The organism is Pseudomonas sp. Irchel 3E13, from assembly GCF_900187455.1.
In the GTDB taxonomy this organism is placed as follows: domain Bacteria; phylum Pseudomonadota; class Gammaproteobacteria; order Pseudomonadales; family Pseudomonadaceae; genus Aquipseudomonas.
This window is the reverse complement of record NZ_FYDX01000007.1, coordinates 229188-341630: the sequence shown is the minus strand read 5'-3', so window position 1 is coordinate 341630 and position 112443 is coordinate 229188. Positions and strand designations below refer to the sequence as shown.

Below are 112443 nucleotides of genomic sequence, written 5' to 3'. Positions count from 1 at the left end.
TGCGTGGCTGTGGTCGAGGCTCAGCTACTGGATGCTGCGTCCTTTCGTGAACGGCATCGAACGGCGCTTCAGCGAAAACACCCATGACCCGACCTTCCTGCCGTTTCTCCAGGCCGACCCGCTGCAGCCGCGGCGGCTGCCCACCGCCTGGGTCGGCGCGTTGCTGGCGTGGGTCAAGCGTATCGAGGCGGCGCCGGGGAGTTCGCGTCGGCTACTGATCGTGCAGGGCGAGGGCGATATGACGGTGGACTGGCGGTACAACCTGGACGTGCTCAAGCGCAAGTTCGATGCGCCGCAGATCCTGTTGTTGCCGCAGGCGCGGCATCATCTGGCCAATGAGCTGCCGGAGATTCGGCAGCGCTATTTCGACTTCATCGGCCAGCGGCTGGGCTGATTACTTGAGGTCAGACGTACTCTGGCCCACGGCCAGGCCGGCACGAATGGCGGACAGGGCGGCCTTGTAATAGGCCTGGCCCTCGTTGGACTCGGCGAAGGTCGAGAACTCTTCCAGCTCGGCGTCAGACAGGTCGCGGTAGACATACAGCAGGGTGTTGTTGAGGTCTTCGCCGATCTGTTCCATCAACCGCTGGCGCTGGCCATCGAGCAGGCCCTGGGCCTGGCCGCCGCCAAACAGGCCGGGAATCATCTGGCTGAGGCTGTCGGCGGCGACGCCAGCGATCGCCAGGCTGACCTCGGCACCGGCCTCGCGGGCCGGCAGCGCCTGGGCCAGGTGGCCGATGATCAGCAGGCGAGTATCACTGGCCTCGACTTTCGGCAGGCCCTTGGCGTTCTTCGCCAACTGGTCGCGGCGGGTGGCCATCAGCTCGGCGGCCACGACCTTGCGGCCCAGCGGCGACTGGAAGAAGGTCAGCGCGGGTGCGGGATCTTTCAGATGGGCGCGCAGCTGGGCTTCGGCGCGACGATCGACGGCCTTGGCTTCGAAGCGCTGGTTGCTGTTGTCGACCAGCGCCTGGAATACCGCGGGCGGCAGGCTTTTCTGATAGCGCTGCTGGGCGGCGGCGATGGCATCGGAGAAGTGGGCGCGCTGTTCAGGCCAGCCGGCAACTTTGTAGAGCTGATCGAGGGTGTCTGCCCAGACAGGCGTGGTGCAGATCATCAACAGCAGAAAAAACAAACGGCGCATTCAGGACTCCTGTCGGCAGGCCGCTATTGTCCGTGGCCTTGCGGGGCTTTGTCGAGACGCCTGTGCAGCCATGCGACCAAGTGGCCCTGTCGAATTTTCCGGCAGCCCGATACTATGCGCGCCATGCACACATCCTCCGAACACCCGCAATTGCTCAGCATCGTCGATGACCTGGCCGGCCAGGGCTGGTCGCGGCAGGAGATTTTCCTGCCCGAGGCCCTGACCCGCGCATTGGCGGTCGAGTGCCGCCAGCGTGCGGCCGAAGGCGAGCTGGCGCCGGCGGGGGTGGGGCGCGGTCAGGGTCAGGACGTTCGCGAAGGCATTCGCGGCGACCATATCCTCTGGCTCGAGCCCGGGCAATCGGAGGCGTGCGACCAGTATCTGGCGCTGATGGACAGCCTGCGTGAAGCGCTCAACCGCGACTTCTATCTCGGCCTGGAAGACTTCGAGTGCCATTTCGCGATGTACCCGCCGGGCACCTTCTACCGCAAGCACCTCGACCGCTTCCGCGATGACGACCGCCGTACCGTCTCGGCGATCATCTACCTCAATGAACAGTGGTTGCCGGAAGACGGCGGCCAGTTGCGCATGTTCCTCAAGGACGGCTCGGAGCGGGACGCGTTGCCGGTGGGCGGCAGCCTGATCGTGTTCATGTCCGCCGATCTGCCCCATGAAGTGCTCCCGGCCAGCCGCGAGCGCCTGTCCGTCACTGGTTGGTTCCGCCGTCGTGGCAATGATCCGTTCTGAATTGCCGAAGGTGCTGGTGAGCGCCTGCCTGCTCGGCCAGCCGGTGCGCTACGACGGCCGCGCCAGTGGTCATCCCGATGTGTTGCAAGCCTGGCAGCGCGAAGGTCGCGTGGTGCCGCTGTGCCCGGAAGTGGCCGGCGGGCTGCCAACGCCGCGTCCGCCCGCGGAAATTCCCGGTGGGCAGGGCGGGGCGGTGCTGGACGGAGATGCGCAGGTGGTGACCATTGTCGGCGAGGATGTCAGCGCGGCGTTTCTGGCGGGGGCCCGGCTGGCGCTGGAGCTGGTGCGGCGCCACGGGATTCGGGTGGCGGTGCTCAAGTCCGGGAGCCCGTCTTGTGGTAACCGGCTGGTCTATGACGGGACGTTCAGCGGCAGCAAGATTAGTGGCGAAGGCGTGACCAGTGCCTTGCTGCGGCGTGAAGGGGTGCTGGTGTTCAGTGAGCTGGAGCTGGATGAGGCGGCCAGGGCGCTAGGCCGGTAGGCCTCATCGCTGGCAAGCCAGCGATGAGAGCTACTGCTTTGGCGCCTCGCTCGCATCCACACCGAACCACTTCTTCGACAGCTCGCTCAACCGCCCATCGGCCTTGATCCGTTGCAGGGCGTTGTCCACCGCACTCTGGAACGCCGGGTTGCCTTTCTGGAACGGAATCGCCAGGTTCACCACCGGGCCAAGGGTGGCGCCTTCGGTCACCGGCAATTTGCTTTCGCGGATCGCATACGGCACCAGCAGGCGGTCGCTGACGACGGCGTCGATCTGGTCGTCGGCCACTTCCTTGATCGGCTGGATAGCGTCCTTGTAGCTGCGCAGATCAACGCCTTCGACGTCTCGCGCCTGCTCGGCGAAGCTGCTGCCCTGGACCACGCCGAGGCTGTGACCCTTGAAGGCCTCAAGGCTGCGCAGCGGGCGCTTTTCTTCCTGGCGCACGATCAATTGGGCGCGGGTGTAGCTGTAGGGCGTGCTGAAATCCAGGCGCTCTTTCAATTCGGGGGTTGTAGCAATCTGATTCAAGGCGATGTCGTATTTGCCGCTTTCCACGCCGCTGAGCAGGTCGGCGGGTTCAACCACCACGAAGTCGGCATGGACATCCAGTTCCTTGGCCAATGCCTCGCCAAGTTCCACTTCAAAACCGCTCAACTGGCCGGCGGTATCGCGGAAGTTGAAGGGTGGCGTATTGGCTTCGATGGCAATACGCAGTTCGTTGCGGTCGCTGATGTCATCCATCAATTCCGCATGTGCCCATGGGCTGAGCAGGCTGGCGGCAAATAGTGCCCCGGTAATGAAACGCATCTGAGCCCCTTTTTTATGATTGGCAATTCACACAGTGTTGCCGCGACTTTCTGGAATTGCCACGGTCAAGTTGCCGCTTGTGACCGCATCGAGTGCGGAATGTTTGATTGCACGGCAAATATTTCTGCCGTTTTTCGGCAACTTTCGCAACGCGCGGGCAAACAAAAGGGAGGCCACCAGGGCCTCCCTTTTTCACAGCATGAAGCGCTTAGAACAGCACGCGGGACCGGATGGTGCCCTTGACCTGTTGCAGCTTCTCTTGCGCCAGATCCGAGTACTCGGCGTCGACGTCGATAACCACGTAACCCACTTTCTCGTTGGTCTGCAGGAACTGACCGGAGATGTTGATGCCGTTTTCAGCGAAGACTTTGTTGATCTCGCTGAGCACGCCCGGGATGTTTTCGTGGATGTGCAGCAGGCGGTGCTTGCCAGGGTGAGCCGGCAGGGCAACTTCAGGGAAGTTGACCGACGAAACGGACGTACCGTTGTCGCTGTACTTGACCAGCTTCTCGGCAACTTCCAGACCGATGTTGGCCTGGGCTTCGGCAGTGGAACCACCGATGTGCGGCGTCAGGATCACGTTGTCCAGGCCGCGCAGCGGGCTTTCGAACTCTTCGTCGTTGGAACGCGGCTCGACCGGGAACACGTCGATGGCGGCGCCGATCAGGTGCTTGTCCTTGATCGCTGCGGCCAGGTGATCCAGTTCGACCACGGTACCGCGGGCGGCGTTGATCAGGATCGAGCCCTTCTTCATCGCGCGGATTTCTTTCTCGCCGATCATCCACTGGGTGGACGGCAGCTCAGGCACGTGCAGCGAGACGATGTCGGCCAGGCCCAGCAGTTCGTTCAGGCTGGTGACCTGGGTCGCGTTGCCCAGCGGCAGCTTGGTCAGCGGGTCGAAGAAGAACACCTGCATGCCCAGGCTCTCGGCCAGGACCGACAGTTGAGTACCGATCGAGCCGTAGCCGACGATGCCCAGCTTCTTGCCGCGGATCTCGAAGGAGTTGGCCGCGCTCTTGATCCAGCCACCGCGGTGACAGGAAGCGTTCTTCTCGGGGATGCCGCGCAGCAGCAGGATGGCCTCGGCCAGCACCAGCTCGGCAACGGAGCGGGTGTTGGAGTACGGGGCGTTGAACACGGCGATCGCGCGATCGCGAGCGGCGCTCAGGTCAACCTGGTTGGTACCGATGCAGAAACAACCAACAGCAACCAGTTTCTTGGCGCAGTCGAAGATCTCTTCGGTCAGTTGAGTGCGGGAGCGGATGCCAATGAAGTGGGCATCGGCGATCTTTTCCTTCAGCTCGGCTTCCGGCAGGGAACCGGTGAGGTACTCGATATTCGTGTACCCGGCGGCCTTCAGGACGTCCACGGCGTTCTGGTGGACGCCTTCAAGAAGAAGGAACTTGATCTTGCTCTTATCGAGAGAAGTCTTGCTCATCTGCGTAAACCTGTGTCCCGGAGAAAAATGGCAGGGAAGTGAAGCTCTCGCGAATCGGCCATCAGCACGATTGGCGGGGGGCGTATGCTAGCATATCGACCCCTCGCTACGCCCATCCCTGCTGCGTGAAGTGTGCTCAGGGTGACTATGAATAGTTCGAGAGTTCTATCGATGACCGATCCTGTTCTGATTGACGAGCTGATGACCCTGGTCGAGCCCGGCAAGGTACTCACTGACGCCGCTTCCCTCGACGCCTATGGCAAGGACTGGACCAAGCACTTCCCGCCAGCACCTAGCGCCATTGTCTTCCCGAAAAACATCGAGCAGGTCCAGGCCATCGTCCGTTGGGCCAACACCCACAAGGTCGCGCTTGTGCCGTCGGGCGGGCGCACCGGGCTGTCTGCTGGCGCGGTGGCGGCCAACGGCGAGGTGGTGGTGTCGTTCGACTATATGAACCGCATCCTCGATTTCAACGAATTCGACCGCACCGTGGTCTGCCAGCCCGGCGTGATCACCGAGCAGTTGCAGAACTTCGCCGAGGACAAGGGCCTGTATTACCCGGTGGACTTCGCTTCCGCCGGCTCCAGTCAGATTGGCGGCAACATCGGCACCAATGCCGGCGGGATCAAGGTCATTCGCTACGGCATGACCCGCAACTGGGTCGCCGGCCTGAAAGTGGTCACCGGCAAGGGTGATCTGCTGGAACTGAACAAGGACCTGATCAAGAACGCCACCGGTTACGACCTGCGCCAGTTGTTCATCGGCGCCGAGGGCACCCTGGGCTTCGTGGTCGAGGCCACCATGCGCCTGGATCGCGCGCCGAAGAACCTTACGGCGATGGTGCTCGGCACCCCGGACTTCGACTCGATCATGCCGGTGCTGCACGCCTTCCAGGGCAAGCTGGATCTGACCGCTTTCGAGTTTTTCTCCGACAAGGGCCTGGCCAAGATCCTCGATCGTGGCGATGTGCCGGCGCCGTTCGAGACGCCGTGCCCGTTCTATGCCCTGCTGGAGTTCGAAGCCACCACCGAGGAGGTGGCCAACGATGCTCTGGCGCTGTTCGAGCATTGCGTCGAACAGGGTTGGGTGATCGACGGGGTCATGAGCCAGAGCGAGCAGCAGTTGCGCAACCTGTGGAAACTGCGCGAATACCTTTCCGAGACCATTTCCCACTGGACGCCGTACAAGAACGACATCTCGGTCACCGTGTCGAAAGTGCCGGCATTCTTGCGGGATATCGACGTCATCGTCAGCGAAAGCTACCCGGACTTCATCGTCGTCTGGTACGGCCATATCGGCGATGGCAACCTGCACCTGAACATCCTCAAGCCGGATGACATGAGCAAGGACGAGTTCTTTGCCACCTGCGCCATCGTCAACAAGCAGGTGTTCGAAACCGTCGAGAAGTACAACGGATCGATTTCCGCCGAACACGGCGTCGGCATGACCAAGCGGGATTACCTCGGCTACAGCCGGTCGCCGGCCGAAATCGAATACATGAAGGCAGTCAAGGCGGTGTTCGATCCCAACGGAATCATGAATCCGGGCAAGATCTTCGCTGTCGAGTGATAACACGTCACAGATCCAACCAGCGCTCCAGGAGTCGGCAATGAGCTATCAGCACCAATACGTAGACGGAACCCGCATCCACTTCGCCTTGGGCAAAGTGGTGTGCATCGGGCGCAATTACGCCGAACACGCCAAAGAGCTGGATAACCCGATCCCCACCGAGCCCCTGCTGTTCATCAAGCCGGGCAGTTGCGTGGTGTCGCTCGAGGGCGGCTTCAAGATCCCGGTCGAGCGCGGTTCGGTGCATTACGAAGCGGAAATCGCGGTGCTGTTGGGCAAGTCGCTGTCGCCCCAGCCTTCCGAAGAGGAAGTGCTGGACGCCATTTCCGGCTTTGCCCCGGCACTGGACCTGACCCTGCGTGACCTGCAGGCGCAGTTGAAAGAAAAAGGCCTGCCGTGGGAACGCGCCAAGTGTTTCGATGGCGCCTGCGTCCTGCCGCCGTTCGTCGCCGGCAGCAGTTTCGAAGACCTTGCGGACATCGGCATTCGCCTGACCATCAACGGTGAAGTCCGCCAGGATGGCAACAGCGCGCTGATGCTCAACCCCATCGTGCCGATGATCCAGCACATGGCCTCGCAATTCTCGTTGCAGGCTGGCGATGTGATCCTGACGGGTACGCCTGCGGGCGTCGGCCCGTTCAATCCGGGCGATGAGCTGGTGCTGGAGCTGCCAGGCGTCAGTCGTTTCGAAAGCCGCGTCCTGTAAGTGCGCAAGGGCAGCCGATGAGGCTGCCCTTTTGCTTTGTCAAACCACTTCGTCGGCTTTTGGCATTTTTTTCACAAAATATCCGGATAATTCCTGCGCGGCCCGACCGCTCCGTCTCTCAGGCTGGAAAACAACAGGAATTCTCCAATGGCCACCCCTCTTCCTACAGGCGGTTCTTTATCGTCCGTGCATAAGCGTCCGATCGCCCTGCGCCGTTCCACTTGGCTGCTGTTCGCGGCCGTGATCGGTTATGGCGTGGCCATCGCCATGCATTGGGATGATCGAGGATTCCTCTGGGTTCAGGAGCGTTTCCAGACGCAGGTGGAGCAGAAAGCCAGCGTCTGGCTGCCGGACTATCACGTCGATATCGATGCCAAAGTGCTGCCAGGCATGGAGAAGGACGAGGCCTCCGACCTTTCCTATGATCCGGTCCGCAAGACACTGTTTTCGGTGATGGGCAAGAACCCGTTCCTGGTCGAGTTGACCCTTGATGGCGACGTGCTGCGCAAGATCCCGCTGGTCGGCTGGGCCAACCCCGAAGGCGTGGCCGTCATGGCGGACGGTCGTCTGGCCATTACCGACGAACGGCTGCACAACCTGACCTTCGTGACCCTTGATGACGCGGCCCGCGAGTTGAATATCAAGGACTTCCCGCAATACGACCTTGGCACCTCGGAAAACCAGAACAAAGGTTTTGAGGGTATCGCCTGGGACCCGGCCCAGCAGCGTCTGGTGTTGGGCGAGGAGCGCCCGCCGCGTCTGTTCGTCTGGCGTACTGACGGTCGCTCGCCGCTGACCGGCACCAAGCAGGAACTGCCCAACGACGATCTCGACCTGCGCAACCTGTCGGCCGTGGGTATCGATCCGCGCACCGGCCATATGCTGCTCCTGTCGGCAGACTCCAACATGCTGCTGGAACTGAACGAGCAGGGTGAACAGGTCAGCTTCATGACGCTGCTCGGCGGCTTCAATGGTCTGAAAAATCGTGTCCCGCGTGCCGAAGGCGTGGCGATGGATGAGCAGGGCACGCTGTATATGGTCAGCGAGCCGAATCTGTTCTATCGCTTCAAAAAGGACTGAGCGGAAGAATTTTCTGATAGTGGCATTAAGCTTCGATTCAGCTCGCTATGGTTAGATTCTCGCCGTTCCGTTTCCCGCCGAGTCCTGTCGAATGCGCCGCTTTCTACGTCTGCCCCTGATTGCCCTTTCCGTTGGCCTGCTGGTCGCGTTGTTGTTGGGGGTGGCGGGCCAGCAATACCGCCTGTTCGAGCGCGGCTGGTTCAACCTCAAGACCTGGTGGCAGCCCGCCGAGCAGAGCATCGGCCTCGACCGTTACCAGGTGGTGATCGAGGCGCGGCCGATCGAGGGGCTGGATGAAGACATCTCCGCGCTGACCTTCGATCCGGACCGCAACAGCCTGTTCACCGTCACCAACAAGAATCCCGAACTCATCGAGCTGTCGCTGGAAGGCCGGATTCTGCGCCGGGTGCCGCTGACCGGCTTCGGCGACCCGGAGGCGGTGGAGTATGTCGGGCGCGACAGCTATGTGATCACCGACGAGCGCGAGCAGCGGCTGATCCGCGTGCGCCTGACCGCTGACACCCCGTTCCTCGACGCCAAGGACGCCGAGCAACTGACCCTGGGCATCGGCCTCAATGGCAACAAGGGCTTCGAGGGCCTGGCGTACGATCAGAAGGGCAAGCGCCTGTTCGTCGCCAAGGAGCGCGACCCGATGCTGATCTACGAAGTCCACGGCTTCCCCCACGACAACCCCGAACAGCCCTACGCCGTGCATGTGGTGCAAGACCGCAAGCGTGATTCGAAGCTGTTCGTGCGGGATCTGTCGAGCTTGCAGTTCGATGAGCGCAGCGGTCATTTGCTGGCGCTTTCGGATGAGTCGCAACTGGTGCTGGAACTGGATGTGACGGGCAAGCCGCTGGCGAGTCTGTCGCTGCGCAAGGGCTTCCAGGGCCTGAGCCAGAGCGTGCCGCAGGCGGAGGGGATTGCGATGGACGACGCGGGGACGTTGTACCTGGTGAGCGAGCCGAACCTGTTCTATGTGTTCAGGAAGTCGGCGGATTGACCGGGGCCTGCACGGCAGGCCCCGATTTGCTCGTCAGGCCTTGAGGGACTTGACCCCTTCGGCAGTGCCCAGCAACAGCAGGTCCGCCGGACGCGCCGCGAACAGGCCGTTGGTGACCACGCCGACGATGGCGTTGATCTGCGCTTCCAGTTCCACCGGGTTGGTGATCTGCAGGTTGTGCACGTCGATGATGATGTTGCCGTTGTCGGTCACCACGCCGTCGCGGTACACCGGATCACCGCCCAGCTTCACCAACTGGCGCGCTACGTGGCTGCGGGCCATGGGGATGACTTCGACCGGCAGCGGGAAGTTGCCCAGCACCGGCACCAGCTTGCTGCCGTCGGCGATGCAGATGAAGGTCCGGGCGACCGCGGCGACGATCTTCTCGCGGGTCAGGGCAGCGCCGCCGCCCTTGATCAGGTTCAGGTGCTCGTCGCTCTCGTCGGCGCCGTCGACGTAGAACTCCAGTTCGCTCACGGTGTTCAGTTCGTAGACCGGGATACCGTGGCCCTTCAGGCGCGCGGCGGTGGCTTCGGAGCTGGCGACGGCGCCGTCGAAGGCGGTCTTGTGCTTGGCCAAGGCGTCGATGAAGCAGTTGGCGGTCGAGCCGGTGCCGACGCCGACGATGCTCTTGTCATCGAGCTTGGGCAGAATGAAATCGACAGCGGCCTGGGCGACAGCCTGTTTGAGTTGGTCCTGGGTCATGCGGGCTCCGAAGCGGGGAGTATCGTGAGGGCGCGTAGTATAGCGGCTAAAACCCCGGACTTGCTGTGGTCGCCCGACAGGGCGCTGGGGTAGACTCCGATCCCCCGTCCAGCCGCCCGTGATGCTTTCCCGATGCTCGAACAGTACGTCAAGAAGATCCTCACCTCGCGCGTTTATGACGTCGCCGTGGAAACCCCTCTGCAAGCCGCCGGGCAGCTCAGCAAGCGTCTGGGCAACAACGTGCTGCTCAAACGCGAAGACCTGCAGCCGGTGTTTTCCTTCAAGATTCGCGGCGCTTACAACAAGCTGGCGCAACTGACCCAGGAAGAGCGGGCACGCGGTGTGGTCACCGCCTCGGCCGGCAACCATGCTCAGGGCCTGGCGCTGGCGGCGCGGGAAATGGGGGTCAAGGCGACCATCGTGATGCCGCGCACCACCCCGGAAATCAAGGTCGAGGGCGTGCGTTCGCGTGGTGGCAAGGTCGTGCTGCACGGCGATTCCTTCCCCGAGGCGCTGGCCTACTCGCTGAAACTGGTCGAGGAAAAGGGCTTCGTTTATGTCCATCCCTATGACGACCCGCACACTATCGCCGGCCAAGGCACCGTGGCCATGGAGATCCTGCGCCAGCACCCGGGTCGCCTCGATGCGATCTTCGTGCCGGTGGGCGGCGGTGGCCTGATTGCCGGGATCGCTGCGTACGTCAAATACCTGCGCCCCGAAATCAAGATCATCGGCGTCGAGCCAGACGACTCCAACTGCCTGCAAGCCGCCATGGCCGCGGGCGAGCGCGTGGTGTTGCCTCAGGTCGGACTGTTCGCCGACGGCGTCGCGGTGGCGCAGATCGGTCAGCACACCTTCGACATCTGCAAGGACTACGTCGATGAAGTGATCACCGTCAGCACCGATGAAATCTGTGCGGCGATCAAGGACATCTACGACGATACCCGCTCGATCACCGAGCCTGCCGGCGCCCTGGGCGTTGCCGGGATCAAGAAATACGTGGAGCAGCGCGGCGTGTCGGGGCAGACCCTGGTCGCCATCGAGTCCGGTGCCAACGTCAACTTCGACCGCCTGCGCCACGTGGCCGAGCGCGCCGAATTGGGTGAAGGCCGTGAAGCCATTATCGCCGTGACCATCCCCGAGCAGCCGGGCAGCTTCAAAGCGTTCTGCGAGGCCATCGGCAAGCGTCAGATCACCGAATTCAACTACCGCTACCACACCGGCAGCGAAGCGCACATTTTCGTCGGCGTGCAGACCCACCCGGACACCGATCCGCGCAGCGCGCTGATCCAGCACCTGACCGAGCAGGGTTTCCCGGTACTGGACATGACCGACAACGAACTGGCCAAGCTGCACATCCGCCACATGGTCGGCGGCCATGCGGCCCGCGTCAGTGACGAGTTGGTGCTGCGTTTCGAGTTTCCCGAGCGGCCGGGCGCGCTGTTCAACTTCCTCAACAAGCTGGGCGGGCGCTGGAACATCTCCATGTTCCACTACCGCAACCACGGCGCGGCGGACGGCCGTGTGGTGGCAGGCCTGCAAGTGCCCGAGGACGAACGTCATCTGGTGCCTGCGGCGCTGGCGAAAATCGGCTATCCGTACTGGGACGAGACCGAAAACCCGGCCTACCGGCTGTTCCTCGGCTGAGCGGCTACGCTTTGAGCAATGCCTGAGGAGTCGAATCCATGGAACCGCTGATTGCCCTGAAAACCGCCCATGTCCTGGCCACCGTGCTGCTGTTGGGCAGTGCCGTGGGGTTGGCGTTGTGGACCTGGCGCAAGCGCCGCGCGGGAGATGCGGCGGTTTATGGCCGGCTGCTGCGGCGGCCGTTGGGGTTTGTCTGGTTGTTGATGGGGATTTGCCTGGTGAGCATGCCGTTCACCGGCTGGTGGCTGGTGCACCTGGTGGGCTGGCCGCTGGGGCAGACCTGGGTGCTGGGCTCCAGCGTGCTCTATACCGTTGGCGCGTTGGCCTGGTTCTGGTTGCTGGCGCGGGTCAATCGCCTGCGCACCGCGCCGGCCGTGGGTAAACCGGGGTTTACCCTGGCCCTGGCGCTGTTCAGCGGGGTGTGTTTCATCGCTATCGCCGGCCTGATGGGCGCCAAGCCGGTCTGATCGCGCTCAATCGCGCAGGCTGATCACCGGCCAGCCGCGTTTCTCGGCTTCGGCGCGCAGGTTCGGGTCGGGATCGACCGCCACCGGGTTGTCGACCTGCTCCAGCAGCGGCAGGTCGTTCATCGAGTCGCTATAGAAGTAGCTGCCTTCCAGGTTCAGCCCGTTCTCGTCCAGCCAGCGGCGCAGGCGCGTCACCTTGCCTTCGCGGAAGCACGGCACGTCGGTGCTGCGGCCGGTGTAGCGGCCATCGACCAGCTCGCACTCGGTGGCCAGCAGGGTTTCCACCTCCAGGCGCTTGGCGATCGGCCCGGTAATGAAACGGTTGGTAGCGGTGATGATGACCAGCTTGTCGCCCGCGTCGCGGTGCTTCTTCAGCAGGGCCAGGGCCTTGGGCAGGATGATCGGTTCAACGCAGTCGCGCATGAATTCGCCGTGCCACTGGTCGAGCTGGGCCATTTCGGTGGTGGCCAGGATTTCCAGGCTGAAGTTCAGGTAGGCCTGCAGGTCGAGCTTGCCGGCCAGATAGTCCTGATAGAAGGCGTCGTTGCGGTTCTGGTACTCCACGGGGTCGAGAATGCCGCGGGCGCAGAGGTAATCGCCCCACGCGTGGTCGCTGTCGCCGCCGAGGAGGGTGTTGTCCAGATCGAATAAAGCCAGGCGCATTGAAGAGTCACTCGCATAACATCTGAAAAGTCCCACAGAATACGGACTTTTCACAACGCTGCACATAAGGTATGGCCGGCGCGTTGCTGGCCTTGCAAGCTTTGTGGAACAATGCGGCGACATGCGTTTGCGAGGCTGCTGCCGTGATCGACCCCGATGGTTTTCGCCCCAATGTCGGGATCATTCTTACCAATGATCTTGGACAGGTGCTATGGGCTCGGCGAATCAACCAGGATGCCTGGCAGTTTCCCCAGGGGGGCATCAACCCCGATGAGACCCCGGAAGAAGCGTTGTACCGCGAGCTGAACGAAGAAGTAGGACTGGAGCGGCAAGACGTTGAAATTCTTGCCTGCACCCGTGGCTGGTTGCGTTATCGTTTACCCCAACGCCTGGTGCGGACCCACAGCCAGCCGCTGTGCATCGGCCAGAAACAGAAGTGGTTCCTGCTGCGACTGGTTTCCAACGAGCAGCGGGTGCGGATGGACTTGACCGGTAAACCGGAATTCGATGGCTGGCGCTGGGTCAGCTATTGGTATCCGCTGGGCCAGGTGGTGACATTCAAGCGCGAGGTGTACCGCCGCGCGCTCAAAGAGCTTGCCCCGCGCCTGCTGGCGCGCGACTGACGACGGAGTTCGACCCCGAGCCATGCTCAATACGCTGCGCAAGATCGTCCAGGAAGTTAACTCCGCCAAGGATCTCAAGACGGCGTTGGGGATCATTGTCTTGCGCGTCAAAGAGGCCATGGGCAGTCAGGTCTGCTCGGTCTATCTGCTCGACCCGGAAACCAACCGTTTTGTCCTGATGGCCACCGAGGGCCTGAACAAGCGCTCCATCGGCAAGGTCAGCATGGCGCCGAACGAGGGCCTGGTCGGCCTGGTCGGTACCCGGGAAGAACCGCTGAACCTGGAAAACGCCGCCGATCACCCTCGCTACCGCTACTTCGCCGAAACCGGTGAAGAGCGTTTCGCTTCCTTCCTGGGCGCGCCGATCATCCACCACCGTCGCGTGGTCGGGGTGTTGGTCATCCAGCAAAAGGAGCGTCGTCAGTTCGACGAGGGCGAAGAAGCCTTCCTGGTCACCATGAGCGCGCAACTGGCCGGGGTTATCGCCCATGCCGAGGCCACCGGTTCGATCCGCGGCCTGGGTCGCCAGGGCAAGGGCATCCAGGAAGCCAAATTCGTCGGCGTGCCGGGTTCGCCGGGTGCGGCGGTGGGGACCGCGGTGGTCATGCTGCCGCCGGCCGACCTGGACGTGGTGCCGGACAAGACCGTCACCGATATCGATGCCGAACTGAAACTCTTCAACAACGCCCTCGAAGGCGTGCGCGGCGACATGCGCACCCTCTCGGCGAAACTGGCCACCCAGTTGCGTCCGGAAGAGCGGGCGTTGTTCGACGTCTACCTGATGATGCTCGACGACGCCGCGCTGGGCGGCGAAGTGGCGCAGGTCATCAAGACCGGCCAGTGGGCCCAGGGCGCTCTGCGCCAGGTGGTGGTCGAGCACGTCAACCGCTTCGAACTGATGGACGACGCCTACCTGCGTGAACGCGCGTCCGATGTCAAAGACCTCGGCCGGCGCCTGCTGGCCTATTTGCAGGAAGCCCGCCAGCTTTCGCTGGTCTACCCCGACAACTCCATCCTTGTCAGTGAAGAACTGACCCCGGCGATGCTCGGCGAAGTGCCGGAAGGCAAGCTGGTCGGGTTGGTGTCGGTGCTGGGTTCGGGCAACTCCCACGTGGCGATCCTCGCCCGGGCGATGGGCATTCCCACGGTGATGGGCCTGGTCGACCTGCCGTATTCCAAGGTCGACGGCATCCAGATGATCGTCGACGGCTACAAGGGCGACGTCTACACCAACCCCAGCGAAGTGCTGCGCAAGCACTACGCCGATGTGGTCGAGGAAGAGCGCCAGTTGGCCCAGGGCCTCGACGCCCTGCGCGAACTCCCTTGCGAAACCACCGACGGCCACCGCATGCCGTTGTGGGTCAACACTGGCCTGCTGGCCGATGTGGCGCGGGCGCAGCAGCGCGGCGCCGAGGGCGTCGGCCTGTACCGCACCGAAGTGCCGTTCATGATCAACCAGCGCTTCCCCAGCGAGAAGGAACAACTGGCGATCTACCGCGAGCAACTGGCGGCCTTCCATCCGCTGCCGGTGACCATGCGCAGCCTGGATATCGGCGGTGACAAGTCGCTGTCCTACTTCCCGATCAAGGAAGACAACCCGTTTCTCGGCTGGCGCGGCATCCGCGTCACGCTCGACCACCCGGAAATCTTCCTGGTCCAGACCCGCGCCATGCTCAAGGCCAGCGAGGGCCTGAACAACCTGCGCATCCTGCTGCCGATGATTTCCGGTATCCACGAACTGGAAGAAGCGCTGCACCTGATCCACCGCGCCTGGGGCGAAGTGCGTGACGAAGGCACCGATGTGCCGATGCCGCCGGTGGGCGTCATGGTCGAGATTCCCGCAGCGGTGTACCAGACCAAGGAACTGGCGCGTCAGGTGGACTTCCTGTCGGTCGGTTCCAACGACCTGACCCAGTACCTGCTGGCGGTGGACCGCAACAACCCGCGGGTCGCCGATCTCTACGACTACCTGCATCCGGCGGTGCTGCAGGCCCTGCAACACGTGGTCACCGCGGCCCATGCCGAAGGCAAGCCGGTGAGCATCTGTGGCGAGATGGCCGGTGATCCGGCGGCCGCGGTGTTGCTGATGGCGATGGGCTTCGACAGCCTGTCGATGAACGCCACCAACCTGCCGAAGGTGAAGTGGATGCTGCGCCAGATCAGCCTCGGCAAGGCCAAGGAAATGCTGGCCCAGGCCATGGACATCGACAACCCGCAGGTTATCCACAGCACCTTGCAACTGGCCCTGAAGAACCTTGGGCTGTCGCGGATGATCAATCCGGGGCCGACGCAGAATCTCTGAACTACCCAGGGCCTGATCGCAGCGATCAGGCCCTGAGCTTCACAACACCAGTTCGACCTCTCCCAGACGCCCTCCAAGCGGCCCGAAACTCCGCTCCACTAGCCTGCGTCCCCCGTCCGCCTCGACGATCAGCACCGTACTCGCCCGCGTCCCGTAGTTCTGGCTGGCAATGAACACGCTCGACAGCAAACGCTCGGTCGTCAATCCGACGCGGGTATCCGGCAACTCGCTGTCGGCGGCCTGATTATTGTCCGCCAACAACTCGAACAGCCGCGCCGGGTCCGGATCGTCCAGCCGCTCGCGCAAGCCTTCGCGCGCCTTGATCAGCTTGGGCCAGGGCGTATCCAGCGCGGCATTCGACAAGCCATAGACGCCCGCCTCCAGTAACCGCGGTGTCGCGTCCCCACCGTGCAGATAACCCAATTGATGGCTGTCCCCGACCAGCAGATTGAAGCCGGAATAATGCAGTGCCTCGCCCGCAACCCGCTCCAGATAGGCCTCGACCGAAAGCTTCCCGCGCAGATAGCCCGCCACCAGTTCGCCCCGCGAGCGGGCGCCCGCTGGCTGGCCGGGGTCACGGATATTGGTCAGCGCGGCGAAGCGTCCCTGCGGGCCCAGGCCCAGCCAGGTACCGCCGGCTTCGAGGTCTCGCCCGGCATGCACGCCGGGCGCCTCGTCCCATTGGCTCAAGGCCAGGGTCGGGCGGGCATAGAACTCGTCACGGTTGGCCGCGACGATCAGCGGCCGGGCATTTCCCGGCCGCCAGGCGAAAACGATCAGGCACATCGTGGTTCTCGTCGATCTTGTCGGTAGTGGCGCCACTGTACCTCAGGCGACGCTGACAAGGTCTTCATCTGCCATGAGTAGAGGCAAAGGCCCACCTTCCGTTACCATGCCGGACTGATTTTTCCGGGGGCGACAATGGAATTCGTGCTCTATCTGCTGCTGGGCGCCTGCGCGGGCGTGTTGGCCGGACTGTTCGGCGTCGGTGGCGGCATCATCATCGTGCCGGTGCTGGTGTTCAGTTTCACCCTGCAAGGCTTCGATGCGTCCGTGCTGACTCACCTGGCGGTGGGTACTTCGCTGGCGACCATCGTCTTCACCTCGATCAATGCCGTCCGCGAGCACCATCGCAAGGGCGCGGTGCAGTGGCCGATCTTCGCCTGGATGACTCTGGGGATCCTGATCGGTGCAGGAATCGGCGCCAAGACCGCCTCGCTGATCCAGGGCCCGCACCTGCAGAAGATCATCGGCACCTTCGCCCTGATCATCGCCGTGCAGATGGCCCTGGACTTCAAGCCCAAGGCCAGCCGCAGCGTTCCCGGCAAGGCCGGGCTGACCGCGGCGGGTGGCGTGGTTGGCTGGGCCTCGGCGATCTTCGGCATCGGCGGCGGCTCGCTGACCGTACCGTTCCTGACCTGGCGCAGCCTGCCGATGCAGCAGGCGGTGGCGACGTCCTCGGCGTGTGGCCTGCCGATCGCCCTGGTCAGCGCCCTGAGCTTCATGATCCTGGGCTGGCACGACGAGCACCTGCCGCCCCATAGCCTGGGCTTCGTGTATTTGCCGGCGATGATCGGCATTGCCGCGACCAGCATGTTTTTCGCCCGCTTCGGCGCGCGCCTGGCGCACAAATTGTCGCCACGCCTGCTTAAACGCCTGTTCGCCGCGCTGCTGTTCTGCGTCGGCCTGAGCTTTTTGCTTTAACGAGAGGAGTCACCATGCTGCCTTACCCGCAGATCGATCCCGTGGCACTGGCCATCGGGCCACTGAAAATCCATTGGTATGGCCTGATGTACTTGGTGGGCATCGGCGGTGCCTGGTTTCTGGCTTCGCGCCGGCTCAACCGCTTCGACCCGACCTGGAGCCGCGAAAAGCTCTCGGACCTGATCTTCTGGCTGTCCATGGGGGTGATTGTCGGCGGGCGGCTCGGCTACGTGCTGTTCTACGACCTGAGCGCCTACCTCGCCAATCCGACGCTGATCTTCGAAGTGTGGAAGGGCGGCATGTCGTTCCACGGCGGTTTCATCGGGGTGATGCTGGCGGCATTGTGGTTCGGCAAGCGCAACAACAAATCGTTCTTCGAACTGATGGACTTCGTCGCGCCGATGGTGCCGATCGGCCTGGGTGCCGGGCGTATCGGCAACTTCATCAATGCCGAGCTGTGGGGCAAGGCCACTGACGTGCCGTGGGCCATGGTCTTCCCGCCGTTCAGCGATCCGGCGCAGTTGCCGCGTCATCCGTCGCAGCTTTACCAGTTCGCCCTAGAAGGCGTGGCACTGTTCCTGATTCTCTGGCTGTATTCGCGCAAGCCGCGGCCAACCATGGCGGTGTCGGGCATGTTCGCGCTGTTCTACGGCATCTTCCGTTTCATCGTCGAATTCGTCCGCGTGCCGGATGCCCAGCTTGGCTACATCGCCTGGGGCTGGCTGACCATGGGTCAGATTCTTTGCGTGCCGATGATCGCCGGCGGCCTCGGCCTGATCTGGTGGGCCTATAATCGCAAGCCGACGGTAAAATCCGCGGTCTGAAATTCCACGGCAGGGGCGATCCCCCTGCCGTCTTCGTTACAGGAACGCTATGAAACAGTATCTGGATCTGGTCCGCGACGTTATCGAGAACGGTACGTTGCAGGAAAACCGCACCGGCGTGCGCACCATCAGCCTGCCTGGCGCCATGCTGCGTTTCGATCTGCAGAAGGGCTTCCCGGCCATCACCACGCGCAAGCTGGCGTTCAAGTCGGCGATTGGCGAGATGGTCGGCTTCCTTCGCGGCGTGAAGAACGCCGCGCAGTTCCGCGAGCTGGGCTGCAAGGTCTGGGACCAGAACGCCAACGAAAACGCCCAGTGGCTGGCCAACCCGTTCCGCCAGGGGCATGACGACCTGGGCGAGATCTACGGCGTGCAATGGCGCCAGTGGCCGGCCTACAAACGCATCCCGCTGAGCAATCCGGCAGCGATCGAGCTGGCGCAGAGCCAGGGCTTCGCGAAGATCGCCGAGGCCGAGGAAGACGGTGAAGCCTTCGTCGTGCTGTACAAGGCCATCGACCAGATTCGCCAGTGCGTCGACACGATCATCAAGGACCCGGGCAGCCGGCGCATCCTGTTCCACGGCTGGAACTGTGCCCAGCTCGATGAAATGGCCTTGCCTCCGTGCCACCTGCTGTACCAGTTCCACCCGAATGTCGAGACCAAGGAAATTTCCCTGACCCTCTACATCCGTTCCAACGACCTGGGCCTGGGCACGCCGTTCAACCTCACCGAAGGCGCCGCGCTGCTATCGCTGGTGGGCCGCCTGACCGGTTACACGCCGCGCTGGTTCACCTATTTCATCGGTGATGCGCATGTCTACGAGAACCACCTGGACATGCTCAACGAGCAAATGCGCCGCGAGCCGCTGGCCGCGCCGAAGTTGGTGATCAATGATCGTGTGCCGGAATTCGCCAAGACCGGTGTGTACGAACCGGAGTGGCTGGAGAAGATCGAGCCGAGCGATTTCAGCCTGGAAGGGTATGAGCATCATCCACCGCTGACGGCGCCGATGGCGGTGTGATCTCTCCTGTGAGAGCTGGGTTGCCAGCTCTCACAGGGGCGCGGGTGGCCTTTAGTGTCCGTGGCTTCGCCCTACATGCGAATGCTCCGTCTCCGGCACCGAAACCGCCCCGGTCACCTCCAGCCTCTCCAGAATCGCGCAATGCGCTCCCTCGGTCTGGCAGCGCCGGCGCAGTTCCACCAACTGTTCCTGCAACGCGACCAACCCGTCGATCCGCGCTTGGACGTGCTCGATGTGCTCGTCGATCAGCGCGTTGACGCTCTCGCACTGGTCCTGCGGGCTGTCCCTCAGCCGCAGCAGGCTGCGGATCTCTTCGAGGGTCATGTCCAGCGTCCGGCAGTTGCGGATGAAGGTCAGCCGCTCGACATGGGCCTGGGTGTAGACCCGGTAATTGCCCTCGCTGCGTGCCGGTTCCGACAGCAGGTTTTCTCGCTCGTAGTAACGGATGGTTTCCACCGCGCAGTCGGTGGCCTTGGCCAGTTCGCCGATCTTCATCTGCAAATACCTCGACAGGTTGCTTGACCCTATAGTGGCTACAGGGTGTTCACTTGGCAACAGCACATTTAGGGACGAGCCTTTATGAATCAGCCTGTCAGCTACGAGCCCCACAAAAAGCCTCACGATCACGACCACAGCCAGCACAATCACGATCATGCGCATGAAACCAAGCAAGGCTGCTGCGCGCCCAAGCCCGCCGCCCATGCCCACGGTTGCTGTTCCGGCGCTGAAGCCCCGGCGCTGGTGCAGTTGCGCGAAAGTGCCAGCGCTGACGCCCGGCTCAGCCGTTTCCGCATCGAGGCCATGGATTGCCCGACCGAGCAGACGCTGATCCAGAACAAGCTGGGCAAGCTCGACGGCGTTGAGCAGCTTGAATTCAACCTGATCAACCGCGTCCTCGGCGTGCGTCACACGTTCGCCGACACCCAGGCCATCGAGCAGGCGATAGCCTCGCTCGGCATGCACGCCGAGCCAATGACCGCCGATACCAGCGAAGCCGCACCGGCCCCGGCGAAGAAGGCCTGGTGGCCGCTGGCGTTGTCCGGCGTTGCTGCGCTGGCAGCGGAAATCGTCCATTTCACCAATGCCGCGCCGGAATGGGCGGTGGCTGCGCTGGCGCTGGCCGCCATCCTCGGCTGTGGCCTGAGTACCTACAAGAAGGGCTGGATCGCCCTGAAAAACCGCAACCTCAATATCAACGCACTGATGAGCATCGCCGTGACCGGCGCCGTGCTGATTGGCCAGTGGCCGGAAGCGGCCATGGTGATGGTGCTGTTCACCCTCGCCGAAGTGATCGAGGCCCGCTCGCTGGACCGCGCGCGCAACGCCATCGGCGGCCTGATGCAACTGACCCCGGACGTGGCCACGGTGCAACAGGCCGATGGCCAGTGGCGGGAAGTCGAGGTGGCCCAGGTGGCCCTGGGCGCTCGGGTGCGTTTGCGGCCGGGCGAGCGGGTCGGGCTGGATGGCGAGGTATTGAGCGGACAGTCCACGATTGACCAGGCGCCCATCACCGGTGAAAGCCTGCCGGTGGAAAAAGGCCCGGGCGACAAGGTCTTTGCCGGTACTATCAACCAGTCCGGCGAGCTGGAATACCGCGTCACCGCCGCCGCCGGGCAATCGACCCTGGCCCGGATCATCCACGCGGTGGAAGAAGCCCAGGGCGCACGGGCGCCGACTCAACGCTTCGTCGATCAGTTCTCGCGCATCTACACCCCGGCGGTCTTCGCCTTCGCCCTGGCAGTGGCGGTGATTCCGCCGCTGTTCATGGCCGGTGCCTGGTTCGACTGGATCTACCGCGCCCTGGTGCTGCTGGTGGTGGCCTGCCCATGTGCACTGGTGATTTCCACACCGGTGACCATCGTCAGCGGCCTCGCCGCCGCGGCGCGCAAAGGCATCCTGATCAAGGGCGGCGTGTACCTGGAGGGCGGACGCAAGCTGGACTTCCTCGCCCTCGACAAGACCGGCACCCTGACCCACGGCAAGCCGGTGCAGACCGACATGCAGGTGCTCGACACCCTGTTCGAAGACCGTGCCCAGCGCATCGCCGCCAGCCTTGCCGCCCGTTCCGATCACCCGGTGTCCATGGCCATCGCCCGGCACGCCGAGGAAAACGCGCTGGTGCTGGAGTCTGTGGATAACTTCCAGGCCCTGATGGGGCGTGGCGTCAGCGGTGAGGTCGGTGGCGTGAGCTATCACCTGGGCAACCACCGGTTGGTTGAAGAACTGGGGCTGTGCTCGCCGCAACTGGAAGAAAAACTCGACGCCCTGGAGCGCCAGGGCAAGACAGTGGTGCTGCTGCTCGACAGCTCCGGCCCGCTGGCGCTGTTCGCCGTGGCTGACACGGTCAAGCAGAGCAGCCGCGAGGCCATTGCCGAACTGCATGAGTTGGGCATCCGCACCGTCATGCTGACTGGCGACAACCCGCACACTGCCGATGCGATTGCCGCCCAGGTCGGTATCGACGAAGCCCGCGGCAACCTGCTGCCGGCGGACAAGCTGGCAGCCATCGAAGAACTGTATGGCAAGGGGCACCGGGTCGGCATGGTCGGCGACGGTATCAACGACGCCCCGGCCCTGGCCCGCGCCGAAATCGGCTTCGCCATGGCCGCGGCCGGCACCGACACCGCGATCGAGACCGCCGACGTCGCGCTGATGGACGACGACTTGCGGAAAATCCCGGCCTTCGTCAGGCTCTCGCGGCAAAGCGCGGCGATCCTGGTGCAGAACATTGTTCTGGCCCTGGGGATCAAGGCGATCTTCCTGGCGATCACCTTTGCCGGCATGGCCACCATGTGGATGGCGGTGTTCGCGGACATGGGCGTCAGCCTGTTGGTGGTCTTCAACGGGCTCCGGCTGTTGAGAAAGTAAGAGGTTGTATGTTGAGTTCCGAGCTGAAGGCGTTCTTCATGGTGGCCCGCCTGGGCAGCATCACCCTTGCCGCGAAGAAGCTCGGGCTCAGCCAGCCCACCGTCACCACGCAGATCCGCAACCTGGAAAGCAGCTACGGCGTCGAGCTGTTCTATCGCGGTGGCCGGCGTCTGGCGTTGAGCGAAGATGGCGCGCGGTTGCTGCCGATGGTCAAGGCGCTGTTGCAGCAAGAGGCCGATATCGAGTTCTTCCTGCGTAACAGCGGGCAGGGGCAGGGCGCCTTGCGGGTGGCGGCGACGGCGCCGTATTACATCCTCGATCTGGTGAAAATCTTCCGCGAGCGCCTGCCGCAGGTGGAGGTGTCGGTGGAAATCGGCAACTCCCAGCAGGTGCTGGAACTGCTGGAGGATTACCGGGTGGACGTGGCGGCGTCCTCGCAACTGCTGGAGGACACCCGGCTGGTGCGGCGGATATTGGGCACCGATCCGCTGGTGGTGGCGGTGCACCGCAGCCATCCGCTGGCGTCGCGCGAATCGTTGCCGCTGGCGGCGCTGGCCGGGCATTGCCTGCTGATGCGCGAGCAGGGCTCGACGACCCGCAAACTGACCGAGCAGATGCTGGAAGAGGCCGGCGTCAAACCGGGCGCCTTGCTGGAGATTGGCAGCCGCGAGTCGATTCGCGAAGCGGTGCTCCGGAATATCGGCATCAGCATCATTGCCCGGCATGAAGTGCCGCATAACCCGGAATTGCGGGTGATCTGCCTGGAAGGGGCGCCGGTGATGCATGAGTATCTGTATTGCTTGAAGGAGCGGCGTCAGGCGCGGTTGCCGGCGGCGTTTCTGGGATTGGCGCAGGAGATGTCGGCGCTGGAGTCCTGATTCTTCTTTGCCCTCATGACCACCAAACAAAATCTGCCAATACCACTATCACCAGCTTTTGCCCCAACGCCACAGAACCTTCTTAAACCCTCCCTAGCATGACCCTCATCTGTACGGTGAGGTCCTGTCATGAACAACACGCTCGCAAATCCCGGCGCCCAACTGCGCATTCGCGGTATCCACAAGCGCTTCGGCGCGTTCACGGCGTTGAACGATGTCTCCCTCGATGTCGCCGCCGGTGAACTGGTCTGCCTACTCGGCCCGTCCGGCTGCGGCAAGACCACGCTGCTGCGCTGCATCGCCGGGCTCGAACGTCAGGATCGCGGTGAGCTGAGCATCGGCGAGCGTGATATTTCTACCCTGCCGCCCCAGGCCCGTGACTACGGCATCCTGTTCCAGTCTTACGCGCTGTTCCCCAATCTCACCGTCGAAGCCAATATCGCCTACGGCCTGGCGGGGGCTGGCCGCAATGAAGTGCGCGAGCGCGTCGGCCAGATGCTTGAGTTGGTGGGCCTGATTGGCAGCGAGAAGAAATACCCCGGCCAACTCTCCGGCGGCCAGCAACAGCGCGTCGCGCTGGCCCGCGCCCTGGCGCCAGCACCGTCGCTGCTGTTGCTGGACGAGCCGATGTCGGCCCTCGACGCCCGGGTTCGTGAACACCTCTGCACCGAGCTGCGCCAACTGCAGCGTCAGCTCGGCATCACCACCCTGATGGTGACCCACAACCAGGACGAGGCCATGCTGATGGCCGACCGCATTGCCGTGATGAACAACGGCCAGGTCGAGCAGTACGCCACCGCCCAGGAAATCTACGACAAGCCGGCTACGCCGTTCGTCGCCGAGTTCATCGGCCAGGGCAACTGGCTGCCGTTCCAGCGTTGCAGCGACAGCCACGCCCAGGTCGGCGGCCTCAACCTGCGCCTGGCCCCCGGCGCGCGGGCCAGCGGTAGCGGTCGGTTGTTCTGCCGCCCCGAGGCGATCAGCGTCAACCCGATCGTGCATGAAGAAAACCTGTTCCCGGCGCGCCTGCGCGAAATCACCTTCCTCGGCAATCGCTGCCGCATGAGTTTCGAGCTGCACCAGTTGCCCGGTCATGCCCTGCTCGCCGAAGTGGCGCCAGAAGCCATGCCGCAACTGGGTTCGCAAGATATCTGGGTGGCGCTTCCGCCGCGCAGCCTCCAGGTGTTTGCCTGAGATGGCCGCGCCAATCGCCCTGCCGATCGCTCATGCGAAAGCCAGGTCGCGCAGCGGTGTTGCGTTCGGTGATCGTCTGTTCGTGGTCGGCGGCAAATGGTTGCTGCTGATCTTCCTCGCCATTTCGGTGCTGATGCCGCTGCTGGCGATCTTCTGGCGCGGCTTCAGCGGCGACGCCGGACAAGGCGGCGGCCTGGTCGCGGCGCGCGCGCTGTTCGCCAGCGAGAACTTCCACTGGTTGCTCGGCAACAGCCTCAAGGTTTCCGTCAGCGTCGCGGCCATCGTCGTACCGCTGGCCTACCTGTTCGCCTACGCCCTGCAACGCACCCTGATTCCGGGCAAGGCCGTGTGGCGCGGGATTTCCCTGCTGCCGTTGCTGGCGCCGTCGATGTTGCCGGCCATTGCGCTGGTCTATCTGTTCGGTAACCAGGGCCTGCTGCGCGGGCTGCTCAGCGACAACATCTATGGCTTCTGGGGCATCGTGTTGGGCGAGGCGATCTACACCTTCCCGCATGCGCTGATGATCCTGCTGTCGGCCTTGTCGCTGGCCGATGCGCGCCTGTTCGACGCCGCGTCCAGCATGGGCGCCGGGCCGTGGCGGGCATTCCACAGCATCACCTGGCCGGCCACCCGCCAGGCCGTGTTCGCCGCGTTCTGCCTGGTGTTCACCCTGACCATCACCGACTTCGGCGTGCCCGTTGTGGTCGGCGGCGATTATCAGGTGCTGGCGCTGGAAGCCTATAAGGCGGTGGTCGGACAGCAGCAGTTCGGTCGCGGCGCACTGATCGGCATGGTGCTGTTGATCCCGGCGCTGCTCAGCTTCGGCGTCGATGCCTGGCTGCGCCGCCGTCAGGGCGAGGCCATGAGCGGCCGGGCGCAAGTGTTCGAACCGGCTGTGTCGCGGCGTCGCGATGCCTGTTTCCTCGCCATCGTATTGCTGGTCTGCGCCGTTCTGTTGCTGGTGGTGGGCATGGCGGTGTACTCGTCGCTGGTGAAGTTCTGGCCTTACAACCTGTCGCTGTCGCTCAAGCACTACCAGTTCGATGAAACCGCGGGCGGCGGCTGGCTGGCCTACCGCAACAGCCTGACCATGGCGGTTGGCACCGCGCTGATCGGCAGCGTGGCGATCTTCACCGGTGCCTACCTGATGGAGAAGACCCGCGGCCAGCGCGCCCTCAACCTGATCCTGCGCCTGCTCAGTTTTGTGCCGATGGCCGTGCCGGGGCTGGTGCTGGGCCTGGGTTACGTCTTCTTCTTCAACCTGCCGGGCAACCCGCTGCATGTGTTGTACGGAACCATGGCGCTGCTGGTGATGTGCACCGTCGCTCACTACCTGACCACCGCGCAGATGACCGCCACCACCGCCTTGCGCCAGCTCGACGGCGAGTTCGAAGCCGCCGCGCTGTCGCTGAAAGCGCCGCTGTACCGGCACTTCATGCGGGTCACCGTGCCGATTTGCCTGCCGGCGCTGCTGGACATCATTCGCTACCTGTTCGTCTCGGCGATGACCACGGTGTCGGCGGCAATCTTCCTCTACAGCCCGGACACCATTCTCGCCGCCGTCGCCGTGCTGAACATGGACGACGCCGGCAACGTCGGCGGCGCGGCCGCCATGTCGACCCTGATTTTGCTGACCAGCGCGGCCGTGTCGCTGCTGCTGGCCTGGGCCTCCCGCGGCCTGCTCAGCCGTTCCCAGGCCTGGCGCCAGCGCGCGCCGGGCCATTGATTGCGCCAACCCAACCTGACCAACGTCCCTTCAAAGGAACCGCATCATGTTCAAGCCACTCGCTCTTGCCGCTGCCGTCCTCTCCGTGTTCAGCCTGCAGGCCAGCGCCGCCCAGACCTCGCTGACGGTCTACACCGCGCTGGAAGCCGAACAGCTCAAGAGCTACAAGCAGGCGTTCGAAAAGGCCAACCCGGACATCGAGATCAAGTGGGTGCGTGACTCCACGGGGATCATCACCGCCAAACTGCTGGCCGAGAAAGACCGTCCGCAGGCCGATGCCGTGTGGGGCCTGGCTGCATCGAGCCTGGCGATCCTCGATCAGCAGGGCATGCTGCAAAGCTATGCGCCCAAGGATCTGGGCAAGATTGGCGGCAACTACCGCGACCCCGCCAACCCGCCGGCCTGGGTCGGCATGGACGTGTGGGCCGCGACCATCTGCTTCAACACCGTCGAAGCCGAGAAGCAGGGCCTGACCAAGCCAGTGAGCTGGCAGGACCTGACCAAGCCCGAGTACAAGGGCAAGATCGTCATGCCTAACCCGGCGTCGTCCGGCACCGGCTTCCTCGACGTCAGCGCCTGGCTGCAGACCTTCGGCGAGCCGCAGGGCTGGGCCTACATGGACGCCCTGCACCAGAATATCGGCCAGTACGTTCACTCCGGTTCCAAACCGTGCAAGCTGGCGGCCGCGGGTGAGTTCCCGATCGGCATCTCCTTCGAATACCCGGCCGTGCAGCTCAAGCGCCAGGGCGCGCCGCTGGACATCGTGCTGCCGAAAGAAGGCCTGGGCTGGGAGATCGAGGCTACCGCGGTGATCAAGGGTACCCCGAACGAAGCGGCGGCCAAGCGCCTGGCCGACTTCTCCGCCAGCCCGGCGGCGATGGAGCTGTACAAGGAAAACTTCGCCGTGCTGGCCCAGCCGGGCATCGCCAAGCCGCAGACCGAACTGCCGGCGGACTACGAACAGCGCCTGATCAAGAACGACTTTGCCTGGGCTTCGAAGAACCGCGACCAGATTCTGAGCGAGTGGCGCAAGCGGTATGACGGCAAGTCGGAGAAGGTTGCCCAGCAGTAATGGCCTTATCGCCGCGGTTCGGCGCCCCGAACCGCGGCGATGCTTTTAGAACTGATCACACTGCAGGACCTGAAATGACCGATTTCCTGATTGTCGGCGCCGGCATCCTCGGCCTCTCCCACGCCTACGCCGCCGCCCGTCGCGGCCTGCGGGTGAAGGTCTTCGAGCGCAGCGCCACACCGCTCGGCGCCTCGGTGCGCAACTTCGGCCAAGCGCTGGTCAGCGGCCAGCCGCCGGGCCAGATGCTCGACCTCGCCCGCGCCAGCCGTCCGCTCTGGGCCCACTGGGCCGAACACGCCGGCTTCGCCCTCAAGCGCAACGGCTCGCTGCTGCTGGCGCGCACCGCGCAAGAACGGGACGTGCTGGAAGCCTTCTGCGATAGCCGCGCCGTCGAATACGGCTACCCGGCCCGCCTGCTCGAAGGCGCTGAACTCAACGCCCTCTACGATGGCCGTTTCAGCCATCACCGCGCCGCTCTGCATGGTCTGGAAGACCAGCAACTCTATTCCCGCGAAGCCCTGCCGACCCTGGTGGCCTGGCTGCGCGAGCAGATGGGTGTCGAGTTCCACTTCTCCACCTTGGTCCGGGATATCGAGCCGGGGCGCCTGAGCACCACGGCCGGCACCTTCAGCGGTGGACAGATCGTGGTCTGCTCCGGTCACGACTACCAGACCCTGCTGGCCGAGCCGATGGCCGCGCTGCAACCGCAGGTCTGCCGCCTGCAAATGCTCCGCGCCCGTCCGCGCTTCCAGCTGGACTTGCAGCACTCGTTGCTCACCGGCCTGAGCTGCCTGCATTACGGCGCCTACGCCGACCTGCCGCAGGCCGCGGCCCTGCGCGAGCGGGTCGAGTCCCACAGCCCGCATCTGCTGGAACATGGCATCCACCTGCTGATCAGCCCCACGCCCCACGGCGAGTTGATCATCGGCGACTCTCACGCCTACGGCAGCGATGCTTCGCCGTTCAACGCCGAACAGGTCGACAACTGGATGATCGAGCTGGCCGAGCACACCCTCGGCGGGCGCATCGAGGTGGTCGAGCGCTGGCAGGGCGTTTACGGCTCGGGTGGTCCGGGGCCGTTCTCGTTGCTGCCGGTCGCGCCGGGAATCAGCGCCGCGCTGATGCACACCGGCGTCGGCATGAGCGTCGGCCCGGCGCTGGCCGAGCAGCACCTGGCGCGGTTGCTGGGCGAGGTGTCGTGAGGTGCGGGTGATGGACCCGCGGGGGGCTCAAGGCAAAGGCCATTGAGCTTCTTTTGCGATCAGGTTGAGGGCCTCATCGCTGGCTTGCCAGCGATAGGCATGGGTATCTACACATCTTGGAATTGTGTGACGGCCACGAGTTGCCTGTCAGAGGATCTGGTCATGGCCACCAAGTGCTAGCCGATAGTTCTTCAGCGCTCTCAAGATCGAGCACCGCCCGCGCGGCGCATCGCGAGCGAGCTCGCTCCTACATTTGTTGCAACGCGCCAATGTCTGTCAGGCCATGGTTGACCGCCTTGTTTGCACGACGCGGTATCGAGTCGGCTTCAACAGCCTCCCCGCGATTCATCGCCAAGCGCCAAGGGCAGGCAACACCTCTCTGTCAGGCCATGGCACGTTGCAACCGATGTAGGAGCGAGCTTGCTCGCGATGCGCCGCGCGGGCGGCGCTCGATCTTGAGAGCGCTAAACACCTGGAGGCTAGCACTTGGTCGCCATTACTTGGTTTACTGACGGGCCATAAGGTCGGCCTAGATCTCCAATACCAGCGCTTCAATCTGCTCCAGCCGCTCCGCCTGACTCAACCTGGCCCCCGGATTCAACGACGACCACTGCGGATGCGCCCGCGCCTTGCTCAGCGCCGCCGGCAGTTTGCCGTCGCGCCAGGTTTGGTCAGGCGGGGTGTCCAGCTTGATCCGGTTCATCGCTGCGTGCCCGCGGCTGTCCAGCGCTTGAAGCAGCTGTTTCTGCCGCACCGCGAGCAGGCGCAACACCGCATCGTCCACGGTCAGTTCCTGTTGTCCCTTGAGTTTGCCCAGCAACCGCGAACCATAGCTGCGCGCCGTGCCCAGCGCGCCACCGGCGATGGCCCCGGCCAGCGCGGCGACGCCGAGGGTCAGGCCGCCGACCGCGAGGTCGATCCCGGCGCCGGCCGCGGCACCCGCCACAACACCGCCGCCCAGGCGAATGCCCAGTTGCTTGAGGGTTTCCGGATTGAACAGGTCATCGCCCCAGCGCCCGTCCAGCAGCGGCAGGTCGCTGGCGTTGGCGTCTTCGCGGCGGAAGGCATACAGCTTGAGCAGCGCTTCGACGCAGCGTTGCTCACGTTGGCGAATGGTTTCGCGCAGTTCGCGCACGGCGGCGGCCTCTTCGTCTGGCTTGGCCACCACGCTGCGTCGGCAGGCGGCGCAATCCACCAGCAGTTCGGCGATCAGGCGTTTGCCGCTGTGCCGGCGGAGCTGGCGTTGCGCCTGCTGGTCGTCGATCAGCCGTTGCAGGGCCGGGCGGGCGTTTTCCAGCATCAGGGCGAGGCTTTCGTACAGCCGTCGTTCGCCGTCTTCCGGTGGTGCGACGCTGTCGAAGCGCACCAGTGCGTGCAGCCCCAACCGGGCCAGGGCCTCACGCCAGTCGGGTTCGCGGTGGTCGCTGCTGGCGACGAAATTGAGCACCGGCAGCAGCGGTTTGCCGCAACCGGCGAGCACTTCCAGTTCGTCGCGGTACTTGGCCAGCACCGGTTCGCGGGCGTCGATCACATACAGCCCGGCGTCGCTGGCCTGCAACTGGCGCAACACTTTGGCCTCCTGTTCGAAGCGCTGGCGCGCCTCGCTGCTCTGCAGGAAGCGTTCGAGCCGGGCCGGGCCGTCGAGGCGCTCACCGGGGCGTTCCAGCCGTTCCAGATAATCGAGCAGGGCGATGGCGTCTTCCAGGCCGGGCGTGTCGTACAGCTCCAGCAGCGGCTGGCCGTCCACCGACAGCCGCGCACCTTCGACATGTCGGGTGGTGCTGGGGCGATGGGACACTTCGCCGAAGCCGACATCGCGGGTCAGGGTCCGCAGCAGCGAGGTCTTGCCGACATTGGTGTGGCCGACCACGGCCAGCTTCAGCGCTTTAGTCATGACCGTGCTCCAGCCAGTTCAACGGTGCCGTGTCGGCGTGGGGCAAGGCCAGCTGGTCCAGGGCCTGATGCCAGTCGCCCAGACGCTCCGCGTCCAGCGCCTGGCCGGGTGGCGGCTGCATCAGCCAGATGCGCGTGGCCGCCGCGCTGCGCGCCAGCTCGGCGAGCAGTGCGAGGCTGCCGCGATCCGGCGAGCGCCGTGGGTCGCAGGCAATCGCCAGGCGCGCCGGAGGAAAGTGGCTGAGCTGTTCCAGCAGGCGCTTGCGCGATTCGCGGCTGTCCAGCACGCCGGCGTTGGTCACCGAGGCCGGCAATGCGGGCGGCCACGGGCGTTGATCGTCCAGTTCCAGGCCCACCAGCAGCGCACCGTCGTGCTGCACGTCGTCCTGGCCGCGTTCGATCTGCGGCAACTGATCGGGCGCGGCATCGTTCACGCCGAGGCGTTCGCTGCTGGGCATCAACGATTCGCGCAGGGCGCTGTAGCCGGGGAGCTTGAGGTCGAGGGCGAGCCGCGCGCGGCCCTGACGCCAGCGCCACAGACAGAACCCCGCCAGCAGCAGGCGCGGCAGGATGCCGTAGACCACCAGCACGCCGAGCAGCCAGCCGGCCCAGGCCTGGCGGCTCAGTTCCAGCGCCGGCTGGCTGTCGCCGCTGGCGCGGATCATCGCCGCGTCCGGGGTGCTGAATCCGAGCAGGGACGGCAGGGCGCCGAGGGTCTGGGTCAGGCTGACGAAGGTATCGGGCTGGAGCAGGGTGGTTTCCCAGACAAAGCCGTAGCGCCGGGTCGAGAGCAGCATCAACAGCAACACCAGCGCGGCGAGCAGGGCCAGCAGCCAGAGGCCGTGGACCAACGTGCCGAGCAGCCAGCGGGTGAGGCGCTGGCGTTGCAGCAGCACCAACAGGGCCGGGGCGAGGTGCGCAGCCTTGGCGTCGCGGGCGAGTTTTTCGCTGAGCCAGAGCCACAGCCGGCCGAGGCTCGCGCCCTGGTCGCCGGCCATGGAAAGGCCGGTGGCCCAGCCCAGCAGCAACAGGAGGTTGAGCCCGAGCAGGCTGCCCAGGGCCCAGAACACATTCACCGGACGCTGACCGTCGCCGAGGGCGGCAAAGGCCAGCCCGGCTCCGCTGACCAGCGCCACAACCAGCAGCGCCAGCAAGGCCAGGCGGGCGCCGCGCTTGTAGTGTTCCAGCGCCTGGCGCAGGCCGTCGCGTTCGGCCAGGAACAGGGCGCGGTGTTCGATGCGCCGGGCGAGGTCGCCGCCCTGTTGGCGAGCGCGGCGATTGGCTTCCTGATCTTCCAGGGGCCCCGTGTGTTCTTCGCGCAGGCGCACCGCTTCGGTCAGCCAGCGCTTGTCCAGGTCGGTCAGTCCAGTCACGTACAGCTTCCGTTGAGCGAGTCAGTCTGGAAGCATAACCCAGGCATCCGCGAACGGGCTTTGCTATCCTCGCCGCCATGAAAACATCACGCCCTCTCAGCCTGATCGCGGCCCTCGCCGAGAACCGCGTCATCGGCATCGACAATCGCATGCCCTGGCATTTGCCGGGGGACTTCAAGTACTTCAAGGCCACCACCCTGGGCAAGCCGATCATCATGGGTCGCAAGACCTGGGATTCGCTGGGCCGCCCGTTGCCGGGCCGGCTGAACCTGGTGGTCAGCCGCCAGACCGGCCTGCAACTGCAAGGCGCCGAAGTGTTCGCCTCGCTGGAAGACGCCATCGTCCGCGCCGACCAGTGGGCGGCGGAGCAGGGCGTGGATGAGCTGATGCTGATCGGTGGCGCGCAGCTTTACGGGCAGGCGCTGGAGACGGGACTGGCGGATCGCTTGTACCTGACCCGGGTGGAATTGAGCCCGGAAGGCGATGCCTGGTTTCCCGAGGTGGATGAGCGGGTCTGGACCAAGGTGTCCAGCGAGCAGGCGCCGGCGGAGGAAGGGAAGCCGGTGTATCACTTTGAGGTTTGGGAGCGGGGCTGAGGTTTTGGGACCGCTTTACGGTCCTTTCGCTGCGGTTCGGTGCGCCGAACCGCAGCGATCAGAGTCCTACGAGTGACTCAACTGCACCTGCTCATCCGCCGCCAGCAGCGCCTTGTCGGTCTGCCCCATGATCTGGCTGGTGATAGTCCCCGCCGTCATCGCGCCGCTGACATTCAGCGCCGTGCGGCCCATGTCGATCAGCGGTTCGACCGAGATCAGCAGCGCCACCAGCTCCACCGGCAAGCCCATCGCCGGCAGCACGATCAGCGCGGCGAAGGTCGCCCCGCCACCCACCCCGGCCACCCCGGCCGAACTCAAGGTCACCACTGCCACCAGCGTCGCGATCCAGAGCGGATTCAGCGGGTCGATGCCGACAGCCGGCGCGACCATCACCGCCAGCATCGCCGGATACAGCCCGGCGCAACCGTTCTGACCGATGGTGGCGCCGAACGACGCGGCGAAGCTGGCGATGGCCTGCGGCACGCCCAGGCGGCGGGTTTGCGCTTCGATGCTCAGCGGAATGCTGGCGGCGCTGGAGCGGCTGGTGAAGGCGAACGTCAGCACCGGCCAGACCTTACGCAGGAAGCGCAGCGGGTTGACCCCGGACAGACTCAGCAACACGCCATGCACCACGAACATCAGCGCCAGGCCGATGTAGGACACCACCACGAAACTGCCCAGCTTGAGGATGTCGTCCAGGTTCGAGCTGGCGACCACTTTGGTCATCAGCGCCAGCACGCCATACGGGGTCAGTTTCATCACCAGGCGCACCAGGCGCATCACCCAGGCTTGCAGGGTTTCGATGGCGGCGAGGGCGCGGTTGCCTTTCTCCGGTTCGTCCTTGAGCAGTTGCAGCGCGGCCACGCCGAGGAAGGCGGCGAAGATCACCACGCCGATGATCGAGGTCGGCCGGGCCCGGGCCAGGTCGCCCACCGGGTTGCTCGGGATGAACGAGAGCAGCAGTTGCGGGATGTTCAGGTCGGCGACCTTGCCCGCGTAATCGCTCTGGATCACTTGCAGGCGCGCGGTTTCCTGCGTGCCGGCCACCAGTCCTTCGGCGCTCAGGCCGAACAGGTTGGTCAGGACGATACCGATCAGCGCGGCGATCGCGGTGGTGAACAGCAGCGTGCCGATAGTCAGCACGCTGATGCGGCCCAGCGACGAAGCATTGTGCAGCCGCGCCACGGCGCCGAGGATCGAGACGAAGATCAGCGGCATCACGATCATTTGCAGCAGTTGCACATAACCGTTGCCGACCAGGTCGAGCCAGCCGATGGTGGCTTTGAGCACCGGGTTGCCGGCGCCGTAGATCGCATGCAGCGCGGCGCCGAACACCACGCCCAGCACCAGGCCGACCAGCACCTTCCTGGCCAGGCTCCAGTTGCGGTGACGGGTTTGAGCCAGGCCCAGCAGCAACGCCAGGAACACCAGCAGATTGAGAAACAGCGGCAGGTTCATTGAAGCTCCAGAAAAAACGACGCGCATCGCCGCTATGGGCGATAGCTGAAACGAAAATGCTAACAGTATGAAAACAAAGGACTTTATATCGATATGGAATGACGAGTGTCGTTTCTGGAATAACAGAAGGTCGTTTTTGGACAAGTGGCTGCCGTTGAGGCCGTTGTCGACGTCGTTGTCAGAGTTGGGCGGTGACGGTGGACTGCTTAGGGTGGAGCGGACCCTTTTGCAGGAGACCCGCACATGACGTTCGCTCCGAAAATCCTCGCTGCCGGCCTGGCCCTTCTGTTCGCCGGGCAGACCCTGGCGGTGGAGTTGAAACACTGGCCGGCCCCGGCCGCGAAGCAGCTCGACGCGATGATCGCCGCCAATGCCCACAAAGGTAACTACGCGGTGTTCGACATGGACAACACCAGCTACCGCTTCGACCTCGAAGAGTCGCTGCTGCCGTTCATGGAAAACAAAGGCCTGCTGACTCGCGACAAGCTCGACCCCTCGCTCAAGCTGATCCCGTTCAAGGACACCGCCGAGCACAAGGAAAGCCTGTTCAGTTACTACTACCGCCTCTGCGAAATCGACGACATGGTCTGCTACCCGTGGGTCGCGCAGGTGTTTTCCGGCTTCACCCTCAAGGAACTCAAGGGCTACGTCGATGAGCTGATGGCGTCGGGCAAGCCGGTGCCGAGCACCTACTTCGACGGCGATCAGGTCAAGGCCATCGAGGTGCAGCCGCCCAAGGTGTTCACCGGGCAGACTGAGCTGTTCAACAAGCTGATGGAGAACGGCATCGAGGTCTACGTGATGACCGCCGCGTCCGAAGAGCTGGTGCGCATGGTCGCTTCCGACCCCAAGTACGGCTACAACGTGAAGCCGCAGAACATCATCGGCGTCAGCCTGTTGCTCAAGGACCGCACCAGTGGCGCGCTGACCACCGCGCGCAAGCAGATCAGCGCCGGCCAGTACGACCCCGCCGCCAACCTCGGCCTGGAACTGACCCCGTACCTGTGGACCCCGGCGACCTGGATGGCGGGCAAGCAGGCGGCGATCCTCACCTACATCGATGAGTGGAAGAAACCGGTGCTGGTGGGCGGCGACACCCCGAGCAGCGACGGCTACATGCTGTTCCACAGTGTCGATGTGGCCAAGGGTGGGGTTCATTTGTGGATCAACCGCAAGGCCAAGTACATGGACCAGATCAACGGGATGATGGCCAAGCACGCGGCGGCCCAGGCCAGGGAAGGGTTGCCGGTGACGGCGGACAAGAATTGGGTGGTGGTGACGCCCGAAGACATTCAATAGGTCCCGATGGCCTCATCGCCGGCAACGCCGGCTCCTACAGTGTCTGCGGTTGACAACAACGCTGTGGGAGCCGGCGTTGCCGGCGATAGGGCCATCAGCATCAACACAAAACAATACCAATTGCGAATACCTCTCATCCTCTGCTAGCGTGCGCATCCTCTTGAGCCCGCCCACCAGGAAGTGCCCGTGTCTTCGTGGAACACGCAGATCGCCCGGCTGTTCATCGAGCAGAAGAAAGCACTCGAAGCCTTTGTCGCCCGGCGCACCGGCAGCAGCCAGGTGGCCGCGGACCTGACCCAGGAGTCCTTTCTGCGCCTGGCGCGGTTGCCCGCCGACAAGAAGGTCGACAACCTGCCGGCCTTTCTCTTCACCATCGCCAGCAATCTGGTGCGCGATCATCAGCGCCAGATGATTCGCCGCGAGCGCCTCGACGGCGGCGAGCCCAGCGAAGACCTGCCGTGCAGCGCGCCCGGCGCCGAGGAGCAACTCGCCACCCAGCAAGAGCAGCGGCTGATGCAGGCCGCCATCGAGGCCCTCCCCGAGGCGACCCGGCATATCTTCCTGCTCTATCATGTCGACGAATGTTCCTACAGGGAGATCGGCGAACGGCTGAAGATTTCTCCCCGTAGCGTCGAATACCAATTGCGTCGCGCGTTGATCGACTGCCGTGCCTTCATCAAGGCGCACCTGCTCGACGCCACGCCGGGGGCGAAATGACCGGCCCCCTTGCTGCTATGGAAACCTCCATGACCCACCCCGACGTCCCTGACGACGACGTGCTGTTCGACGAAGCCAGCGGCTGGTACTACCGCCTGCGGGCCGAAGACGTCAGCGCGGCGGATCAGGAAGGTTTCGCCGCCTGGCTGGACCGTGGTCCGGCGCAGGCGCGGGCTTGGGACGAGGTATTGGCGCTGCTCGGTGCCCTGCGCGAGCCGGCCCGGCAGATGCGGGAAACTGAGCGGGCTCGCTGGCGCACACCGCGCTTGCGGGTCTGGGCCAGCGCCGCCGCGGTGCTGCTGGCGGTCGCCGCGCTGACCCTACAAAGCCCCTGGCCTGACCGCTGGCGCGCCGACTACGCCACCGGCACGGGCGAGTCGCCCAGCCTGAACCTGGCCGACGGCTCACACTTGCAACTCAACACCGACACCGCCGTGCAGATCGATCTCGGCCAGGACGAGCGTCGGGTGACGCTGCTGCGCGGCGAAGCCTGGTTCGAGGTCAGCGCCGACGCCGCGCGCCCCTTCGTGATTCGCTCCGGCGAAGGCTGGGTCAAGGTGGTCGGCACTCGCTTCAGCGTGGCCCGGCAGGGCGAGCAAACCCGCGTGCGGGTGGCCCAGGGCAAGGTCCAGGTCAGCGCCGATGGCAAACAGACGGTGTTGCTGGAACCGGGCCGCGCGGTCGATTACCAGGGCCACCGCCTGAGCGCGGTGCGCGATTTCGACGGCGCCGCCGAGTTCGCCTGGCGTCAGCGTCAACTGGTGTTTCGCCAGCAGCCGCTGGGTGAGGTGGTGGACGAGCTGAACCGCTACTGGCCGGGCCAGACCCTGGTCTTCGGCGAAGCGCTGCGCCAGCGCAAGGTGTCCGGGGTGTTCGAGATCGACAAGCCCGAGGCCGTGCTCAAGGCGTTGAAACACACCTTGGGTCTGAGCGCCGAGCAATACACCGGGTATCTGCGGGTGTTGCGCGAAGGCTGAAGAAAAAATTCAGAAAGTTTCAGGGTTTCCCCAAATCCCGTCGTCCTTGAACTCGAAGGCGCAAATAGCAAGCACTCTCAGATAGTGCGGCGGCGCTCGAAGATTTCGATGACTTTGGGGGAGCACCACACATGGAACACACCACCACCCGCCGGCACCTGCCGGGCCTGCCGACGCTGCTCAGCCTGGCGATTGCCATGGGCAGCGGCACCTTCGCGCTGCCGACCCTGGCCGCGAGCGAGGCTCAGGCGCAGGTCTACCGCTTCGACATTCCGGCGCAGTCCCTCGATGGCGCGTTGGCCGCGTTCAGCGCGGTCACCCGGGTGCAAGTGCTGGTGGGGGCGGAAGTTACCCAAGGGCTGCGCTCGCCGGGCCTCAGTGGCAGTTATCCACAGAGCCAGGCGCTGGCTCGCCTGCTGGCGGGCAGTGGGCTGTCGGCGAGCTACATCGACAGCGACAGCGTCACCCTGGAAAGGCACGTCGGCAATGACGCCGCCGTGCAACTGGGCGCGACCAGCGTCAACGCCAACCAGCTCGGCGCCACCACCGAAGGCAGTCGGTCCTACACCACCGGCGCCCTGACCATCGGCAAGGGCGAGCAGAAGCTCAAGGACATTCCGCAGTCGGTCTCGGTCGTCACCCGCAAGCGGATGGACGACCAGAACATGAACAACCTGCAGGACGCCATGCGCCAGGTGACCGGCGTCACCATCAAGAGCTACAACTCCGGCTCCAGCCTGAACGACGTGTACATGCGCGGCTTCCTGGTGGATCAGGTGCAGGTCGACGGCGTTTCGCAGGCCACCGGCCAGGGCGACCTGGCCACCAGCTTCGACCTGGCCATGTACGACCGCGTCGAAGTGTTGCGTGGCCCGTCCGGTCTGTACCAGGGCTCCGGCGAGCCTGGCGGCACCATCAACGTGGTGCGCAAGCGCGCCCTTGGCACCTTTGGTCTGAAGGGCGAGCTGTCGGCGGGCTCGTGGGACAAGTACCACTCCAGCATCGACGTCACCGGCCCGCTGAATGCCGACGGCAGCCTGCGCGGGCGCTTCGTCACCGCTTATGAGGACAACAAGTCCTGGGTCGACTATGCGCAGAACGAGCGGCCGATGCTGTACGGCCGGCTGGAATACGACATCACCCCGGCGACCACCCTGTCGCTGGGCGGCGCCTACCAGAAGAACCGCTCCACACCCGCGTTCGGCCTGCCGGCCTATGCCGATGGCAAGCTGCTGGATGTCAGCCGCTCCACCTTCGTCGACGCCAAGTGGAACGAACTGGACGAGCGCGTCTTGGAAGGCTTCGCTGAAATCGATCACGCGCTGGACAACGGCGGTCAGTTCAAGACCTCGCTGACCTACCGCGACGCCGAGACGCCGACCCGCAACTTCACCTGGACCGATGACGCGGTCGACCCGGCCACCGGCGGTAGTTGGGCGATCGCGTATTCCTATTACACCCACATCAAGAGCCTGGGCCTGGACAGCTTCGTCACCCTGCCGGTGGAAGCCTTCGGTCGCACCCATGAGTTCACGGTCGGGGCCGAGTACCAGCACCTGAACAAGGACTTCACTTACGGCGGCGGTGAGTATTTCCCGATCAACGTGTTCGATCCTGGCAGCAACGACATTCCCAAACGCGAGTTCGTCATGGACAACGGCACCTGGTCGACCTCGCGCCAGTACGGGATTTACGGGCGCACCAAGATCGCCGCGACGGATGAACTGGACGTCATTCTCGGCAGCCGGGTGACCTGGTTCGAAAGCGAAGGAAAAAATGCCAACGCCTACTTCAACCAGTTCGGCGAGACCGAGACCAACATCAACCGCAAGTTCATCCCCTACGGCGCGTTGGTCTACAAGCTGACCCCGGAATTGTCGGCGTATGCCAGCTACACCAAGGTCTTCAAGCCGCAGTCCAATATCGACGCGGACAACAAGGTGATCGCGCCGCGCGAAGGCGAGCAGTACGAGCTGGGCCTCAAGCGTGAATTCTTCGACGGGCGGCTCAACGGCAGCATCGCAGTGTTCCGGCTCTATGACGAAAACCGTGCCGAACTGGTGTCGGGTGCTCAGTACTACAGGGCGCAAGGCAAGGTTCGCAGCCAGGGCTGGGAAACCGAGCTGAGCGGCAACCTGACCGACAACTGGAGCGTGGTGGCCGGTTATGCCTACACCATGACCAAGGCGCTGACCGGCACCGACGATGAGAAGGGCAGCACCTTTAGCACCATCACGCCGAAGCACAACGTCAACCTGTGGACCGATTACGAGTTCAGCGATGGGCCGTTGAAGGACTTCAACATCGGCGGCGGGGTGCGGGCGGTGAGTGCGACGTACTACCGTCGCAATGTCGACTTCGAACAGGGCGGCTACGCGATTGCCACGGCGCAGGTGGGGTACAAGGTCAACCAGAACCTGTCGGTGAAGCTGACCGGCAACAACCTGTTCGACCGCAAGTATTACGAGCGGGTGGACAGCCCGTGGGGGTCGAACTTCTATGGTGAGCCACGAAATCTCACCTTTACTGTGCGGGCCAGTTACTGAGTGAGTCCCGAACAGCAGCGATGAGGCCCTTGATGACCCATAAAAAACCGGCACCAAGGGCGTAATGCCAGTCAGTTAACGTTTCAGCACCTAAATTGGGGCTGCTCTGCAGCCCTTCGCGAGCAAGCTCGCTCCCACAAGCTGCACCTTGGCTATCCTGTGGGAGCGAGCTTGCTCGCGAAGGGCCGCAAAGCGGCCCCAATTGGTTTAACTGACTGGCATTACGCCAAGGGCGCCGGTTTTTTTCATTCCGCTCTACGACTCACAGCCCGTCGAGCAGAGCCTTGTCACGCACCGCACCCTTGTCGGCACTGGTGGCCAGCAGGGCGTAGGCTTTCAGCGCGGTGGTCACTTTGCGCGGACGCTGCTCCACCGGTTTCCAGCCTTTCTGGTCCTGAATGACACGGCGCGCCGCCAGTTCTTCGTCGCTGATCAACAGGTTGATCGAGCGGTTCGGAATGTCGATCAGCACCTTGTCGCCGTCCTGCACCAGGCCGATGGCGCCGCCAGCAGCGGCTTCCGGCGAGGCGTGGCCGATGGACAGGCCCGAGGTACCGCCGGAGAAACGGCCGTCGGTCAGCAGGGCGCAGGCTTTGCCCAGGCCCTTGGACTTCAGGTACGACGTCGGGTACAGCATTTCCTGCATGCCCGGGCCGCCTTTCGGGCCTTCGTAGCGAATGATGACGATGTCGCCTTCCTTCACCTCGTCAGCGAGGATGCCGCGTACCGCGCTGTCCTGGCTTTCGAAGATCTTCGCGTTGCCTTCGAACACATGGATCGACTCATCGACGCCCGCCGTTTTCACTACGCAGCCGTCCAGCGCGATGTTGCCGTACAGCACGGCCAGGCCGCCTTCTTGCGAATACGCGTGTTCGACGCTACGGATGCAGCCGTGTTCACGGTCGTCGTCCAGGGTTTCCCAGCGGGTCGACTGGCTGAACGCGGTTTGCGTCGGGATGCCGGCCGGGCCTGCCTTGAAGAAGGTGTGCACGGCTTCGTCGTCGGTCTGGGTGATGTCCCACTTGGCGATGGCTTCTTCCATGCTCGGGCTGTGCACTGTCGGCAGGTCGGTGTGCAGCAGGCCGCCACGGGCCAGTGAGCCGAGGATGCTGAAGATGCCGCCGGCGCGGTGGACGTCCTCCATGTGGTACTTCTGGATGTTCGGCGCGACCTTGCACAGTTGCGGCACTTTGCGCGACAGGCGATCGATGTCGCGCAGGTCGAACGGGATCTCGGCTTCCTGGGCCGCGGCCAGCAGGTGCAGGATGGTGTTGGTCGAGCCGCCCATGGCGATGTCGAGCATCATGGCGTTCTCGAACGCCTTGAAGTTGGCGACGTTGCGCGGCAGCACGCTGTCGTCGTTGTCGCCGTAGTAGCGCTTGCACAGCTCGACGATGGTGCGGCCAGCCTTGAGGAACAGTTGCTCGCGGTCACTGTGGGTGGCGAGGGTCGAACCGTTGCCCGGCAGGGCCAGGCCCAGGGCTTCGGTCAGGCAGTTCATCGAGTTGGCGGTGAACATGCCGGAGCACGAACCGCAGGTCGGGCAGGCGCTGCGCTCGTACTCGGCGACTTTCTCGTCGCTGGCGGTGGAGTCGGCGGCGATGACCATGGCGTCGACCAGGTCCAGGCCGTGGCTGGCCAGCTTGGTCTTGCCGGCTTCCATCGGGCCGCCGGAAACGAAGATCACCGGGATGTTCAGGCGCAGGGCGGCCATCAGCATGCCGGGGGTGATCTTGTCGCAGTTGGAGATGCAGACGATGGCGTCGGCGCAGTGGGCGTTGACCATGTACTCGACGGAGTCGGCGATGATCTCGCGGCTCGGCAGCGAATAGAGCATGCCGTCGTGGCCCATGGCGATGCCGTCATCCACCGCGATGGTGTTGAATTCCTTCGCCACGCCGCCTGCGCGTTCCACTTCGCGGGCGACCAGTTGGCCCAGGTCCTTCAGGTGCACGTGGCCCGGGACGAACTGGGTGAACGAGTTGGCGATCGCGATGATCGGCTTCTTGAAGTCCTCGTCCTTCATACCGGTGGCGCGCCACAGCGCGCGGGCACCGGCCATGTTGCGGCCGTGGGTGGACGTTTTGGAACGGTAATCAGGCATGAAGCACTCCTGGCGGCTAATCAGGTATCAATGAGGGGAGTGAGCTTCTCTTGTCCTTGGTACCGCAAGGCAGGTGGCCGCTGGTACGGATGAAGCCGAAGACGCCGCGGGATCGCCGTGCGCTCGGCCAGAGCTCATAAACCCGCCGGGGGATGACTGGCGATGAATAGGGCCGATTCTACACCGCTGGCGGGCTTAGGGAATGGCGCAATAGACAGTTGGCGCGCGCGGCACGGCGCTTTGTGGCGCAGACAAGCCCTTTTTTGGTCGGGGTCGCTTTCCGGGCGGCGGAGCGCTACCGTGATCGACTTCTCGCTTTGGACTTCCATGGAGGAGTTTATGGTCCACCCTGCCGATGTTCCCGCCAGCAGCGTTCTGCGGATGCTGTCCACCACGGCCTGGTTCTTCGACTGCTTCGCCCGCCGGGTGACGCCCGAACAGGGCCTGACCGCGCTGGATGCCTACCAGCGGATGAGCCGCGCGGTGCCGGATTGGGTCAACCAGGCGATCCGCCTGCGCGACATGATGGTCCGGCCTTTCGGCCTCAAGCCGGTCACCGGCTTCAACCTGCGCGTACAGAAGAGCCCGCGGGTGGGCGACAACCTCGATTTCTTCCAGATCGCCGCCGTGACGGACAAGGAACTGGTGCTGTCGCTCAAGGACAGCCACCTGGATGTCCTGATTTCCGTGCACCTGGACCCGAACAACCAGCTCAGCCTGACTTCCATCGTCGAGCCGCACAATGCATTGGGGCGGTTCTACATGCGCCTGATCGCGCCGTTTCATCGACGGGTGGTGAGGTCGATGTTGGGTAGGATCTAGTCAGCTAGCGCCCGGCAGCAGGCCATTAAAAGATAACTCTGGACACATCTTTTTCGGGGTGCTTTGATGGCTCAGCGCTTATGTTTGCTCCTTCGCTCATCAGGGAGAGATGGAGGTGCAAAGCAGACTGTTGATCAAGGAGCTTGAAGCTGCTGGTTGGTTTTTGAAGCGTGTCACGGGAAGCCATCACATTTTCAAGCACCCCCGCAATCCAAACTCAATCCCCGTGCCCCATCCCAAAAAGGACCTGCCGCTGGGCACTGTAAAAAGCATCAGGGAACGGGCTGGGCTGAAATAACCCGGGCTCGCCTTTTGCAACTTCGCAGGAGTCAAACATGCAATACCCGATCTGCATCGAATGGGGCGATGAAAAGACCGCCACGGGCATCCAGATTCCGGATATCCCTGGTGCGGTCACCGCAGGCGATACCTTCGAGGATGCCTATGCCGCCGCAGTCGAGGTTGCGCACATCATGCTGGAAGAGATTGTCGGGAGCGGTCAGTCCATTCCTATGCCCACCAGCGCGGCTACTCATCGCAGCAATCCCGATTTCGCGGGCATGGGGTGGGGAATGCTCGAAATCGACGTTACGCCATACTTGGGCAAGACCGAGAAAGTGAATGTCACCCTGCCAGGTTTTGTCATTCAGCGTATCGACCGCTATGTTCGCGACCACAACGTGAAAAGCCGCTCTTCCTTCCTCGCCGATGCCGCGCTGGAGAAACTGGGGCGATAAAAAATCCCGGCACCAGGCCGGGATTTTTCATTTCACTGACGCACTCAGCTATTAGGCAGCAGGCGGCAGGTGATGCTCTTGATATAGCGGGTTTCCGGGATTGCCGGGTGTACCGGATGGTCCGGGCCCTGGCCGCCGCGCTCGAGGAACTGGATATTGCGGTCCAGGTGACGGGCGCTGGTGAGCAGGATGTTCTGCAGGTCGTCTTCCGGCAGGTGCATCGAGCACGATGCGCTGACCAGGATGCCGTCCTTGCTCAGCAGGCGCATGGCCTGTTCGTTCAGGCGGCGGTAGGCGCCTTCGCCGTTTTTCAGGTCTTTCTTGCGTTTGATGAAGGCGGGCGGGTCGGCGACGATCACGTCGAAGCGCTCTTCCGAAGCCTTCAGCTCACGCAGGGCGGCGAACACGTCGCCTTCGATGCAGGTCATTTTCTCGGCAAAGCCGTTCAACGCGGCGTTGCGCTCGACGCCATCGAGGGCGAAGGCGGAAGCGTCGACGCAGAACACTTCGCTGGCGCCGAAGGCCGCAGCCTGCACGCCCCAGCCGCCGATGTAGCTGAACAGGTCAAGCACGCGCTTGCCCTTGACGTACGGCGCCAGGCGCGCGCGGTTCATGCGGTGGTCGTAGAACCAGCCGGTCTTCTGGCCTTCCATCACCGGCGCTTCGAACTTCACGCCGTTCTCTTCCAGCGCGACCCACTCCGGCACTTCGCCGTAGACGGTTTCGACATAACGCTCCAGACCTTCGGCATCGCGGGCGGAGGAGTCGTTCTTGAACAGCACGCCGCTCGGTTTGAGCACCTGGATCAGCGCGGCGAGGACGTCATCGCGCTGACGCTCCATGGCCGGCGAGGCCAACTGCACCACGAGGATGTCGCCGAAACGGTCGACCACCAGGCCCGGCAGCAGGTCGGAATCGCCGTAGACCAGGCGGTAGAACGGCTTGTCGAACAGGCGCTCGCGCAGCGACAGGGCGACGTTCAGGCGGTGTACCAGCAGCGATTTGTCCAGTGCCAGCTTGACGTCGCGCGACAGCAGGCGGGCGCAGATCAGGTTGTTCGGGCTCAGGGCGACGATGCCCAGGCCTTTGCCGCCCGCGGTTTCCAGAATGGCCTGGTCGCCGGCCTTGAAGCCGTGCAGCGGGGTGGCGGCGACGTCGATTTCGTTGCTGTAGACCCACAGGTGGCCAGCGCGCAGGCGGCGGTCGGCGTTGGCTTTGAGGCGAAGGGTGGGCAGGGACATGACGTCGCTCCGGGAAAAAAGAGCGGGAGTATAGCCTGTCGACCAGGCGAGCACTGCGCCGGCGCGACAAATTGCAGGCCAGCGGACGGTATTTTGCGTGGCGCCCCACTGTACTGATCAGGTTAGAATTCGCCGTCAGCCGCGAGTGTGAATTTATGACCCCGGAACTAACCGCCGAACAGATCCAGCAAGCCTTGCAAGGCATCAGCGTCCCGCCCCAACCGCAGATCATGGTGGACCTGCAGATGGAGCAGTACATGCCCGATCCCGACCTCGAGGTGATCGCCAAGCTGATTTCCCAGGACCCTGGCCTGTCTGGCGCGCTGCTGAAGATCGTCAACTCGCCGTATTACGGCCTGACCAACAAGATCGCCTCGATCCAGCGCGCGGTGAACCTGCTGGGCAGCCGTTCGATCATCAACCTCATCAACGCCCAGTCGATCAAGGGCGAGATGAGCGATGAAACCATCGTCACCCTCAACCGTTTCTGGGACACGGCCCAGGACGTGGCGATGACCAGCCTGACCCTGGCCAAGCGATTTGGCTCCCAGGCGGTGGACGAGGCTTACGCGTTGGGTCTGTTCCACGATTGCGGCGTGCCGCTGATGCTCAAGCGCTTCCCCGAATACATGCGTGTGCTGGAAGACGCCTACGCCAGCGCCGGCGACAACCAGCGGGTGGTGGACACCGAGAATCAGGTGTTCAACACCAACCACGCGGTGGTGGGCTACTACACGGCCAAGTCCTGGCGCCTGCCGGAGCATGTCAGCAACGCTATCGCCAACCACCACAACGCCCTGGCGGTGTTCAGCGACGACTCGCCGCGCAACGCGCCGCTGAAAAACCTGCTGGCGATCCTGAAGATGGCCGAGCACATCTGCGCATCGCACCGGGTGCTGGGCAACCAGAGCGTGGACCACGAATGGAATACCGTCGGGCACCTGGTGCTGGACTATATCGGCCTGTCGGAATACGACTTCGAGAGCCTCAAGCAAACCATCCGCGAACTGGGCAGCCATTGATCCATGCCGGAACTACCTGAAGTCGAAACCACTCGCCGGGGCATCGCCCCTTACCTCGAAGGCCAGCGTGTCAGCCGGGTGATCGTGCGCGAGCGCCGTCTGCGCTGGCCAATCCCTGAAGACCTCGACGTGCGCCTGTCCGGGCAGCGGTTCGTCTCGGTGGAGCGGCGTGCGAAATACCTGTTGTTGAATGCCGAGGTGGGGACGCTGATCAGCCACCTGGGTATGTCTGGCAACCTGCGGCTGGTGGAAATCGGCTTGCCGGCAGAAAAGCACGAGCACGTGGATATCGAGCTGGAGTCCGGCCTGGCGCTGCGCTACACCGATCCTCGGCGTTTCGGCGCGATGCTCTGGAGCCAGACGCCGCTGGAGCATGAGCTGCTGATCCGGCTCGGCCCGGAGCCGCTGACCGACCTGTTTGATGGTGAGCGCTTGTTCCAGCTGTCCCGCGGGCGGTCGATGGCGGTGAAACCGTTCATCATGGATAACGCTGTGGTGGTCGGGGTTGGCAATATCTACGCGACCGAAGCGCTGTTCGCGGCGGGTATCGATCCGCGCCGCGAGGCGGGCGGGATTTCCCGGGCGCGTTACCTGCGGCTGGCGATCGAAATCAAGCGGATCCTCGCGGCGGCGATCGAGCGAGGTGGCACCACCTTGCGCGACTTCATCGGCGGGGACGGTCAGCCGGGGTACTTCCAGCAGGAGCTGTTCGTCTACGGGCGGCGCGAAGAGCCGTGCAAGGTGTGCGGCACGGTCTTGCGGGAAGTGAAACTGGGGCAGCGGGCGAGTGTGTTTTGTCCGCGGTGTCAGAAGTAGATCGTTGTTGAGTTTGCTGGCCTTATCGCTGGCTTGCCAGCGATGAGGCCATCAGGGCTTCACCACCTCTGAACTGCCCACCCCACGCGGATCACTCGCCGCCTCCAGCCGCCCGTCCCGCTTGTCCCAGAACAGCACCTGCTGATTGCCGTAGCTGCGCCCCAGATCCTTCAGCTCATAACCGCGTGCCCGCAGCGCCTCCTGCTCCGTCTCGCTGAATGCGCCCGGCTCATGCTCCACCACATCCGGCAAATACTGGTGGTGATAGCGCGGCACCGCCGGCCAGGTGTTCACCGGCCGCCCGTCCAGGTATTCCAGCATCGACAGCAGCACCATGCTCGGAATCCGGCTGCCGCCCGGCGTGCCGAAGGCGGCGAACTCTCCAGGGCTTTCGATGAAGCTCGGGCTCATGCTCGACAGCGGTCGCTTGCCGGCCGCCACGGCGTTGGCCTGGCTGCCGCTCAGGCCGTAGCTGTTGCTGCCGTGCGGGTCGGCGGCGAAGTCGTCCATTTCATTGTTCAGCACCACGCCGGTACCGGGCGCGGTGAAGGCTGCGCCGAAAGGCAGGTTGACGGACAAGGTCGCCGCCACGGCATTGCCGTCGGCGTCGATCACCGCGAAGTGGGTGGTGTGGTCGCCTTCGCGCCAGGCGGGCGACGGCGGCAGGCGGCTGCTCGGTGTGGCGTCGTGCACGTCGATGCTGTCGGCCAGCTCAACCAGGTGCGAGCGCGACAGCAGGCGCGGCACGGGATTATCCACATGGTCCGGGTCACCAAGCAGGCCACGGTCGCGGTAGGCCCGGCGCAAGACTTCCAGCACATAGTGGGCGCGCTGCACCTTGTCGGCGCTTTGCCATGGCAGGCGCTGGAGCATCGCCAGGCTCTGGGCGATAGCCACGCCGCCAGCGGACGGCGGCGGGGCGCTGATCAGTTCGCGCTGGCCGGCAAGGCGATAGCGCAGCGGCTCGCGCTCGGCGGTGCGGTAGCCGGCAAGGTCATCCAGGCTCCAGATCCCGCCGGCGGCGTTGACTTCCCGCACCAGCGTTTGCGCCACCGGACCCCGGTAGAAACCGTCGCGGCCCTGATCTGCCAAGCGTTGCAGGGTTGCGGCCAGTCCCGGCTGGCGGATCGCTCGGCCGAGGGCCGGCACTTCATTGCGGTCGAGAAACAGTCGGGCGCTTTCGGCGTCGTCGCGCAAGGCGCTTAGGCGCATCGTGGCGCGGTCGCGGTAGATGCGATCGACGGCAAAACCCTGGTTGGCCAGGCGAATCGCCGGGGCCAGGCTACTGCGTAGAGGGAGTTTGCCGTAGCGCGCGGCGAGTTCGTCCAGCGCCGCGGGCAAGCCGGGAATGGCCGCCGCCAGCGGACCGTTGATCGACAGGCCGGGCTCGACCTTGCCGTCTTTCAGGTACATGTCCGCCGTGGCGTTGCCGGGCGCTTTTTCGCGGGCGTCGATAAAGCGGTAGCCGGTGGGCGTGCCGGGCTGGCGCAGCAGGAAGAAGCCGCCACCGCCCAGGCCCGAGCCATAGGGCTCGACCACGGCCAGTGCGGCGCTCACGGCAATCGCCGCGTCGAAGGCGTTGCCGCCCTGGCGGAGGATTTCCCGCGCCGCGGCGGTGGCTTCAGGGTGAGGCGTGGCGATTGCCGCGCGCCCCGGTCCGTCGGCCAGGGCCGCAATGCTGCACAGCGCCAGGCTGGCGCCGAGGAACAACGATCGGAGAGGGGCGACGCCCCGCATCAGGCCTTGCCGGTAATACGGCGGTATTTGGTCATCAGCTCGTCTTCGGTTTCCGGGTGGGCTTCATCCAGCGGGATGCAGTCGACCGGGCAGACTTGCTGGCATTGCGGTTCGTCATAGTGGCCGACGCACTGGGTGCACAGGTTCGGGTCGATCACGTAGATCTCTTCGCCCTGGGAGATGGCGGCGTTCGGGCACTCGGGTTCGCAGACGTCGCAGTTGATGCAATCGTCGGTGATGATCAGGGACATGGGGACTCCGGCCAGGCTCTCGCGCACTGGCAATTGAAAACCAATGGGCGCAATTGTGCCGTATTAGCGCCCGCAGTGCACGCGGGCGCGGGTTTCAGGCCGGAGTTGAGATTACTTCTTGAATCGCTCGGTGAGTGCGTCGGCCACCACCGGGTGGACGAACTTGGTGATATCGCCGCCCAGGGCCGCGATCTCGCGCACCAGCGTCGAGGAGATGAACGAATAACGCTCCGATGGGGTGAGGAACAGGCTTTCGACGTCGGGCGCCAGTTGCCGGTTCATGTTGGCCAACTGGAACTCGTACTCGAAGTCCGACACCGCGCGCAGGCCGCGCAGGAAGACATTCGCGCCTTGCTCCTTGGCGAAGTGCGCCAGCAACGTGGAGAAGCCAAGGACTTCGACGTTGGGCAGGTGCCGGGTGACCTCACGCGCCAGTTCTACTCGTTGTTCCAGCGGGAACAGCGGGTTTTTCTTGGGGCTGGCGGCAACCGCGATGATCACATGATCGAACAGGCGTGAGGCGCGTTCGACCAGATCGCCATGGCCCTTGGTAATCGGGTCGAAAGTACCCGGGTACAACACTCGGTTCATCGCGTCGTCCTGGCAGGAGGGCGTTAGGGAGTCGGATGGTAGCGCAGCCGATACGGTCGGGCCAAGTCGCCATCACCGGCCCAACGGACTATAGACAGCGCGGCCCGCTGTTGTCATGCGGGCATTTTCAGGCGTTCGGCGAGTTGGTCGCTGAGCCGGGCGCTGATGGCGTAGACCGACAGTTGCGGGTTGGCGCCGATGCTGGTGGGGAACAGCGAGCCGTCGTGGATCGACAGGTTTTCCAGTTGATGATGCCGGCCAAGGCTGTCGCAGACGCTCTGGCGCGGGTCTTCGCCCATGGCGCAGCCGCCCATCACATGGGCGCTGCCGAGGCGGGTGAGGAACAGTTCCAGCGACAAGTCGTCGATCATCGCGCGGGCCTCGGCCAGGTTTTTTGCGGGGCGGGCATGGCTGTGCAGCGGCAGGACGCTCTCGGCCCCGGCGGCGAACTGAATCTGCGCCATGCTGTGAAAAGCGCGGCGCACGCCGTCCCAGGCGTAGGCCGACACCGGGTAATCGAGCACCGGCGAGCCGTCGCCGCGCAGGTGCACGCTGCCGCCGACGCTGTCCGGGTGGAAGCCGTCGCGCAGCAGGGCCAGCATCACGTGGGTGTGGGGCAGGTCGGCCATGCGCAGCGCGTTGTCCTCGCCAAAACCGCCGAGCAGCGTGGCGGCCAGGGCCGGGTGCAGCGGCGGCACCTCCAGCTTGTAGCCCATGGCGCCGCTGACGCCGCCGCGCCACTGGAAGTGATCGCTGTAGATTGACTGCGGCGCGCCGTAGAACGGATTCACCGGTTCGGCGAAACGCGCCGCGCTGAAGTTGACCAGGTGCAGGAAGGTTCGCTTGCCGAGACGCTGATGCGGGTCCGGGGCGTCCGAGCGCAGCAGCAGGGCCGGGCTGTTGATGCCGCCGCCAGCCAGCAGGTAGTGCCGCGCCCGTACCCGGATGCGCCGGCCCGTGGGTGCGACGCAGCGCGGGTCCATGGCCACACAGTGCAATTCGCGGATGCGCTGGCCGTCGTGTTCGAAGCGCTCGGCGCGGGCGAGGTAGAGCAGTTCGCCGCCTTTTTCCAGCGTCGCCGGAATGCTGGTGACCAGCATCGATTGCTTGGCGTTGAGCGGGCAGCCCATGCCGCAATAGCCGAGGTTGCCGCAGCCGCGCACGTTGCGCGGAATCACCTTCCAGTCCAGGCCGAGGGCCGCGCAGCCACGGCGCAGCACGTCGTTGTTGGCGTTGGGCGGCACCTGCCAGGGGGCGATGTTCAGGCGCTGCTCCATGCGCTCGAACCAGGGCGCCAGATCATCCACGCCGAGGCCGCTGACGCCGTGTTCACGGGCCCAGTGCTGCAAGGTCGGTTCCGGGGTGCGGAAGCAGGACGTCCAGTTGATCAGCGTGGTGCCGCCCACGGCGCGGCCCTGAAGGATGGTGATGGCGCCGTCCTTGCTCATGCGGCCGATGCCTTCCTGATAGAGGCGGGCGTAGGCCTCGTGTTCGAGCATCTTGAAGTCGCTGCTGGTCTGCAGCGGACCTTCCTCGATCAACAGCACGCGGTAGCCGGCTTCGCTGAGGCGTTCGGCGCTGGTGGCGCCGCCGGCCCCGGTGCCGATGATGGCGATGTCGGTTTCCAGGGTCAGGTCCTGGCTCAGGGCGGAGCCGTCACGGGTTTTCCAGCCACGGGCGAGGCCGTCGCGGAACAGGTCGGGTACGGGCATGGGCGGGCTCTTGTCGGTCAGAATTTCGGCGGGCCGGGATAACCGCAGGTGCCCCAGGCGTCGGGCAGGCTGTACCAGGCCATCAGCAGCAGTTGCAGCAGCGAGCAATAACCCTGGCGCAGCAGGTTCAGCGCGCTGTCCTGCCAGCGCAGCAGAAAGGCGCGGATGTCTGCGGGGCTGGCCTGTTCCCAGGCGCCCCAGATGCCGGTGAGTGGGCCGCGGGTCAGCGGCAGGGCGAGCACGTCGAACAGTTGCCGGGTGAGCGCGAGCATTTCCGGCGAGAGACTGGCGAGCGTATCGTCGAGACGGGCGAGAACCGCTTCCGTGGCGCTGGCGGGCGCGGCGCCCGCGAGGATTACCGGGGTGATGGCGCGCAGCAGTGGCAGATCAGCCGTGCGCAACACGCCAAAGCCGCTGGCGGGCGTTTCGGCGGTGCAGCCGAGCAAACTGGCGCCACTGAGAAACAGCGTGGCGCCGAGGCTGAATTTGAGCAGGCCGCGGCGGTTGAGCGCGGCGGCGTCGGGCAGGCATGTTGTCATTATTGTCGGGCCTGTGCAGCGATCAGCGGATGAAGAAACGGTACACCAGTTGTTGCAGGCGCTTGCCATAAGGCGGGTAGATCAACCGCGCCAGGTTCAGGCGTTGCTTGGCCAGCACGCCCTTGGCCTGGCTGAAGGTCTGGAAGCCTTCGTAGCCGTGGTAATGGCCCATGCCGGAAGGGCCGACGCCGCCGAACGGCAGGTCATCCTGGGCCACATGCAGCAAGGTGTCGTTGAGGCAGGCGCCGCCGGAATGGGTGTTTTCCAGGACCAGGTTCTGTTCGTCACGCTCGTAGCCGAAGTAGTAAAGCGCCAGCGGACGCGGTCGCTGGTTGATGTAGGCAATGGCTTCGTCGATATGCCGGTAAGGAACGATGGGCAGCAACGGGCCGAAAATTTCGTCCTGCATCACCTGCATCTGCTGGTGGACGTCTTGCAGCAGATAGGGCGGCAGGCGGCGACCTTGCAGCGGTTCGTCCGGGTACAGATTGGTCACCGTGGCGCCTTGCAGGCGGGCGTCATCAAGGTAGCCGTTGAGCCGGGCCAGGTGGCGCTCGCTGATGATCGCCGTGTAGTCCGGGTTGCCTTGCACCTGTGGGTAAAAGCGTTTTACCGCCTCGCGATAGGCTTCGATAAACCCGGAGATTCGCTCTTCCGGCACCAGCACATAGTCCGGCGCGACGCAGGTCTGCCCGGCGTTGAGGGTCTTGCCGAAGGCGATGCGCTCGGCGGCGTCGGCCAGCGGTACGCGGGTGGAGACGATGGCCGGGGATTTGCCGCCCAGTTCCAGGGTCACCGGGGTGAGGTTGTCGGCGGCGGCGCGCATCACATGGCGCCCGATGCTGGTGGCGCCGGTGAACAGCAGGTGGTCGAACGGTAGGCGGGAGAATGCCTCGCCCACGTCGGCCTCGCCCAGCACCACGCTGACCATGTCCGTGGGGAACACCGATTCCAGCAGGTTCTTGAGCACCAGCCCGGTGGCCGGCGTGGTTTCGCTGAGCTTGAGCATCACCCGGTTGCCCGCGGCCAGGGCGCCGGTGAGCGGGCCAATGGCAAGAAATAGCGGGTAGTTCCACGGCACGATCACCCCGACCACGCCCAGCGGTTGGTAGTGCACGCGCGCACTGGCCGGCTGGAAGGCCAGGCCGACGCTGCGGCGCCGGGACTTCATCCAGTGGCCGAGGTGTTTTTCCGCATGGGCCAGGCCCAGCACGCTGGGCATCAGTTCAGCCAGCCGGGTTTCGTCGGCGCTGCGCCCGTTGAAGTCCTGATCGATGGCGGTGACCAACTCGTCCTGTCGCTCGATCAGCGCCTGGCGCAGGGCCTTGAGCCATTGCCGGCGCTGGGCCAGGGGCGGCATGGGCAGACGGTTGAAGGCGTCGCGCTGTTGTTCGAACAGGGCGTCGAGCCAGTCCAGTTGGGACATCGGGACCTCCATGACTAATTGTTTCGGCTAGAGCATATACTCTAGTTGGTCTTTTTGTGTGGCTCTGTCGGGCCTCATCGCAGCGCTGAATTCCCCTGCATTCAGCAGATGCACGCACCCCATTGAGGCCGTAAGATTAACCAAACATTTCAAGCTCACGCTTTTGGAGCTGGCGTCATGGCCCCGCGTATCAAGACCCGCGAGCGCATCGTGCAAAACAGCCTGGAGCTGTTCAACCAGCAGGGCGAGCGCAGCGTCAGTACCAACCACATCGCCGCGCATATGGAAATCTCGCCCGGCAACCTCTACTACCACTTCGCCAACAAGCAGGAAATCATTGCCGAGTTGTTCAGTCAGTATGAGGAACAGGTGGAAAGTTTCCTGCACCCGCCCAAAGGCCGTCTGGCCACGGTCGAGGACAAGCGCTTCTACTTGAAGGCGATCCTCGCCGCGATGTGGAACTACCGCTTCCTGCACCGCGACCTCGAACACCTGCTCGACAGCGACAAGGAACTGGCCGCCCGCTACCGGCGCTTTTCCCAGCGTTGCCTGTTGCAGGGCCAGGCCATTTACACCGGCTTTGTCGAGGCGGACATCCTGGAAATGAACACGGTGCAGATCGAGTCGCTGACCCTCAACGCCTGGATCATCCTCACGTCCTGGGTCCGCTTTCTCTGCACCACCCGGGAAAATGCCGCGCATTTGAGTGAAGAAGCCATCAAGCGCGGCGTTTATCAGGTGCTGGTGCTGGAGCTCGGTTTCGTCACCGCCACGGCGCGCCCGGCGGTGGACGCGCTCTGCGAAGAATTCTACGTACCGCTGCAGCAGGCGCTGGAGCAGTAACGCCCCGTTCAATCGATATGGAGACTGTCATGCCTCACGCGCAACTGATCGCACCCCGGCAACTAGCGGAACGCCTCGGCGAGCCGAAGCTGGTGATTCTCGATTGTCGTTTTGCCCTGGAAGATCCGGATTACGGCCAGCGCAGCTATGCCGAGGGGCATATTGCCGGGGCGCATTTCGCCGATCTGGAACGCGACCTGAGCGCGCCAGTGGTCAAGGGTGTGACCGGACGCCATCCGCTGCCGCAACCGGAGCGGTTGATAGAGCGCCTGCAGCAATGGGGCATCGATAACGACAGCGACGTGGTGCTCTATGACGACGGCCCCGGTGCATTCGCCGCGCGGGCCTGGTGGTTGCTCGCCTGGCTGGGCAAGCGCAGCGGCGTGTACCTGCTCGATGGCGGCCTCAAGGCCTGGCATGCGGCGGGCCTGCCGCTGAGCCTGGACCTGGCGGACAAGCGCGAAGGCACGTTCAGCGGCGAGCCGGATTCGGCGTTGCTGATCAGTGCCGAGCAATTGCGCGAGCGTCTGGGCGACCCGGCCCTGACCTTGCTCGATGCCCGCGCCCTGCCGCGTTTTCGCGGTGAAGTGGAGCCGATCGACCCGGTGGCCGGGCACATTCCCGGCGCGCAATGCGCGGCGTTCACCGACAACTTGGGTGCCGACGGCCACTTCCTGCCCGCCGACCAGCTAAAGGCCCGCTTCACTAAACTGATCGGTGCGCGCAAGCCGGAGTCGCTGGTGGCCTACTGCGGTTCCGGGGTTACCGCCTGCCACAACCTGTTCGCCCTGAGCCTGGCCGGTTATCCGCTGGCGCCGCTGTACGCGGGCTCGTGGAGCGAGTGGATCAATAATCCGCAGCACCAAATCGCGACCGGCGATTAACGGCCCGCCTGCTGCGCCAGCCACTCGGGGATACGCCGTTCCAGGTAATACCCCGGCTGGCGCAGACTGCCCTCGATGAAGCCGACATGACCGCCATGAGCGTGTAGCTCAAGGCGGGTGCTGCTGGCCAACTCACAGGCTTCGGGAAGGCTGTGGCTAAAGACGAACGGGTCGTCGCGGGACTGGATGATCAGCGTTGGCGTGCGGTTCTCGCCCAGGTAGTAGCGGCTGGACGAGCGCTTGTAGTAGTCGTGGGCGTCATCGAAACCGTTGAGCGGCGCGGTGATGCGTCCGTCGAAGTCCCAGAACGTGCGCAGGTTGGTCAGCGGCCCGAGCCGGGCCAGGGCTTCCAGCCCTTCGTGGTGGCCTTGGTGCTGGAAGTGCCGCTCCTTGTTCTTCACGTAGGTGACCATTTCGCGGATGAAATGCCGCTGGTAGACCCGCGAGAAGCCCAGGCTGATGCGGTCGGCGCACTGGTCCAGGCGAAACGGCACCGATACCGCCACGGCGGCCTGCAACTGGCTCGCCGAGCCGGTCTCGCCCAGGTATTTGAGCAGCACATTCCCGCCCAATGAATAACCCACCGCGTACAGCGGCGCCGACGGCCGCTGGGCACGCAGGTGGGCGATCACTTCGGCCAGGTCTCCGCTGGCACCGGAGTGGTAGCTGCGCGGCAGCAGGTTCGGCTCGCCCGAGCAACCGCGCCAGTTCACCGCCACGCTGGCCCAGCCGCGGGCGTTCAGCGCGTGTTGCAGGCCGACCACGTAATGCGAGGAGGACGAGCCGGTGAGCCCGTGCAGCACCAGCACCAGGGGCGAAGTGTTGTCGCGGGGGCCACTCCAGTCCAGGTCGAGGAAATCGCCGTCGCTCAGCCACACGCGCTCGCGCTGGTGGTCCAGCGCCGTCGACTTGCGCCACAGCGGACCCCAGAGGGTTTGCAGGTGAGGGTTGCGAAGTCCTGTCGCGGGTCTGAAAGGCGGGGCGGGGGACATGGACATCAGGGTTTCACTCGGGAATACGCGACAGGCTTGATTACCAGTGTAAGTGCTGGCTCAGGCGCCTGCCGCGCGAGATGACGGACAGATGACGGTCAGCCGCGTTCCCACAGTGCGTAGTGCACCTGGCCGGCCTTCTGTTCCCGGTGCAGGCGCCAGTTGCCGGGCAGGTTCAGGGTCGAGGGCCGGTTTTCGCTCTCGGTGTAGATCCAGGCGCGTTCGGCAAGCCAGTTGCGCTCTTCGAGCAGGGCGCAGGTGGTTGTCAGCAGGTCCTGGTGGAACGGCGGGTCGAGGAACACCACATCGAAGGCCAGCTTCGGTTCACCCTGCAGGTAACGCTGGGCATCGCTCTGGATCACCTGGCCGCGCGGGCAACGCAGCAGTTCGAGGTTCTGCCGCAGGTTGGCGATGGCTGCCGGGTTGCTGTCCAGGGCCACGGAATCGCCGGCTCCGCGAGACAGCGCTTCCAGGTACAGGGCGCCGCTACCGGTGAAGGCATCGAGCACCTTGGCGCCCGCGATGTACGGGGCGAGCCAGTTGAACACGGTTTCCCGCACCCGGTCCGGCGTCGGGCGCAGGCCGGGGGCACTGGGGAAGCTCAGGCGACGGCTGCGCCATTCGCCGGCGATGATGCGCAACTGGCCTGGGCCCGTTTGCGGCTTGGATGGACTGGCCATTAATGCTCCGGTACGCCGAGCGGCTGCTCGGCGGGTTTATCGAGGGGTGGTGGCAGCGGCTGCTGCGGCACCTTGGGGCCGGCGGTGACGATCACCAGTTTGTCGGCCGACAGGTGGCGGTTCAGCGCGTCGCGAACCTGTTCCACGGTCAGTTCCTGGGACTGGCGCATGTAGTCTTCAAGGTAGGTCAGCGGCAGATTATAGAAGCCGATGGCGCCCAGTTGGCCGACGATGCTCGCGTTGCTGGCATTGGACAGCGGGAAGCTGCCGGCCAGTTCACGCTTGGCGTCGTCCAGTTCCTGCTGGGTCGGGCCGGTCTTCAGGTAATCGCTGAGAAGGTCCTGCACCAGCTTGAGCGTGCCTTCGCTGAGTTCCGCGCGGGTCTGCAGGTTGATCATGAACGGCCCTTGCGCCTGCATCGGCACGAAGGTGGAGTAGACGCCGTAGGTCAGCCCGCGTTTTTCGCGCACTTCGCTCATCAGACGGGTGCCGAACGAGCCACCGCCGAGGATCTGGTTGCCCAGCGAGAGGGCGGCGTAGTCCGGGTCGTTACGGTCGATGCCCAGTTGCGCCAGCAGCAGGTGCGTCTGCTTGGACGGGAAGTCGATGTGCGTCGCGCCGGCTTTGGGCTCGGCGGGCGCTTCGACCTTGGCCAGCGCCGGGCCTTTCGGCAGCGCGGCGGAGACTTGCGAGGCAATGGCCTCGGCGTCGGCGCGGCTGAGGTCGCCGACCAGGGCGATCACCGTGTTGCCAGCGGTGTAGGCCTTGGCGTGGAAGGCGCGCAGTTGTTCCAGGGTGATCGGCGGAATGGTCTTGGCGGTGCCGTCGCTGGGGTGGCCGTAGGGGTGCTGGCCGTACAGACGCGCGAACAGTTCCTGGCTGGCGAGCTTGCCGGGGTTCTGTTTCTGGTACTCGAAGCCGGCGAGGATCTGGTTCTTGATCCGGGCCAGGGCGTCTTTCGGGAAGGTCGGCTTGCCCACTACTTCGGCGAACAGCTTCAACGCCGGCTCGCGCTTGTCGGCAGCGCTCAGGCTGCGCAGCGAGGCTACCGCCATGTCGCGGTAGGCGCCGTTGCCGAAGTCGGCGCCCAGGCCTTCGAAGCCCTGGGCGATGGCGCTGACGTCCTTGCCGGCCACGCCTTCATTGAGCATGGCGTTGGTCAGCGAGGCGATGCCGGGCGTGGCGCCGTCATGGCTGCTGCCGGCGGCGAAGGTCAGGCGCAGGTCGAACATCGGCAATTCGTGGGCTTCGACAAACAGCACCCGCGCGCCTTCGGCGGTGTTCCAGGTCTGGATGTTCAGGGCGCGGTGGCTCGGTGCCTTGCCATCCAGCTCGGCCAGCGACTGCAGGGTGTTGGTCGGCTTGGCGGCAGAGGCCGGGGTGCTGTCGGCGTAGGCGGGCGCGGCCAGGGCTACGGCCAGCGCGAGGATGCCGAGGCCCTTGAGGTTGAAGCGGGGCATGGTCTGCTGGCTCATTGGGCGCGCTCCTCGGGCAGTACATGGGCGATGCTCAGGCGCTCGCGGGTGAAGTAGGTGCGCGCGGCGTTCTGGATGTCCGCGGGGGTCACGCTCTTCAGTTCGTCCAGCTCGTTGTCGATCAGCTTCCAGGACAGGCCGACCGTTTCCAGTTGGCCGATGGTGGTGGCCTGGCTGCTGATGGAGTCGCGGTCGTAGACCAGGCCGGCGATCACCTGGGCGCGCACGCGCTCCAGCTCTTCGGCGCTTGGCGGGGTGGTCTTCAGTTCGTCGAGCAACTGCCAGATACCGGTTTCGACTTGGGCGAGGGTCTTTTTCTTCTGCGTGTTCGGGGTTGCCGAGAGCACGAACAGGCTGTCGCCGCGGGTGAACGGGTCGTAGCGGGTCGAGGCACCGGCTACCAGCTCCTGGCCGCGCTCCAGACGGCTGGCCATGCGGGCGCTGTAGCCGCCGTCGAGCAGGGCCGAAATCAGCCGCAGGGCATGCACTTCACGAGGATTCTTCGCGGTGGCGAGGCCCGGCACGTTGAAGCCGTAGATCAGGCTCGGCAGTTGTGTGCGCACATGCACGGTCAACTGGCGTTGGCCGGGTTCAGCCAGTTCCAGCGGCAGCTTGGTCGGCGGCAGGGTACGTTTCGGGATGCCGGCGAACCAGCGGTCGGCCAGCTTGCGCACTTCATCGACGGTGATGTCACCGACCACCACCAGGGTGGCGTTGTTCGGTGCGTACCAGGACTCGTACCAATGACGCAGCTCTTCGACCTTCATGCGTTGCAGGTCGGCCATCCAGCCGATGGTCGGCGTGTGGTAGCCGCTGGCCGGGTAGGCCATCGCCTTGAACAGTTCGAATGCTTTGGAGCCAGGGTTGTCGTCGGTGCGCAGGCGGCGCTCTTCCTTGATGACCTCGATTTCGCGGCTGAACTCGTCGGCCGGCAGGCGCAGGCTGGCCATGCGGTCGGCTTCCAGTTCCAGGGCGACGTTCAGGCGATCACGGGCCAGGACCTGGTAATAAGCGGTGTAGTCGTCGCTGGTGAAGGCGTTTTCCTCGGCGCCGAGGTCGCGCAGGATGCGCGAGCCCTCGCCGGGGCCAACCTTCTCGCTGCCTTTGAACATCATGTGCTCAAGAGCGTGGGACAGGCCGGTCTGGCCCGGGGTCTCGTAGCTGGAGCCGACCTTGTACCAGACCTGCGAAACCACCACCGGGGCGCGATGGTCTTCGCGCACGACAACTTTCAGGCCGTTGTCGAGGATGAATTCGTGGGTGGGTTGCGGGTCGGCGGCGAGGGCCGCCAGGGGCAGGCAAATCGTGCTGAGCAGCAGGCCAGCGGCACGGCGGGCTAGAGCATTCATTCGTAGTTCAACCTGTTGGGCTGCCCGCATGGCCTTAGCGTCGGCGGGCTAGGAGGTGCTAGGATACTGATCCGGTTGCCTGGCGACCATGCCTGTCGAGGATGTCGCCGCAAAGGCCCCTCGACAAAATAGACGACGCGCACGAACGAGCCGGATTTAAAAGAGTCTCTTCTGCGTTAAAAGAATTCTGACGCGCCAAGCAGGCGCATCGCCACCCTGAGATAGCCGTCTTCCATGTTTGGTTCCAACGACGACAAGAAAACGCCGGCTGCGCCCGGTGAAAAGAAAGGCCTGTTCGGCTGGCTGCGCAAGAAGCCCCAGCAACCTGTTGTCGAACAGCCTGAAAGCCCCGCCCCGATCGCTCCCGAGCCCGCTCCCGCCGTTGTGCCGGAGCCTCAGGTTAGCGCCGCGCCGGCCATCGCCCCTGAAGTGCTGGCTCCGGTTGCGCCTGAAGCGCCGCTCGCCGCGCCGTCCAGCCTGGTGCTGCCGGTGCCGGAAGAGCCGGTCGCGCTGGTGCCTGACCTTGAACCCCACCAGCCGCCGGTCATTCCCGAGCGGGCGGTTGAAGTCGTTCATGTCGAACCTGAGCCGCAACCCGCGCCAATCCCGCAATCCGAGCCCGTCGCGCCGGTCGTCGAGCCTGCTCCGGTGGTTGTCGCTGCGGCTCCTGCTCCGGTGGTCGAAGCGGTTGTCGAGCCTGCGCCAGCCCCCGCGCCTGTGGAAGAAGCCAAGACCGGCTTCTTCTCCCGCCTCAAGCAAGGCCTGTCGAAGACCAGCGCCAGCATCGGCGAGGGCATGGCCAGCCTGTTCCTCGGCAAGAAGGCCATCGATGACGACCTGCTTGATGAAATCGAAACCCGTCTGCTGACCGCCGACGTCGGTGTCGAGGCCACCTCTCTGATCGTGCAGAACCTGACCCAGAAAGTCGCCCGCAAGCAACTGGCGGACGCCGACGCACTGTACAAATCGCTGCAGGACGAACTGGCCGGGCTGCTCAAGCCGGTGGAGCAACCGCTGCGGATTCAGTCGCAGAACAAACCGTTCGTCATCCTGGTGGTTGGCGTCAACGGCGCCGGCAAGACCACCACCATCGGCAAGCTGGCCAAGAAGCTCCAGCTCGAAGGTAAGAAGGTCATGCTGGCTGCCGGCGATACCTTCCGTGCCGCGGCGGTGGAGCAGTTGCAGGTCTGGGGTGAGCGCAACAACATCCCGGTCATCGCCCAGCACACCGGCGCCGACTCGGCCTCGGTAATCTTCGATGCCGTGCAGGCCGCCAAGGCCCGTGGTGTCGATGTGCTGATCGCCGACACCGCCGGCCGCCTGCACACCAAAGACAACCTGATGGAAGAGCTGAAGAAGGTTCGCCGGGTGATTGGCAAGCTCGACGCCGATGCGCCACACGAGGTGCTGCTGGTACTCGACGCCGGCACTGGCCAGAACGCCATCAACCAGGCCAAGCACTTCAACCAGAGCGTTGAACTGACTGGCCTGGCCCTGACCAAGCTGGACGGCACCGCCAAGGGCGGGGTGATTTTCGCCCTGGCCAAGCAGTTCGGTCTGCCCATTCGCTATATTGGCGTAGGTGAAGGCATCGACGATCTGCGCGCGTTCGAAGCAGAATCCTTCGTTAAAGCACTGTTTGCCGAGCGGGAGCACCCATGATTCGATTCGAACAGGTCGCCAAGCGTTACCCGAATGGTCACGTTGGCCTGCATGAGTTGAGTTTTCGGGTACGGCGGGGCGAATTTCTGTTCGTGACCGGTCACTCCGGTGCCGGCAAGAGCACCCTGTTGCGCCTGCTGCTGGCCATGGAGCGTCCGACCAGCGGCAAGTTGCTGCTGGCCGGCCAGGATCTGGGCCAGATCACCAATGCGCAGATCCCGTTCCTGCGCCGCCAGATCGGCGTGGTGTTCCAGAATCACCAGTTGCTGTTCGACCGTACCGTCTTCAATAACGTTGCCCTGCCATTGCAGATCCTCGGCCTGTCCAAGGTCGAGATCGCCAAGCGGGTCGATTCGGCACTGGAGCGGGTGGCGCTTTCCGACAAGTCCGCGCTGTTCCCCGGCGACCTGTCCACCGGCCAGCAACAGCGGGTCGGCATCGCCCGCGCCATCGTTCACCGCCCGGCATTGCTGCTGGCGGACGAACCCACCGGTAACCTCGACCCGCGCCTTGCCGCGGAGATCATGGGTGTTTTCGAAGATATCAACCGCCTGGGCACCAGCGTGCTGATCGCCAGTCACGACCTGGCGCTGATCGCGCGTATGCGCCATCGCATGCTGACGCTGCAGCGCGGCCGCCTGATCGGCGATGGGGAGGCCGGGCAATGAGTGCGACACGCAGTCCAAAAGTATCCGAACGGGTAGCGCCGAAGCCGGCCGACGCGCAACCGGAGAAAAAGAAGAAGGGCCATGACGATGACGACGGCCCGGATTTCCGCACCCTGCTGCATGCCTGGCTGGAAAGCCACCGCGCCAGCCTGGTGGACAGCCTGCGTCGCTTGGGCAAGCAGCCGATCGGTAGCTTCTTCACCTGCCTGGTGATGGCGGTGGCGCTCAGCCTGCCGATGGGCCTGTCGCTGATCCTGAGCAATATCGAACGGCTGGGCGGCTCCTGGCAGCGCGCCGCGCAGATTTCCCTGTACCTGAAGCTGGACGCCAGCGCCCGTGATGGCGAGGCCCTGCGCGAGCAGATCAAGACCCTGCCCGGCGTGGCCGATGCCGAGTACGTGAGCCGCGAACAGGCGCTCAATGAATTCCAGCAGCAGTCTGGCTTGGGCGAGGCCCTGCGTGAACTGCCGGACAACCCGTTGCCCGGCGTGGTGGTAGTGACCCCGGCGGAAGTCGACAAACCGACCCTGGAAGCCCTGCGCCAGCGCTTGTCGGAGCTGCCGCACGTCGAACTGGCGCAGCTCGATCTGGTCTGGGTAGAGCGGCTGGCGGCGATCCTCAAGCTGGGTGATCGCTTCGTCTTTGGCCTCACCGTTCTGCTGGTGTCCGCGCTGTTGCTGGTGATCGGTAATACCATTCGCCTGCATATCGAGAACCGTCGCACGGAAATCGAAGTCATCAAGCTGGTCGGCGGAACCGACAGCTATGTGCGTCGCCCCTTTCTTTATATGGGTGCGTTGTACGGGCTGGGCGCGGGGATTCTGTCGTGGGGCGTGCTGGCATTCGGGCTGAACTGGCTGAATGACGCGGTGGTCGACCTGTCAGGGCTGTATGGCAGCGATTTCGCGTTGGCCGGCGTGCCCTCTGCCGATGGTCTGTCGCTCTTGCTTGGTGCGGTACTGTTAGGGTATATCGGTGCATGGATCGCGGTGGCCCGGCATCTGAGTGAGCTGGCACCACGATAGTGTCTTTTTGCTGGTATTGACTATTTTGGTTTTCAGGGAACTTGTTTAGCGGTTTCCGGTCAATGTTGGCAGTGCCCATGGGCACGAGTTTAGTGAGTCGGAGGTTTTTTCGTATGACCACTTCGTTGCAACCTGCCTACGCCTTGGTCCCGGGTGCGAACCTGGAGGCCTACGTACATACGGTGAACAGCATTCCACTGCTGACTGCCGAGCAGGAGCGTGAACTGGCCGAGAGTCTCTACTATGAGCAAAATCTTGAGTCTGCTCGGCAAATGGTGCTTGCGCACCTGCGCTTCGTTGTACACATCGCCCGCAGCTATTCCGGCTACGGGCTGGCCCAGGCCGACCTGATCCAGGAAGGCAACGTCGGCCTGATGAAAGCAGTCAAACGCTTCAACCCGGAAATGGGCGTGCGTCTGGTGTCCTTCGCGGTGCACTGGATCAAGGCCGAGATCCACGAGTTCATCCTGCGCAACTGGCGGATCGTCAAGGTTGCGACCACCAAGGCGCAGCGCAAGCTGTTCTTCAACCTGCGCAGCCAGAAGAAACGTCTGGCCTGGCTGAACAACGACGAAGTGCATCGCGTCGCCGAAAGCCTGGGTGTGGAGCCGCGGGAAGTCCGCGAGATGGAAAGTCGTCTGACCGGCCAGGACATGGCCTTCGACCCGGCTGCCGAAGCCGATGACGACAGCGCCTTCCAGTCGCCAGCCAACTACCTGGAAGACCACCGCTACGATCCGGCTCGCCAACTGGAAGATGCCGACTGGAGCGACAGCTCCTCGAACAACCTGCACGAAGCATTGCAGGGCCTGGACGACCGTAGCCGCGACATCCTCTATCAGCGCTGGCTGGCCGAGGAAAAGGCCACGCTGCATGACCTGGCGGCCAAGTACAGTGTTTCGGCGGAGCGTATCCGCCAACTGGAAAAGAACGCGATGAACAAGGTGAAAGCCCTGATCGCAGCCTGATTTTCCAGGTGTTAGGAATAGAAAGCCCGACTCGAAAGGTCGGGCTTTTTTATTGGCTGTAGGGCCTAAATCATCGCCCCTGCAACTGCTCCAGATAACTGTCGCCACCCAACTGCCCCATTTGCTGCCGAATCCACCCGGCCCGCCGCGCTACATAGCTACTTGGCCGGCTGGCACTCCAGTTACGCGGGTTGGGCAGTACGGCGGCGAGCAGGCTGGCCTGCTGGCGCGACAACCGACTGGCGTCGACGCCGAAGTGATGGCGAGCCGCGGCCTGGGCGCCAAACACACCGTCGTCCCATTCCGCACTGTTGAGGTAGACCTCGAGGATCCGCTCCTTCGACCAGAGCAATTCGATCAGCGCGGTAAACCAGGCTTCCAGCCCCTTGCGCAGCCAGCTTCGGCCGGACCAGAGAAACTGGTTCTTGGCCACCTGCTGGCTGAGGGTGCTGGCCCCGCGGACACTGCCGCCGCGCTCGTTATGCGCCAGCGCCGCCTGGATGGCCGTGAAGTCGAAGCCCCAATGGCTGGCGAATTTCTGGTCTTCGCCGGCGATGACCGCCACTTTCAGCTCATCGGAGATTCGTTCCCAAGGCTCCCAGTCGCGCTGCAAGTCGATGGGCTGGCCGTCGAACCAGGATTCGATCTTGCGCTCGACCATCAGCGCCGTACCCGGCGGCGGCACCCAGCGAAAGATCAGCACCAGCAATACGCTGCCTCCGGCGAACCAGAGCAGGGCACGAGCGAGTCGTCGAAATACGGATGACAGCATGGTGATGGCTTGGCCGCGGCGGATGAGCGGGCCATTATACAGGCCCTGTGCACCCCAAGGAGTTGTTCCATGCTTCGTAGCTTCCTGATGCTTGCGGCGTTCTTCGGCTTTACCGGCGTGGCCCTCGGTGCCTTCGCCGCCCACGGACTCAAGGGCCGGCTGACCCCTGAATACCTGGCGATCTTCCACACCGGCGTCACCTATCAACTGGTCCACGCGCTGGCGCTGATCGGCGTCGCGGTGCTCAGCGTGCACCTGCCCGGACGGCTGGTGAACTGGGCCGGCGGTCTGTTCGGCCTCGGCATCCTGCTGTTCTCTGGCAGTCTGTACCTGCTGACCCTGAGCGGTATCAGCAAGCTCGGCATCATCACGCCATTGGGCGGAACCGCCTTCCTCGCCGGCTGGTTGTGCCTGGGTCTGGCGGCCTGGCGGATGAACTGACTCGCGGGTCGAAAATCGTGACGAATGGTGTCGCCCGGCCTTGGGTTCGGGCGCGGATCGGCGCTAGAATGCGGGCCCCTAAAAATAATGGCGGCCGTGCGCATGCGCATTCAACTGAACGGTGAACCCTTCGAATTGCCCGACGGCGAAAGCGTCGCGGCCCTGCTGAGCCGGCTTGACCTGGTTGGGCGTCGGGTGGCGGTCGAACTGAACCTGGACATCGTGCCGCGCAGCCAGCACGACAGCACCGCGTTGAGCGAAGGCGACCAGGTGGAAGTTGTCCACGCCATCGGCGGCGGCTAGGCCCCCGCGCTTCACCTGCAAGTCCCTCAACCTTCAAGAGGATTACCGATGAGCAACGTTCGTAGCGACAAGCCCTTCACCCTGGCCGGTCGTACCTTCCAGTCGCGCCTGCTGGTTGGCACCGGCAAGTACCGTGACATGGAAGAAACCCGCCTGGCCATCGAGGCCTCGGGCGCCGAGATCGTCACCGTCGCCGTGCGCCGGACCAACATCGGCCAGAACCCGGGCGAGCCGAACCTGCTCGACGTACTGCCGCCAGACCGCTACACCATCCTGCCGAACACCGCCGGTTGCTACGACGCGGTCGAAGCCGTGCGCACCTGCCGCCTGGCCCGCGAACTGCTCGACGGCCACAACCTGGTCAAGCTGGAAGTCCTGGCCGACCAGAAGACCCTGTTCCCCAACGTGATCGAAACCCTCAAGGCCGCCGAAGTGCTGGTCAAGGACGGTTTCGACGTGATGGTCTACACCAGCGATGATCCGATCATCGCCCGCCAACTGGCCGAAGCCGGCTGCATCGCGGTCATGCCGCTGGCCGGTCTGATCGGCACGGGACTGGGGATCTGCAACCCGTACAACCTGCAGATCATCCTCGAAGAAGCCAAGGTGCCCGTGCTGGTGGACGCCGGTGTCGGTACTGCGTCCGACGCCACCATCGCCATGGAACTGGGCTGCGAGGCGGTGTTGATGAACTCGGCGATTGCCCACGCGCAGCAGCCGATCATGATGGCCGAAGCCATGAAACACGCCATCGTCGCCGGCCGCCTTGCCTACCTGGCCGGCCGCATGCCGAAAAAACTCTATGCCAGCGCCTCGTCGCCGCTGGATGGCCTGATCAAGTAAGAGCCTCTGATGACTGAATCGCAAGAATCGCCGATCGCCGCCGAAGGCGAAGAGCGCCAACACCGCCGTATCAAGAGTTTCGTGATGCGCGCCGGCCGCATGACCGAAGGCCAGCAACGCGGCCTGGACCAGGGCGGCCCGCAGTTCATCCTGAAGCTGGCCGACAGCCCGGTCGATTACGACCAGGTGTTCGGCCGCTCGGCGCCACGCACCCTGGAGATTGGTTTCGGCATGGGGCACTCCTTGCTGGAGATGGCCGCCGCCGCGCCGGATCAGGACTTCATCGGTGTCGAAGTGCACCGTCCGGGTGTCGGCGCGCTGCTTAACGGTGTGCTGACCCAGGGTCTGAAGAACCTGCGGGTGTATGACTGCGATGCCATCGAGGTGCTGAACAAGTGCGTCGCTGACGGCAGCCTTGATCGCCTGATGCTGTTCTTCCCTGATCCGTGGCACAAGAGCCGTCACCACAAACGCCGCATCGTCCAGCCGGAGTTCGCCGAGCTGGTGCGTCGCAAGTTGAAGGTGGGCGGTGTATTCCATATGGCGACCGACTGGGAACCGTATGCCGAATACATGCTGGAAGTGATGAATGTCGCCCCGGGTTATCGCAACCAGGCGGCGGATGGCACCTATGTGCCGCGTCCTGAAGAACGCCCGATCACCAAGTTCGAACGCCGCGGCGAGCGGCTGGGGCATGGGGTTTGGGATTTGAAGTACGAGAAACTGGCTGACTGATGTAACGGGACCGCTGTGCGGTCCTTCGCGAGCAAGCTCGCTCCTACTGGTCTCGAATACACCGGACCTCTAGGCGCGAGCTTGTCGAGGCGTCGCGATTGCTTTACCCCCGCCGATCAGCCACCACGCCGATCAACACCAGCACCACCAGCAACACCGGCGCCAGCGCGTAGTTGTTGAACTGGCCCAGTCCCTTCACCACCCACGGGGTGGCATAGATCAGCGCAGCGCCGCTGCCGATCAGCACCAGCAGGGCCATGAACGGCACCCGCAAAGCCCCGGCCAGGCCGCCGAGGCGTCCTTCGACCCAGCTTTTGATATCGGTGCCGAACAGCACCAGCAGGCAGCCGACCAGCGCCAGCGAGATTTCCGACAGGTTGCTACGGCTCCAGCGGGAGATGGTTGAGAGCAGGTCGAGTACCAGGTCCATGCGCTTTCCTTAGGTCAAGAAGTACTGCAACAGGTCGTTGAGGAACAACTGGCCGCGCGCGGTGGCGACCAGTCGCGTCGGTTCGACTTGTAAAAGGCCTTTTTGTTCTGCTTCCCGGCGCGCCGCGGTGAGTTGTTCCAGTGGCAGCCCGGTTCGCTGGCTGAACAGCACAGCGTCGACGCCATCGGTCAGGCGCAGGGCGTTCATCAGGAATTCGAAGGGCAGTTCATCCACGGGCAGCAGCTTTTCACCGGCCTTGAAGGCCTTGGCCGGGTTCAGGTAGTCCTTGGGCAGACGGGTTTTCCAGGTGCGCAGAATGCGGCCGTCCGGGTGGCTGAGCTTGCCGTGCGCGCCCGCGCCGATGCCGATGAAGTCGCCGAAGCTCCAGTAGTTCAGGTTGTGCCGGGCCGCCCGTCCGGCCTGGGCGTAGGCGGAGACTTCGTACTGGTGGAAGCCGTTTTTCGCGAGCAGGGTCTGACCGGCTTCCTGGATATCCCAAAGGATGTCGTCCTCCGGCAGCACCGGCGGCTGGTTCCAGAACACGGTGTTCGGCTCCAGGGTCAACTGGTACCAGGACAGGTGCGTCGGGCCAAGGTCGATGGCTTGTTGCAGGTCGGCCAGGGCGTCGTCCAGCGATTGGTCTGGCAGCCCGTGCATCAGGTCCAGGTTGAAGTTGTCGAAGCCGGCATTGCGCGCCATGGCGGCGGCGCGGATCGCTTCGTCGCCGTTATGGATGCGGCCGAGCGCTTCGAGCTTGGCCTGCTGGAAGCTCTGGATGCCGATGGACAGTCGGTTGATTCCCAACTGTCGGTAGGCCTTGAACTTCTCCTGCTCGAAGGTCCCCGGATTGGCTTCCAGGGTGATCTCGATATCGCTGGCAAACGGAATGCGCTGCTCCACCCCGGCCAGCAGGCGGCCCAGGGCCTTGGCGCTGAACAGGCTGGGCGTGCCGCCGCCAAAGAAGATCGAGCTGATCGGCCGGCCATATACGGCGTGCAATTCCTGGTCGAGGTCGGCCAGCAACGCGTCGACGTAGGCCTCTTCAGGCAGTTCGGGTGTGGCGGCGTGGGAATTGAAGTCGCAATACGGGCATTTGCGCACGCACCACGGAATATGGATGTACAGCGCCAGGGGCGGCAGGTGCGGCAAGGCCGCCCTTGGCGTTTGGGACGTGAAGCCAGCCTCGCCCAGATGCAGTGGCTGTGCCGGCGTTTTTTCGGTCATGCCAGGCCCAGACGTTGACGCAGCAGGCTCATGGCGCGGGCGCGGTGACTCAGTTGGTTCTTCTCGGCCGGCGCCAGTTCGGCGCTGGAGCATTCACGCTCCGGGACCCAGAACAGCGGGTCGTAGCCGAAGCCGTGTTCGCCGCTGGCGGCGGTCAGGATGCGGCCGTGCCACAGCCCTTCGCAGAGGATCGGCAGTGGATCGTCGGCGTGGCGGACCAGCGCCAGGACGCAGACGAACTGCGCGCCACGTTCGGCTTCCGGTACATCTTTCAGCGCGTCCAGCAGCTTGGCGTTGTTCGCCGCGTCGCCCTTGCCGTCGGCATAACGCGCCGAATAGATACCCGGTGCGCCGCCGAGGAAGTCCACCGCCAGGCCCGAATCGTCGGCCAGTGCCGGCAGGCCGGAGATGCGCGCGGCATTGCGGGCTTTGAGGATGGCGTTCTCGACGAACGACAGGCCGGTTTCTTCCGGCTCGACGCTGCTGAATTCACCGATGGAGCGCAGTTGCACGGTGTCACCGAGCATGGCCTGCAGTTCCTTGAGTTTGCCGGCGTTGTGGCTGGCCAATACGAGTTGCTTGATGTTCATCATTCGCCTGGGAAGACTTCCTGGTTGAAGCTGAAGGTGTTGTTGGCGTCGCCCGAGCCGACCGTGATCGAGAAGGTCAGGGTTTCGGGCTGGTCCACCGGGAACTGGGCCAGGTAATAGACGGCGCCCTGGTCGGTGACCTGCTTGAAGCTCAGGTTGCTCTTGCGGCTGGTCAGGTCGCTGATGGTGCCGCTGACGCTCGCGGTGCTCGGCTTGCCGCCCTTGAGCACGGTGATATTCAGTACGCCCTGGTTCTTGCTGCGTACCAGCCCGCTGGCCTGTGCCGTGGCCGGCTGCAGGAAGGCGGAGTTGAAGACGCTGTAATGCACGGTGACATCGCCGAAGACTTCCTTGCGCTCCGGTTTTGCGGCATCGGCAGCCAGCACTGGCAGGGCCAGGCACAGGCTGAACAGAAACATGGCTAGGCGACGCATGATCGTATCCTCTGGTGGGCGGGTTATACCGCGACCTTGTGCTCCTGCAGGCCGGGGCTGCTTACACGATAAATGCCGATTTCCCCTAAAAGATTAGGCCAAAGCCGGCCGCCCCATCCGTTGCGGTGACGATTGTCCACCGCCAGGCGGTTGAGGACTTGCGCACGGCGTTCGCTGCACAGCGCCTCGAAGTCTTCGAAGGTGCAGAAATGGATGTTCGGTGTGTTGTACCAGGTATACGGCATGAAGTCCGAGACCGGCATGCGACCCTTGGTCGCGAGGTACCAGCGGCAGCGCCAATGGCCGAAGTTGGGGAAGGTGATGATGCACTGGCGGCCCACCCGCAGCATTTCGTCGAGGATCCGGTCCGGGTACTCCACGGCCTGCAGGGCCTGGGTCATGACCACCACGTCGAAGCTGTTGCTGGCGAAGTTGCCCAGGCCCTTGTCGAGGTCCTGTTCGATGACGTTGACGCCCTTGGCCACGCACTGGGCGATGTTGTCGGCGTCGATTTCCAGGCCATAGCCCGCGACCTGCTTGGTGTCGCGCAGCGAAGCCAGCAGTTCACCGTTACCGCAACCGAGGTCGAGCACGCGGCTGCCGGCGGGGATCCAGTCCTGGATGATTTCCAAATCGGCTCTCATGGATTCCTCAGCAGACGATGCGGTTCATGTAGTTGGTGAAACCCTGGATGTAGCGCGGGGTCGGGATCAGGAAGGCGTCATGGCCGTAAGGCGAGTCGATATCCAGGTAGCAGACGTTCTTGCGCGCGGCGATCAGGGCGTCGACGATTTCCCGCGAGCGGGCCGGCGAGAAGCGCCAGTCGGTGGTGAAGGACATCACGCAGTAGTCCGCCGTGACATGGGCCAGGGTCGCGGCCAGGTCGCCGCCGTGGCTGGCGGCCGGGTCGAAGTAGTCCAGCGCCTTGGTCATCAGCAGGTAGGTGTTGGCGTCGAAGCGGCCGGAGAATTCCTCGCCCTGGTAGCGCAGGTAGCTTTCGACCTGGAACTCGACACTGTGGAAGTCGTAGTTGAGCTTGTCGCTCTTCAGCTCGCGGCCGAATTTCTCGCCCATGGAGTCATCGGACAGGTAGGTGATGTGGCCCACCATGCGGGCCAGCATCAGGCCGCGCTTGGGGATCACGCCCTGGTCCTGGAATGAACCGCCGTGGAATTCCGGGTCGGTGAGGATGGCCTGGCGTGCCACTTCGTTGAAGGCGATGTTCTGGGCCGAGAGCTTGGGTGCCGAGGCGATGTCCAGGCAGTGGCGCACGCGGTCCGGGTAGGTGATGGTCCATTGCAGTGCTTGCATGCCGCCGAGGCTGCCGCCCACCACCGCCGCCCACTGGTGGATGCCGAGTCGGTCGGCCAGGCGCGCCTGGCTGTGCACCCAGTCTTCCACCGTCAGCACCGGGAAGTCGGCGCCGTAGGGCTTGCCGGTCGCCGGATTGACGCTGCTCGGGCCGGTACTGCCGTTGCAGCCGCCGAGGTTGTTCAGGCTGACCACGAAGAAACGGTTGGTATCGATGGGCTTGCCGGGGCCGATGCAACTGTCCCACCAGCCGGGCTTGCGGTCGTCGGCGCTGTGGTAGCCGGCGGCGTGATGGTGACCGGACAACGCGTGGCAGATCAGCACGGCGTTGCTGGCACTGCTGTTGAGCGTGCCGTAGGTTTCGTAGACCAGCTCGTAGGAGGCCAGGGCGCGACCGCAGGCCAGGGCCAGGGGCTCGTCGAACTGCGCCAGTTGCGGTGTTACCAGACCGACCGAATCTTCGGGAAAGACAGTGGACATCGACCCTGCTCACATCTGAATGAGGCGTAAGTCTAAAGACCACCGGAGTGGGCGGCAAGCAATGTGCCGGGGGATGCGGGAATCGATACCGGGCCCGGCGCCACGGGTGTTCGTGGCGCGGGCCTGGCGGGTGTCGCTGACGCTACGATCAGACCAGCCGACGCAACACTTCGGGCATGAGGGTCATGGCCGCGAGGTTGTTGATGACCAGCATGTCGAGCAGCTTGAGCGCCATGAACGCCAGGATCGGCGAGATGTCCAGGCCGCCCAGGTTCGGCAGGATGCGGCGGAACGGGGCGAGGAACGGGTCGCAGATCTGGTTGATCAGCTCGGCGCCCGGGTTGTGGCTGCCTGGCGCGACCCAGGACAGGATCACGCTGATGATCAGGGCGTAGAAGAAGATGTTGAGGAACAGCGCGGTGACCCCGATCAGCGACCAGATCAGCAACTGCAACGGGTTGCCGATGGTGCCGTAGAGCAGCATCAGGATCGCGCCCATCAGCGCCATCTGCACGATGATCGCCAGCACCAGCGAAGACATGTCCAGGCCGAACAGGCTCGGGATGATCCGGCGCATGGGTTTGAGCAGCGGCTGGGTGGCGCGCACGGCGAACTGGCTGAGCGGGTTGTAGAAGTTCGCGCGGACCAGTTGCAGGATGAAGCGCAGCATGATGATCAGCAGATAAAGACTGCCGATGGTCTGCAGGATGAAAATTGCAGCGGTACTCAGTCCGATCATTTCACGCTCCTTAGTTGCCCAGTTGTTCGGCCATTTCCGCCGAACGATGTGCCGCGGCGCCCAGCGCCTTCTCTACCAGTGCTTCGAAACCATCAGCCTGGAACGATTTGATTGCCGCTTCGGTGGTGCCGTTGGGCGAGGTGACCCGGCGGCGCAGCTCGGCGGCGTCGACATCGCTGGACACTGCCATGTGCGCGGCGCCCAAGGCGGTTTGCAGGGTCAGCCTGGAGGCGGTTTCCCGCGGCAGGCCGAGCTTTTCGCCGGCGGCGGTCATGGCCTCGATCAGCAGGAAGAAGTACGCCGGGCCGCTGCCGGACACGGCGGTGACCGCGTCCAGTTGTTGCTCGCTGTCCAGCCACAGGGCGATGCCCACCGCCGAAAGCAGTTGCTCGGCTTGCTCGCGTTGCTGTGCGCTGACTTCGGCGGTGGCGTACAGGCCGCTCACGCCCTGGCGCAGCAGTGCCGGGGTGTTGGGCATGCAGCGAACGATCGGCTGCGCGCCGAGCCAGTTGTTCATGCTGGCGCAGGTGATGCCGGCGGCGATGGAGACCACCAGTTGCTCGGGTTTCAGGCTTGGCTTCAAGGCTTCGCAGACCGCTTTCATGGCCTGCGGCTTGACCGCCAGTACGACAACGTCGGCGCCTTCGACGGCGCTGGCGTTGTCTGCGAACAGTTCGATGCCGTGTTCGGCGTGGATTTTCGCCCGTTGCTCGGCGCCCGGGTCGCTGGCGCGGATCTGCGCGGCTTCCAGGCCCTGGGCGCGCAGGCCGCCGATCAGGCTGGCGGCCATGTTGCCTGCGCCGATAAAGGCAATACGAGTCTTGCTCATGTCAGGTCCTTGATAGAAGAAGGTGAAAGGTGCATGGATCAGGCCTGGCCATAGTCGCGGGCGCCGAACAGCGCGGTGCCGATGCGGACCCAGGTCGCGCCTTGGGCGATGGCGCTTTCCAGGTCATGGCTCATGCCCATGGACAGGGTGTCGAGGCCCAGTCCGAGGCTGTCTTGAAGGTCCCGCACACGGGCGAAGGCGGCGTCTTGCGCGGCGCGGTCGTCGGTGGGTTCGGGAATGGCCATCAGGCCGCGCAGGCGCAGGTTCGGCAGCGCGGCGACGGCGGCGGCCAGGGCCGGCAGGTCTTCGGGCGTGCAACCGGACTTGCTGTCCTCGCCGCTGACGTTGACCTGCAGGCACAGGTTCAGCGGCGCCAGGTTGGCCGGGCGTTGTTCCGAGAGGCGTTGTGCGATTTTCAGTCGATCCACCGAGTGTACCCAGTCGAAATGTTCGGCAATGGCGCGGGTCTTGTTCGACTGAATGGGGCCGATGAAGTGCCAGGTCAAGGGCAGATCGGTCAATTGTTGCTGTTTGCCGAGTGCTTCCTGAAGGTAGTTCTCGCCGACATCGCGCACGCCGGCGGCGAAGGCTTCACGCACAGCTTCGGCGGGTTTGGTCTTGCTCACGGCCAGCAACTGGATGCTCGCAGGGTCACGTCCGCAAGCCGCGGCGGCGGCCTGGATGCGCCCGGCAAGCGTGGAAAGGTTGTCTGCTATGGTGGACATGGATTCGATGCCAGCGGGTCATTGGGTCCGGGGCATTCTACCCGCTTGTCAGTCTTTGGGGAGTCTTATGGAAATGACCGGGCTGTTGGCCCTGGCGCTCAGGGAGAGCGCTTCCGATCTGCACCTGGCGGCTGGCCGGGTGCCGAATATCCGTGTGGATGGGCAGATGCGTCCATTGGATCTGCCGCCTCTGGAACCGGCGACGATGCGGGCGCTGCTTGCGCAGATCATGACTGAACGGCAGCAGCGCGAGTTCGAGGAGCGCCGCGACCTGGACTTCGCCGTGGCCTTGCCGGACGCACCGCGTTGCCGGGTGAATGCCTTTGAGCAATTGCATGGCGCCGGGGCGGTCTTGCGCTTGCTGCCGGAGCGGGTGCCGAGCCTGGAACAACTGGGGCTGGGAGAGGCGTTCAAGCGGTTGGTGGACGTCGACTCCGGGCTGGTGCTGGTCACCGGGCCCACCGGGTCGGGCAAGTCCACCACCCTGGCCGCGCTGGTGGAGCATCTGAATCGCCAGCGCGCCTTGCACATCCTCACGCTGGAAGACCCTGTCGAGTTCATCCATGAGCCGCTGCGCAGCCAGGTCAATCAGCGTGAAATCCACCGCCACAGCCTTGGTTTCGCCCAGGCCTTGCGAGCGGCGCTGCGTCAGGACCCGGACGTCATCATGCTCGGCGAACTGCGCGACCTGGAAACCATCCGCCTGGCCCTGACCGCCGCGGAAACCGGGCATCTGGTGCTGGCGACGCTGCACACGGCGTCGGCGGTGAAAAGCATCGACCGCATCGTCGATGTCTTCGCCGGCGAGGAAAAGGCGATGGTGCGCAGCTTGTTGGCCGAGTCGTTGCGGGCTGTGGTGTCGCAAGTGCTGGTGCCGCGAGCGGCAGGCGGGCGGGTCGCCGTGCAGGAGATCCTGGTGGCGACCCCCGCTGTGCGCAACCTGATTCGCGAAGGCAAACAGGCGCAGTTGTATTCAGCGATGCAGACCGGCGCGGGACAGGGGATGCAAACCCTGGACAGTTGTCTTCAGGGGTTGCTGGCGCGAGGAGACATCAGTGGGGAGTGTGCCCGGGCGAACATGCGTTCGCCCTCGGCCTTCTAGCGTTTGGCCAGGCGCAACTGTTCTTGCTGTTGCGGCAGTACGCGTTTGGCCACCACGTAGCGTTTGTCCCAGTACGGCTTGTTCAGCGTGTCGATGGTGACGCGCTTGCCGGTACGCGGGGCGTGGATGAAGCGGTCGTTGCCGAGGTAGATGGCAACATGGTTTACCCGGCGGCTCTTGATGTTGAAGAACAGCAGGTCACCTGGCTTGAGGTCGCTGCGATCGACTTTCACGCCGTGGTCGCCACTGGCCATCGCGTTCGAGGTGCGCGGCAGGTCGACGGCGTCGATGTCGTTGAAGGCGTATTTGACCAGGCCACTGCAATCGAAGCCCTTGCCCGGGGTGCTGCCGCCCCAGCGATAAGGCGTACCCAGCTGGTTGACGGCGCGGCTGAGCACGTCGCTGCTCTGGCTCGGCGGCATCTGTGCCACCGTCTGCGAGGTGCCGTGGTTGCGGCGCGAGTGCTGGGGCTTGCTGGCTACGCTCTTGGTAGAGCGGGTGGCCGTGGAATGGGCGGTCGATCCGGAAAAGCCGGTGGGAAGACGTTGCTCACGGTTGGTGGCGTGGGCGGCCAGTGGCAATAATAGGCAAATGGTCAGCCATGTCTTGAAAAATGAACGCATTAGGCAGGGCTCTTGTTGGTGTAGGCGCGCAACTTTATAACAGCTTTTTGGTCATTTTCTGATCCACTGGTCGTCTCAAAAGTGTCATACGTCGGCTCGATCGGAAAAAGTCACATATTTACTTAGAAAATTTTTCTCTAACCGCGCGAGGCTATGAATGAACGGTTATCAACAGGAAGGGCGTCCTGACACCCACAGCAAGGTCATTGGTTACCTGTTGTGGATATTCGGTTTTCTGGGCGCGCACCGCTTTTATTACGGCAAGCCGGTCACCGGGACGATCTGGTTTTGCACCATCGGGCTGCTGGGTATCGGCTGGCTGATCGACCTGTTCCTGATCCCGACCATGGACCGCGAAGCGGACCTGCGCTTTCACGCCGGTCCGTTGGACTACACCGTGGCGTGGCTGCTGCTGACCTTTCTCGGGGTGTTCGGCGTACACCGCATGTATCAGGGCAAATGGATCACGGGCGTGATCTACCTGTTCACTGGCGGGTTGTTCCTGTTCGGTGTGCTGTATGACTTCTGGACGCTGAATACGCAGGTTTCGATGAAGAACGCGCAACAGCGCTACTAAAAAAAGGCCCTGATTCGCATCAGGGCCTTTTCTTTTGGCGCGAGGATTACTGGCGGGTCTGGCGCTGTTGCAACAGCAGGTTGTTGAAGCCGCTGCCGGCCAGTTGCTTCTGGGCCACGGTCAGTTGTTCACGGTTGCTGAACGGGCCGACCAGCACCCGGTACCAGGTCTCTTCCTTGACCGTACCGGACTCCACCTGCACCGACTGGCCGAGCAGGATAATCTGCGCGCGCACCTTGTCGGCATCCGCCTGTTTGCGGAACGAGCCCGCCTGCAGATAGAACTGCGTGGTGGCGGCCGGCTTGATCACCGGCGGCGCCGGAGGCGGAACCTCGCCGTTGAGCGCGGCCTGGGCCCGGGCAGTGTCGATCTTCGCCGCTTCCGCTGGCGTGACCGGCGGCTGCGCCGGGACGGGCGGGGTTTTCTCAGGCACGGCTTCCGGCGGCACGATCACTTCCGACTCCGGCAGCAGGGTATAGAAGTCATACTTCGGCTTCACCGGCTGCTGTGGACTTGGCGGTGTCTTGTTCGCCTCGGCGACCTTTTCGGCCTTCTGCTGCTCGGGTTTCTCCCGCTTGACCTCATCCCGGCCCGGTTCGAGTTTCATCAGGAACACGATGAAAGCACCGACCGTCAGGCCGATAGCCATCCACAACCAGCCCGGAATCGGCTTTTTCGCTGGTGCCTGGTAGCGGCTGGCGCCGCGCTTCGGGGCGGGTTTCTTCTTGGCTGCCAACTTACATACGCTCCAGGGTTTCCAGGCCCAGCAGCTCCAGGCCCTGTTTCAGGGTGCGACCGGTCAGGGCCGCCAGGCGCAAGCGGCTCTGTTGTTGTTCCGGGGTCTCGGCGCCGAGGATCGGGCAGTTCTCGTAGAAGCTGGAGAACAGGCCGGCCACGTCGTACAGGTAGCTGCAGAGCACGTGCGGGGTGCCTTTCTCGGCGACGTTGTTGAGGATCTCGGCGAACTGCGCCAGGCGTGCGGCCAGGTCCTGTTCCTGCTGGGCCTGCAGAACGATCTGACCTTCAACTTCGCTGAAGTCCTTGCCGAGCTTGCGGAATACGCCGGCCACGCGGGTGTAGGCGTATAGCAGGTAAGGTGCGGTGTTGCCTTCGAAGTTCAGCATCAGGTCGAAGTTGAAGCTGTAGTCACTGGTGCGGTGCTTGGACAGGTCGGCGTATTTCACGGCGCCGATACCGACCACCTTGGCAATGGCGCGCAGGTCGTCTTCCGGCAGCTCCGGGTTCTTTTCCTTCACCAGGGTGTAGGCGCGTTCCTTGGCTTCGGTCAGCAGGTCGATCAGCTTCACGGTGCCGCCGTCGCGGGTCTTGAACGGACGACCGTCCGCGCCGTTCATGGTGCCGAAGCCCATGTGCTCGGTCTGCATCGGGTGGCTGATGAAGCCGGCGCGACGGGCCACTTCGAACACTTGCTGGAAGTGCAGGGCCTGGCGCTGGTCGACGAAGTACAGTGCGCGGTCAGCGTGCAGCACGTTGCTGCGGTAGCGCACGGCCGCGAGGTCGGTGGTGGCGTAGAGATAGCCGCCGTCGGCCTTCTGCACGATCACGGGCAGCGGGTCGCCGTCGGCGGTCTTGAATTCTTCGAGGAACACGCACTGCGCGCCATTGCTTTCGACCAGCAGGCCCTTGGCCTTGAGGTCGCTGACCACGTTGGCGAGGTCGTCGTTATAGGCGCTTTCGCCCATCACGTCGGCCGGGGTCAGTTTGACGTTGAGCAGTTCGTAGGTCTTCTGGCAGTGCGACAGCGAGATGTCCTTGAAGCGGGTCCACAGCGTCAGGCAGTCGGCGTCGCCGGCCTGCAGCTTGACCACCAGGCCACGGGCACGGTCGGCGAAGGCTTCGGATTCGTCGAAACGCTTCTTGGCGGCGCGGTAGAAGTTTTCCAGGTCCGACAGCTCGTCGCTGGTGATCGGGTTCTCTTCCAGGTAGGCCAGCAGCATGCCGAACTGGGTGCCCCAGTCGCCGACGTGGTTCTGCCGGATCACCTCGTCGCCGAGGAACTCCAGGACCCGGGCCACGGCGTCGCCGATGATGGTTGAGCGCAGGTGGCCTACGTGCATTTCCTTGGCCAGGTTCGGCGCGGACAGGTCGATGACCACTTTCTGCTGCGGGCCGGCCTTGTGTACGCCGAGCTTGGCGTCGGCCAGGGCGGCGTCCAGGCGCGAAGCCAGGGCCTGGGTGTTCTGGAAGAAATTGAGGAAGCCGGGGCCGGCGATCTCGACTTTGCTGATCTGCGGGTCGGCGGGCAGCGCGGCGATGAGCTTCTCGGCCAGGTCGCGCGGCTTCATACCGGCCGGCTTGGCCAGCATCATGGCGATGTTGCTGGCGAAATCGCCGTGGGTCTTGTCCCGGGCGTTCTCCACCTGGATCGCCGGCGTCAGCCCTTCAGGCAGCACACCGTCGAGGGTGAGTTGGGTCAGGGCTTGCTGGATGAGCTGGCGAATGGTGTCTTTCATGGGATTCTCTTTCGACCGCAAGCGCGGCGGCGCTTCGATGCGCAGGTGGAAAAACTGGGCATTATCCGTTGCTGGTGCAAGGTTGCCAACCTTTGGGCCGGCGCTAGTACAGATCTACCGGGTCCACATCCAGCGACCAGCGCACCTGGCGCCCGCTGGGTAACTGTTCCAACACTAGCAACCAGGCACTGATCAGTCGATGCAACGGCGCCCGCGCATTGGCCTGCAGCAGCAGTTGCGCGCGGTAGCGACCGGCGCGGCGTTCCATCGGCGCGGGGACCGGCCCCAGCAATTCGATCCCATGCAGACCTTGCTCGGCCAGCAATCGTTCGGCCGCGGAGCAGGCTTCGTCGAGAAAACCTTCGGCCTGGCCCGGCTTGTGCGCCTCCGCGCGCAGCAGGGCGAGGTGCGCGAACGGCGGCAGGCCGGCGGCGCGGCGCTCGCTCAGGGCCTGCTCGGCAAAGGCGAAGTAGCCCTGTTCGGTCAGTTGCACCAATAAAGGATGGTCGGCGAGGTGGGTCTGGATGATCACCTTGCCCGGCTCTTCTGCCCGCCCGGCGCGCCCGGCAACCTGCACGATCAACTGGGCCATGCGCTCGGCGGCGCGGAAGTCGCCGGAGAACAGCCCACCATCGGCATCGAGGATCGCCACCAGGGTGACCCGCGGGAAGTGGTGCCCTTTGGCCAGCATCTGCGTGCCGACCAGAATGCACGGCTGGCCGCGCTGGATGGTGTTGAACAACTGGTTCATCGCGTCCTTGCGCGAGGTGCTGTCGCGGTCCACCCGTAGAACCGGGAAATCGGGGAACAGAATGCTCAGGCGCTCCTCGGCGCGCTCGGTGCCTGCGCCCACCGGCCGCAGATCGACGTGGTTGCACTGCGGGCACTGGCGCGGAATGCGTTCTTCATGCCCGCAATGGTGGCAGCGCAGTTCGCCGGAGCGCTGGTGCACGGTCATGCGCGCATCGCAGCGCGGGCATTCGGACAGCCAGCCGCAGTCGTGGCAGAGCAGGGTCGGGGCGAAGCCGCGGCGATTGAGGAACACCAGGACTTGCTGGCCGGCGGCGAGGGTCTGGGCGATGGCCTGCTGCATCGGGCCGCTGATGCCGCTGTCCAGTGGTCGGCTTTTCACATCCAGACGCAGGAAACGCGGGGCTTGCGCACCGCCGGCGCGGTGGTTCAGGCGCAGCAGGCCGTAGCGGCCGGAGTGGGCGTTGTGCAGGCTTTCCAGCGAGGGCGTCGCCGAGCCCAGCAGGATCGGGATGTTTTCTTGCCGCGCGCGCACCAGCGCCAGGTCGCGGGCGTGGTAGCGCAGGCCTTCCTGCTGTTTGTAGGAGCCGTCGTGCTCCTCGTCGATGATGATCAGCCCGGGGTTCTTCATCGGCGTAAACAGCGCCGAGCGCGTGCCGATGATGATATCGGCCTCGCCGTCGCGGGCGGCGAGCCAGGCGTCCAGGCGCTCGCGGTCGTTGACCGCCGAGTGCAGCAGGGCGATGCGCGCATTGAAACGCTGCTCGAAGCGGGCCAGGGTCTGCGGCCCGAGGTTGATCTCGGGAATCAGGATCAGCGCCTGCTTGCCGGCTTCGAGGGTTTCGCGGATCAGTTGCAGGTAGACCTCGGTCTTGCCGCTGCCGGTCACCCCGGCCAGCAGGAAGGCGTGGAAGGTGTCGAAACCGGCGCGCACGGCGTGGAAGGCGGCGCGCTGTTCATCGTTGAGCGGCAGTTCCGGCTGCGCCAGCCAGTGTTCGTGGCGGGCCTGCGGGGCATGGCGGCGCACTTCGACCTCCACCATCTCCTTGGCCAGCAACAGGTCGAGGCTGTCCTTGCTCAGCCCCAACTTGCCCAGCAGGCCATGGGCAACGCCATGAGGGTGCTGGGCGAGGGTGGCGAGGGCTTCACGCTGGCGCGGCGCGCGGGCGATGCGCGGATCATCCTGGCGAGCGTTGAGTGCGACTTGCCAGAAGCGTTCCTGGCGCGCTTCGGCGGGTTCGCCCTGGCGCAACAGCACCGGCAGCGCCCAGCTCAGGGTATCGCCGAGGCTGTGCTGATAATACTGGGCGGTCCACAGGCAGAGTTTGAACAGCGCCGGCGGCAGCGGCGAGACCGGGTCGAGCAGGGCGATCGCCGGCTTGAGCTTGTCTGCGGGCACTTCGCTGTGTTCCGCGACCTCCACCAGGACGCCGATCATCTCCCGGCGGCCAAACGGCACGCGCACGCGCATGCCCGGTGTGAGCGTCTGGCGCGCCATGCTCGCCGTGGCCCTGTAGTCGAACAGCCGCCGTAGTGGCGAGGGCAGGGCAAGGCGAAGAATGACGTCGGACACGCGGAGGCTTCTCTGTAAGGGTAATTCCAGATGCCCGCGAGCCTAGCAGACGACAGTCGGTGCAAGCGACAACTTGCGCTGAGGCTTCGCTCTGGTATTATTCGCCGCCTAATTACGTGCGGTATTCAACAATGGTGTTGGGTGGCGGCACGCAGTCGAGGAAATGGCCATGAAAGCAGATATTCATCCAGTTTACGAAGCGGTTGCGGTCACCTGCAGCTGCGGCAACAAGTTCGAAACCCGTTCGACCTTCGGCAAACCACTGCCAATCGACGTGTGCAACGAGTGCCACCCGTTCTACACCGGTAAGCAGAAGACTCTGGATACCGGCGGCCGCGTACAGCGCTTCGCAGATCGTTTCGGTACGTTCGGCAAGAAGTAAGAATGCGCTTGGCTGGCCCTATAGGTCTGGCTTGGTTGCAAAAAAAGGCGCCCCTTGTGGGCGCTTTTTTTGTGGGCGCGATTTGGCAGTTGCCGGCTTTGGCGTTCTCTCTGGCGACCATTTCGAAGCGGTGCTGGATCGTTCCCGCAAAGGGGCGCTGAAACCGGGTCAGCAGCGTTGGTGGCTGCAATTGACCGACCTGAGCATGCTGGAAAGGGCCAGAAGATAAAAAATTGTGGACATTTTTTTGCTCGATTGTACACATCGAAAGCCGCGTACTACGCGGCTCTTGGCGGAAAGTCGTAGCTTAAAGGCCTTGACACAAGTGACCGGGCAGTCTTGTCGGCCCCTGGCTCTTTGCGTATCCTCGGCGGTCCGTCAGAACAGTAAACAAGCGGAATGCCCACCATGTCAGACCTGAAAACTGCCGCTCTTGAATATCATGCTCAGCCTCGTCCGGGGAAACTGAGCGTAGAGCTTACCAAACCAACCGCAACCGCTCGTGACCTGGCGCTGGCCTACAGCCCGGGCGTCGCGGAGCCGGTGCGTGAAATCGGTCGCGATCCCGAGCTGGCCTACAAGTACACCGGCAAGGGCAATCTGGTAGCAGTGATCTCCGACGGTACCGCCATTCTTGGCCTGGGTAACCTCGGCCCACTGGCTTCCAAGCCAGTGATGGAAGGCAAGGGTGTTCTGTTCAAGCGTTTCGCCGGTATCGACGTGTTCGACATCGAAGTCGACTCCGAAAGCCCGCAAGCCTTCATCGACACCGTCAAGCGCATCTCCATCACCTTCGGTGGCATCAACCTCGAAGACATCAAGGCACCTGAGTGCTTCGAGATCGAGCGCGCCCTGATCGAACAGTGCGACATCCCGGTTTTCCACGATGACCAGCACGGCACCGCCATCGTGACCGCCGCCGGCATGATCAACGCCCTGGAAATCGCTGGCAAAACCCTGGCCGACGCCAAGATCGTCTGCCTGGGCGCCGGTGCTGCGGCCATCTCCTGCATGAAACTGCTGGTGAGCATGGGCGCGAACATCGAGAACATCTTCATGGTTGACCGTACTGGCGTGATCCACGCTGGCCGCGACGACCTGAATCAGTACAAGGCCGTATTCGCCCACGCTACCGACAAGCGCAGCCTGGCCGATGCTCTGGACGGCGCCGACGTGTTCGTCGGTCTGTCCGGTCCGAACCTGCTGAGCGCTGAAGGCCTGAAGTCGATGGCGCCAAACCCGATCGTCTTCGCCTGCTCCAACCCGGATCCGGAAATCTCGCCAGAGCTGGCCCACGCCACTCGTAACGACGTGATCATGGCTACCGGTCGTTCCGACTACCCGAACCAGGTCAACAACGTTCTGGGCTTCCCGTTCATCTTCCGCGGTGCCCTGGACGTTCGTGCCAAGCGCATCAACGAAGAAATGAAGATCGCCGCCGCCAACGCCCTGAAAGACCTGGCCAAGCTGCCAGTTCCGAAAGAAGTCTGCGACGCGTACGGTGTTGCGGGTCTGGAATTCGGCCGTGAGTACATCATTCCGAAGCCGATGGACTCGCGTCTGCTGACCGTCGTTTCCGATGCTGTGGCCAAAGCCGCCATCGAGACTGGCGTAGCGACCCTTCCGTACCCGAAACACTACCCGCTGACCAGCGTGGATGAAGTGTTCAACGGTTGATCCGCTGACGTAACAAAAGAAAGCCCCGGCTCGTGAGAGTCGGGGCTTTTTTGTTGGGCAAACATGGTGGTTTGGCGCGGAACCTGTGAGCGGCTGTTAGCCGCGAAGGGCCGCTACAGAATTGTGAGCGGCCAGCTTCAGTCAGAACAGATCCATCGGCGCCGCTTCATCCGCTGGCAGCGGGCTGCCCGGTGCGCTGCCATTGCCCAGCTCGTTGACCGAAGGCGGAGTGTCCTCGGCCTTGAACAGTTCGAAGTAGGCATTCGGCGTCCCCGGCGTTGCCGCGCGGCCACTGACCGGATCGACGCGCAGGCTGAGGATGCCTTCCGGCTCTGGCAGCCGGTGCTCGGGCTTGCCCTTGAGCGCGGGGCCCATGAAGCTCATCCAGATCGGCAGCGACACTGTGCCGCCATACTCGCGACGGCCCAGGGTTTCAGGCTGGTCAAAGCCGGTCCAGACCGTCGTGACGTAGTCGGCGTTGTACCCGGAGAACCAGGCGTCCTTGGATTCGTTGGTGGTCCCGGTCTTGCCGGCCAGGTCGTTGCGGCCCAGTGCCATGGCGCGACGCCCGGTGCCGCGCTTGATGACGTCCTCCAGCATGCTGGTGAGGATGTAGCTGGTACGCCCGTCGATGATCCGCTCTGCGGTCAGCGGCACCTGTGGCTGCGTGGAAGGCGCTGCCGTGGCATCGGTAGTGATCGCCTGCACTTGCGGCGCGGCAATACCGGCCTGGTCTTCCTGCCCCGACGGAACCCGCGCCGGATTGGCGGTAAACAGGGTTTCGCCGTTACGGCTGTCGATACGATCGATCAGGTACGGACTGATCTTGAAGCCGCCGTTGGCGAAAGCACTCCAACCGGTGGCGATTTCCATCGGCGTCAAGGTCGCGGTGCCCAGAGCCAGGGACAGGTTGCGCGGCAGGTCCTGCTTGTTGAAACCGAACTTGGCGATGTAGTCGATGGTCTTGTCGACGCCCATGCTTTGCAGCAGGCGGATCGACACCAGGTTGCGCGACTTGTACAGCGCCTCGCGCATGCGGATCGGGCCGAGGAAGGTGTTGGTGTCGTTCTTCGGACGCCAGACTTTGTCCAGGTACTCGTCGACGAACACGATCGGTGCGTCGTTCACCAGGCTGGCGGCGGTGTAGCCGTTATCCAGTGCCGCGCTATAGACGAATGGCTTGAAGCTGGAGCCCGGCTGGCGCTTGGCCTGCATGGCGCGGTTGTAGTTGCTCTGCTCGAACGAGAAGCCGCCGACCAGTGCGCGGATTGCTCCGTTGTTCGGGTCGAGGGTGACCAGCGCGCTCTGTGCGCCGGGCACCTGGCTGAAGGCCAGACTGCCGTCGTCCATCCGGCGGACCCGGATCAGGTCGCCGACCTGCGAAACATCGCTCGCCTGCTGCGGGCTGCGGCCCTGGCTATTGGTGTTGAGGAACGGGCGCGCCCATTTCATGGTGTCCCAGGCAACGGTGGCCTCGTCGCCGGACTTGGTCAGTACGCGCAGGCCAGTCTTGTCGACCTGGATCACGATGGCCGGCTCCAGGCCGCCCATGTTGCGCTGCTTGCCCAGTTCCTGCAGCCACGCGGCGCGGGTCTTGCCCGGCAGACGCGACTCGGGGCCGCGGTAGCCGTGGCGCTTGTCGTAGTCGGTGAGCCCGTCGAGTACGGCGTTGTTGGCGATGGCCTGCAGGTCGCTCGGCACCGTAGTGGTGACCCGGAAACCTTCGGTGTAGGCGTCGCTGCCGTAGCGGCCGACCATCTCGGCGCGGGCCATTTCGGCGATGTACGGTGCGTTCACTTCTGGCGTCGGCACGTGATAACTGGCGTTCAGCGGCTCGGCGAGGGCGGCCTGGTAGCTGGACTCGTCGATCTTGCCCAGCTTGTACATGCGTCCGAGGATCCAGTCGCGGCGCTCCTTGGCCCGGGCCGGGTTGGCCAGCGGGTTGAAGCGCGACGGCGCCTTGGGCAGGCCGGCGATCATTGCCATCTGCGCCAGGCTGATGTCGCGGATCGACTTGCCGTAATACACCTGCGCCGCGGCTTCGATGCCGTAGGCACGGTTGCCCAGGTAAATCTTGTTGACGTACAGCTCGAGGATTTCGTCCTTGGTCAGCTCCCGCTCGATCTGCAGGGCCAGGAGAATTTCGTTGGTCTTGCGCGAGAAACTGCGCTCGCTGGACAGGAAGAAGTTCTTCGCCACCTGCATGGTGATGGTGCTGCCGCCGGTCTGGATGTGCCCGGACTTGACCAACTGAGAGGCGGCACGCATCAGGCTGCTGGGGTCAACACCATAGTGATTGAGGAAATTGTCGTCCTCGGCTGACAGCAACGCCTGAATGAAGTGTGGGGGAATATCCGCGAAACGGATTGGAGAGCGGCGCATTTCGCCAAACTCGGCGATCAGCTTTCCGTCACTGCTGTACACCCTCAGGGGTATCTGCAACTGGATGCTTCGCAGCGCCTCGACCGAAGGGAGGCTGGGACTAAGATACAGAAACGCGCCACTCAGACCGAGTACGGCTGCGCAAATGACTGCGACGAAAGACCACCAGAAGAACTTCAGCAGGCGTATCAAGGCTTTGGGATGTCCAGTTGGAGTTTTGGGTTGAGCGCAGGGCCCGGCGGGCCAGAAAGTCGGGTGGGAGCCAGCCATTCCTGGCTGACTCCCCCCTAAGAACCGTACGTGCGCCTTTCAGCGCATACGGCTCAAGCCTTCACTAAGCTTCCGATGGAAGCCGGTTTGTTCACGTGCAGGCCACGAGTATGCAGTTGGTTGTGGCAGTTAGGGTGTAAGAGTATCCGATTGGCCAGTTCGTCTCCACCGCCGAGGGAGCGGTGGACGACGTGGTGGTCATGCCACCCTGTCTCCTTGGTTATCGGTTGCTTACACAGCAGACACAGTCCATTTTGGCTGGCAAAGAGGCTGCCGATTTGTTTCCGGTATTTGAGTTTGCTCAGCATCCGGTCCATCCGCAGTTTCTCGCCTTGAGCCTCCATGGCGGGATCGTAGGGGTTGTAATCCCCACTCACCTTTTTGTGTCGCTCGATCGGAGTACTCGTGAGCGAGTACAGCTCGACCTCCCTTTTGCCTCCGTCTGCATCTACCACTGTGGTGGCAAACACCCAGGTCCTGTCTCCTGAGGTTCGGAAATACTTCTTCCTTACCCAGTCGAGGGACTTGTTAGGGTGCCGCCTCTTCGCCCAACGCCAGAGTTTGATAAACACTCTGTGGTCCATTCGGCTGTAAGCCTGTTTCGCGACGACTGGCTGATGGTACAGCGCCCAGCCCCTCAGTTTCGGGTTGAGCAGTCGGATCAGATCCTCCTGCTTGACCGTCTTGTGAGAGTCGATTGCCTCTCTGATCTTGCTGTAGAACGCCTTGACGTTCTTCTTGTTCGGCTTGATCAGTAACGTTCCGTCGTACTTCCGGAAATTCCAGCCAAGGAAGTCAAAGCCTTCGTCGATGTGGGCGATGCGCGTTTTCTTGAGTGACAACCGTAGCCCGCGCGTTGCGAGGAACTGCTCTACCCAAGGTTTTACTTCATTCTCCAGAACCTCCGGAGAGGCCCCTGTGATCACGAAGTCGTCGGCGTATCGCACCACGTTCACCTTCAGCTTTTTCGCCCTTGTCACCCCCAAGTACTCCTTGAGGAGCCTTTCCAGACCATCCAGTGCCAGATTTGCCAGCGTCGGGGAGATGATCCCCCCTTGCGGCGTACCTGCATCCGTTGCGTGTAGCTGCCCTTTGTGGATGACCCCGGCCTTTAACCATTGCCGCAGCATCCGTGTTTCCGTTGGGGCATTCCTTAACAGCCAGTCGTGGTTGATGTTGTCGAAGAATCCTTCGATGTCTGCGTCCAATACCCAACAGGCCGAAGCCCGTTTGGATAGACATAAGAACAACTGCGCCATCGCATCCGCCGTGGAACGTTCGATCCTGAAACCGTAGCTATTCGGATCGCCTCGGGTTTCAGCGATGGGAGACAGAGCCAGCATGTACAGCGCTTGCATGGCTCTGTCCGTCATGGTCGGTATACCCAGTGGGCGTTCCCGTCCATCCGACTTCGGGATGTAGACTCGCCGTAGTGGCCGGGCCTTGTATCCCCGCGTCTTCAACTGACCAACCGCATTCCATTTTGCGTTGGGTGTATCCCAGAGTTGCTTATCGACTCCCGCCGTGCGGCTCCCCTGATTTTCCGTGACTCTCCGTACGGCCAAGTATCTGGCCGACTTCGAGCGGGTGAGCATCCGTTGCAGAGATTTGACTCTGCGCCATTTGCCTTCCCGACAAGCCTTCGCAATTCGCATCTGCATTCCCCGGACATTCCGCTGGGCTCGGCGCCAATCGACGTCGTGCCACTGTTGCGGAGTGCCGGAAAGCGCAGACTCACCTTGCTGGCTGAGCTCTTTCATGCTGCTTTCCTCTCAAAGTGAAACCACCCGAGCGGAAGGCGCACGTACCCCCTGAGGGGTGCATGCACCCCATCAGGGTAGGATTATCAAGGGCCAATGGAGCTAGGCCCTGAAGTTAATGAGACGGTCTCAGTCAGAGTTATTGCGGCGGAAGACCACGCAGAAGTCTGCCCGGTTTCCCGTGGGGTAATGTTCCAACCCCTATCCAAGCCATTACAGCCTGGCATTCGCTTTCTCTGCGATCCCATACCCGCACCGCCAACAGTGTTCCTTACGGTTCACCTGCCCAAGGGCAGCGATACGGGCTTACCACGTTCCCTATCTGTCACACGACTGGGTTAGGACCTGCCTTTTCACCGGCGATCATATGAGGCGACGTATCCCCAAGCGCCACGGAGATAACCGACCGCGTACCTTTTGGTTCAAGCCTAACAGCAGTTTTGGCTTGGTAATGCTTACGGTGTTTATTAGCAGTTCACGTATGTTGTCCATACCAGTCAGCCTAGCGCCTCAACCCGGTGCTGCTCCGAGTATCTACCGCTTCCCTCGCAGGAGAGCGGCACCCCTAGGAGGGGGGCTACATTGTCGGACGGGCTTCGAACACCACCATTACTAGTGATGCACGCCGTCGTAGGCTACCGTTGGTCGCACAACGAGTCCGCTGCCATCCTGTATTAGCGATGGTTGGACAATGACAGACAGAGCTTTCGCTCATGTCTCCGTTTGGAAGAAGTGGGGACCGTTGTGGCGGCTCACTTAGGTTGGGTTACTCCTGTTTTGAGGCAGGAGAAACCCCAGCGGGGATTTCTCCCGCGAGGGTTGAAGCCGCAAGGGCTTGAGTTAGTGTCGTGGAGGTGACCGTTTGAAGCGTTTCTTGACCTCTGACCAGTTGGCCCACGTTGCCAGCCCTAAGCAAAAGATTAGGAGGCTAGTGAGGCAAATGATGCCGAATGTGTCCTGACTCATTTCGTACATATCACTTTCCGACGAATGGCACTCCAAGACCGATAAAATCGGTCCGCAGTCGCGCTTCCGAGTGCTCAGCGACCTAGGGGTTTTGCCACCGCCGCTGCGGCAAGTCCTTTAAGGCGAGGGACTTCTGGGCGGGTTTTGGTTCAAGGGGATGGATACCCAAGTATTTGATTCCTTTGGGAATCTCTCAAGCTGACCCTACAGCTTGGGACGGGAGACACGTTACACGTGTCGCACAACGCTGGGCATTATAAGCAATTTTCACTTCCCCGCGTGATTTGCACCGGGAGTCAGGAGGGTGCCAGTGGCGTCTTCCTGATCCTGGACGCTCTCGCTTTTTCGATGGAAATGAGGAAACAGGATGTTTGGACGCTCAGGCTGGGATGCCGGTTCACTGCTGGGGGTGGAAATCGCCTCTTGCGCTGTCAGGGTGCTGCAACTGGAACGCCGGGAGGAGGGGCTTCGCGTACGAGGCTGGGCGGTCGAGCCACTTTCGCGCGGTGCCGTGGTGGACGGCCGGGTGATTGATCATGAGGCAGTCGCCGCGGCCTTGATGCGCGCCTTTGCGCGCAGCGGCGCGAGTCGTCGCGAAGTTGCGCTGGCGGTGCCGGCCTCGGTGGTGATCCAGCATGCTGTGGCAATGCCGTCGGAGCTCGATGACGATGAAATCGACGAACGGCTGCGTGACGAGGCCGAGCAATTCATTCCCTTCGCGGTGGAAGAGGCCGCGCTCGATTACCAGGTATCTGCCGGTGCCCCGGGCTTCCTGAGCGTGGCCTTCACGGCTTGTCGCCAGGAGTGGCTGGACGGCATGGAAGCGGTCATGGACCTGGCCGGCTTGCGGGCGCGGATCGTCGACATCGACAGCCATGCCTGGCAGCGGGTGTTGAGCCGCCAGCCGACGGGACTGGCGGCGGTGCTGCAACTGGAGGCGGATGGCTGGGTGTTCCAGGCATTCACCAAGGAAGGCACGCCGTCGTTCAGCGAGCGCCATGTGCCGCTTGAGCCGCAACTGGAGAGGTTGGTCGAGTTTGTCGACTTGTGCCTGCTGCGTGAGCCGGGTGCGATGCCGGACCAGCTCTGGCTCGCGGGTGCGCGTGCTGACTGGGATGGGCTGGCCGGGCAATTGCGGCAGCGCCTCGGTGTGGTGACGCAACCGTTTGACCCACTGGCGACGTTGCTTGAGCCACAGCAGGGGGCCGCCGATCTGCGTCAGGCAGCGCCGATGCTGGGTGTGGCCTGCGGGCTGGCGCTGCGAGGATACGCCTGATGCACGCGGTCAATTTGTTGCCCTGGCGGGAATGGCGCCGTCAGCGGGCGATCCGCACCTTTCAATACGGGTTGCTGGCGGCGGCGCTGCTGGGCGGACTGCTGATGGTTGTCGTCTTCGGACTGCTCGATCAGCGACTGAGCGCGCAATTGAAGGAAAACAGCCGCCTGGATGAACAGACTGCCGCGCTTGATGGCCCCGTGGCTGAGGTCGAAGGCTTGGTAGTCCGGCGTGACGCCCTTGCTGAGCAGCGCAACGAACTACAGGCGTTGCGGCGCCAAGGCCAATCCGGGGCCGAACTGCTGAACCACCTGACGCGGATCGTGCCGGCACAGGTCCGGCTCGATGGGCTGCAACTGGCCGGTGATGAACTGAGGCTGTCCGGGCTGGCCCGCTCGGGCACTGACGTCGCGCACCTGCTGCGCAACCTGGGGCAATCACCTGGCTTGAGTGCTCCGGACCTCCAGGAGGTGAAGTCGTCCAGCCAGGGCGAGCGCTTTCAGATAGTGGTCAGCATGCGCCCGGCCGCGGCTGTAGAACCGTCATGAGCGTGTCGCTGAGTACTGGGCCGGTATGGTCGAGGCTGGTGAAGTACTCCTGGCCAGTGAAGGCGCTGCTGATGGGCGGCTGCCTGTTGATCATTCCGCTGGCGGGCTTCGTCATTTATGGGCGTGGTCTGGTTGAGCGCATTGAGCAGGCCGAAGTTAGCCACAGTCAGTCGCAGTCCCACTGGGAAGGCCGATCCGCACTGGCGGCACGCCTGGAAACGCATCAGCAGCAGGTGCGGCAACTGGAGGCGGAACTGGCGGGTGATCGGCGCGAGTTGTTCGATGACGACGGCTTGGCGAGCCTGCTGCAAAACCTGGCGCGCCTGGGTGTGGGGCTGACGTTCGAGCAGGTGACGGTCGAGGACGCCAGGACACGGGAGCACCACGTCGAACTTCCTATCCAGGTGCAGGCCACGGGGGACTACTCGGCGTTACAGGGGTTTCTCTCGGGGCTTGCCGGGCTTGGTCGGCTGGTCGCGCTGCAGGAGTTGCATCTGGCGGCACCTGATGACCGTCCCTCCGGGCCGCTGCTTGTGCAACTGCGCCTTCAGGCTTACCGCGCTGCGCTGGTTGATACCTTGCCTGGGGTGTCGATGCTTCAGTCTGCGGAGCCTCGTGATCCATTCACGGCCGCTGAGCCGTTGGCGAGCGAGGCCGCGCCTTTGGCGGGGGTGACGATGGTCGGGCATCTGCGTGGCCAGCAAGGGCAGGTGGCGTTGGTCCGGGTCGGTGAGGTGCTTTATCCGCTGCGCGAGGGTGATCTGCTGGGGCCGGAACGGGTAGCGAGTATTGATGAGGGGCGGATCGAGTTGATCGCGCCGGAAGCGGCTGGGCCGATCCCGCGCGTACTGCGCCTGGGATCGGTGGCCGAGGGATGATTAGCGTGAAAGGAGACGGAATGAACAGGATGTTCAGGTCCTTGGGGTTATGCGTGCTGGTGCTGTTTTCGCCCCTTGTCGGCGCGGTATCTGCGCCTGGAGGTCACAGCGGCAAGCCGCTTTCGCTGAATTTCCAGGATGTCGAGGTGCGTGCGGTGTTGCAGGTGCTGGCTGACTTCACCGGGGTCAATCTGGTGGTCAGCGACGCGGTGCAAGGCTCTGTGACCCTGCGCTTGCAGGACGTGCCATGGGATCAGGCGCTCGATACGGTGCTGCGCAGCAAGGGGCTCGGCAAGCGCTTGGAGGGCAACGTGCTGATGGTGGCGCCGCTGGCGGAGTTGAACAATGCGGGGCTGCCATCATCCGGGTTGCGGGAGCAGGCCCTGCTGCAGGTCAATCACGCCCGGGCCACGGATATTGCCGCGTTATTCCAGCCGCTGTTGCAGGACAGCCCGGACGAAGCGCCCTGGGGTGCAATCAGCGTCGATGAGCGCACCAATATGCTGATCACCAGTCAGAGTCCGGAGCGGCTGGAAATCCTGCGACAGTTGCTTGGGCAACTGGATGTTCCGGTCCGTCAGATCATGATCGAAGCCCGTATCGTCGAGGCGAATGTCGACTACGAGCGAGGGTTGGGCGTGCGCTGGGGCGGCTCGCTGGCGGGCGGCAGGTTGAAAGCCGTGGGGGCTGAGGCGCCAACCTTCGTCGATCTGGGGTTGGACAAGGCGACGTCAGGCATCGGCTTCGGCCTGGTGGGCGATGGCCGGCTGCTGGATCTGGAATTGAACGCCATGGAGAAGTCCGGAAACGGCGAAATCATCTCCCAGCCCAAGGTCATGACCGCCGACAAGGAAACCGCGCGGATTCTCAAGGGCAGCGAGGTGCCTTATCAGGAATCGGGGGCCAATGGCGCTACATCGACCACCTTTCGCGAGGCGTCGCTGTCGCTGGAAGTCACGCCGCAGATCATGCCCGGCGGGCGGGTGAGCATGCAGGTCAAGGTCACCAAGGACGAGCCGGACTACCTCAATCTTCAGGGCACGGTGCCGCCAATCCGCAAGAACGAGCTGAACGCGCGGGTGCAGATTGCTGATGGCCAGACCATCGTCATCGGTGGCGTGTACTCGACAACCAAAAGTAATGTGCAGGATAAGGTGCCATTTTTGGGCGATGTGCCGTATGTTGGGCGGCTGTTTCGTCGCTCCGCCATCATCGAGAAAAAATCCGAGCTGCTGGTCTTCCTGACTCCGCGTATCATGAATGACCAGGCGATTGCTGTGAGTCATTGATTCTGTGCGAAATTTGATACTTGTTGGGCCGATGGGTGCTGGCAAAAGCACCATCGGCCGCCTGCTGGCCAAAGAGCTACGCCTGCCATTCAAGGATTCCGATAAGGAAATTGAATTGCGCACGGGCGCCAATATCCCATGGATCTTCGACAAAGAAGGTGAGCCGGGTTTCCGTGACCGCGAGCAGGCCATGATCGCCGAGCTGTGCGCTGCCGACGGCGTCGTCCTGGCGACCGGTGGTGGCGCGGTAATGCGCGATGCCAACCGCAAGGCTTTGCACGATGGCGGCCGGGTGATCTACCTGCATGCTTCGGTGGAGCAACAGGTGGGACGTACCGCCCGCGATCGCAATCGCCCCTTGCTGCGTACCGCGAATCCCGAGGAAACCCTGCGAGCGTTGCTGACGATGCGCGACCCGCTGTATCGGGAGATCGCCGACCTGGTGGTCGAAACCGACGAGCGGCCACCACGCATGGTGGTGCTGGACATTCTTGAGCGCTTGCAGAAGTTGCCGCCCCGTTAGCGCATGACTATCCTCGGCGACCAGTCATGCCGTGACAGGGCAATCCGTTATCGCGCGGGCCGAATGTTCGAGCCCGCGCCTTTGTTCTTTGTGGGGACACATGCAGACACTTAAGGTCGAACTGGGCGAACGCAGCTACCCGATCTACATCGGTGGGGGCCTGCTGGATCAACCCGAACTGCTGGCACCGCATATCGCGGGTCGGCAGGTCGCCATCGTTTCCAACGAGACCGTCGCGCCGCTGTACCTCGAACGCCTGAGCCGTACCCTTGGCGCTTACTCGGTATTGCCGGTGGTGCTGCCGGACGGCGAGTCCTTCAAGAACTGGGAAACCCTGCAACTGATTTTCGACGCCCTGCTCACCGCACGGCATGATCGTCGTACCACTGTGGTCGCCCTCGGTGGCGGCGTTATCGGTGACATGGCCGGCTTCGCCGCCGCCTGCTACCAGCGTGGCGTGGACTTCATCCAGGTACCGACCACGCTGCTGTCCCAGGTCGACTCGTCCGTGGGCGGCAAGACCGGCATCAACCACCCGCTGGGCAAGAACATGGTCGGCGCCTTCTATCAGCCCAACGCGGTGCTGATCGATACCGACAGCCTGCGCACCTTGCCGGCGCGCGAGTTGTCTGCGGGGCTGGCCGAGGTGATCAAGTACGGGCTGATTTGCGACGAACCTTTCCTCGGCTGGCTCGAAGAGCATGTCGATGCCCTGCGCAACGTCGACGCTGTCGCCCTGACCGAAGCCATCCGCCGCTCCTGCGCCGCCAAGGCCGCCGTGGTCGGTGCCGATGAGCGTGAGACCGGAGTGCGCGCTACGCTGAACCTCGGCCACACCTTCGGTCACGCCATCGAGACGCACATGGGCTATGGTGTCTGGCTGCATGGCGAAGCAGTGGCAGCCGGTACTGTCATGGCCTTGGAGATGTCCATGCGCCTTGGCTGGATCAGTCAGCAGGAACGCGACCGTGGCATTCGCCTGCTGCAGCGCGCCGGATTGCCGGTGGTACCGCCGGAGGAAATGACGCCGGCGCAGTTCATGCAACACATGTCGGTGGACAAAAAAGTGCTCGATGGCCGTCTGCGTCTGGTTTTGCTGCGTCACATGGGCGAGGCCGTGGTAACCGACGACTATCCGCAAGAGATTCTTCAGGCCACGCTGGCGGCGGATTACCGCGCAATCGTGGCCCAGCTTTGAGGTTGATGAGAGTCCGATGACCAGTTTGCATGCCGACGAGGCCTTTCTCGGCCACTATCAGTTGAATCACGATCCCTTCGCCGCTCGCGTCCCCGGGTTCAAATTCTTCCCTGCCCAGCGCAAGCCGGTCCTGGGGCAACTGCACCACCTCGCCCGTTATAGCCAGTTGCTGCTGGTGGTGACCGGCCCGCAAGGCGCCGGCAAGACCTTGCTGCGTCAGGCCCTGGTGGCCAGCACCAACAAGCAGTCGGTGCAGAGCGTGGTGGTATCCGCGCGCAGCGCCAGCGATGCGGCCGGCGTTCTCGCCCAGGTGGCGCAGTCGCTGGGTGTGGCCAAGGCTGAAGTGCCGCTGATTCTCGCCCAGGTGGTGCAACTGGGCCTGACCGGCCAGGAAGTCTATTTGCTGGTCGACGATGCGGAACAACTTGGCGAGTCGGCACTCCAAGCGTTGCTGGAACTGGCGGCGGGCACCGCGGAAGGTCGCCCCCACGTGTTCCTGTTCGGCGAGCCGTCACTGATCGCCGGCCTGGAAGCGCTGGAAATCGAGGAAGAGCGTTTTCATGTCATCGAGCTGCAACCCTACACCGAAGACGAGACCCGGGAGTACCTGGAGCAACGTCTGGAAGGTGCGGGGCGTGGCATTGAGGTGTTCACCAGTGAGCAGGTCGTCGATATTCACCACAACTCCGACGGCTGGCCTGGGGTCATCAACCAGGTCGCCCGCGATACCTTGATCGAAGCCATGATCGCCAGCCGCTCGACGGCGAAGCGACCATCTGTGGGGTTCTCTATGCCGAAGAAACATGTGCTGGCGCTGTCTGCCGTAGTAGTGATCGCTGTCGGCGCCGCCGTGCTGATGCCGAAGAAAGGCGACCAGCCGAAGACCGGCGCACCCGCCGAGCAGGCGCAACTGCCGCTGGGGCAGGGGCAGCCGAGCAATGCACAGTCGAACAATGGCGGCCCGGCGATCGAGTTCGCTGGTTCGTCGCAGCCAATGCCACTGCCGCTGGTAGGCCAGTCGCAACCGGTAATGCGCGGCCCGCTGGCTGAAGCGGCCGGCATGAGTGAGGGCGAAGAATCCGGTCCTGCCGGCAACACCGCGCTGCAACCGCCGACGGTGACCACCATCGCCCCGCCTGCGGGCGCGGTAGCAGGCCCGGCGCCGACCCCGGCGCAGCCGATCCAGCCGTCTCAGACCATCGCCTCCGCACAGCCGGTTGCGCCTGCTCACCAGCCTGTCGCTCCAGCAGCCGCCAAGCCGGTTGCACCTGCGCCCAAGCCCGTGACTGAAGTGGCGACTGCCAAGCCTGCCGTTCCTGCCGTAAAACCTGCGGAAAAACCCGCCGCCAAGCCGGCTGCGGCACCTGCCGGCACGGCCGGTGGTGGCTGGTATGCCTCGCAAGCACCGGGCAACTACGTTGTGCAGATCCTCGGCACCAGCTCCGAAGCCACCGCCCAGGCCTACGTGAAAGCCGAGGGTGGCGACTATCGCTACTTCAAGAAAAACCTTCAGGGCAAGCCGCTCTACGTCGTGACCTACGGCAACTTCTCCAGCCGCGATGCAGCCCTCAATGCAATCAAGGCCTTGCCAGCCAAGGTCCAGGCTGGTAAACCTTGGCCTCGCACTGTCGCCAGCGTCCAACAAGACCTGTCGACCCGCTGAAATAGCTCGGTGGCACTACCCCCGCCACCTGCTGAGCGACTCCTGAACCCAAGTCAAGCCTGCTGCGTCGAACGCGGCAGGCTTTTCTGTCCCAGACTGCCGGCCACAAGCTCGTGTTGCAGTCCAGGCTGAAACGCTTCAGACTCGAGCATCGCCGTTACCACGGCATTCGCTTAAAAACATTCAAAAATGCGACATGGATTTTCGCTGATTCGTCAGCAAATTTGTGGGCGTCCCTGTCGCTGTGCAACAATGGCACCCGTATTGCCCCCGCAAAGCTGGCGTTCGTTCGGCGTGGATGGTAAGTGGTTGTATTAAAAAGAGATTTGCCTTTGTGAGAGGCGAACCTGGTGAGAATGTGTCTATGAAAACAGGTCTGTACCATCCCGAAGAATTCAAGGACAACTGTGGTTTTGGCCTGATCGCCCATATGACGGGCGAACCCAGCCACCACCTTTTGCAAACGGCTATTGAAGCCCTGACCTGCATGACCCACCGCGGTGGGATCAACGCCGACGGCAAGACCGGCGACGGTTGCGGTCTGCTGATGCAGAAGCCCGACGCGTTCCTGCGCGCAGTTGCCAAGGCGCAATTCGGCAACGAGCTGCCCAAGCAGTACGCCGTGGGCATGGTGTTCTTCAATCAGAACGACGCCAAAGCCGAAGCCGCGCGCGAAAACATGAACCGCGAGATCCTCGCTGCCGGCCTGCAACTGGTGGGCTGGCGCAAGGTCCCGATCGACACCAGCGTTCTCGGCCGCCTCGCCCTCGAGCGCTTGCCGCAGATCGAACAGGTGTTCGTCGGCGGTGAAGGCCTGAGCGATCAGGAATTCGCCATCAAGCTGTTCAGTGCCCGTCGCCGCTCTTCGGTCGCCAACGCCGAAGACACCGACCACTACATCTGCAGCTTTTCGCACAAGACCATCATTTATAAAGGCCTGATGATGCCGGCGGACCTCACCGCCTTCTATCCGGACCTCAGTGACGAGCGCCTGCAGACCGCGATCTGCGTGTTCCACCAGCGCTTCTCCACCAACACCCTGCCGAAGTGGCCGCTGGCGCAGCCCTTCCGCTTCCTCGCCCATAACGGCGAGATCAACACCATCACCGGTAACCGCAACTGGGCCCAGGCCCGTCGCACCAAGTTCGAGAACGAACTGATCCCGGATCTGGAAGAGCTGGGCCCGCTGGTCAACCGCGTGGGTTCCGACTCGTCCTCGATGGACAACATGCTCGAACTGATGGTCACCGGTGGTATCGACCTGTTCCGCGGCGTGCGGATGATCATTCCGCCAGCGTGGCAGAACGTCGAGACCATGGACGCCGACCTGCGCGCCTTCTACGAATACAACTCCATGCACATGGAGCCGTGGGACGGTCCTGCCGGCGTGGTGATGACCGAAGGTCGTCACGCGGTCTGCCTGCTCGACCGCAACGGCCTGCGGCCGGCGCGCTGGGTCACCACCAAGAACGGCTACATCACCCTGGCGTCGGAAATCGGCGTGTGGGACTACAAGCCTGAAGATGTCATCGCCAAGGGCCGTGTCGGCCCGGGCCAGATCTTTGCCGTGGACACCGAAACCGGCCAGATCCTCGACACCGACGCCATCGACAACCGCCTCAAGTCGCGCCATCCGTACAAGCGCTGGCTGCGCCAGAATGCCCTGCGCATTCAGGCCGACCTGAGCGACGACCAAGGCGCGGCGAGCTACGACACCGACCAGCTCAAGCAATACATGAAGATGTTCCAGGTCACCTTCGAAGAACGTGACCAAGTGCTGCGTCCGCTCGGCGAGCAGGGCCAGGAAGCCGTGGGTTCCATGGGCGACGACACGCCGATGGCGATCCTGTCGCAGCGCGTGCGTTCGACCTACGACTACTTCCGCCAGCAGTTCGCGCAGGTGACCAACCCGCCGATCGACCCGCTGCGTGAAGCCATCGTCATGTCGCTGGAGATCTGCCTCGGTGCCGAGCGCAATATCTTCCAGGAATCGCCCGAGCATGCGTCGCGGGTGATCCTCAGCTCGCCGGTCATCTCGCCGGCCAAGTGGCGTTCGCTGATGAACCTCGACCGCCCTGGCTTCGAGCGTCATGTCATCGACCTCAACTATGAAGAAAGCCTGGGTCTGGAAGCTGCGGTGCGCAACATCGCCGACCAGGCCGAAGAAGCCGTGCGCGCTGGCAAAACCCAACTGGTGCTGACCGACCGTCATATCGCACCGGGCAAGCTGCCGGCTCACGCCTCGCTTGCTGTGGGTGCCGTGCACCACCGCCTGACCGAAAAAGGCCTGCGTTGCGACAGCAACATCCTGGTGGAAACCGCCACTGCCCGTGACCCGCATCACTTCGCCGTGCTGCTCGGCTTCGGCGCCTCGGCGGTCTACCCGTACCTGGCCTACGAAGTGCTGGCCGACCTGATCCGCACCGGCGAAGTGCTGGGCGATCTGGACGAAGTCTTCAAGTACTACCGCAAAGGCATCTCCAAGGGCCTGCTGAAGATCCTGTCGAAGATGGGTATCTCCACCGTCGGCTCGTACCGCGGAGCACAGCTGTTCGAAGCGGTTGGTCTGTCGGAAGAAGTGGTTGGCCTGAGCTTCTGTGGCGTTGCCAGCCGCCTGAAAGGTGCGCGTTTCGTCGACATCGAGAACGAGCAGAAACTGCTCGCCGCCGAAGCCTGGAGCCCGCGCAAGCCGATCCAGCAGGGCGGTCTGCTGAAGTTCGTCCACGGCGGCGAATACCACGCCTACAACCCGGACGTGGTCAACACCCTGCAAGCCGCCGTGCAACAAGGCGACTACGAGAAGTTCAAGGAATACACCGCGCTGGTGGACAACCGTCCGGTGTCGATGATCCGCGACCTGCTCAAGGTGAAGACCGCCGACCAGGCGCTGGACCTGAGCGAAATCGAACCGCTGCAAGCGATCCTGCAACGCTTCGACTCCGCCGGCATCTCCCTGGGCGCGCTGTCGCCGGAAGCCCACGAAGCGCTGGCCGAGGCAATGAACCGCCTGGGCGCGCGTTCCAACTCCGGTGAGGGCGGCGAAGATCCGGCCCGCTACGGCACCATCCGCAGTTCGAAAATCAAACAGGTCGCCACCGGTCGTTTCGGTGTCACCCCCGAGTACCTGGTCAACGCCGAAGTGCTGCAGATCAAGGTTGCTCAAGGCGCCAAGCCGGGCGAGGGTGGTCAACTGCCAGGCGGCAAGGTCAACGGCCTGATCGCCAAGCTGCGCTACGCGGTTCCGGGCGTGACCCTGATTTCGCCTCCGCCGCACCATGACATCTACTCGATCGAAGACCTGTCGCAACTGATCTTCGACCTCAAGCAGGTCAACCCGCAGGCGCTGGTATCGGTCAAGCTGGTGGCGGAAGCCGGTGTCGGCACCATCGCCGCCGGTGTGGCCAAGGCCTACGCCGACCTCATCACCATCTCTGGTTATGACGGTGGTACCGGTGCGTCGCCGCTGACCTCGATCAAGTACGCTGGCGCCCCGTGGGAACTGGGCCTGGCCGAAACTCACCAGACCCTGCGCGGCAACGACTTGCGCGGCAAGGTCCGGGTACAGACCGATGGCGGCCTGAAAACCGGCCTCGACGTAATCAAGGCGGCCATCCTCGGCGCCGAGAGCTTCGGCTTCGGCACCGCGCCGATGATCGCCCTGGGCTGCAAATACCTGCGCATCTGCCACCTGAACAACTGCGCCACCGGCGTAGCGACCCAGAACGACAAGCTGCGCAAGGACCACTACATCGGTACCGTCGACATGGTGGTGAACTTCTTCACCTACATCGCCGAAGAAACCCGTGAGTGGCTGGCCCGCCTGGGCGTGCGCAGCCTCGGTGAGCTGATCGGCCGTACCGACCTGCTGGAAATGCTGCCGGGCGAAACCGAGAAGCAGAAACACCTCGACCTCAGCCCGCTGCTGGGCAGCCCGCACGTGTCGGCCGACAAGCCGCAGTTCTGCGGAGTTGACCGCAACCCGCCGTTCGACAAGGGCCTGTTGGCCGAGAAGATGGTGCAGATGGCCCTTCCGGCGATCCGCGACCTGAGCGGCGGCGAATTCGACCTGGATATCTGCAACTGCGACCGTTCCATCGGCGCGCGGATTTCCGGTGAGATCGCCCGTCTGCACGGCAACCAGGGCATGGCCAAGGCACCGATCACCTTCCGCTTCAAGGGCACTGCTGGTCAGAGCTTCGGCGTGTGGAACGCCGGTGGCCTGAACATGCACCTGGAAGGTGACGCCAACGACTACGTCGGCAAAGGCATGACCGGTGGCAAGCTGACCATCGTGCCGCCTGCCGGCAGCCCGTTTGCCACCCAGGACAGCGCCATTATCGGCAACACCTGCCTGTACGGCGCCACTGGCGGCAAGCTGTTCGCCGCCGGTACCGCGGGCGAGCGTTTCGCCGTGCGCAACTCCGGTGCCCACACCATCGTCGAAGGCACCGGCGATCACTGCTGCGAATACATGACTGGTGGTTTTGTCTGCGTCCTGGGCAAGACCGGCTACAACTTCGGCTCCGGCATGACGGGCGGTTTCGCCTACGTACTGGACATGGACAACAGCTTCGTCGACAAGCTGAACCATGAGCTGGTGGAAATCCAGCGGATCACCGGCGAGGCGATGGAGGCTTACCGCAGCCATCTGCACCGCGTGCTGACCGAGTACGTCGAAGAAACCGGTAGCGAATGGGGCCGCGAGCTCTGGGAGAACCTGGACGACTACGTTCGTCGCTTCTGGCTGGTCAAGCCGAAGGCGGCAAACCTGAAGAACCTGCTCTCCAGCACTCGGGCCAACCCGCAATAAGCAGTTGCAAGCGGCGGTGCCCCGCGGGGCCCGCCGGCTAACGTGATCGTCTTGCAGCGTGCAGCTGCGGTAAAGAGGTTTTGAAAAATGGCTGAACGTCTGAGTAATGACTTCCAGTTCATCGAAGTCGGGCGCAAGGATCCAAAGAAGAAGCTGCTGCGCCAGCGCAAGAAAGAGTTCGTGGAAATCTACGAGCCTTTCAAACCCCAACAATCGGCCGAACAGGCCCACCGTTGCCTGGGTTGCGGTAACCCGTACTGCGAGTGGAAGTGCCCGGTGCACAACTTCATCCCCAACTGGTTGAAGCTGGTCTCCGAAGGCAACATCCTCGCGGCTGCGGAACTGTCGCACCAGACCAACACCCTGCCGGAAGTCTGCGGTCGCGTCTGCCCGCAGGACCGTCTCTGCGAAGGTGCATGCACCCTCAATGACGGCTTCGGCGCGGTCACCATCGGCTCGGTGGAGAAGTACATCACCGACACCGCCTTCGCCATGGGCTGGCGTCCGGACATGTCCAAGGTCAAGCCAACCGGCAAGCGCGTCGCCATTGTCGGCGCCGGCCCTGCTGGCCTGGGCTGCGCCGACATCCTGGTGCGCGGCGGTGTGACCCCGGTGGTGTTCGACAAGAACCCGGAAATCGGTGGCCTGCTGACCTTCGGCATCCCCGAGTTCAAGCTGGAAAAGACCGTGCTGAGCAATCGCCGCGAAGTCTTCTCCGGCATGGGTATCGAGTTCCGTCTGAACACCGAGGTGGGCAAGGACGTGACCATGGAACAACTGCTCGAAGAATTCGATGCGGTGTTCATGGGCATGGGCACCTACACCTACATGAAGGGCGGCTTCCCGGGTGAAGACCTGCCGGGCGTGCATGACGCGCTGGATTTCCTGGTGGCTAACGTCAACCGCAACCTGGGCTTTGAAAAGTCGCCGGAAGATTTCGTCGACATGAAGGGCAAGAAGGTCGTGGTGCTGGGCGGTGGTGACACCGCGATGGACTGCAACCGCACCTCCATCCGCCAGGGCGCCAAAGCCGTGACCTGTGCGTATCGCCGCGACGAAGCGAACATGCCCGGCTCGCGCAAAGAGGTGAAGAACGCCAAGGAAGAAGGCGTGAAGTTCCTCTACAACCGTCAGCCGATCGCCATCGTTGGCGAAGACAAGGTCGAAGGCGTGAAAGTGGTCGAGACCCGTCTCGGCGAACCGGACGCCCGCGGCCGCCGCAGCCCTGAGCCGATCCCGGGCTCCGAAGAGATCATCCCGGCCGACGCTGTGGTCATCGCCTTCGGTTTCCGTCCGAGCCCGGCGCCATGGTTCGAGCAGTTCGGTATCCAGACCGACAGCCAGGGCCGCGTGGTCGCTCCCGAGAAGGGCGCGTTCAAGCACCAGACCAGCAACCCGAAGATCTTCGCCGGTGGCGACATGGTCCGCGGTTCCGACCTGGTGGTAACGGCAATCTTCGAAGGCCGCAACGCCGCCGAAGGGATTCTCGACTACCTGGGCGTGTGATATACCACTGGGCGCAACAATAAAAACTATTGACCCAGGGCACTCTGATAGACAAAAGGCACGGTCTCCACCGTGCCTTTTCTTTGTCTGTCTGAGAAAATGCCCGCACTTTTTTTCCGGATGCCGACATGACTGCCTTGAAGAACGATCGTTTCCTGCGCGCCCTGCTCAAGCAACCCGTAGACGTCACCCCGGTGTGGATGATGCGCCAGGCCGGCCGCTACCTGCCGGAGTACCGTGCCAGCCGCGCCAAGGCCGGTGATTTCATGAGCCTGTGCATGAACCCGCAATTTGCCTGCGAAGTGACCCTGCAGCCGCTGGACCGCTACCCGCTGGACGCCGCGATCCTCTTCTCCGACATCCTCACCATCCCCGATGCCATGGGCCAGGGCCTGTACTTCGAGACCGGCGAAGGTCCGCGCTTCAAGAAAGTCGTCAGCACCCTGGCCGACATCGAGGCGCTGCCGATTCCTGATCCGCAGAAAGACCTGGGCTACGTGATGGATGCGGTCAGCACCATCCGCCGCGAACTGAACGGCCGTGTACCGCTGATCGGTTTCTCCGGCAGCCCGTGGACCCTGGCGACCTACATGGTCGAAGGCGGATCGTCGAAAGACTTCCGCAAGACCAAGGCCATGCTCTACGACAACCCACAAGCCATGCACCTGCTGCTGGACAAGCTGGCGCAGTCGGTCACCAGCTATCTCAACGGCCAGATTCTCGCCGGTGCGCAAGCGGTGCAGATCTTCGACACCTGGGGCGGCAACCTGTCGGCGGCGGCGTACCAGGAGTTCTCCCTGGCCTATATGCGCAAGATCGTCAGCGGCCTGATCCGCGAGCACGAAGGGCGCAAAGTGCCGGTGATCCTCTTCACCAAGAACGGCGGCATGTGGCTGGAAAGCATCGCCGAGGCCGGCGCCGACGCGCTGGGCCTGGATTGGACCTGTGAAATCAGCGACGCCCGCCGTCGCGTCGGTGACAAGGTCGCGCTGCAGGGCAACATGGACCCGACCGTGCTCTACGCCAAGCCGCAAGCCATCCGTGCCGAAGTGGCGCGCATCCTCGCCAGCTACGGCCATGGTTCGGGCCACGTGTTCAACCTCGGCCACGGCATCACCCCGGAAGTCGATCCCGAACATGCCGGCGCGTTCATCAACGCGGTGCATGAGCTGTCAGCTCAGTACCACGGCTGATACACGCGACCCTGTAGTAGCGGGTCCACCTGCGATTGCGACAGTGAAATCACCGACGTAATCGCGGATAAACCCGCTGCTAAAAGGTGTGTGCCAGTCAGTTATTTTGTGTTGTCACCTGGCTACCGGAAGTCCTGGTCTGCTCCGGCGGCTGTACTGCCTGATCCTTCGGCGAGTAGTAGAAGACCCGCCCCGGCTGGGTCAGTTCGATCCTGACGATGGGGATGAACTTGCCGGTCGCCCTTATGAAACTGTCCTGCATCTGCCGTGCCTTCTCCAGCCCATCCCCAGCTCCCGACCAATACAGCGCCGCGAGCGGCAACTCCTCGGGAACATCCTGCGGCCAGGGAGCGACTATCACCTCGTTCCAGTACTGGAGGTGAATAGGGTTCGGGAAGTGCTGGCGCACCTCGATACTGAACTGGAACCAGTCGGCCGTTGGTGCGAAGTAACACGAAGTCGTCCCCCCGTATTCGGCGAAGTGGGCCTGCCAGGTGGGGATATCGACCACGCCGCTCAGATGACAGGGCAGGGGAAACTGCTCGGTGCCGCAGCTTTCGATACGGCTGTCGGTGCCGGCATTCAGCGGGAACACGCAGCGCACCGTCAACGGCTGTTCGGTTGGCGCCCCCAGCTCGGCCATGATCAGCCCCGCATCGCCCGCGAGTCGGTCATTGCCCACGTCGGCGCGAATATAAGAGAAGGACACGCCCTTGCGCTCGATATTCTCCGGGCTGGGGTTCCAGAAGGTCGGGTTGGCCGGATCGCGGATGGCGCGCACCAGTACGCCATTGCAGTTGAACGCGGGGCTGCCGTCCGGACATACGGGGCGGGTATCGTCGTAGCGCTCTTGCAGGCGCAGGACCACGCTGCGGGCCGGGTCTTCGGCACTTGTGCCGGATAGGGGCAGTAAGCTTAGCCAGCTACTGACGAGGAGCAGGGAGAGATAGCGATCATAAGCGTTGGCCATGTGATGTCCTCCTGGAGGGAAGAATCATCAAGCCATCCTCCCCATGGGGGCGCAACTGACAGAAATAACAGGCGGGCGGTCGGATTAAGCTTCAATTCAGGCGTGCCCGATACTCTGATCCCATCAAAACCTACCAAGGATCAGAACCATGAAAACCCGTTACCTCGCCCTTATCCTCGCCCCTCTGTTCAGCACCGCAGCCCTGGCGGCGGGCGCCGGCTATACCGGCCCGGGTGCGCAATCCGTCACCACCGTGGCCGCGGCCAACGATGCCGCTGATGACACCCCGGTCGTGCTGACCGGTTATGTGATCAAGAAGGTCAACAACGACGACAAGTACGAGTTCAAGGACAACACCGGCAGCATCACCGTCGAAATCGACAACGAAGACTTGCCGCCCGTGGCGTTCAATGACAAGACCAAGGTCAAGCTCACCGGAGAGGTGGAGAAGCACCTGATGTCGCGGGAGATTGATGTGGATGTGGTTGAGATCGTGAACTGATCCTGCATTTTGGGGCCGCATAGCGGCCCCAGCTTTTTACGCGGCCTTCGGCGGCAGCTTGCTCAGATACACCGCCACACCCAGCGCCACCACCAGCAAGCTACCGATAAACACCCCGATCCCATTCCACCCGGCGTAATGCCACGCCACCCCGCCCGCCGTCCCCGCCACGCTCGACCCCGCGTAATAACTGAACAGGTACAGCGACGAGGCCTGCCCCTTGGCCTTCAGCGCGCGCCGGCCAATCCAGCTACTGGCCACCGAGTGGGCGCCGAAGAAGCCGAAGGTGAACACCAGCATGCCGACGATCACCAGCGGCAGCGCGGTGAACAGGGTCATCAGCATGCCGCTGAACATCAGCACGATGGTGCCCCAGAACACCTTGCGCCGGCCCAACTTGTCGGCCAGCGCGCCGATCTGCGCCGAGCTGTAGATGCCCGACAGGTAAACGATCGACAGCAGCCCCACCAGCGCCTGGCTCATGTGATAAGGCTCGGCCAGCAGGCGATAGCCGATGTAGTTGAACAGGGTGACGAACGCACCCATCAGCAAGAAGGCTTCCAGGAACAGCCACGGCAGACCGGCATCGCGAAAGTGCAGGACGAAGCCATCCAGCAGGCTGCGCGGGTTCATCGAGCGGGCGCGGAAGTTGCGCGACTCGGGGAGGACCTTCCAGAACACCGCCGCCGCGATCAGGGCCAGGCCACCGATCACCAGCATTGCCGTGTGCCAACTGACGAAGTCGATCAGCACGCCGGTAATCAGCCGGCCACTCATGCCGCCAATGGCATTGCCGCCGATGTACAGGCCCATGGCCAGGCCGATGTGTTGCGGATGAATCTCTTCGCTCAGGTAGGTCATGGCCACCGCGGCCAGCCCGCTCAGCGACAGCCCCACCAGTGCGCGCATTGCCAGCACGCCTTCCCAGGTCGGCATCAGCGCGCTGGCGAGTGTGCAAAGCGCGGCGCAGAACAGCGCGAAAACCATCACCGGCTTGCGCCCGATCCGGTCGGAAATTGGCCCGGTAATCAGCAGGCCGAACGCCAGCAAGCCGGTGGACACCGACAGCACCAGGCTGCTCTGCGCGGCATTGATGGAAAATTCCTTCGACAGCAGCGGCATCATCGGCTGCACGCAGTAGAGCAGGGCGAAGGTGGCGAAGCCGCCGCAGAACAGCGCCAGCACGGTGCGCATAAAGGCCGGGGTGCCTTTTTCGATCCAGATGTCTTGCAGCGTGGCGGCCGCGTCGTTGAGCGGGGCGGGGGGAACTTCGTGGGCGTGTGGCGCGACAGCAGTTTTCACGGAAACCTCGGCGGGGTGCGGCCTCGGGGGCAACTGCAAAAAAGCATATAGCTGGCTAATGATCATTTCCAATATATTGTTCGACCTGTTTAAGAGGTTTTACGACCTATTGGAGTCCTTATGGAACTGCGCCACCTGCGTTACTTCATCGCCGTCGCCGAAGAGCTGCATTTTGGCCGGGCCGCGCAGGTGCTGGGGATATCCCAACCGCCGTTGAGCCAACAGATCCAGGCGCTGGAGCAGGAACTGGGCGCGCGCTTGTTCGAGCGCACTAACCGACGAGTGGAACTGAGCGAGGCTGGCCGGCTGTTTCTCGAAGAGGCGCGCCAGGTGCTGGCGCAGGTGGACAAGGCCGCCGACGTGGCGCGCCGCGCACAGTTGGGTGAGCTGGGTGAAATGAAGATCGGCTTCACCTCGTCGGCACCGTTCAATTCCAGCATTCCCAAGGCGATCTACAGTTTCCGCCAGCGTTTTCCGGCGGTGCATCTGAACCTCAAGGAGATGAGCAGCCGCGATGTCGCCGATGCGTTGCTGGATGAAAGCATCGAGGTGGGGCTGATGCGGCCTTTGCCGCTGCCGGACAGTCTGATCGCCACCGAACTGTTCCGCGAACCGCTGGTGGCGGTGCTCAACGCCGCCCATCCGCTGGCGCAGGGCAGCGAACAGGGTGTGTACCTGGCGGACCTGGCCCACGAACCTTTCGTATTTTTCCCCCGCAGTTACGGCAGCGGCCTGCATGCGCAGTTGCTCAGCCTGGCCCGGCAGGCCGGATTCAGCCCGCACTTTGCCCAGGAAGCCGGCGAGGTGATGACCATCATCGGGCTGGTGTCGGCGGGGTTGGGGGTGTCGGTGTTGCCGGCGTCGTTCCAGCGCATGCGGATCGACGGGGTGGTCTACCGCACGCTGCTGGATGCCGAGGCGGTGACGGCGGTGTGGCTGGTGCAGCGCCGGGAGCAGGCCTCGGCGATGGCCGGGGCCTTCGTCGAGCTGCTCACCCGCAAAGCGTGACCGTAATCAGTCGACGCGGGACAGGTCGCCTTTGATCGCGACACCGGCCATGACAGCACCCGCGTGGCATTCGTAGGCGGTGGCGTCTTTGCGCTCGTTCTTCTTGTAGTAGCTGGCGATGTTGGTCACGGCGTTGGCGTTCACCTTCTTCGCGGCGTCCTGCATGGTCAGCAGCGCCGATTGCAGGGCCCACTCGCAGGCGGCTTCGTCAGTCTTGTTGAAGGCGTTGGTCTTCTTGTTGGTGACTGCGCTCGGGCTCACCACGGTGACCTTGCCGCGTGGCTGCACGCCGGCCAGGTAGAACTTCACCGAACCGTCCAGCTTCTTCTCGGCGGTCATCTGCTGGACGACTTTCTCGAAGGGCAGGAACAGCGCGGTATCACGCGCCTGGCTCAGGCCTGGCAGGGCGCAGAGCAGCAGGGCGGTGGTGGCGGTCCAGGTTTTCAGACGCATCTATGTCTCTCCTTGATTAGTGAGCGGTGCTCGATTGTTGTTCACTGACGGCGCGCTGAACCATGCGGTCGGTTTCGATGCGTTTCAGCGCGCGCAGGATGCTTTTGTCCAGGTTCTTGACCCAGCGGTTGTAGTTGCGGTGGATCTTGCCGTCCCTGTAGTCCATCTCGCGGCTGTCGCGGTAGTCGATGCGATAGTTGCTGAGGCTGTAGGTGATATCGACGCGGGCGTAGTACATGTTGCGCACCAGGATATCGGCCTGGATCACCTCGTCGCCGATGTTGCGCACGGTCCAGCCGCGCTCGGCGGCGCCGGTCAGGATGGCTTTCTTGATCTCTTCATGGCTGTAGGTGTGGCCGACCACCAGCAGTTCTTTCGGGGTCAGCAGGGGTTTCGTCGTGCAGCCGGCGAGGCCGATCAGAACCAGGCCCATCAGGGCCGCGCGAATGAGTGAAGACATTCCTTTTTCTCCAGGTGTTGTCAGGTGTTCAGGACCAGCGACGGAAAATCAGCGAGGTATTGACCCCGCCAAAGGCGAAATTGTTGCTCATGACATAACCATGGCTCATCGCGCGGAACTCGCCACACAGATAATCCAGTTCGCCACAGCGCGGGTCGACGGTTTCCAGGTTCAGGGTGTGCACATAACGGTCGCTGTTCATCATTTCGATGCTGAACCACGCCTCCAGTGCGCCGCAAGCGCCCAGGGTGTGACCGAGGAAGCTTTTCTGTGAGCTGATCGGCATTCGTGGGCCGAACAGGCTACTGGTGGCCAGGGTTTCGGCGATGTCGCCCTGTTCGGTGGCAGTGCCGTGGCCGTTGACGTAGCCGATCACCTCGGGCGCCAGCGCGGCATCTTCCAGGGCCAGTTCCATCGCCCGGCGCATGGTCACCTGCTCCGGGCGGGTGGTGTGCTGGCCGTCGGCGTTGCTGCCGAAGCCGACGATCTCGGCGTAGATGTGCGCGCCGCGCGCGAGGGCGTGTTCCAGCTCTTCCAGCACCAGCATGCCGGCGCCTTCGCCGATCACCAGGCCGTCACGACCGCTGTCGTACGGGCTCGGGGTGGTCTGCGGGGCGTCGTTTTTCAGGCTGGTGGCGTAGAGCGCGTCGAAGACCATGGCCTCGGTCGGGCACAGTTCCTCGGCGCCGCCGGCGAGCATCATGGGCAGGCGGCCGAACTTGATCGCCTCGTAGGCGTAGCCGATGCCCTGGCTGCCACTGGTGCAGGCGCTGGACGTCGGGATCAGGCGCCCGGTCAGGCCGAAGAAGATGCTGATATTGGCCGCCGTGGTGTGCGGCATCATGCGCACGTAGGAGTTGGCGTTAAGGCCCTCGGCCACCGAGTTGAGCAGCATGTTGCCGAACGCCTTGATGTCCTCGGTGCTGCCGGTGGACGAGCCGCAGGCCACGCCCATGCGCCCGTCGCGGATCGACGGGTCGTCGAGCAGGCCGGCGTCGCGCAGCGCGTTCTGCGACGCCGCCACGGCCATGCGCGAGACGCGACCCATGCTGCGCAACTGCTTGCGGGTCCAGTTGGCGGGGACGGCGAAATCATCCACCGGCCCGGCCAGGCGGGTGTTGAGCTCTTCGAAACGGTCCCACTCGTCCATGCGGCGGATGCCGCTGCGATTGGCGGCGAAGTTGGCGGCGATGGTCGGCCAGTCGCTGCCCAGTGAGGTGATACCGGCCATGCCGGTGACGACCACGCGTTTCATCAGCACAAGCCTCCGTTGACCGCCAGGACCTGGCGGGTGATGTAGGCGGCTTCCGCCGACATAAGGAAATTCACCGCGCCGGCGACTTCTTCCGGGGTGCCCATGCGCTGCGCCGGGATCATTTTCAGCAGTTCATCGACCGGCACGTGCTCGTCCAGCATCGCCGTGTCGATCAGCCCCGGCGCCACGCAGTTGACGGTGATACGGCGTTTGCCCAGCTCGATGGCGAGGGCCTTGGCGGCGCCGATCACGCCGGCCTTGGAGGCGCTGTAGTTGACCTGGCCGCGGTTGCCAATCAGCCCGGACACCGAGGTGATGCAGACGATACGGCCCGGCGCGCGGCGGCGAATCATCGGCATCATCAGTGGGTGCAGGACGTTGTAGAAACCGTCGAGGTTGGTCCGCAGCACTTGGTCCCAGTCGTCCTCGGTCAGCGCCGGGAAGGCGCCGTCGCGGGTCAGTCCGGCATTGCACACCACGCCGTAGTAGGCGCCGTGGGTTTCCACGTCGTCGTTGAGAATGGCGGCGCAGGCGGCGCGGTCGGCGACGTCGAACTGCAGCACGCGGGCCTGCTGGCCAAGGGCGCGGACTTCCTCGGCGACGGCCTCGGCTTCGGCGCGGCCGCTGCGGCAGTGCAGAACCAGGTCGTGGCCGGCGCGGGCCAGGCGCAGGGCGATGGCCCGGCCGATGCCACGGCTGGAGCCGGTGACCAGGATGGTGTCAGTCATTGCGGAGACTCCTCGGAGCCCGCCTCGGCCAGGTACGTGGCGGCCTGTGGCGGGCGAAAAACGTTCAGGCGGGCCGTGGCGTAAATGCCAGGGCCGTGCAGATGGCACTCGAACACGCCCATGCCGTTCTCGTCTTCCAGCGAGCGTTGGGCGTGGATGCGCAGGTGCGAATCGGCGGGGAAATGCTCGACGTCGCACTGGAACTTGCGGGTGCCGAGCAAAAAGCCCAGCTCCACCGGCTTGCCCTGCTGGCGCGCGCGGCAGCCGGCATAGGCGGCTACGGTCTGGGCCATCAGTTCAATGCCGACCCAGGCCGGCAGGCTGCCGTCCGGGCGATTGAACAGGCCGCCGGGGCGGACGGTGACGTGGGCGTGGATCTGCTCCTCGTCGAACGACTCGATCCCGTCGATGAGGATCATGTCGCCGGCATGGGGCAGCAGTTCGGCCAGTGGCCAGGCAATCATGGGGTGTCTCCGAGAATCAGGCTGACGTTGTTGCCACCGAAGGCGAACGAGTTGCTCATCAGGTGCCGCGGCCCTTGCAGCGGCAGGCGCTGGTCGCCACCGAGCAGGTTCAGCGGCGCCAGTTGCGGGTCGCGCGCGCCGTCCCAGACGTGCGGCGGCAAGCGGCCTTCGCGGTTGTCGGCGGCCAGCGCCAGCCAGCAGAACGCCGCTTCCAGCGCGCCCGCGGCGCCGAGGGTGTGGCCGGTCATGGGCTTGCTCGACGAGCAGGGCAGGCGCTCGCCGAACAGGGCGTTGACCGCCAGGCTTTCCATGGCGTCGTTATGCCGGGTGGCGGTGCCGTGCAGGTTCAGGTAATCGATCCGCGCGGGTTCCAGGCGGGCATTTTCCAGCGCCTTGCGCATCGCCTGCAAGGCGCCGGCGCCTTCGGGGTCGGGCGCGGAAATATGGTGGGCGTCGGAACTGGCGCCGGCGCCGAGCAAGGCGACCGTGGTCCCCGTCGCATTGGCGTCGCGGGTCATCAGGAACACCGCCGCGCCTTCGCCGATATTGATGCCGTCACGGTTGACCGAGAACGGGTTGCAGCGTTGTGCGCTGACCGCCTCCAGGGCGCTGAAGCCGTTGAGGGTCAGCTTGCACAGGCTGTCGACGCCGCCGCAGATCACCGCGTCGCACAGGCCCAGGTCGAGCAGGCGGCGGGCGCTCATCAGGGCCCGGGCGCCGGAGGTGCAGGCGGTGGAAATGACATAGGCCGGGCCGCTCAATTCCAGCCAGTTGGCGAGGAAGGCGGCCGGTGCGCCGAGTTGCTGCTGGGCGTAGTCGTAGCTCGGCGGGAAATGCTGCTCGCGCAGGTGCTGGGCGATGCCCTGGCTGGCTTCTTCGATCCCGGAGGTGCTGGTGCCGAGCACCACGCCAACCCGCAGCGCACCAAAGCGCTCGATCGCCTCGCGCAGCGGCGCTTCGATCTGCAGGCACGCGGCGTACAGCAGTTGGTTGTTGCGACTTTGCTGGTGCGCCAGATGCGCCGGCAGCACGGGCAGTTCGCCGGGCACCGCCGCTACCGGGATGCGCCGTCCGGCCACCCAGCCATCGGCCTCGCGCAGGCCGGAGCAGTCGCCGGCGAACAGGCGGCGGGCGACTTCAGCCTGATCGCGGCCGAGGGCACAGACCAGGCCCAGGGCATTCAGATAAGCGGTCATGGCGTGTTCTCGCGGGGCAGGGGGCTGACTAGATAACGCAGGCCCTGCCCAAGGTTCAAGGTGAAGTCGTCGGCTTGTCGATAGTCGACCCGCCAGCGTTCGCCCAGCCAACGCTGCGTGTCTTGCTGGCGCGCAGCGGGATAGAGGCGTTGCAGTTGATCGGCCGGGGTCAGGGCGAACAATAGCGCGGCGAACAATTCACGGGCGGCTGGGTTGGGCGGCAGCAGGCCGTCGGCCTGCCAGGTGCCCTGATCGAGCAATTGCCGCGCTTGGGGAATGCCCAGTAAATCCATCAACGACCAGCGCAGGCGCTGGTCTTCGCGCTGGATCACCAGCAACCAGTCCTGCCGTTCCCCGGCCTGTTCGCGCTGCACATGCAACTGCATCGGCAGCGCCAGTGGCGGCAACGGTTCGGGCAGCGGCGCGGTGCTGGCGCAGGCGCCGAGCAACAGGCAGACGCTCAGGACGAGAAACGGCAACAGGCGTTTCATGAGGCCGGCGCTTCCGGGTTCAGCGGTTTGCGCGCCACCACGTTGACCAGGGTTTCCTCGCGCTGACCAAAGGGCGGCGGCTTGCGCAGGCCGGTGCGTTCGAGCAGGCCGAAGTCGCTGGAGCGGCTCCACCACAGGTACGGGTAGGAGACGTTGCGCGGGGTGAACGCGAAGCCCTGGTCGCGGAGCATCTGCAGGTACCCTTCGGCGCTCTTTTGCACATGCATCGGATGGCGGAACAGCCAGCGGATCACCCAGGTGTCGATGTACGCCTCGGTGGACTCGGCGAACAGCAGATAGCCACCGGGCTTGAGCACGCGCCAGAACTCGGCGAGGGCTTTTTCCTGTTCGACCAGGTGATGGAACGTCTGGTGGCAGAACAGGATATCGACACTGGCGTCGGCGAATTGCAGCGCCGCGCAGTCACTGCCGCGCAGCTCCACGTCCAGGCCCAGGCGGCGGGCCTCGGCCTGGCTCAGTTCGAGGCTGTGCGGGTCGGCGTCGGTGCCTTGCAATTGGCCGGGCGCGAACACTTCGTTGAGGCGGCGGAACGACCGGCCCTGGCCGCAGCCGACGTCCAGCAGCACCGGCGCCTTGGGCGGCTCTTGATCGAACAGCGTGCGCAGGTCGTTGATCGCCACCCGCAGCACATGGTGCTGCCAGGTGTGGCTGCGCAGGAACCAGAAGCCGAAGCGGGTTTCCTCGACGTACTTGTCGCTGAAGAACGGTTGTTCGCTCATGCCGCCGTCCTTGCGCAGACCTCGGCAAGCATGCGCAGGCGCCGCTTGGGTTCGCTGACGAAGGGGTTCTTCTGGTCCCAGGCGTAGCCGGCGAGGATCGAGCTGATCATGGCGCGGATCTCGTCGGAACTGCCCGGGTGGTAGATCACGTCCTGGAAGCCGCCGTTGTACCAGCCCTCGACATAGGCGCGGAAGGTGTCCACGCCGCGTTTCAGCGGGGTGGCGAACTCGCTTTCCCAGTCCACCGCCTCGCCCTGCAACTGACGGTGCAGCACGGCCGCGGCCATGCTCGCCGAACGCATGGCGATGGTCACCCCGGAGGAGAACACCGGGTCGAGGAACTCGGCGGCGTTGCCCAGCAGGGCGAAGCCTTTGCCGTGCAGCGTCTTGACGTTGGCCGAGTAGCCGCCGATGGTCCGCGCCGGGGTGTCCCAGACGGCGTTGGCCAGCACTTTGGACAGGCTTGGGGTCTGTGCGACGAAGCCTTTCAGGCAGTCATCCAGGTCGCTCGGCGCATTGGCGAAATGCTCGGCGGCGGCGACCACGCCGAGGGAGCAGCGACCGTCGCTGAACGGGATGGTCCAGAACCAGATGTCGCGGTGCTCGGGGTGGGTGGTGATGAGGATCTTCTCGCGGTCGAAGCCTGGGTGGTCGATGCGGTCTTCGATATGGGTGAACACCGCCTGGCGCACCGGGAAGCTGGACGGCGCTTCGAGGTCCAATAGGCGCGGCAGCACGCGGCCGTAGCCGCTGGCATCGAGGACGAACTGCGCCTCGACGCGGTACTCGCTGCCGTCCAGGCGACGGACGCTCAGGTGCGGCTGCTCGCGCTCGAAGTCCGCGGCGATGATTTCTTCTTCGTAGCGGATTTCCACGCCTTGCAGGGCGGCCTGGTCGGCCAGCAACTGGTCGAAGCGCGCGCGTTGCACCTGGAAGGTGGTCGGCTTGCCGCGAGAGAAGGTCTGGCCGAAATCGAAGGCGCTGTACTCGTCGCCCCAGGCGAAGGCCGCGCCATTCTTGCGCTGGAACCCGGCCGCTTCGAGGGCGTCGAGCATGCCGGCTTCCTCGACGAAATCGAGGCAGTGCGACAGCAGGCTTTCGCCGATGGAGAAACGCGGGAAACGCTGGCGCTCGATGATCAGCACGTCATGGCCCTGGCGCTTGAGCAGGGCGGCGGCGATCGCGCCGGACGGGCCGGCGCCGATGATCAGGACCTGGCGTTGTTGCAGTTCAGTGTTCGGCATAAGGCCTCCTTGCCGTCGGGATAGTCTTGAGAGGAATGCGGTGCAGCCCGGCGATGGCGGGCATGAGTGTGGCGACCAGG

105 protein-coding genes and 3 pseudogenes (2 of these 108 running past the window's edge) are annotated in these 112443 nt (G+C 63.9%); 57 read left to right on the top strand and 51 right to left on the bottom strand.

Translation table 11 applies throughout. From position 1 onward, the window contains the following. Window positions 1-394 carry the end of an alpha/beta hydrolase gene (locus CKW37_RS14550; RefSeq protein WP_095156403.1) on the top strand. The gene continues 545 nt to the left of window position 1, outside the view, so the window shows 394 of its 939 coding nt (coding positions 546-939); the start codon falls outside the window, past its left edge; it ends in the stop codon at window positions 392-394. Here the strand turns inward: CKW37_RS14550 and CKW37_RS14545 are convergent, their stop codons facing one another. Next, complete coding sequence (locus CKW37_RS14545; RefSeq protein WP_095156402.1) at window positions 395-1144, bottom strand: DUF2059 domain-containing protein; 750 nt, start codon at window positions 1142-1144, stop codon at window positions 395-397. 114 nt (window positions 1145-1258) lie between these two features. On the opposite strand from CKW37_RS14545, the gene CKW37_RS14540 reads away from it, so the two are divergent. Continuing rightward, on the top strand, window positions 1259-1891 hold the full coding sequence (locus CKW37_RS14540) for a 2OG-Fe(II) oxygenase (RefSeq protein ID WP_095156401.1): 633 nt from the start codon (window positions 1259-1261) through the stop codon (window positions 1889-1891). Beyond that, on the top strand, window positions 1878-2372 hold the full coding sequence (locus CKW37_RS14535) for a DUF523 domain-containing protein (RefSeq protein WP_095156400.1): 495 nt from the start codon (window positions 1878-1880) through the stop codon (window positions 2370-2372). The genes CKW37_RS14540 and CKW37_RS14535 overlap by 14 nt, the downstream gene beginning before the upstream one ends. Window positions 2373-2402: 30 nt before the next feature. On the opposite strand, the gene CKW37_RS14530 is transcribed toward CKW37_RS14535, so the two are convergent. Both CKW37_RS14530 and serA read right to left on the bottom strand, forming a co-directional pair. Further along, a complete protein-coding gene (locus tag CKW37_RS14530; protein ID WP_095156399.1) occupies window positions 2403-3179 on the bottom strand; it encodes a transporter substrate-binding domain-containing protein in 777 nt (258 codons plus the stop codon). Window positions 3180-3387: 208 nt separating this feature from the next. Further along, a complete protein-coding gene (serA, locus tag CKW37_RS14525) occupies window positions 3388-4617 on the bottom strand; it encodes a phosphoglycerate dehydrogenase (RefSeq protein ID WP_095156398.1) in 1230 nt (409 codons plus the stop codon). Between the two features lie 171 nt (window positions 4618-4788). On the opposite strand from serA, the gene CKW37_RS14520 reads away from it, so the two are divergent. From CKW37_RS14520 to CKW37_RS14505, 4 genes are all read left to right on the top strand, one after another. Then, on the top strand, window positions 4789-6186 hold the full coding sequence (locus tag CKW37_RS14520; RefSeq protein ID WP_095156397.1) for an FAD-binding oxidoreductase: 1398 nt from the start codon (window positions 4789-4791) through the stop codon (window positions 6184-6186). 40 nt (window positions 6187-6226) lie between these two features. After that, window positions 6227-6892 carry a fumarylacetoacetate hydrolase family protein gene (locus CKW37_RS14515; RefSeq protein WP_095156396.1) on the top strand — a complete coding sequence of 222 codons (666 nt, stop codon included), beginning with the start codon at window positions 6227-6229 and terminating at the stop codon, window positions 6890-6892. 147 nt (window positions 6893-7039) lie between these two features. Further along, entirely contained in the window at window positions 7040-7972 is a 933-nt protein-coding gene (locus CKW37_RS14510; RefSeq protein ID WP_095156395.1) for an SdiA-regulated domain-containing protein, read from the top strand. A gap of 91 nt (window positions 7973-8063) precedes the next feature. Next, window positions 8064-8975: an SdiA-regulated domain-containing protein gene (locus tag CKW37_RS14505; protein ID WP_095156394.1), complete on the top strand. Its 912-nt coding sequence runs from the start codon at window positions 8064-8066 to the stop codon at window positions 8973-8975. A 33-nt stretch (window positions 8976-9008) separates the two neighbouring features. Here CKW37_RS14505 and rpiA read toward each other — a convergent pair whose 3' ends face one another. Next, the gene (rpiA, locus tag CKW37_RS14500; RefSeq protein WP_095156393.1) at window positions 9009-9680 is read right to left on the bottom strand and encodes a ribose-5-phosphate isomerase RpiA; all 672 of its coding nucleotides are present in this window, start codon (window positions 9678-9680) and stop codon (window positions 9009-9011) included. A 132-nt stretch (window positions 9681-9812) separates the two neighbouring features. Here rpiA and ilvA point away from each other — a divergent pair, with 132 nt between their 5' ends. Both ilvA and CKW37_RS14490 read left to right on the top strand, forming a co-directional pair. Continuing rightward, window positions 9813-11327: a threonine ammonia-lyase, biosynthetic gene (gene ilvA, locus CKW37_RS14495; RefSeq protein ID WP_095156392.1), complete on the top strand. Its 1515-nt coding sequence runs from the start codon at window positions 9813-9815 to the stop codon at window positions 11325-11327. A 38-nt stretch (window positions 11328-11365) separates the two neighbouring features. After that, window positions 11366-11794, top strand: coding sequence for a DUF2269 domain-containing protein (locus tag CKW37_RS14490; protein WP_095156391.1), 429 nt, complete (start codon window positions 11366-11368; stop codon window positions 11792-11794). A gap of 6 nt (window positions 11795-11800) precedes the next feature. Here the strand turns inward: CKW37_RS14490 and CKW37_RS14485 are convergent, their stop codons facing one another. After that, window positions 11801-12457: an HAD family phosphatase gene (locus CKW37_RS14485; protein ID WP_095156390.1), complete on the bottom strand. Its 657-nt coding sequence runs from the start codon at window positions 12455-12457 to the stop codon at window positions 11801-11803. 143 nt (window positions 12458-12600) lie between these two features. Here CKW37_RS14485 and CKW37_RS14480 point away from each other — a divergent pair, with 143 nt between their 5' ends. After that, complete coding sequence (locus CKW37_RS14480; protein ID WP_095156495.1) at window positions 12601-13080, top strand: RNA pyrophosphohydrolase; 480 nt, start codon at window positions 12601-12603, stop codon at window positions 13078-13080. A gap of 22 nt (window positions 13081-13102) precedes the next feature. Further along, window positions 13103-15382 carry a phosphoenolpyruvate--protein phosphotransferase gene (ptsP, locus tag CKW37_RS14475; RefSeq protein WP_095156389.1) on the top strand — a complete coding sequence of 760 codons (2280 nt, stop codon included), beginning with the start codon at window positions 13103-13105 and terminating at the stop codon, window positions 15380-15382. A 39-nt stretch (window positions 15383-15421) separates the two neighbouring features. Here ptsP and CKW37_RS14470 read toward each other — a convergent pair whose 3' ends face one another. Beyond that, a complete protein-coding gene (locus CKW37_RS14470; protein ID WP_095156388.1) occupies window positions 15422-16168 on the bottom strand; it encodes an NRDE family protein in 747 nt (248 codons plus the stop codon). Between the two features lie 135 nt (window positions 16169-16303). On the opposite strand from CKW37_RS14470, the gene CKW37_RS14465 reads away from it, so the two are divergent. From CKW37_RS14465 to CKW37_RS14455, 3 genes are read left to right on the top strand one after another with little or no spacing between them, the layout of a single operon-like run. Beyond that, entirely contained in the window at window positions 16304-17086 is a 783-nt protein-coding gene (locus tag CKW37_RS14465; protein WP_095156387.1) for a sulfite exporter TauE/SafE family protein, read from the top strand. 14 nt (window positions 17087-17100) lie between these two features. Continuing rightward, window positions 17101-17910 carry a prolipoprotein diacylglyceryl transferase gene (gene lgt, locus CKW37_RS14460; RefSeq protein ID WP_095156386.1) on the top strand — a complete coding sequence of 270 codons (810 nt, stop codon included), beginning with the start codon at window positions 17101-17103 and terminating at the stop codon, window positions 17908-17910. 49 nt (window positions 17911-17959) lie between these two features. Next, on the top strand, window positions 17960-18931 hold the full coding sequence (locus CKW37_RS14455) for a thymidylate synthase (protein ID WP_095156385.1): 972 nt from the start codon (window positions 17960-17962) through the stop codon (window positions 18929-18931). A 51-nt stretch (window positions 18932-18982) separates the two neighbouring features. Here CKW37_RS14455 and cadR read toward each other — a convergent pair whose 3' ends face one another. Continuing rightward, on the bottom strand, window positions 18983-19426 hold the full coding sequence (gene cadR, locus CKW37_RS14450; protein ID WP_095156384.1) for a Cd(II)/Pb(II)-responsive transcriptional regulator: 444 nt from the start codon (window positions 19424-19426) through the stop codon (window positions 18983-18985). 84 nt (window positions 19427-19510) lie between these two features. On the opposite strand from cadR, the gene CKW37_RS14445 reads away from it, so the two are divergent. The 6 genes from CKW37_RS14445 to CKW37_RS14420 all read left to right on the top strand — a co-directional run bounded on the left by CKW37_RS14445 (window position 19511) and on the right by CKW37_RS14420 (window position 27871). Then, entirely contained in the window at window positions 19511-21799 is a 2289-nt protein-coding gene (locus tag CKW37_RS14445; RefSeq protein WP_095156383.1) for a heavy metal translocating P-type ATPase, read from the top strand. Between the two features lie 8 nt (window positions 21800-21807). Beyond that, complete coding sequence (locus tag CKW37_RS14440; RefSeq protein WP_095156382.1) at window positions 21808-22677, top strand: LysR family transcriptional regulator; 870 nt, start codon at window positions 21808-21810, stop codon at window positions 22675-22677. Between the two features lie 129 nt (window positions 22678-22806). Then, complete coding sequence (locus CKW37_RS14435; protein WP_095156381.1) at window positions 22807-23871, top strand: putative 2-aminoethylphosphonate ABC transporter ATP-binding protein; 1065 nt, start codon at window positions 22807-22809, stop codon at window positions 23869-23871. Between the two features lies 1 nt (window position 23872). Next, a complete protein-coding gene (locus tag CKW37_RS14430) occupies window positions 23873-25597 on the top strand; it encodes a putative 2-aminoethylphosphonate ABC transporter permease subunit (protein ID WP_095156380.1) in 1725 nt (574 codons plus the stop codon). A gap of 46 nt (window positions 25598-25643) precedes the next feature. Then, the gene (locus CKW37_RS14425) at window positions 25644-26669 is read left to right on the top strand and encodes a putative 2-aminoethylphosphonate ABC transporter substrate-binding protein (protein WP_095156379.1); all 1026 of its coding nucleotides are present in this window, start codon (window positions 25644-25646) and stop codon (window positions 26667-26669) included. A gap of 74 nt (window positions 26670-26743) precedes the next feature. Further along, window positions 26744-27871 carry a TIGR03364 family FAD-dependent oxidoreductase gene (locus CKW37_RS14420; protein WP_095156378.1) on the top strand — a complete coding sequence of 376 codons (1128 nt, stop codon included), beginning with the start codon at window positions 26744-26746 and terminating at the stop codon, window positions 27869-27871. 529 nt (window positions 27872-28400) lie between these two features. Here the strand turns inward: CKW37_RS14420 and CKW37_RS14415 are convergent. Next, window positions 28401-29765, bottom strand: coding sequence for a GTPase/DUF3482 domain-containing protein (locus CKW37_RS14415; protein ID WP_095156377.1), 1365 nt, complete (start codon window positions 29763-29765; stop codon window positions 28401-28403). Continuing rightward, on the bottom strand, window positions 29758-31137 hold the full coding sequence (locus tag CKW37_RS14410) for a DUF2868 domain-containing protein (protein WP_095156376.1): 1380 nt from the start codon (window positions 31135-31137) through the stop codon (window positions 29758-29760). Before CKW37_RS14410 ends, CKW37_RS14415 begins: the two co-directional genes overlap by 8 nt. A gap of 77 nt (window positions 31138-31214) precedes the next feature. Here CKW37_RS14410 and CKW37_RS14405 point away from each other — a divergent pair, with 77 nt between their 5' ends. Next, entirely contained in the window at window positions 31215-31733 is a 519-nt protein-coding gene (locus CKW37_RS14405) for a dihydrofolate reductase (protein WP_095156375.1), read from the top strand. A 66-nt stretch (window positions 31734-31799) separates the two neighbouring features. On the opposite strand, the gene CKW37_RS14400 is transcribed toward CKW37_RS14405, so the two are convergent. Further along, on the bottom strand, window positions 31800-33191 hold the full coding sequence (locus CKW37_RS14400) for an L-cystine transporter (protein WP_095156374.1): 1392 nt from the start codon (window positions 33189-33191) through the stop codon (window positions 31800-31802). Window positions 33192-33434: 243 nt separating this feature from the next. On the opposite strand from CKW37_RS14400, the gene CKW37_RS14390 reads away from it, so the two are divergent. The 4 genes from CKW37_RS14390 to CKW37_RS14375 all read left to right on the top strand — a co-directional run bounded on the left by CKW37_RS14390 (window position 33435) and on the right by CKW37_RS14375 (window position 38730). Then, window positions 33435-34490, top strand: coding sequence for a phosphorylcholine phosphatase (locus CKW37_RS14390; protein WP_095156372.1), 1056 nt, complete (start codon window positions 33435-33437; stop codon window positions 34488-34490). 186 nt (window positions 34491-34676) lie between these two features. Continuing rightward, the gene (locus CKW37_RS14385; RefSeq protein WP_095156371.1) at window positions 34677-35207 is read left to right on the top strand and encodes an RNA polymerase sigma factor; all 531 of its coding nucleotides are present in this window, start codon (window positions 34677-34679) and stop codon (window positions 35205-35207) included. 29 nt (window positions 35208-35236) lie between these two features. Then, window positions 35237-36184, top strand: a complete 948-nt coding sequence (locus tag CKW37_RS14380; RefSeq protein ID WP_095156370.1) for a FecR family protein — start codon at window positions 35237-35239, stop codon at window positions 36182-36184. A 131-nt stretch (window positions 36185-36315) separates the two neighbouring features. Beyond that, complete coding sequence (locus CKW37_RS14375) at window positions 36316-38730, top strand: TonB-dependent receptor (protein WP_095156369.1); 2415 nt, start codon at window positions 36316-36318, stop codon at window positions 38728-38730. A 262-nt stretch (window positions 38731-38992) separates the two neighbouring features. Here the strand turns inward: CKW37_RS14375 and ilvD are convergent, their stop codons facing one another. Continuing rightward, window positions 38993-40834, bottom strand: a complete 1842-nt coding sequence (ilvD, locus tag CKW37_RS14370; protein ID WP_095156368.1) for a dihydroxy-acid dehydratase — start codon at window positions 40832-40834, stop codon at window positions 38993-38995. A gap of 339 nt (window positions 40835-41173) precedes the next feature. Between ilvD and CKW37_RS14365 the strand changes: the two genes are divergently transcribed. From CKW37_RS14365 to CKW37_RS14355, 3 genes are all read left to right on the top strand, one after another. After that, window positions 41174-41656, top strand: coding sequence for a DUF2867 domain-containing protein (locus CKW37_RS14365; RefSeq protein WP_159985261.1), 483 nt, complete (start codon window positions 41174-41176; stop codon window positions 41654-41656). A 115-nt stretch (window positions 41657-41771) separates the two neighbouring features. Next, the gene (locus CKW37_RS14360) at window positions 41772-41954 is read left to right on the top strand and encodes a type II toxin-antitoxin system HicA family toxin (protein WP_095156494.1); all 183 of its coding nucleotides are present in this window, start codon (window positions 41772-41774) and stop codon (window positions 41952-41954) included. A 37-nt stretch (window positions 41955-41991) separates the two neighbouring features. Then, window positions 41992-42393, top strand: a complete 402-nt coding sequence (locus tag CKW37_RS14355; RefSeq protein WP_095156366.1) for a type II toxin-antitoxin system HicB family antitoxin — start codon at window positions 41992-41994, stop codon at window positions 42391-42393. A gap of 44 nt (window positions 42394-42437) precedes the next feature. Here the strand turns inward: CKW37_RS14355 and CKW37_RS14350 are convergent, their stop codons facing one another. Then, a complete protein-coding gene (locus CKW37_RS14350) occupies window positions 42438-43634 on the bottom strand; it encodes a class I SAM-dependent rRNA methyltransferase (RefSeq protein WP_095156365.1) in 1197 nt (398 codons plus the stop codon). A 155-nt stretch (window positions 43635-43789) separates the two neighbouring features. Here CKW37_RS14350 and CKW37_RS14345 point away from each other — a divergent pair, with 155 nt between their 5' ends. Next, a complete protein-coding gene (locus CKW37_RS14345) occupies window positions 43790-44656 on the top strand; it encodes an HDOD domain-containing protein (protein WP_095156364.1) in 867 nt (288 codons plus the stop codon). 3 nt (window positions 44657-44659) lie between these two features. Beyond that, window positions 44660-45472 (top strand): bifunctional DNA-formamidopyrimidine glycosylase/DNA-(apurinic or apyrimidinic site) lyase, encoded by an 813-nt coding sequence (mutM, locus tag CKW37_RS14340; RefSeq protein WP_095156363.1) that lies wholly within the window; start codon window positions 44660-44662, stop codon window positions 45470-45472. A gap of 51 nt (window positions 45473-45523) precedes the next feature. On the opposite strand, the gene ggt is transcribed toward mutM, so the two are convergent. From ggt to CKW37_RS14310, 6 genes are all read right to left on the bottom strand, one after another. Next, window positions 45524-47209: a gamma-glutamyltransferase gene (gene ggt, locus CKW37_RS14335; protein ID WP_095156362.1), complete on the bottom strand. Its 1686-nt coding sequence runs from the start codon at window positions 47207-47209 to the stop codon at window positions 45524-45526. Next, a complete protein-coding gene (locus tag CKW37_RS14330; RefSeq protein WP_095156361.1) occupies window positions 47209-47460 on the bottom strand; it encodes a YfhL family 4Fe-4S dicluster ferredoxin in 252 nt (83 codons plus the stop codon). Before CKW37_RS14330 ends, ggt begins: the two co-directional genes overlap by 1 nt. Window positions 47461-47571: 111 nt before the next feature. Continuing rightward, window positions 47572-48051 carry a pantetheine-phosphate adenylyltransferase gene (gene coaD, locus CKW37_RS14325; RefSeq protein WP_095156360.1) on the bottom strand — a complete coding sequence of 160 codons (480 nt, stop codon included), beginning with the start codon at window positions 48049-48051 and terminating at the stop codon, window positions 47572-47574. Between the two features lie 113 nt (window positions 48052-48164). Further along, window positions 48165-49763 (bottom strand): GMC family oxidoreductase, encoded by a 1599-nt coding sequence (locus tag CKW37_RS14320; protein ID WP_095156359.1) that lies wholly within the window; start codon window positions 49761-49763, stop codon window positions 48165-48167. A gap of 17 nt (window positions 49764-49780) precedes the next feature. Next, window positions 49781-50302 carry a twin-arginine translocation pathway signal protein gene (locus CKW37_RS14315; protein ID WP_095156358.1) on the bottom strand — a complete coding sequence of 174 codons (522 nt, stop codon included), beginning with the start codon at window positions 50300-50302 and terminating at the stop codon, window positions 49781-49783. A gap of 22 nt (window positions 50303-50324) precedes the next feature. Beyond that, entirely contained in the window at window positions 50325-51740 is a 1416-nt protein-coding gene (locus tag CKW37_RS14310; RefSeq protein WP_095156357.1) for a coniferyl aldehyde dehydrogenase, read from the bottom strand. A gap of 165 nt (window positions 51741-51905) precedes the next feature. Between CKW37_RS14310 and CKW37_RS14305 the strand changes: the two genes are divergently transcribed. Then, window positions 51906-52571, top strand: a complete 666-nt coding sequence (locus tag CKW37_RS14305; protein WP_095156356.1) for a TetR/AcrR family transcriptional regulator — start codon at window positions 51906-51908, stop codon at window positions 52569-52571. Between the two features lie 29 nt (window positions 52572-52600). Next, window positions 52601-53455 carry a sulfurtransferase gene (locus CKW37_RS14300; protein WP_095156355.1) on the top strand — a complete coding sequence of 285 codons (855 nt, stop codon included), beginning with the start codon at window positions 52601-52603 and terminating at the stop codon, window positions 53453-53455. Here the strand turns inward: CKW37_RS14300 and CKW37_RS14295 are convergent. The 4 genes from CKW37_RS14295 to CKW37_RS14280 form a co-directional block, all read right to left on the bottom strand. Then, the gene (locus tag CKW37_RS14295) at window positions 53452-54453 is read right to left on the bottom strand and encodes a hydrolase (RefSeq protein WP_095156354.1); all 1002 of its coding nucleotides are present in this window, start codon (window positions 54451-54453) and stop codon (window positions 53452-53454) included. The two genes, CKW37_RS14300 and CKW37_RS14295, sit on opposite strands and share 4 nt — an antisense overlap. Before the next feature lie 92 nt (window positions 54454-54545). Next, window positions 54546-55127 (bottom strand): 16S rRNA (guanine(966)-N(2))-methyltransferase RsmD, encoded by a 582-nt coding sequence (rsmD, locus tag CKW37_RS14290; RefSeq protein ID WP_095156353.1) that lies wholly within the window; start codon window positions 55125-55127, stop codon window positions 54546-54548. Beyond that, on the bottom strand, window positions 55127-56602 hold the full coding sequence (locus tag CKW37_RS14285; RefSeq protein WP_095156352.1) for a pitrilysin family protein: 1476 nt from the start codon (window positions 56600-56602) through the stop codon (window positions 55127-55129). The genes rsmD and CKW37_RS14285 overlap by 1 nt, the downstream gene beginning before the upstream one ends. After that, window positions 56599-57951 (bottom strand): pitrilysin family protein, encoded by a 1353-nt coding sequence (locus CKW37_RS14280; protein WP_095156351.1) that lies wholly within the window; start codon window positions 57949-57951, stop codon window positions 56599-56601. Before CKW37_RS14280 ends, CKW37_RS14285 begins: the two co-directional genes overlap by 4 nt. A 234-nt stretch (window positions 57952-58185) precedes the next feature. Here CKW37_RS14280 and ftsY point away from each other — a divergent pair, with 234 nt between their 5' ends. From ftsY to rpoH, 4 genes are all read left to right on the top strand, one after another. Further along, window positions 58186-59613: a signal recognition particle-docking protein FtsY gene (gene ftsY, locus CKW37_RS14270; RefSeq protein ID WP_095156350.1), complete on the top strand. Its 1428-nt coding sequence runs from the start codon at window positions 58186-58188 to the stop codon at window positions 59611-59613. After that, window positions 59610-60281, top strand: coding sequence for a cell division ATP-binding protein FtsE (gene ftsE / locus CKW37_RS14265; protein ID WP_095156349.1), 672 nt, complete (start codon window positions 59610-59612; stop codon window positions 60279-60281). The genes ftsY and ftsE overlap by 4 nt, the downstream gene beginning before the upstream one ends. Next, window positions 60278-61306 carry a permease-like cell division protein FtsX gene (gene ftsX, locus CKW37_RS14260; RefSeq protein ID WP_095156348.1) on the top strand — a complete coding sequence of 343 codons (1029 nt, stop codon included), beginning with the start codon at window positions 60278-60280 and terminating at the stop codon, window positions 61304-61306. The genes ftsE and ftsX overlap by 4 nt, the downstream gene beginning before the upstream one ends. Before the next feature lie 113 nt (window positions 61307-61419). After that, entirely contained in the window at window positions 61420-62274 is an 855-nt protein-coding gene (rpoH, locus tag CKW37_RS14255) for an RNA polymerase sigma factor RpoH (RefSeq protein ID WP_095156347.1), read from the top strand. A gap of 70 nt (window positions 62275-62344) precedes the next feature. Here rpoH and mtgA read toward each other — a convergent pair whose 3' ends face one another. Continuing rightward, complete coding sequence (gene mtgA / locus CKW37_RS14250) at window positions 62345-63046, bottom strand: monofunctional biosynthetic peptidoglycan transglycosylase (protein WP_095156346.1); 702 nt, start codon at window positions 63044-63046, stop codon at window positions 62345-62347. Window positions 63047-63115: 69 nt separating this feature from the next. On the opposite strand from mtgA, the gene CKW37_RS14245 reads away from it, so the two are divergent. From CKW37_RS14245 to trmB, 4 genes are all read left to right on the top strand, one after another. Next, a complete protein-coding gene (locus CKW37_RS14245) occupies window positions 63116-63487 on the top strand; it encodes a DUF423 domain-containing protein (protein WP_095156345.1) in 372 nt (123 codons plus the stop codon). Window positions 63488-63589: 102 nt separating this feature from the next. Then, a complete protein-coding gene (gene thiS / locus CKW37_RS14240; RefSeq protein WP_095156493.1) occupies window positions 63590-63790 on the top strand; it encodes a sulfur carrier protein ThiS in 201 nt (66 codons plus the stop codon). 48 nt (window positions 63791-63838) lie between these two features. Beyond that, the gene (locus tag CKW37_RS14235; RefSeq protein ID WP_065758185.1) at window positions 63839-64633 is read left to right on the top strand and encodes a thiazole synthase; all 795 of its coding nucleotides are present in this window, start codon (window positions 63839-63841) and stop codon (window positions 64631-64633) included. A 9-nt stretch (window positions 64634-64642) separates the two neighbouring features. Beyond that, window positions 64643-65368: a tRNA (guanosine(46)-N7)-methyltransferase TrmB gene (gene trmB, locus CKW37_RS14230; RefSeq protein ID WP_095156344.1), complete on the top strand. Its 726-nt coding sequence runs from the start codon at window positions 64643-64645 to the stop codon at window positions 65366-65368. A gap of 103 nt (window positions 65369-65471) precedes the next feature. Here trmB and CKW37_RS14225 read toward each other — a convergent pair whose 3' ends face one another. From CKW37_RS14225 to CKW37_RS14185, 9 genes are all read right to left on the bottom strand, one after another. Continuing rightward, entirely contained in the window at window positions 65472-65798 is a 327-nt protein-coding gene (locus tag CKW37_RS14225) for a DUF3392 family protein (protein WP_095156343.1), read from the bottom strand. A 9-nt stretch (window positions 65799-65807) separates the two neighbouring features. Next, complete coding sequence (gene hemW / locus CKW37_RS14220) at window positions 65808-67022, bottom strand: radical SAM family heme chaperone HemW (RefSeq protein ID WP_095156342.1); 1215 nt, start codon at window positions 67020-67022, stop codon at window positions 65808-65810. Beyond that, a complete protein-coding gene (rdgB, locus tag CKW37_RS14215) occupies window positions 67019-67615 on the bottom strand; it encodes an RdgB/HAM1 family non-canonical purine NTP pyrophosphatase (protein WP_095156341.1) in 597 nt (198 codons plus the stop codon). Before rdgB ends, hemW begins: the two co-directional genes overlap by 4 nt. Next, window positions 67612-68046, bottom strand: a complete 435-nt coding sequence (locus tag CKW37_RS14210; protein ID WP_095156340.1) for a DUF4426 domain-containing protein — start codon at window positions 68044-68046, stop codon at window positions 67612-67614. Before CKW37_RS14210 ends, rdgB begins: the two co-directional genes overlap by 4 nt. 23 nt (window positions 68047-68069) lie before the next feature. Then, the gene (metW, locus tag CKW37_RS14205) at window positions 68070-68690 is read right to left on the bottom strand and encodes a methionine biosynthesis protein MetW (protein WP_095156339.1); all 621 of its coding nucleotides are present in this window, start codon (window positions 68688-68690) and stop codon (window positions 68070-68072) included. A 7-nt stretch (window positions 68691-68697) separates the two neighbouring features. Continuing rightward, on the bottom strand, window positions 68698-69837 hold the full coding sequence (locus CKW37_RS14200) for a homoserine O-acetyltransferase (protein ID WP_095156338.1): 1140 nt from the start codon (window positions 69835-69837) through the stop codon (window positions 68698-68700). A 148-nt stretch (window positions 69838-69985) separates the two neighbouring features. Further along, entirely contained in the window at window positions 69986-70576 is a 591-nt protein-coding gene (locus CKW37_RS14195; protein ID WP_095156337.1) for a YggT family protein, read from the bottom strand. Between the two features lie 10 nt (window positions 70577-70586). Next, window positions 70587-71405, bottom strand: a complete 819-nt coding sequence (gene proC / locus CKW37_RS14190; protein WP_095156336.1) for a pyrroline-5-carboxylate reductase — start codon at window positions 71403-71405, stop codon at window positions 70587-70589. Window positions 71406-71443: 38 nt separating this feature from the next. After that, on the bottom strand, window positions 71444-72130 hold the full coding sequence (locus CKW37_RS14185) for a YggS family pyridoxal phosphate-dependent enzyme (protein ID WP_095156335.1): 687 nt from the start codon (window positions 72128-72130) through the stop codon (window positions 71444-71446). A gap of 67 nt (window positions 72131-72197) precedes the next feature. On the opposite strand from CKW37_RS14185, the gene CKW37_RS14180 reads away from it, so the two are divergent. Beyond that, entirely contained in the window at window positions 72198-73232 is a 1035-nt protein-coding gene (locus CKW37_RS14180; protein WP_095156334.1) for a type IV pilus twitching motility protein PilT, read from the top strand. Here the strand turns inward: CKW37_RS14180 and CKW37_RS14175 are convergent. Both CKW37_RS14175 and CKW37_RS33655 read right to left on the bottom strand, forming a co-directional pair. After that, a pseudogene (locus tag CKW37_RS14175) lies at window positions 73229-73663 on the bottom strand (C40 family peptidase); the annotation flags it as partial. The gene CKW37_RS14180 and the pseudogene CKW37_RS14175 sit on opposite strands and share 4 nt — an antisense overlap. 95 nt (window positions 73664-73758) lie before the next feature. Then, window positions 73759-73855 (bottom strand): annotated as a pseudogene (locus CKW37_RS33655) (peptidase P60); the annotation flags it as partial. A gap of 157 nt (window positions 73856-74012) precedes the next feature. Here CKW37_RS33655 and CKW37_RS14170 point away from each other — a divergent pair. Further along, window positions 74013-74432, top strand: a complete 420-nt coding sequence (locus CKW37_RS14170) for a TM2 domain-containing protein (RefSeq protein WP_095156332.1) — start codon at window positions 74013-74015, stop codon at window positions 74430-74432. 46 nt (window positions 74433-74478) lie between these two features. On the opposite strand, the gene CKW37_RS14165 is transcribed toward CKW37_RS14170, so the two are convergent. The 3 genes from CKW37_RS14165 to CKW37_RS14155 all read right to left on the bottom strand — a co-directional run bounded on the left by CKW37_RS14165 (window position 74479) and on the right by CKW37_RS14155 (window position 79229). After that, the gene (locus CKW37_RS14165) at window positions 74479-75168 is read right to left on the bottom strand and encodes an SPOR domain-containing protein (protein ID WP_095156331.1); all 690 of its coding nucleotides are present in this window, start codon (window positions 75166-75168) and stop codon (window positions 74479-74481) included. Between the two features lies 1 nt (window position 75169). Beyond that, window positions 75170-76906, bottom strand: a complete 1737-nt coding sequence (argS, locus tag CKW37_RS14160; RefSeq protein WP_095156330.1) for an arginine--tRNA ligase — start codon at window positions 76904-76906, stop codon at window positions 75170-75172. Between the two features lie 103 nt (window positions 76907-77009). After that, window positions 77010-79229 (bottom strand): primosomal protein N', encoded by a 2220-nt coding sequence (locus CKW37_RS14155; protein WP_095156329.1) that lies wholly within the window; start codon window positions 79227-79229, stop codon window positions 77010-77012. 169 nt (window positions 79230-79398) lie between these two features. On the opposite strand from CKW37_RS14155, the gene rpmE reads away from it, so the two are divergent. The 3 genes and pseudogenes from rpmE to CKW37_RS14135 all read left to right on the top strand — a co-directional run bounded on the left by rpmE (window position 79399) and on the right by CKW37_RS14135 (window position 81288). Then, the gene (rpmE, locus tag CKW37_RS14150; protein ID WP_095156328.1) at window positions 79399-79611 is read left to right on the top strand and encodes a 50S ribosomal protein L31; all 213 of its coding nucleotides are present in this window, start codon (window positions 79399-79401) and stop codon (window positions 79609-79611) included. A 76-nt stretch (window positions 79612-79687) separates the two neighbouring features. Further along, a pseudogene (locus CKW37_RS33650) lies at window positions 79688-79840 on the top strand (thermonuclease family protein); the annotation flags it as partial. A 179-nt stretch (window positions 79841-80019) separates the two neighbouring features. Further along, on the top strand, window positions 80020-81288 hold the full coding sequence (locus CKW37_RS14135; RefSeq protein ID WP_095156327.1) for a malic enzyme-like NAD(P)-binding protein: 1269 nt from the start codon (window positions 80020-80022) through the stop codon (window positions 81286-81288). 141 nt (window positions 81289-81429) lie between these two features. Here the strand turns inward: CKW37_RS14135 and CKW37_RS14130 are convergent, their stop codons facing one another. After that, window positions 81430-83859, bottom strand: coding sequence for a penicillin-binding protein 1A (locus CKW37_RS14130; protein ID WP_371864293.1), 2430 nt, complete (start codon window positions 83857-83859; stop codon window positions 81430-81432). Between the two features lie 134 nt (window positions 83860-83993). After that, the gene (gene ltrA / locus CKW37_RS14125) at window positions 83994-85700 is read right to left on the bottom strand and encodes a group II intron reverse transcriptase/maturase (RefSeq protein WP_095156325.1); all 1707 of its coding nucleotides are present in this window, start codon (window positions 85698-85700) and stop codon (window positions 83994-83996) included. Window positions 85701-87033: 1333 nt separating this feature from the next. On the opposite strand from ltrA, the gene pilM reads away from it, so the two are divergent. From pilM to hemE, 10 genes are all read left to right on the top strand, one after another. After that, entirely contained in the window at window positions 87034-87942 is a 909-nt protein-coding gene (gene pilM, locus CKW37_RS14120; RefSeq protein ID WP_095156324.1) for a type IV pilus biogenesis protein PilM, read from the top strand. Continuing rightward, window positions 87942-88490: a PilN domain-containing protein gene (locus CKW37_RS14115; RefSeq protein ID WP_095156323.1), complete on the top strand. Its 549-nt coding sequence runs from the start codon at window positions 87942-87944 to the stop codon at window positions 88488-88490. The genes pilM and CKW37_RS14115 overlap by 1 nt, the downstream gene beginning before the upstream one ends. Next, window positions 88487-89368, top strand: coding sequence for a type 4a pilus biogenesis protein PilO (gene pilO, locus CKW37_RS14110; protein ID WP_095156322.1), 882 nt, complete (start codon window positions 88487-88489; stop codon window positions 89366-89368). The genes CKW37_RS14115 and pilO overlap by 4 nt, the downstream gene beginning before the upstream one ends. A 20-nt stretch (window positions 89369-89388) precedes the next feature. Next, window positions 89389-90657: a type IV pilus secretin PilQ gene (locus CKW37_RS14105; RefSeq protein ID WP_371864289.1), complete on the top strand. Its 1269-nt coding sequence runs from the start codon at window positions 89389-89391 to the stop codon at window positions 90655-90657. A 4-nt stretch (window positions 90658-90661) separates the two neighbouring features. Beyond that, window positions 90662-91180 (top strand): shikimate kinase AroK, encoded by a 519-nt coding sequence (gene aroK / locus CKW37_RS14100; protein ID WP_095156321.1) that lies wholly within the window; start codon window positions 90662-90664, stop codon window positions 91178-91180. Between the two features lie 100 nt (window positions 91181-91280). Beyond that, window positions 91281-92378, top strand: coding sequence for a 3-dehydroquinate synthase (gene aroB / locus CKW37_RS14095; protein ID WP_095156320.1), 1098 nt, complete (start codon window positions 91281-91283; stop codon window positions 92376-92378). Between the two features lie 16 nt (window positions 92379-92394). After that, window positions 92395-94041: an SPOR domain-containing protein gene (locus CKW37_RS14090; protein WP_095156319.1), complete on the top strand. Its 1647-nt coding sequence runs from the start codon at window positions 92395-92397 to the stop codon at window positions 94039-94041. A gap of 364 nt (window positions 94042-94405) precedes the next feature. After that, window positions 94406-98851: a glutamate synthase large subunit gene (gene gltB, locus CKW37_RS14085; protein WP_095156318.1), complete on the top strand. Its 4446-nt coding sequence runs from the start codon at window positions 94406-94408 to the stop codon at window positions 98849-98851. 87 nt (window positions 98852-98938) lie between these two features. After that, on the top strand, window positions 98939-100357 hold the full coding sequence (locus CKW37_RS14080) for an FAD-dependent oxidoreductase (RefSeq protein WP_095156317.1): 1419 nt from the start codon (window positions 98939-98941) through the stop codon (window positions 100355-100357). 128 nt (window positions 100358-100485) lie between these two features. Next, the gene (hemE, locus tag CKW37_RS14075; RefSeq protein WP_095156316.1) at window positions 100486-101550 is read left to right on the top strand and encodes a uroporphyrinogen decarboxylase; all 1065 of its coding nucleotides are present in this window, start codon (window positions 100486-100488) and stop codon (window positions 101548-101550) included. Between the two features lie 97 nt (window positions 101551-101647). Here the strand turns inward: hemE and CKW37_RS14070 are convergent, their stop codons facing one another. Next, window positions 101648-102520: a hypothetical protein gene (locus CKW37_RS14070; RefSeq protein ID WP_095156315.1), complete on the bottom strand. Its 873-nt coding sequence runs from the start codon at window positions 102518-102520 to the stop codon at window positions 101648-101650. 148 nt (window positions 102521-102668) lie between these two features. Between CKW37_RS14070 and CKW37_RS14065 the strand changes: the two genes are divergently transcribed. After that, entirely contained in the window at window positions 102669-103022 is a 354-nt protein-coding gene (locus tag CKW37_RS14065; RefSeq protein WP_095156314.1) for a NirD/YgiW/YdeI family stress tolerance protein, read from the top strand. A 36-nt stretch (window positions 103023-103058) separates the two neighbouring features. Here the strand turns inward: CKW37_RS14065 and CKW37_RS14060 are convergent, their stop codons facing one another. Beyond that, complete coding sequence (locus CKW37_RS14060) at window positions 103059-104216, bottom strand: MFS transporter (RefSeq protein ID WP_256587761.1); 1158 nt, start codon at window positions 104214-104216, stop codon at window positions 103059-103061. A gap of 228 nt (window positions 104217-104444) precedes the next feature. Between CKW37_RS14060 and CKW37_RS14055 the strand changes: the two genes are divergently transcribed. Further along, on the top strand, window positions 104445-105332 hold the full coding sequence (locus CKW37_RS14055) for a LysR family transcriptional regulator (RefSeq protein WP_095156312.1): 888 nt from the start codon (window positions 104445-104447) through the stop codon (window positions 105330-105332). 6 nt (window positions 105333-105338) lie between these two features. Here the strand turns inward: CKW37_RS14055 and CKW37_RS14050 are convergent, their stop codons facing one another. The 10 genes in view from CKW37_RS14050 to CKW37_RS14005 are tightly spaced (at most 28 nt apart) and all read right to left on the bottom strand, a layout consistent with a single transcriptional unit that may run on beyond the window. Continuing rightward, entirely contained in the window at window positions 105339-105785 is a 447-nt protein-coding gene (locus tag CKW37_RS14050) for an excinuclease (RefSeq protein WP_095156311.1), read from the bottom strand. Between the two features lie 16 nt (window positions 105786-105801). Beyond that, complete coding sequence (locus tag CKW37_RS14045; protein WP_095156310.1) at window positions 105802-106245, bottom strand: hypothetical protein; 444 nt, start codon at window positions 106243-106245, stop codon at window positions 105802-105804. Between the two features lie 28 nt (window positions 106246-106273). Then, on the bottom strand, window positions 106274-107500 hold the full coding sequence (locus tag CKW37_RS14040) for a beta-ketoacyl-ACP synthase (RefSeq protein ID WP_095156309.1): 1227 nt from the start codon (window positions 107498-107500) through the stop codon (window positions 106274-106276). After that, complete coding sequence (gene fabG, locus CKW37_RS14035) at window positions 107500-108228, bottom strand: 3-oxoacyl-ACP reductase FabG (RefSeq protein ID WP_095156308.1); 729 nt, start codon at window positions 108226-108228, stop codon at window positions 107500-107502. Before fabG ends, CKW37_RS14040 begins: the two co-directional genes overlap by 1 nt. Further along, window positions 108225-108692 (bottom strand): hotdog family protein, encoded by a 468-nt coding sequence (locus CKW37_RS14030; protein WP_095156307.1) that lies wholly within the window; start codon window positions 108690-108692, stop codon window positions 108225-108227. The genes fabG and CKW37_RS14030 overlap by 4 nt, the downstream gene beginning before the upstream one ends. Next, window positions 108689-109888, bottom strand: coding sequence for a beta-ketoacyl-[acyl-carrier-protein] synthase family protein (locus CKW37_RS14025; RefSeq protein ID WP_095156306.1), 1200 nt, complete (start codon window positions 109886-109888; stop codon window positions 108689-108691). Before CKW37_RS14025 ends, CKW37_RS14030 begins: the two co-directional genes overlap by 4 nt. Further along, entirely contained in the window at window positions 109885-110379 is a 495-nt protein-coding gene (locus CKW37_RS14020) for a hypothetical protein (protein ID WP_177454422.1), read from the bottom strand. The genes CKW37_RS14025 and CKW37_RS14020 overlap by 4 nt, the downstream gene beginning before the upstream one ends. Beyond that, window positions 110376-111119 carry a class I SAM-dependent methyltransferase gene (locus tag CKW37_RS14015; protein WP_095156305.1) on the bottom strand — a complete coding sequence of 248 codons (744 nt, stop codon included), beginning with the start codon at window positions 111117-111119 and terminating at the stop codon, window positions 110376-110378. Before CKW37_RS14015 ends, CKW37_RS14020 begins: the two co-directional genes overlap by 4 nt. Then, window positions 111116-112363, bottom strand: coding sequence for an NAD(P)/FAD-dependent oxidoreductase (locus CKW37_RS14010; RefSeq protein WP_095156304.1), 1248 nt, complete (start codon window positions 112361-112363; stop codon window positions 111116-111118). The genes CKW37_RS14015 and CKW37_RS14010 overlap by 4 nt, the downstream gene beginning before the upstream one ends. Beyond that, window positions 112350-112443: the 3' end of a sodium:proton antiporter gene (locus tag CKW37_RS14005; protein ID WP_095156303.1), read on the bottom strand. 1067 nt of this gene lie beyond the right edge of the window; only the last 94 of its 1161 coding nucleotides appear in the window; its start codon lies off the right edge, out of view; the stop codon is at window positions 112350-112352. Before CKW37_RS14005 ends, CKW37_RS14010 begins: the two co-directional genes overlap by 14 nt.

Coding starts and splice junctions, on each gene's coding strand:
- CKW37_RS14310 (WP_095156357.1), bottom strand. CDS start 51,740: ATGGAGGTCCCGATGTCCCAACTGGACTGGCTCGACGCCCTGTTCGAA.
- CKW37_RS14065 (WP_095156314.1), top strand. CDS start 102,669: ATGAAAACCCGTTACCTCGCCCTTATCCTCGCCCCTCTGTTCAGCACC.
- CKW37_RS14045 (WP_095156310.1), bottom strand. CDS start 106,245: ATGTCTTCACTCATTCGCGCGGCCCTGATGGGCCTGGTTCTGATCGGC.
- CKW37_RS14515 (WP_095156396.1), top strand. CDS start 6,227: ATGAGCTATCAGCACCAATACGTAGACGGAACCCGCATCCACTTCGCC.
- CKW37_RS14040 (WP_095156309.1), bottom strand. CDS start 107,500: ATGAAACGCGTGGTCGTCACCGGCATGGCCGGTATCACCTCACTGGGC.
- CKW37_RS14020 (WP_177454422.1), bottom strand. CDS start 110,379: ATGAAACGCCTGTTGCCGTTTCTCGTCCTGAGCGTCTGCCTGTTGCTC.
- CKW37_RS14010 (WP_095156304.1), bottom strand. CDS start 112,363: ATGCCGAACACTGAACTGCAACAACGCCAGGTCCTGATCATCGGCGCC.
- CKW37_RS14030 (WP_095156307.1), bottom strand. CDS start 108,692: ATGATTGCCTGGCCACTGGCCGAACTGCTGCCCCATGCCGGCGACATG.
- CKW37_RS14470 (WP_095156388.1), bottom strand. CDS start 16,168: ATGTGCCTGATCGTTTTCGCCTGGCGGCCGGGAAATGCCCGGCCGCTG.
- CKW37_RS14090 (WP_095156319.1), top strand. CDS start 92,395: ATGACCAGTTTGCATGCCGACGAGGCCTTTCTCGGCCACTATCAGTTG.
- CKW37_RS14225 (WP_095156343.1), bottom strand. CDS start 65,798: ATGGACCTGGTACTCGACCTGCTCTCAACCATCTCCCGCTGGAGCCGT.
- CKW37_RS14345 (WP_095156364.1), top strand. CDS start 43,790: ATGACCCCGGAACTAACCGCCGAACAGATCCAGCAAGCCTTGCAAGGC.
- ftsX (WP_095156348.1), top strand. CDS start 60,278: ATGAGTGCGACACGCAGTCCAAAAGTATCCGAACGGGTAGCGCCGAAG.
- mtgA (WP_095156346.1), bottom strand. CDS start 63,046: ATGCTGTCATCCGTATTTCGACGACTCGCTCGTGCCCTGCTCTGGTTC.
- trmB (WP_095156344.1), top strand. CDS start 64,643: ATGACTGAATCGCAAGAATCGCCGATCGCCGCCGAAGGCGAAGAGCGC.
- metW (WP_095156339.1), bottom strand. CDS start 68,690: ATGAGAGCCGATTTGGAAATCATCCAGGACTGGATCCCCGCCGGCAGC.
- CKW37_RS14330 (WP_095156361.1), bottom strand. CDS start 47,460: ATGTCCCTGATCATCACCGACGATTGCATCAACTGCGACGTCTGCGAA.
- CKW37_RS14105 (WP_371864289.1), top strand. CDS start 89,389: ATGAACAGGATGTTCAGGTCCTTGGGGTTATGCGTGCTGGTGCTGTTT.
- CKW37_RS14300 (WP_095156355.1), top strand. CDS start 52,601: ATGCCTCACGCGCAACTGATCGCACCCCGGCAACTAGCGGAACGCCTC.
- CKW37_RS14375 (WP_095156369.1), top strand. CDS start 36,316: ATGGAACACACCACCACCCGCCGGCACCTGCCGGGCCTGCCGACGCTG.
- CKW37_RS14520 (WP_095156397.1), top strand. CDS start 4,789: ATGACCGATCCTGTTCTGATTGACGAGCTGATGACCCTGGTCGAGCCC.
- gltB (WP_095156318.1), top strand. CDS start 94,406: ATGAAAACAGGTCTGTACCATCCCGAAGAATTCAAGGACAACTGTGGT.
- thiS (WP_095156493.1), top strand. CDS start 63,590: ATGCGCATTCAACTGAACGGTGAACCCTTCGAATTGCCCGACGGCGAA.
- CKW37_RS14210 (WP_095156340.1), bottom strand. CDS start 68,046: ATGCGTCGCCTAGCCATGTTTCTGTTCAGCCTGTGCCTGGCCCTGCCA.
- ftsE (WP_095156349.1), top strand. CDS start 59,610: ATGATTCGATTCGAACAGGTCGCCAAGCGTTACCCGAATGGTCACGTT.
- CKW37_RS14280 (WP_095156351.1), bottom strand. CDS start 57,951: ATGAATGCTCTAGCCCGCCGTGCCGCTGGCCTGCTGCTCAGCACGATT.
- ilvA (WP_095156392.1), top strand. CDS start 9,813: ATGCTCGAACAGTACGTCAAGAAGATCCTCACCTCGCGCGTTTATGAC.
- CKW37_RS14355 (WP_095156366.1), top strand. CDS start 41,992: ATGCAATACCCGATCTGCATCGAATGGGGCGATGAAAAGACCGCCACG.
- CKW37_RS14060 (WP_256587761.1), bottom strand. CDS start 104,216: ATGCGCACCGTGCTGGCGCTGTTCTGCGGCGGCTTCGCCACCTTCGCC.
- CKW37_RS14015 (WP_095156305.1), bottom strand. CDS start 111,119: ATGAGCGAACAACCGTTCTTCAGCGACAAGTACGTCGAGGAAACCCGC.
- ilvD (WP_095156368.1), bottom strand. CDS start 40,834: ATGCCTGATTACCGTTCCAAAACGTCCACCCACGGCCGCAACATGGCC.
- CKW37_RS14080 (WP_095156317.1), top strand. CDS start 98,939: ATGGCTGAACGTCTGAGTAATGACTTCCAGTTCATCGAAGTCGGGCGC.
- CKW37_RS14490 (WP_095156391.1), top strand. CDS start 11,366: ATGGAACCGCTGATTGCCCTGAAAACCGCCCATGTCCTGGCCACCGTG.
- CKW37_RS14350 (WP_095156365.1), bottom strand. CDS start 43,634: ATGTCCCTGCCCACCCTTCGCCTCAAAGCCAACGCCGACCGCCGCCTG.
- proC (WP_095156336.1), bottom strand. CDS start 71,405: ATGAGCAAGACTCGTATTGCCTTTATCGGCGCAGGCAACATGGCCGCC.
- cadR (WP_095156384.1), bottom strand. CDS start 19,426: ATGAAGATCGGCGAACTGGCCAAGGCCACCGACTGCGCGGTGGAAACC.
- CKW37_RS14050 (WP_095156311.1), bottom strand. CDS start 105,785: ATGCGTCTGAAAACCTGGACCGCCACCACCGCCCTGCTGCTCTGCGCC.
- CKW37_RS14195 (WP_095156337.1), bottom strand. CDS start 70,576: ATGATCGGACTGAGTACCGCTGCAATTTTCATCCTGCAGACCATCGGC.
- CKW37_RS14435 (WP_095156381.1), top strand. CDS start 22,807: ATGAACAACACGCTCGCAAATCCCGGCGCCCAACTGCGCATTCGCGGT.
- CKW37_RS14115 (WP_095156323.1), top strand. CDS start 87,942: ATGCACGCGGTCAATTTGTTGCCCTGGCGGGAATGGCGCCGTCAGCGG.
- CKW37_RS14535 (WP_095156400.1), top strand. CDS start 1,878: ATGATCCGTTCTGAATTGCCGAAGGTGCTGGTGAGCGCCTGCCTGCTC.
- CKW37_RS14320 (WP_095156359.1), bottom strand. CDS start 49,763: ATGCCCGTACCCGACCTGTTCCGCGACGGCCTCGCCCGTGGCTGGAAA.
- mutM (WP_095156363.1), top strand. CDS start 44,660: ATGCCGGAACTACCTGAAGTCGAAACCACTCGCCGGGGCATCGCCCCT.
- CKW37_RS14405 (WP_095156375.1), top strand. CDS start 31,215: ATGAAAACATCACGCCCTCTCAGCCTGATCGCGGCCCTCGCCGAGAAC.
- rpiA (WP_095156393.1), bottom strand. CDS start 9,680: ATGACCCAGGACCAACTCAAACAGGCTGTCGCCCAGGCCGCTGTCGAT.
- CKW37_RS14415 (WP_095156377.1), bottom strand. CDS start 29,765: ATGACTAAAGCGCTGAAGCTGGCCGTGGTCGGCCACACCAATGTCGGC.
- CKW37_RS14440 (WP_095156382.1), top strand. CDS start 21,808: ATGTTGAGTTCCGAGCTGAAGGCGTTCTTCATGGTGGCCCGCCTGGGC.
- CKW37_RS14315 (WP_095156358.1), bottom strand. CDS start 50,302: ATGACAACATGCCTGCCCGACGCCGCCGCGCTCAACCGCCGCGGCCTG.
- argS (WP_095156330.1), bottom strand. CDS start 76,906: ATGAAAGACACCATTCGCCAGCTCATCCAGCAAGCCCTGACCCAACTC.
- ggt (WP_095156362.1), bottom strand. CDS start 47,209: ATGCGGGGCGTCGCCCCTCTCCGATCGTTGTTCCTCGGCGCCAGCCTG.
- CKW37_RS14295 (WP_095156354.1), bottom strand. CDS start 54,453: ATGTCCATGTCCCCCGCCCCGCCTTTCAGACCCGCGACAGGACTTCGC.
- CKW37_RS14285 (WP_095156352.1), bottom strand. CDS start 56,602: ATGAGCCAGCAGACCATGCCCCGCTTCAACCTCAAGGGCCTCGGCATC.
- hemW (WP_095156342.1), bottom strand. CDS start 67,022: ATGACCGAAAAAACGCCGGCACAGCCACTGCATCTGGGCGAGGCTGGC.
- rpoH (WP_095156347.1), top strand. CDS start 61,420: ATGACCACTTCGTTGCAACCTGCCTACGCCTTGGTCCCGGGTGCGAAC.
- CKW37_RS14420 (WP_095156378.1), top strand. CDS start 26,744: ATGACCGATTTCCTGATTGTCGGCGCCGGCATCCTCGGCCTCTCCCAC.
- rdgB (WP_095156341.1), bottom strand. CDS start 67,615: ATGATGAACATCAAGCAACTCGTATTGGCCAGCCACAACGCCGGCAAA.
- CKW37_RS14170 (WP_095156332.1), top strand. CDS start 74,013: ATGAACGGTTATCAACAGGAAGGGCGTCCTGACACCCACAGCAAGGTC.
- rsmD (WP_095156353.1), bottom strand. CDS start 55,127: ATGGCCAGTCCATCCAAGCCGCAAACGGGCCCAGGCCAGTTGCGCATC.
- CKW37_RS14305 (WP_095156356.1), top strand. CDS start 51,906: ATGGCCCCGCGTATCAAGACCCGCGAGCGCATCGTGCAAAACAGCCTG.
- ltrA (WP_095156325.1), bottom strand. CDS start 85,700: ATGAAAGAGCTCAGCCAGCAAGGTGAGTCTGCGCTTTCCGGCACTCCG.
- CKW37_RS14180 (WP_095156334.1), top strand. CDS start 72,198: ATGGAAATGACCGGGCTGTTGGCCCTGGCGCTCAGGGAGAGCGCTTCC.
- CKW37_RS14185 (WP_095156335.1), bottom strand. CDS start 72,130: ATGTCCACCATAGCAGACAACCTTTCCACGCTTGCCGGGCGCATCCAG.
- serA (WP_095156398.1), bottom strand. CDS start 4,617: ATGAGCAAGACTTCTCTCGATAAGAGCAAGATCAAGTTCCTTCTTCTT.
- CKW37_RS14390 (WP_095156372.1), top strand. CDS start 33,435: ATGACGTTCGCTCCGAAAATCCTCGCTGCCGGCCTGGCCCTTCTGTTC.
- ftsY (WP_095156350.1), top strand. CDS start 58,186: ATGTTTGGTTCCAACGACGACAAGAAAACGCCGGCTGCGCCCGGTGAA.
- CKW37_RS14235 (WP_065758185.1), top strand. CDS start 63,839: ATGAGCAACGTTCGTAGCGACAAGCCCTTCACCCTGGCCGGTCGTACC.
- rpmE (WP_095156328.1), top strand. CDS start 79,399: ATGAAAGCAGATATTCATCCAGTTTACGAAGCGGTTGCGGTCACCTGC.
- CKW37_RS14505 (WP_095156394.1), top strand. CDS start 8,064: ATGCGCCGCTTTCTACGTCTGCCCCTGATTGCCCTTTCCGTTGGCCTG.
- CKW37_RS14465 (WP_095156387.1), top strand. CDS start 16,304: ATGGAATTCGTGCTCTATCTGCTGCTGGGCGCCTGCGCGGGCGTGTTG.
- pilO (WP_095156322.1), top strand. CDS start 88,487: ATGAGCGTGTCGCTGAGTACTGGGCCGGTATGGTCGAGGCTGGTGAAG.
- CKW37_RS14510 (WP_095156395.1), top strand. CDS start 7,040: ATGGCCACCCCTCTTCCTACAGGCGGTTCTTTATCGTCCGTGCATAAG.
- CKW37_RS14425 (WP_095156379.1), top strand. CDS start 25,644: ATGTTCAAGCCACTCGCTCTTGCCGCTGCCGTCCTCTCCGTGTTCAGC.
- CKW37_RS14455 (WP_095156385.1), top strand. CDS start 17,960: ATGAAACAGTATCTGGATCTGGTCCGCGACGTTATCGAGAACGGTACG.
- ptsP (WP_095156389.1), top strand. CDS start 13,103: ATGCTCAATACGCTGCGCAAGATCGTCCAGGAAGTTAACTCCGCCAAG.
- CKW37_RS14025 (WP_095156306.1), bottom strand. CDS start 109,888: ATGACCGCTTATCTGAATGCCCTGGGCCTGGTCTGTGCCCTCGGCCGC.
- CKW37_RS14135 (WP_095156327.1), top strand. CDS start 80,020: ATGTCAGACCTGAAAACTGCCGCTCTTGAATATCATGCTCAGCCTCGT.
- CKW37_RS14365 (WP_159985261.1), top strand. CDS start 41,174: ATGGTCCACCCTGCCGATGTTCCCGCCAGCAGCGTTCTGCGGATGCTG.
- CKW37_RS14485 (WP_095156390.1), bottom strand. CDS start 12,457: ATGCGCCTGGCTTTATTCGATCTGGACAACACCCTCCTCGGCGGCGAC.
- CKW37_RS14245 (WP_095156345.1), top strand. CDS start 63,116: ATGCTTCGTAGCTTCCTGATGCTTGCGGCGTTCTTCGGCTTTACCGGC.
- pilM (WP_095156324.1), top strand. CDS start 87,034: ATGTTTGGACGCTCAGGCTGGGATGCCGGTTCACTGCTGGGGGTGGAA.
- CKW37_RS14540 (WP_095156401.1), top strand. CDS start 1,259: ATGCGCGCCATGCACACATCCTCCGAACACCCGCAATTGCTCAGCATC.
- lgt (WP_095156386.1), top strand. CDS start 17,101: ATGCTGCCTTACCCGCAGATCGATCCCGTGGCACTGGCCATCGGGCCA.
- CKW37_RS14430 (WP_095156380.1), top strand. CDS start 23,873: ATGGCCGCGCCAATCGCCCTGCCGATCGCTCATGCGAAAGCCAGGTCG.
- hemE (WP_095156316.1), top strand. CDS start 100,486: ATGACTGCCTTGAAGAACGATCGTTTCCTGCGCGCCCTGCTCAAGCAA.
- CKW37_RS14380 (WP_095156370.1), top strand. CDS start 35,237: ATGACCCACCCCGACGTCCCTGACGACGACGTGCTGTTCGACGAAGCC.
- coaD (WP_095156360.1), bottom strand. CDS start 48,051: ATGAACCGAGTGTTGTACCCGGGTACTTTCGACCCGATTACCAAGGGC.
- CKW37_RS14055 (WP_095156312.1), top strand. CDS start 104,445: ATGGAACTGCGCCACCTGCGTTACTTCATCGCCGTCGCCGAAGAGCTG.
- CKW37_RS14400 (WP_095156374.1), bottom strand. CDS start 33,191: ATGAACCTGCCGCTGTTTCTCAATCTGCTGGTGTTCCTGGCGTTGCTG.
- fabG (WP_095156308.1), bottom strand. CDS start 108,228: ATGACTGACACCATCCTGGTCACCGGCTCCAGCCGTGGCATCGGCCGG.
- CKW37_RS14200 (WP_095156338.1), bottom strand. CDS start 69,837: ATGTCCACTGTCTTTCCCGAAGATTCGGTCGGTCTGGTAACACCGCAA.
- CKW37_RS14070 (WP_095156315.1), bottom strand. CDS start 102,520: ATGGCCAACGCTTATGATCGCTATCTCTCCCTGCTCCTCGTCAGTAGC.
- CKW37_RS14545 (WP_095156402.1), bottom strand. CDS start 1,144: ATGCGCCGTTTGTTTTTTCTGCTGTTGATGATCTGCACCACGCCTGTC.
- CKW37_RS14445 (WP_095156383.1), top strand. CDS start 19,511: ATGAATCAGCCTGTCAGCTACGAGCCCCACAAAAAGCCTCACGATCAC.
- aroB (WP_095156320.1), top strand. CDS start 91,281: ATGCAGACACTTAAGGTCGAACTGGGCGAACGCAGCTACCCGATCTAC.
- CKW37_RS14530 (WP_095156399.1), bottom strand. CDS start 3,179: ATGCGTTTCATTACCGGGGCACTATTTGCCGCCAGCCTGCTCAGCCCA.